A 113,365-nucleotide genomic window follows, 5' to 3' on the forward strand; every position below is an offset into this window, starting at 1 on the left:
AAATCATGTGCACCTTTTGTTAACTTAACAATAGGGCCTTCTACAATCTTGTAAGAACCATATTCTCCTTTAACAGTGTCCGCTGCATTTCCAGTAATAGGAATAGTAGTGTCATCTATTTTTGCATAGTTACCACCAGGTTTTCTATGTGAAAGACTGATTTTAGAATTCTCGTTAGCTGCAACCTTATATCTAATTTTATATTCCTGTTCTTTAGAGATTTCGACGCCATATGCTAAATAAGAATTGGTAGTATCAGTTTTCATCGCTTTTTGCTTAGCATGTATAGATTCCACTTGTGGTTGAAAATTGCTCATTCCACGGTTATACTTTGCAGCTGGGATTGTTGTTATCATATTTGTCATTAGATAAGTGGATGACTGTGTAAGATTCTTGTCGACAAACCCAAATACTACTGCATCAATACCTTCAAATCCTGGATAGGTACTTCTGTTAAATGCGTGAATTTGAGAAAGTTTTTGATTCGGATATTCAAAAATATCTTCTTTGTATGATCCGCCTGAAAAATATCTACCAAAGTAAGGGTTATCTCCCCCAGTATCAAATTTAAAGTCAATATAATTAGGAGTACGGCTTGATTGCGCCTTAACTCTAGTAATCGGATTATCAGAAGGATTTATAAGAGTCTTTAAAGCCCCCCCACTTGCATTTCCAGTCCATCCAGGAGTAATCCAATTGGAACCACCATTCTGCTTATCAGAAAACCATGGTTGAATAGCATCAATACGATCAAAGGACCGTATATCAAGCTTGTGCAGATCCCCTTTATATTCTTGAGAATCTAGGATCTTTTGTATGTTTTCCCATGTTGTTCCTTCCCCTGTTCCTCCTTGTGGTATGACTGCGCCTTTAATAGAAGAATAAATTTGCCTAGAATTTTCTTGCATTACGCCTTTAGAATATGTTTCAGGATTTGTTGCTGGAAACAAATCTACAAAATCTAAAACACTTAATGTATATTCCCTTACATAATCATTAATATGATTCCATCTGTCAGTATTTCTATTTGGTTGTTGCGTATTAATCTCTTCAGCTTCTTTTTTCCTTTTTTCCAATCCATCATTATATACTTTCATAGCATAATTCGTATATTCTTGAATAAGTTTTTTCTGATTATCCTTATATCCTTGCCATTGATCTTTATCCATTCCCCATTCTTCACCATATAAAATCATATCTCTCTGTAATAAGAGATGAGCATTTGCAGCTTGCACAAAGATTGGAGCTGTTATTTGTTGATATACAGAATCATTTGATTTTTCAGGCGTTTGAATAACAGCAATAAATTCTTTCAACTTCCTATCTGCTGCTCGGACAGCTTCAATCACTGGTGTGCCAGGCTCTTCTACTCTTTTTAAGCTATTTTTACTGTCATTATATATTTGGAGAACCCGTTGATACTCTTTTATCGCTGACATAGCCCCATTAAATTCAGCACCCATAAGATATTTATGATAATCATTTATTTTACTATCTATTTTTTCATCGATGTATGTTTCTAATTGCCTCCACATATCCGTTCCGTTAGCATCATTAGTAGGAATAAACACACTCCAAATACTTGCTAAAAGACTAGCTGGTGGTGGTAATAATGATAATCCTGTTGTCATCATGCCTTTTAGAAAAGAAATAGTACCCGAACCAGCATCCCCTTTGTTCTTAATATTGACTAATAAAGGTTGCCACTGATTGTTATTAAATGCATCTATAAATTGTGAAAAAGTTACTCCCTTATAAGGGTTCTCAAACCAACCATATGAATCTATCGGAAGGCTATTTTGATTAATATTTTTTGTTTGATTTTCTTGTAAATCTTCTTTTTGTTCATTTTCTGCAAATGCCGTATAAGCAGTTGGAATGTAGGTTCCAGCAAATACACCTGTAGCTAATGCGATAGATAATATTTTCTTTTGTTTCTTTGTCATAAAATCCCCCGTTCCCATAAGTAAATCCCCTTATGCTTTGTTCTTTGGGTGCTTCTGATACAAAAATTCAGAAATATTTTCTTATCAAATTCATGCCTATAGTCTTGAAAATAGAAGAAGTATACTCTAATTTCATTGGGATATAGTCTTAATAGTAATGATTGACACAACATTTAGCAATTCTATGAAAATCCCCGCCTTTGATAGCTATTATGTTTATTTAAAAGTGTATTTTTAAATATTCCTCTTAATAAACGTAGTAAAAAAAGAAAATTCAATGTGAAAATCATACACTAAAGGTTAACTATCATTTAAAAAGACATAATATTATAACTTTTCTTACATTTATTGAGTTTTAATAAAAGGGCTAGCGACTCGTTGACTAATCCAGATATAAATGGTGGCTAAATCTGAGCCAGAAAACTTACGTTTCTGCTTTACAAACCCAAGTTCTCTTGCAAGTTCTTCTAAAAATACAGGTGTCACATATCGTTGTAATTCCTCTGCAAATGTTTGTAGTTCATCTTGAATCGAGAAATTCATCAAAAAAAGTCATCCTTTCTAAATAAGCTAGATTAGAAAGGATGACTTTTTTTGGTACTTGAGGGTATTAAAATCTCTTAAGTTGATGGGTAAAGGGTAGCACCACATGGTCATCAAGTTAAAATTTTAATGTACTAGCAATTAGGGGGATTTTATTTTGTTAGCTTGATAGTGATAGGATACAGCCAACATTTCGGAAGTTTTGTATGCTAGACGAATTTCAACCTAATAAAGTCGAATTCCGGTACATTAAATGCAGTGATATTTCATTCACATAATCCGTATTATCTGAAGTTAATAAAGTCTGTTACACTCTCTTCTTTAGGAATGTTTCCATAATATCCTTCTTGAATCTTTCATAATCAAACTGAAAAGCTACATTATGTGTTTTATAGCCTGGATTAGTAACAAAACGAAAGTCTGCAATGCTTTGACCAAATCCCTCCCCTTGATCAGGAATGACTTTAATGGGTACCCTTGAAAGGCTAACAGCCTCTTGATTCAGCAAATACCACACTGTTACAAAATCATGCATAGGACTTCCACTTATACCAGGATTAGACTTAGAATAGAAATTATAATAATAATCTAACATAGGTTTGATGATGAGTCCTGCAAGATCCTGTGTATTCCGATGAAACTCATCTATTTTCTGAACCATTTCGGGTGTAACAATCGCATGTTGAGTCACATTTAAAGGAATAATTGTCAACTTCTTCGCATGCTGCAGAATTAAGTTTGCTGCATAAGGGTCTGCGTAAAAGTTAGCTTCAGCCACGGCAGTTACATTACCTGGATAGAAAAAAGCTCCCCCCATGCAAATACATTCTTTAACATTTCGCATTGTTTCTAAATTCAATACAAAAGTCGTAGCTAGCGAAGAAAGTCTTCCTAAATTGATAATTGTAAGATCTTCTAAATTTGATTCTATAATTTGATAAATATCATTTAAAGGATAAACTGGATATGAAATTTCAGGGGGAATGATAGGTCCTAATCCGACTTTTCCATGTACCTCAGGGAAATACTGAATCAATATACCTGTCAACGGTACAGAAGCACCAAGGAATACAGGTATCTCTTCTCTTCCCGCAATGTACTTCAAATAGTTAATATTTCTTATTGCATTTTCTCTTGATACATTTCCATAATCGGCTACAATTCCTACAAGATGAATGTCTTTACGAAAAAAGGTATACAGTATAGCAAACGCATCATCAATCCCCAAATCTGTAAACAGGAGAACCTTTTTTTGCATATCTCTTCCTCCCAAATCTATAGAATCCTACTTTCACTAATGATGTAGTGATCAGACTAAGCTTGTATGCATATATTTTATGTATTCTTAAAGAGTGGATTCTATTCACTTGAAATAGCTTTGCTCATCTAAATTTGATATTATGTCAAGGGTTCTGTTGCAAAGTTTCTTAACAGAGAAAAAGCTGGTATGATTGCAGATGGGTTTTATTCAATCGTTAGTAATTGTTGTAATTCATTATACGTCGAAAAAACGAAGTTTGGTTGTTGCAAACTTCGTTTTCGTTTATATAAAGCATGAACGGTTTCAATACCTTTCAAGGTACGTGAAGCATGACGAAGGCTTTGAAATCCTGTGGATTTGGCAAAACGCCTTTTTACATGTCTATGGTCTTGTTCAATGAGATTGTTCAAATGTTTGACTGTACAATGAGTTGTACGTCTATAAAAACCTTGTTCTTTTAATTTGTTAAACGCGCAAAGTAGCGCTGGGGCTTTGTCCGTTGTAAGAACCGTTGGTTCTCCAAAAGCCTTCACCAATCTTTTCATAAAGGCATATGCTGCCTGATGATCTCTTGTTTTTCGAAGTTGAATATCCAATGTATATCCATCCTTATCGATCGCACGATATAAATAACGCCATTTTCCTTTCACTTTTATATAAGTTTCATCTAATTTCCACGATGATTGTACCTTTTTGTTTTTCTTTTTCCAGATTTGATAGATCAAATTTCCATATTCATGGACCCAACGCATAATAGTTGTTGGATGAACCGATATGCCACGCTCTCTCAAAAGTTCAGATACATCGCGATAGCTTAAAGAAAAACGACAATAGTAGCTGTTTCTTTTAAATAAAGTTTGATTGAAATTCATCATAAATCCTGCTACAACAACATTTCTTTTAAAATGTATTCTTTAAAACGGTTAAACTTTTTTCAAAACGGTACGACTTTATTTCAAATCCACACTTAGAAATTGTTTTTTAATTTTCAACACCTTATATACCGTCTTAGTGCTTGTATTTTAAAAATAGACTATAAAAAATGCACCTCTAATTGTCAATTATGTGACTAACAATTAGGGTGCATTTTTTGATCAAATTAGTTAGTTTTTTCAAAACCTATAACTTTGATTAGAGAAAAGATGAATTGTGTTGATATAAACTTTTTTACACTCAAAATGATGAGTCAATTTCAAAACAAACTGGTACGAAGCCTATATAGGCTTCGTATTAAAACCATCTTATAATAAGATTAAATAGGCTTTGGTACAAAATTTAGATTTAAGTTGATTGCTCTATATAAAAATACAGCCATTTCTGCTCTTGAAACATTCGCTCCTGGATTGAAATTTTTATTTCCTGTACCACTTGCAATCCCATTGCTATATAAAGCTTTTACATATTCATTCGCCCAATGATCTTTCATATCATTAAATTCATAATTAGCTTTGATTTTCAAGTTAAATGCTTTTGTTAACACTACTGCAATTTCAGCCCTTGTCGCAGCGTTTTTTGGATTAAATGTCTTTTCCCCATTTACTGAAAAAATACCGCTCTTCGTTAAGGACAAAATTTCTTTTTTAAATGGGCTATCATTTATATCTGTAAAAGGATTATCACTTGTATCCGGCAGTGATAAAGATTTATATAAGACGGCTGCTAATTGTTCACGTGTAAGATTATCATTTGCACCAAAGTAACCATTCCCATATCCATTTATAATTTTATTTCCTGCCATATATGATATTTGTTCATATCCCCAATGACTTTCTGGAACATCTAAAAATACATTAGGAACTTTAATGAAATTTTCATTAAAATAATACCATTTATTATCTACGTCTTTCCAATCTGTAACCATAGTACCATTTTCGGTGAACTACCCGCCACTTAACGTCCTAACGGACTGTTTGAAGTTGGGGCTTCTCGGTTAGTCGTTACTTTTGATAGCTAACGAATTCGTCTTAAGACAGCCGAGCTAACTCCCTTGTTCCAAAGGTTATTTTATTGCTATTTATGCTAACGCTAATAGGCGTATTGCTTCATTTTTGATATTGATAGCTGCGTTATAATCTCTATCGAGATTTACACCGCATATGCAAGAATATACTCGTTCAGACAATGTCATATTTTTTACATTCCCACAACTGCTACATGTTTTTGTGGAAGGAAACCATTTGTCTATTTTCATAAATTGTTTTCCTTGTTCGTATAGTTTATAAGCTAAAAAAGAAGTGAACATTCCCCAACTATTGTCAGCGACACTTTTTCCAAAATGAAGTGCTTGCGACATTCCTTTCATGTTTAGGTCTTCAATAGCTACAACATCAAAATGAGTAGCCAACTCTTTAGACTCATGATGAAGGAAATTCTTACGTTGGTTAGCTACTTTCTCATGTAACTTAGCTACACGAATACGTTGTTTATTCCAACGCTCAGAACCTTTATTGCGTCTTGCTAATACTCGTTGTGCCTTTGCTAATCGGTCTAACATTTTACGATAGAACTTAGGATAATTGGCTTTCTCACCCTCAGAACTAACATATAATCCATCCATCGCAAAGTCTAATCCAACAACTGTTTCTACTTCTTTTTGTACAATCTCTTTTTCGTATTCAGTCAAGATGGACACATAGTATTTACCAGTAGGTGTCATAGAAATCGTACATGACTTGATCATATAATCTTGTGGTATCTCTCTATGCTGTTTGATACGTACCATTTTCAGTTTTGGCAATTTGATATGACCATTAAGCAACATAATATTTCCGTTTACTACATTCGTTGTATAAGACTTTCTGTCTTTTTTACTTTTGAATGTTGGGAAGTCATTTTGACCACTAAAGAAATTCTTATAGGCAGTTTGCAAGTTTAGTTGAGCATTTGCCAAAGCTAATGAATCAACTTCTTTTAACCACTCAAATTCTGCTTTATATTTCGCAGGAGTTGGAAGCTTTTGTTTCTTTAGTTGTTCCTTATCATCTTTGTATTTTTCGTACGCTTCTTTCCGTTCAGCTAACATTCTGTTATACACGAAACGTACACAACCGAAGGTTTTACGCATAAGATATGCTTGTTCTTCTGTTGGATACAAACGGAATTTATATGCTTTATTATGCTTTGTCATATCATTTCACCTCACTTTTCACCTTGATTTTCAATATATTTCTTTACTACATCTATTGGAGAACCACCAGTAGTTAGTAAGCAAAAACTTCTTGACCAAAACATCTCTTTCCAAAGTTTCTTTTTCACTTGTGGAAAGTCTCTCTTGATTAGTCGAGAACTTGCACTCTTATAAGCATTGATGAATTTTGTCATTTCTGTATTCGGATGTGCCTTGAACAAAATATGAACATGGTCTACATCATGATTCCACTCTACCAGTGTTATGTTGTAATTCTCGGATAACCTGATAAACATGTCTTTTGCATAATCTGACATATCATCATCAAACACATTTCTTCTGTATTTCACGACCAACACAAGATGATAATACAACAAGAACACTGAATGATTATTGCTGTCTAATTTCATTAATATACCAACCTTTGTACTTTATAAGACTGATTATATCAGAGGCAAAATAAAAAGCAAAGCCTTTTGGCTACGCCAAACCGAAATTCATCTCCCACCTACCGCTGGGCTACGCCCTTCACGCGCTTGAGGAAGGAGAATTCTTTCGAGGAATTCGTTAAAATAATATACTTGTCCCTTAATAGTTTGTAAGCCTGTTTGCATAACACCATCTTCATTAAAGTAGTATTTGTATCCATTTATAGATTGTAGGCCTTTAACCAGAGGGCCCTCTTTATCACGATAATACCAGTTTCCATCTTTTTGAAACCATTTAACCCAAGGATATTTCTCACTAACTTCTTTTATATTAAAATATTATATTTTTAAAAACAAATAACATCCAGGCTAACTAAAAAAGATAGATGTAAGTTAATATACTACTTTTACGTTTTTATATAATTCTAGTTTTTTATTAGTCCAAACATTTCATATTGTTACCACATACAATATGAAATGTTTGAATTGAATTGTATTATATTAATCAAAGCTTAAAGTTAGGAGGGCTTAATATGGCAGAATGTACAGGTTTGGCTTGTTTTTTATTCTCTTCGTGGCCAACAGGAACGGTTGTTACAATTACCACTAAATCAGGACAAATTATTGGACCTGCTACTTTTTCATTGTTCTTTCCGACTATTTGTGCGGTTGTATTAGTTGAAGAAGATGTGATAACCCCCTCTTCTACCAATACCATATTCATAAGTTGTGAAGATATAGAAAGTGTTACTTTAACCACCCCTTAAGATGCTTCAAGTGGTTAAAGTTCAATCCATAGTTAAGACATTCTAATGAATGTCTTAACTATGGATAATCTAATCAAAATGCTCCAAAATGTATTATTCCATTGTATCTATCATTTCAATAAGTTGCTTTAAACTGAATTTTTTCCCTTCTAAAGGTTACTTGTCTACACATCCCTCTACATACTTTCATATGATATAGTATATTGTTTAAAGGAGGGATAAATTTGTTCTTATGTAATTTATTTCGTTGTTCAGGTGGAGTCTGTAGTATTTTTAAAAATTTACAACCAGGCGAAGTCGTTACTGTGACTGGTAAATCTGGAAATATTATTGGACCTGCTATTTTTACAAATTTTAACCCTAATACTTGTATCGTCACATTAGAAGAGGAAAATTCAGTTACTCCTCCTACTACAAGTATTACTAAGATCAGTTGTAAAGAAATAGAAAGTGTTACATTTATCTCATAATATATTTTAAACCTAAAGCAGGGATTGAAATATGAAACTCTTATACATTACTTCTGGTTACTCAAAAATCTATCAATATCTAGATCAAAGCATACAGAGAACACTTATCGATCAAAATTTCGAATGGTTAGCAGTACAGCCGAGTGAATTAATAGAGCAATTGGATTTCATTATAACAACGTTTCATCCTGATATTGTTTTCACCTTATTAGGTAATCATCTACCACAAAAAGCAATTCAATATTTTAAAAAAAGGAACATTAAATTAGCTGTCTGGTTAACAGAGGACCCATTTTATATAGATACCTCTCTTCTTCTATTAAATAACTTTGATTTTATATTTACTATTGATAGTGAAGCACTTAAATATTATTCAGGTTTAGGATATACCAATGTATACCACTTACCATTAGCAACTAATATAGATGTATTTAAGCCTGGTCTAAGAAATTCGAAATATAAAAGTGAAATATTGTTCATTGGATATCCTTATCCAACCCGAGTAAAATTGATGCAGTTTCTTTTGGAAAAAACCCCTTATCACTATACTGTTATTGGTCAACACTGGAGAAATAAGTTAATTAAAAAATGGAAAAATCACCGAAGAATTAAAATTATAGAAGAATGGATTCCACCTCAAGAAGTTGCACTCTATTATAATAACGCTAGTCTTATATTAAACCCTCATCGTAGTCATCTATTTTCACAGAATAAAAATAAAAATAAAGTAAAAAATAATACCATTAATAATCGTACGTTTGATATTGCAGCTTGCCAAGGCTTTCAAATTATTGAAGAAAAATCTGACCTTTCATCTTTCTTCAATAAAGATGAAATTATATCCTATAATAGCTTTGATGACTGTTTAAATAAAGTATCTTTTCATTTGAATGATACGATTTCGAAAAGATTAATGGTCGAAAAAATTCATACAAAAGTTATTACACAGCATACTTTTCATGAGAGAATCCATTTTATTACGACTATTTTGCAATCACAACTTCATTAGGTTATTAAATTAAAAATATCTTTTCTTCTATAATCATTCTGAATAAATTAAAATGCCTTTTCATTAAATTGAAAAGGCATTTTAATTTATTCAACGAATTCCTAGTAGTATCTTATTGTACCCTATCAAATAAGATCCCACGAAACAGGTGTTCCTTTTTCAATGTCCTTATTCGCTTTCTTTCCGATAATTTTGGATAGGTGTTTTGGTAATAAGCCATTACCTGGTCTAATAGCTTTAATATTTTCTATCGTGAAAGCCTCTCCCGCTTTTATGTTTTCTACAACATATAATGACCTTCTAAATTTTAAAGAATCTTTTTCTAAATCAGTAGGGCCATAATATACTTTCCCCAAAGATTCCCATGCTTTTTCAGTTTCGCTTACTAATAATTTAAATTCAGCAGGTTCCATTGAAAAATCAGCATCAACTCCTCCATCCGATCTCGAAAGCGTTAAATGTTTCTCAATTACTGTGGCTCCCAAGGCGACACTCGCTACAGATACTCCTACCCCAAGTGTATGATCAGACAAACCTACTTCACATTTAAATAACTCCTTCATATGAGGTATCGTAGCTATATTTGTAGATTTCGGAGATGCAGGATACGTACTTGTACATTTTAATAGAATTAATTCTTTACATCCCTCTTCTCTCGCAGCTCTTACTGTTTCATCTAATTCAGCAATAGAAGCCATACCTGTCGAAATGATTATTGGTTTTCCTGTCGTTGCTACTTTACGTATGAGGGGAATATCAGTATTTTCAAAAGATGCGATTTTATAACAAGAAACATTCAATGATTCTAGAAAATCTACAGCAGTTTCATCAAATGGAGTACTAAATGGTATCATTCCTAATTCTATACAGCGATCAAAAATGGGTTTATGCCACTCCCATGGTGTATATGCTTCTTTATATAAATGATAAAGTGTTTTACCTTTCCATAAGTTTTTCGTATCCTGAATTAAAAAATCACCATTTTCTATATTTAAAGTCATTGTATCTGGTGTATATGTTTGAATTTTAAATCCTTGTGCTCCAGCCTCTGCTGCTGCCTCTACAATTTGCAAGGCTCTATCTAATGATTGATTATGATTCCCTGACATTTCTGCAATAATAAATGGTGGCGAGCTATTGCCAATCTCTCTACCCCCGATATATAAATTACTCATATTTTTCACCTTCAATTTCTTTTTTTATAGCTTCTTTCCTTTCCATCCATTGTTCATAAAAAAGGGTCATTGTAATAACGTCGATAAATTCATTATCCCTGAAAATATGGTTCACATGTCTTCCATCTTCCTGGAAGCCGAGTTTCTGATGAAAGTTTAAACTAATACGATTTGATTCTAATATTTCTGCACATACTTTTTGTATGCCATTTGTTTCAAAAATATAGTCTAATGCTACTATACCTAATACAGTTCCAGCACGCCTTACACTCTGTTTGTCTCCTATATAAAATCCCCAATTACAAGTTCGATCTATTTTATTTATTTTTGTAAAATTAACAAATCCAATTGGCTTTTCTTTATATATTAGTAATCTTGCAATCATTGTTTCATCATATTTTAGTTTTTCAAACCATTTATAGTGTTCGTCTATTGTTATTTTATGATCTTCGTACATAACAGAACGAATTTCTTCTGTATTCCTCCACTTTAAAATAAGATTTAAATCTTTCTTTTCTATACATTTCAAATGGAATTTTTCAATGTTTAACATACTATCCTCCTAAAATAATTTTTGTTATTTCATCCGAATTACTGGCACACTTTATGGCAAGAGCTTTATTAGACATTTCTCTCACTTTATCTGAATCTGTTAAAAGTTTGTTTAGACATTTCGTAATGGTTTCATCTGAAACACTTTCAGATGTACCGATATTCCATGTAGCTCCGGCCTCCGCAACAGCTTTGGTTACTTCTATTTGATTTTGTGCAGTTGTAATTGTTATAGAAGGTAATCCAAGAAAACAGCGCTCCCATGTTGTTGTGCCCCCAGCTCCTATCCCTAAATCCGCTCGTATCATAAACTCTTCAATATTCTCTATTTGACAATAAAATGAAGCGTTTGAAATGCTCTTGCAATAATTTTGAATATCTTTCTTATGAGGATTTTGGCTTCCTACCACTACATCTATTTTTAAAGTATCACTATTAATATTTTGTATAGCTCTTAACGTTTTTAATGTCTCATTCGTTACATCGTGCCCACCAAAAAATATAAAAATATGTTCAACCGCACCCGTTCTTTTTCGTAAAAATTTCTTAGCAGAATGGAACTCTGGCCGTAATATGGCATATTTAGGTCCTAATTTTATTAAAGAGTGCTCTGGTATTAATTCTTTATAGCGTTCATTAAGACTTTCGTATAGATTTTGATCTAATAACAATTCACAATCATGTACTCGATCTGCAAGATCGTCAATTACCATAATCTTTTTTACAGTTTTTTTAAAAACAGTCTCCCACTTTTTATCTAACCCATAATGATCAACTATTAACCAATCAAATTGGGGGAGTTGAGACAAAATGTCATTGGTTTGTTGTGCATCAACAAACCAATGACATTTTAGCCAATTCAAATAACTCCCATATACTGTACTTGAGAATTCAGTATTTTCATCATTTGTATCTAATAAAAATACGTGGAATCCTTTACTTAAAATATATCGCTGAAGATCACCTTGTAGCTTACGACAAATGAAATAAATTTGAGCACCTTTATTCTGTAACTCCTGAGCCAATGTTAAACAACGCATAATATGACCCGTCCCTATTTCAATAGATGCATCAGCACGAAAGACAATTTTTTTCTCAAGCAAGTTACTCCCTCCTCGTTAAAAGTACTACAATTTATTAATTTATAATTTTGTTTCTCTATTTAGCTCATCCACTAATGATTGTTGATTCGCCCATTTCAATTTCACATGACTATTGATTTGAATGAGCTCAGGATTTTGAAGGATGTAATCTTTTATTTGCTGAAAAAATACAGGTTCGTCTTTTACATTAAGATTTTTATAAAGTTCATTAAACATGTCTAAATCTGGTTGTTCATCTAATGTTAACCTCCAAGAAGGATAACACAATGGAGGAGGAAGTTTTACTATATTGACCCGGAATAAATGAGGGTTATTTATAAAATAAAATGGAAGATATTCTGTATAGTTTAAAGTTTTTGGGGCTTGTAGCAAACGTTCAATTGCTTCTAATGTGAAAATATCGCCTGCTGTTCCGACAGGTAACGTACTTAGCTGTGCTTGTGTATAATCTGCTCCACTTTTCAAATGTTGCTCTAGTAAATAATTATTGATTTCTGGTGATACAACTGGGCAATCTCCTGTAATCCGCATAACAATGTTTGCATTTTCTTGTTTTGCAGCTTGGAGTATGCGATCTGCGGTATTTTCTGAATCACCTCTGAAAATTTTAACCTTCCCACCTAGATCAAATTTTTCTAAAGGATCATCTTGTGCTACATCTGAAGTAGCAAGTATGACTTGGTGTCCCCCAGGAATAGCTAATGCATTTATAAGACAGCGTTCAATAGAAGGGATTCCATGTATTGGCAATATTGCTTTTAAAGGCAACCTAGTAGATTTTAATCTACAAAGTACAATAATTACTACTTTAGGAGGTTCAATAACCTCTTTCGTTAATGGAGTTCCTGCTTGCAAATTATATAAAGCTACTTGAGGTAATAATTCCTCAAACTGAAGCTGGTTCAGTGCATTTTCAACGCTACCTAGTTCCATATCAACTTTATTAGCTGTAATGATTTCTCCTTTTTTTATATCAACTTTTGTTACTGCTCTTAACAACTTTTTGTTTCGCAATTCTAATAACACCCCTTTCATTTAATGTTTAGCAACTCTATAAAACGAAAGAACTTTTCTTACTGCTTTTATTACATCCCCTACATCACCTTTTGTCATTTTAGGAAATAGAGGAAGTGTAATAATTTCCTCATATAAATTTTCGGCTTGTGGACAAAGGCCTTTTCTATAACCCAAATTTTGATAAAACGGTTGTAAATGTACTGGTATATAGTGCACATTCACACCAATATTTTCTTTTTGTAATGCCTCATAAATTTCTTTTCGATTACCCTTTAATAATTTAGTATTTAACCGAATGATATAAAGGTGCCAACTTGAGTGGGTTTGGGGCAATTGCTTTGGTATGATGATTTCAGGTAAACTATTAAATTCTTTATTATAAATGTCTACATATTTCTTTCTAATCTTAATAAAAGAATCTAATTTACTTAACTGTGATAAGCCAAGAGCAGCCTGTATATCAGTCATCCTGTAGTTGTAACCCAAAAATTGCATTTCATAATACCAAGGCCCATGATTATCAAGAAGTTTTTGAGGATTCCTTTCAATTCCATGTGTACGAAATTGAACAAGCTTTTCATAAAGCAAAGTATTATTTGTAGTAATTACTCCACCCTCTCCTGTTGTAATATGTTTCACAGGATGAAAGCTAAACATTGTCATATCACCAATTGAACCAATCTTTTGGTTTTTATAAGTGGCTCCTAATGCATGTGCTGCATCTTCAATGATAATCAAGTTATTCTCATTTGCTATTTTTTTTATTTTATCTAATTCTACAGGCTGCCCAGTAAAGTGTACGGGAATAATAGCCTTTGTTTTGTTTGTAATCTTTTCCTCTATAGACTTAGTACTGATATTGTATGTTTCATAGTCTATATCAGCGAAAACTGGCTTTCCACCCTGGTATAAAATACAATTTGCACTTGCTACAAATGTCATTGAGGTTGTAATTACTTCGTCTCCCTCTGTGATTCCAGCTGCATAGCAGGCAGCATGCAAAGCAGCTGTACCACTTGAAAAAGAAACAGCGTAATTTGCCCCAACGTATTTTGCTATAGCCTCCTCAAACTGTTGAATCGTTGGTCCTGTCGTTAAAAAGTCTCCTTTTAATATATCTATAACTGCCTGAATATCATGGTCATCAATTTGTTGTTGACCATAAGGCAAATATGTTCCTCTAACAGGATTTCCCCCATGTATACCGAGAATTTCCCTGGCCATTATTCTTTCTCCTTAGGGTTAATTTTTAAAGATTTAATCCACTCTTCTGTTTTAATAACTCCATCTTCTAAAGAAACTTTCGGTTCCCAATTTAATATTGTTTTTGCTTTTTCATAGTTACATAATAATTTTTGAATTTCACTTTGTGGATGGATATGAGTTACATGTTGAATACTTACTTTATTTCCCGAAATCAATTCTGCTAATTTATTAATTGATATATCTTGTCCTGTTCCTGCGTTGATAATATGACCATTTGCTTTAGAAGAATAGCCTGCTTTCACAACGAAATCTGCACAATCTTCAACGTATAAAAGGTCTCTCGTTTGTTTCCCATCTCCATAAATATTTACTGGTATTTTATCTAATTTATTATTTATAAAAATGGCAACAACCCCACCTTCACCTCCAGTTTTCTGGAATGGCCCGTACGTGTTAAATGGACGAATTACCACAACTGGAAGCTTATAAGCATAATAGTAAGATAGAACCATATTTTCAGCAGCTATTTTTGATCCAGCATATGGAGAAGCTGGTTTAATGGGGTCTAATTCTGATATTCCTTGTGCATTAGTAGCTTTATCATATACCATACAAGTACTCATAAAGACCATTTTGACATTATGCTTATGACATTGTTCTAACAAATTAAAAGTACCTATTGTATCATTTTCAAAAGTCGTTCTAGCATCATCTATACTATCTTGAACATTAATACTTGCTGCTAAATGATAACAAAGGTCAAATGAATGATTTTTAAATAATTGGTCAAGCAATTTTTTATCTTTAATATCTCCTTGTATACATTGCTTCAAGTTTAAATCATAAACGAACTCGATAATATTTGCTGTAGTTGAATTCGCTAAATTGTCTAATATCCATACTTCATGCTTATCTTGCAATAATCGCTTTACAACCCACCTACCAATAAATCCTGCACCACCAGTTACTAATATTTTCATAATTTCTCCCCTCCTGCTAGTAGTTGCTGGTTTATAATCAAATTTCTAAGTTCTTCTTTTGAAATCGCATCTTGATGATCTGAGCGATAAAATCCTGGCTTCGCTCTATTGGCATTTTCATATTGAGCACCCTTTTTTAGTGGACTTGGTATGATAAACATATCCGGTAATTCAAAAGCCTGTAAAGATTCATCATGTGTCATAAGTTCTTCATACATTTTTTCACCAGGTTTTAATCCAATTTCTTCAATCTTAATACTATCCTTGGACAAACTATACAACTTTGTAACTTCTTCTATCATCACTTCACTTAAATCTTTTAATGAAATAACTGGCATTTTCAATATGAAAGTTTCACCGCCCTTTGCTATTTTCATTGCTTCAATGGTTAACATCGTTGCTTGTTTCAGTGTCATCATAAATCTGCTCATACTAAGATCAGTTACAGTTATTTTGTGATTTTCTTTAATTTGATTTTCAAATAAGGGAATAACAGAACCTCTCGATCCCATAACATTTCCGAAACGTACACTTGCAAATATTGTTTCACTAGATCCTTTTGAATATTCCGCTGATGTTATCAATCTTTCAGCTGTTAGTTTTGTTGCACCATAATTATTTGTTGGTGAAATTGCTTTATCAGAGCTTGTGAAAATCACCTTTTTTACTTTCTGGGCAATTGCTGCTTTTATTACATTTTGTGTTCCAAAAATGTTGGTCAATACCGCTTCAAACGGATTATATTCACAAAATGAAACATGCTTCATCGCCGCAACATGGAACACATAATCAATATTTTCCATTGCGCTATATAGGCGATCATAATTTCGAATATCCCCAATTAAATAGCGAATATTTTGATTTTTATCCCTAAACTCTTCTTGTAATAAAAATTGATTATATTCACTTCTACTAAAAATTCTTATAACTTTTGGCTTTCCCTCTAAAACATTAGAAAGAATGCTTTTTCCAATTGTTCCTGTTCCACCAATAATTAAAACGTTTTTATTTTTAAAAAACATAGATATGAATACCTCCTCTTTTTAAAATAATGTTTATCCTTGTGCGCTTTGAATTAAGCCTTGCAACTTTTTGGCGCTTACTTCTTGTGGATAATTTTCACTAATAAATTGTTGTCTTAATTCTTTTGCTAGATTTGACTGCAAAGAATCGTTTAGGACCTTTTCAATCGTGCTCACCATATCTTCAATAGAGTGATTTACAAGCCAATCTAATTTATCATAATACTTATAATCTCTATCCTCTAATAACGATTTATAAACAACTACAGGTATATCTAATAACATTGCCTCTAACCCAACTGTTGAATTAGAAATAACCACAAGATTCGCATGTAAAATAACATCATACATGTTCACTTCATTTGTTATATATTTAACATTAGGATATACGTTACTTAACCGAACATATTCTCCCACTAGGTTACGCCCTTTTTCCCAAGGATGAGGCTTTATAATAACTGTGATATTTTTGTCTTTAACTAATTTTTCTGTCAATTCGATATAAAATGAAGTTTTAAATGGCTGGGTTGCAATAAAAACTACTTTTGTAGAGGGGTCTATTTTTAATTGTTTAAAAAGATTCTTTTTATCCATATATACCCTATCGAAGATATCATCATATCTGGGATGCCCTATAACCTCAATTTGAGATTCACTGACCCCTTTTTGAAGGTACCAATCTCGTTCATATCTTCCATATACAACCTGTTTTGTAGCGAAAACTGGAAAGTATGCTTCTTCACCCATTATCGCACCATGCTGAAGACAATAACTCGGTATCCCTTCACTTTTAGATAGAAAAGTAAGAGCTCTGCTTGCTATATCCTCCGTTGTGCCAACAATCACACCAGAAATAACTTGTTCTTTAAATATGAAATATGCCATATTAAGTTTCTCAATCATAATAGGGAGGTCACTGAGTAATTTTTTTTGAAAAAACATGTTTGAAAATAGTGGATGTTTATTAAACTTTGAATAAATTTTTTTAGCCTTTTCGATGAAAACATGTGCAGTATTAGGGGCTTTATTTATATAATCTGGTGCACAAATTGTAGGAAGACCATAAAGTTCTGTCTTTTTTGATCTAGTTAATATCTTTGTATGATTTGGATTAAAGTGAGTAAAATTACTTACTGAAAAACGGAGATAATCTGAATTCAGGAGAATCACTCCATTTTGATTTATTCTTTTTATCTTTGATTGAAATGAAGACATTCTTTTTTCAAACTCTAACTGCAACTGTGTTTCCTCTATAGGTTCAATTGACAGTTGTTTATAAAAATCTTTTTCTTTCATTTTATTTTTTACATCTTCGTCCAAATATTGATAGAAATTACTCAGTAATGGTAAAGGAACATTATAATGCTTTAATTCAGAAAAAACATTTATATATTCTAGATTTAATAACCAGTAATTTTTCAAATAGATGTCACTCAATATTTCACCCTCTTTTTTTTCTTAAGTCTTCTCTTAATTCTTTACATGTTCTTTGTGATGGTAATAATTGTACAAATTCATTTTTTTCTTCCGCAAATAACTGCGCATGTATTGAATGTGAAGTAATATAATTGATATCTAAAATTTCATTTAAAGGATAAAAATCCCAATAATGATTTAATCTCCAAAAAAAGCGTGCATCTCCTATACGATAAAACTGAGGGTCTTCATCCCAGTAAGTACTCCACCTTTTTTCAAGAATCGGCAAAACAGATGCTCTATGCATTATAGAACAATGATCAATTGCGCATGGCGCATTATTAGTGACTTTTTTTGCAGGCCTTTCAACAGTTTTGATAGGTAAATCTGATTCATCTAGATGGATCGTTTTTGATGCAGAATATACAATTTGAACATCTTTATTCTCATCAAGATAACTAGACATCATTTTAAGTCGCTCTTTTTCGTATTGATTATCATCTGTAATATAAGTAATATACTCCCCTTTTGCATGTTTAAGTGCCTCGTTAATTAAAGCAGCATATCTGACTTTTTTTGTTCGTTCAGAAATATGGGCTACATTACTTTTATAAAAGTGTACATTTTTCTTGTTTATGAATGGTTGAATCACTTTCTGAGTCCGTTCGTTAGAATCATCATCCATAATAAAAAGTTCAAAATCTTGGAAAGTTTGGTTTAATACACTTAATATCGATTTTTCTACAAATGTGGGCTTATTATAACTCGTCATAATAACTGTAATTTTAGGCAAATATTACTCTCCTCCTTATCATTAAATAAAAAATAGTTACGTTATTATATAAAGAGAAAGGACGAACCGTTCCGATAATTTTAAAAAAGATTTATATATGTAATAAAATGATAAAGTAGCTATTTTATTTGCCCATGCATCTTTTTTATAATCCGCTATAGTCTATACCATATCTATGAACAAGTAATAAACTATTTAAGTACAAAAAAGAAAATATCAATAGTTAGAAACAACTAACTCCAAAGATTCAATTAATATTCACCTGAAAATATTAAGCTATCCAAAATTCTCACAAGAGGTGACAACTTTGAAACCCCTAATTTCAATTATCCTCACTAGCTATAATAAACCTTCTTTAATTAATCAAGTTATTGAAAGTGTTCAGATGCAAACTTTTAAAGAATGGGAACTTTTTATTATGGATGATAACTCTTATCCAGATACTATAAATATCATAAAAAAGTATTTAGATGACCCTCGAATTTATTATAAGAATAGTTTTATACAAGGTAATGAAAGATATAAAACCACAAGATATGCAACGCTCATTAATGAGGCGCTTCCATTAACATGCGGAGATTATATTTGCTATTTAACCGATGATACTATGTACGTTCCAAATAGATTAGCTGAAATGTTATCTTTCTTACAAAAAAGTCCTGAAATAGATGTGGTGTATTCTTCTCAGCACGTAAAATGTGTTGATTATAATCTACAACCTACTCATGAATATGTAAGAAAAGCCTCGGAAATTTTATATACAGCTGCAAATGTTGTGGATCACTGTTCAGTTATGCATACAAGAAGAATTTTATTAAAGGTTTATCAAAAATACAGTAATTATTGGGAGACCGATCCTCTATATTGGTTTAACGGAGATGCAATGTTTTGGAAACGTCTAAATACATTCCAACCTTTCTATCCTATTAACAAAGTGCTCGATATTACTTTCAAAACACCTTTTTCCTTCCAAAATCTATATGCCAACCTCCCATCTAAAGATTTAAATGGTATATTGCTTAGAAATTCACAAGGTGACGTATTTTTAGTTGATAATTATAAACGTAGGCCCATATCAAAAGAAATGCTTTCTTACTTCAAATATAATCAAAATCAAATTGTCCCAATACCTGAACCATTCATTTACAAATACACAGAAGGACCACCTATATCTCTTACAGAACCCATTCCAAATTTACGTGTTGTAAAAAACGAAAAAGGAGAATTATTTTATATAGAAAATAATCAAAAACGTCCATTTATTAACACTACAGCATTTCGCAAGTTTAAATTTTCAGCTCAAGAAATTATTAAAGTTTCGCAACGTAGTTTAGATGAATTTTCAGATGGACCACCTATTTACCCGAAATTATCTAATTACACGATTCTACCTGAAGGGAAAGTATTTATCTATCATCACAATTATTTCATTATGACAGATCGCATGCTTCACCCAATAGATAAAGATATGTTACAAAAACTGTATCTATTAAAGAACTGTATACCGATTTCAAAAACTAGCTTATCCTACTTTAAAATTGGTCCTCCTATTTCATCATATCCATCTCACTTAGCTGAAGAGTACCAAGAAGACTGACAAACGAGATTGTGCCAAGAAGGACTATCCCCATGCCCATCAACTTAAGAAAAGTAAGCACCCCAAAACAAAAAAATGAGCTGTTTTCTCAAAATATCTACCTGTAGAGAAAGAAAGTTTTCATTTAGGGGGTACTTCAAAACCTTAGCTTGCTAGTAGGGGTCACCATCTTATTGGTTTGAAATAAAGTTTAATCAAAAAAGCTCCACAACCCCATATTATATGGTAAATAGGAAGACTCCATTTTGAAAAAAAATTAATCAAAATGGAGTCTTTTGTTAGAAATCTGAATTTAGTTTTTATAAAAAAGATTGATCAAAGCTCATGAAGATATCTATTATAACAGTTAACTTATACCTAATTTATTCTTCAAACCAAAACAGAACTTCAATAGGTGCTTTTAAAACCTTCGCAATATCATAAGTAAGTTTGAATGAAGGGTTATATTTTCCATTTTCGAGATTGCCAATTGTTTCCCTTCTAACACCAACCTCTTTGGCTAAATCTTCTTGAGACATAGTTAACTTTACTCTATATTCTTTCATTCGAGTTTTAAGTGGCATCTTGCATCCCTTTCTTTTCTCTACGTTCAAATATTTCTAAATTAATTACAAAAGTTCCTAATGGTATTACAACTGCAAGTACAACGAATAATCTAATTACATGTACATCTGCAAAAATAACGATACTTAAGATTAGTAAAACACCCATTACTAATGCCACGAAAAATGAATTTGTGGCAGCAATGCGAACATGTAGGATAAAAAGTTCATCTGGTATAACTTTTGCATATAAAAAGAAGGGGAAGAAAGCGAAAAAGTAATATGTAAATGATGTTTCACCTAAAAATGAAAGAGGACCTAAAAGTCCTAGAAATCCAATAAACCCCAAGTAAGCCAGTTTGTTTTTCATGTGAATTCTCCTTTGTGATGTATTTCGCACTTATTGTTATAAATATATCACATCGATTTGAAAATAAAAAGGACTGAAAACAGTGCAACTTTTTTATAAACGTCGCGACTTTACTCAAAACATCGCGTCTTTTTTATAAACATCGTGACTTTATTTAAAATCAACACATCTATCAATATTAGTAATGCAGATAACATCATCCTATCGAATAATAAGAAATATATATAATGCCATACTTCATCATTATTGCATGCTTGTTTCTTTCATCTTTCACAACAAATTCTATATGATAATAGGTGCACTTCTTCTCTTCATGAAGTTTTGATGTACCATTATGACTCTCTCAATTCTGTCAAAACAGTCACTTCTTTTTTTTATTTTTTCTTTCTCAAATAGTTCTGATTTTCCCATTGATTCTTTTAGGTTCTGGTGCAAAAATAAAGTAAAAGAGAATAAAGCATATATATTCCTAACGGAATCGTATCTTATGCTACAAGTCCAAACAATTGATGGACGAATTCTTTCTGATTTTGGATAGACTGGTTCCGTAAATTAATCTGTTCTTTTTTAATCATATGCATGGCTTATACTCCAGAAAGAATGGATATAGCTGTGTCAAAAGATTTGAGCCCTAGCATAGAACGGATACGCTTCTTTATAAAGCGATGATCTTGTTCTACTATATTATTCAAGTACTTTTGTTGTCTAAGTTGCATACCATCAGGTATGCTTTTTTCTTTTTTCAACAGTTCAATTTCTATTGGATAAGCCGGATTCTTATCGACTGTTATCACACGTGGCTTTGATACATGAAAAGACCGCAAAGCTTTCTTGAAAAAGCGCTTTGCAGCCTTTCGGTCTCTTGTTTTGCTTAAACAAAAATCGATTGTGTTTCCTTTCGAATCAACAGCACGGTACAGGTACATCCATTGCCCTTTAACTTTTATATATGTTTCATCAACTCTCCAAGAGTCATTGGTTTGCTTAAGGTGACGACGAATTCGTTTGTCCAATTCCGGGCCATACTGATGAACCCAACGCATAATCGTGGTATGAGAAATAGATAAGCCCCGTTCCTTCATCATTTCCACCAAATCACGAAAACTGAGGTTATACCGTAGGTACCATCTTACCGTTAACAAAATTATATCAGGCTGATAATGCTTCCATTTGAACAAATTTTCCTTTTTCATACTGATCACACACCTTTTCTAGAGTAGTAATATCAGTATGTCCAAGTTTTATAGATTTTTTGCACCAGAACCAGCCAACCCGTTCCTAATCCAAGTGAAAATACTGGAATCCCTATAGGAAGTAGTGCTTTGAAAAACTCCCACTTGTAGTACCAAATAATCTCTAAAACATCCTTAAAACTTGTTGGACCCCACATTCCCCTCACCCCTTATCATCCCCTTAACAACAAACAAGACGGCAGCGCCTACGATAATTGCTATTGGTTTAATCACTACTTCACCAACAATCCTAATTCACGTAGGATTCCTGAGAACTAATAACCATACGCAAAACCTACAATACAAATTCCTGGAGTGTATCTATGTTCTAAATCTTCATTGTACGTTTTCTTATAATAAGCTAGTTTAGAATCAATGTTATGTTTGTCGTTAATAATTACTTCATCGCTAGGAAATCCATCCATTTCAATCTGAACAGCTACATACTCTGCTTCTTCATTTACAGCTTCATTAAAACACTTTTCTAATTCCTCTAATGTTACACCCACCATTAACCTTCTATTTAAATGTACATTTTGCTCAATAAAAAAGAGCACCCACGTCAGTAGATGCTAAAATATGTGAATGAACTTCTCGATGAGCATTGAATAGGATATAAGCGATTAACTTGTCCTATACTATATGATTTCTTTATCAAAATAGTTCATCAAAAAGGCACCTTATCCAGGTGCCCTTTCGTGAACATAGAGGTAACACTAAAACGCAGCAATAAACTTGATATCGTGGTGTGTCAATATCATTCTATGCTCGATATTCCCTAATATGCTTAATGGTTAATGTGTAATTTCTATATAACAAAGAAAAAAGCACCCGTTTTGGATGCTTTTTTTGTATTTAATCCTTCTTCTCTTTTACCACTAAAGAGAATACATTGTCCAAATTAACCATACGATCTCCAAATCTGAAGAATCTAGCTTCTCTTGCTTGTATAGAATTTTCTATAGCAGCAACTGTTACTGTCTTTTTATACTCAATTTCAAATTCGTATTGTTTACCATCGACTGCTTCTATGCTTATTATAAATTTTTTCATTTACTTATTCCCCACCTCTCCCAATCTATCTATTCGACAGAAAAGAAGAATATCCTACAAAACAAAAAGCCATCACCGAAGTGACAGCTCCTGAAGGGGAAGAGAGAGAACAAATGGCAATAAGTATCTCTTCAAGCCTCTGCTATTCTAGATACTCTCAGTCTTCTCGTTTATACTCCTTAGAGTCGGCTACTTAATGTCATTTTCGCCAATGTCGAATTATAAAAGATTTATATCCAGACGCATATGTTTCTTCCTACGCCTTGTTTGAACCAACACATAAAACTGAGGGGAATGTTCAGCTGTATTGGCTCAAACAAAGAGCGGAAGCTCTCTGCTCGGTTAATCGTTTAAGAAGAACAGCCTGACTTATATCGGTGATTGTCGGTAGCAATTACTAATATAATTTAGACTTTCCTTCTTTTATGACATGCAGTTCATTCAATCAAACCATCATATCCAATTGGTGCCGATCTAGTTTTAACATAGAAATCAAGAAATCCACATGACAGGCGTGGTTTTACTACCTATGAGCCTACAAACGAAAGGTGGAACGCTTATACACTCAATAAGAAGTAAAATATAAATAATTTCGGGAAGCTCTTATCCCCTCTAGCCTCCGCGTCACCGAGTAACGTTATTATAATGGGAACGCTATCCCCAAAACGTATTCTCTTTTCAAAGAACTGTTTATAGGAATAGCTTATAATTTCCGGCATTTTATTTAGTCCCCAAAAAAGTTCGCCTTTTGTTCGCGTTTTTTAGATAATCCCTAATGCTGTAGCAATCAGTTTCACTGCACTTTGCTTCTTCTCATAGAAGTAAGTCTTCTTGAGTAGTAGGTCATGATAAACATCTGAATCTTTTACTCTTTCATTCGTTAAGAACTTCATTGTAATAATGTCTCTTTCTTCCTTATCTAAGATATGCTCCAAAGTCTTCTCCATCTGTTTTACCTTTAATTCGCTTATTCTTCTTGAATTTCGTATCTCTGGAAACAAACTGATTCCTTCTTGCTCCACGTCATTGCTGAATCGCATCTTGAGTGCTCTGTATTCCTTTAATACGCTTACTACTTCCTTCTGTACTTTCTTATCATCGATATCCGGTAACAAAATCAATTGTCTCTCCAAGTCGGAATCCCCCTATTTCAAATTTTGGTTTTTACATTCACATCAGATACGTGAAATTTTACTATCTAACTACTGAATAAGAGAACATCGCGCATTAACATAGCCCCACCACACTATTGCAAGTTGTTCCGCTATCCATTAAGCCTTTAGCAATTTACGTTTCTTGTTGTTCATCTTTTCTTTTGCTGCTTCAATGTTATTCGCTATCCTTGTATAGTCATAATCAATTTGAATCATGCCCTCTAACATCGCTGGAATTATTCCTTGTTCATCGATGTATTGCAAGTAATCAACTGGCGCTCGTTCTGTCTGATCCACTAAGTATCCATAAATATCAAAGTCTGCTCTCGGTATAGACTTCTTACCTTTTGGTTGCTGTGACATTCTTATATAACATCGAATCGCTGATAGTGGTACCACGAATACTGACTTGTCCTTGCTAAATTCAATAAGGAAGAAACAAACCGCTCCCATCTTCTCTGCTTTCTCCAGGTAATCCAACTGATGCTGCACAATGTTCTTTAAATCCAATCGTGTAGCATTCTCTGTGGACTTCGCTTCAAACGCAATAGCTCGTCCCTTATAAACGCCATCATAGTCCACTGTACTTTTAGCTTCATAGAATCCATTTAATACACGGCCGCCTTTACTTTTTAACACCTTCACAGGAGTTGGACGCTTGTTTATAAGCGCCACTCCCCCTCTTTGATACATTTCATTCACTAGATTAATAAGCATTTCAAATGCCATTCCACGGTTTCCTAGTCCCATTGTTATTCCTCGCTTTCTATTCAAAGGATTATTTTATTAAGTTTCTACAAAATGGTAATTATTATATAATTAAACTATTAAAATCTTAGGTGGTGATGCAAATGACTGAAACAATCCGAATTGCTCTTTTCACTCTTGTAGGAATAAGTGCCATATTTTCTGTAATTAAAGAATTTCAAAAACCAGAAAAAAGAAAGTTTTGGATTACATTCGAAACTTTAATTCTAATCGGGGCAGCCTGGATGTTAATAGGGCTTCTCATGTAACCTACATAATTAGTAAATCCTCTGAATAAAACTCAATATTCCGTCAATACTGTAGATGACATTAGATTTTTCTCCTTGTTCCCCCTTGGAGATGAGCAGTTAGTTTTTGCTAACTGCTCTTTTATTTATGACAAAGATAAGATTCTTTAGAATGATTCTTCTTTATTTCTCAATATAAGGAACCTTGGATTTTCGTTAACAATCCTGTAATATATGAACAAAGAGTAAGGTAAGAGTTACTCTTTGCCATTTTAGGAAAGGTTCTGTTGGAGACAACAGGACCTTTTTTCGTAAAAGGATTATTTTGTTATGTTTTCTAACAAACTTCATTTCAAAATTTTCAGATCCAGATGAACCTCTAGACGCATACACCATATAATAATTTAAATACTTCTTAATAAAGCAGGTGAAAACTATGCCATCTGTTGTTGGAAATCTGGTTGTACAAAATAGTAACGGTTCTTTCAACTTAGGCGATTTTTACAACGTTTCTCCAAAGGAAAATACAAAGGCTTATAATGGTTCAGGATCATCCAATGTTGCTTTTGTTGCCAATACCTTTAGCGGTGTTAGTGCAACAAACACATACGATTCTGATGTTGCAGACCAAAACCAAGTTGGGACAGTCTAGAATTGTTCATTTTCCTCTTCCTCCCCTGAATAAAACTCAATATTCCGTCAATAATATAGATAGGCGATAGCCAGAACTCATTTAATGAAGTCCCTAACCTTTCTCCTTTCCCCCTTGGAGAACCAGCCGAGCAGTTAGCTTTTGCTAGCTGCTTTTTTACAAATACTAATTAATTTATCCAAGCACATTTTGAAAAATCCCGTATGATTTGGTGTACCCTTTCTTTTAAGTGAATGAACTCGTCACGAGAGCACTTTATTAAGTGCTCTTTTCGTGTTTCAAATACATACAAAGTGAAATTTTTGTTTAAAACCATCCTTATTTTTAGCTATAGTCTTACTAACACTTTTGTGTTAAAATCCTCTAGAATATTGATCTTTATATTATTTTTTGGAGGATTTATGAATAATCAAAACAACAATGGAACAAACAACATCAGTAGACTATTGGCAATTTTTCTAATAGTATCACCACTATTAATACCTATTGTTCTCCCGACAGCTATAATTGTAGGAATGAAACAATGGATGCCTGATGACGTTGAATATCCAAGTATAATATCACTATTGACATTATGTATTGGATTTTTCATAGTAGGAATCATCTTCTCTTTAGTATTACGAGTATTCAAATTATCTGAGGAAAAGCTAAAAGAATTAGGTTTCTTAGGGTTTACAATTTCAATTGTTAGTACCTTCCTGACGATGTATGTCGGATATTTTTGGCTAGCTAATCTTAATTTTACAGCTGTGAAATTAACCCCCCATGCTGTATTGATTTTTGCTATTTTATCTACGGTTCTTCTAGAGGCTATCTTTAAATTAATCGATAAATTTGATACCTCCGATGAAAGAGAATCAATAAATTAAAATTCAGGATTCTGGTGCAAAAATAAAATATAGGAGAATAAAGCACATATATTCCTAACGGAATCGTATCTTATGCTGCAAGTCCAAACAATTGATGAATGAATTTTTTCTGGTTTTGGACAGACTGGTCCCGTAAATCAAGCTGCTCTTTTTTAATCATATGCATGGCTTCTACTCCAGAAAGAATGGATGTAGCTGTGTCAAAACATTTGAACCCTAGCATAGAACGGATTCGCTTCTTTATAAAGCGATGATCTTGTTCTACTATGTTATTCAAGTACTTTTGTTGTCTAAGTTGCATACCATCAGGTATGCCTTTTTCTTTTTTCAACTGTTCAATTGCTATAGGATAAGCCGGGTTCTTATCGACTGTTATAACACGTGGCTTTGAAACATGAAAAGACCACAAAGCTTTCTTGAAAAAGCGCTTTGCAGCCTTCTGGTTTCTTGTTTTGTTTAGGAAAAATCAATTGTGTTTCCTTTCGAATCAACAGCACGATACAGATACATCCATTGACCTTTGACTTTCTCATACGTCTAATCAATCCGCCAAGAATCATTGGCTGGCTTAAGATGCTGCCGTATTCGCTCATCTAATTCAGGACCATACTGGTGAACCCAGCGCATGATGGTTGTATGAGCAATAGATAGTCCACGTTCTTTTATCACGGTTAATAGCATTAATTTGATCAAACTTTATTTGAAAACTACATTAGGGGATTACTTGCAAAGTTTGCACCAAAATCTGTAATGGCTAATTATATCATTTCCATTCACAATCAAAATATAGGAATGATTTCTTTAACAATACACAGCATACTTTGATTTAAGAAAATACAGATACTCTATTCCGGCATCAGTAATCTTTGTACCGGCTCGCCCTCTTCCTTTTACGACAAATCCTTCACTTTCTAAAATATCCAGGCGGCGACGGATTTGCTGTGGGGATAAAGCAAAGTCTGATTCTTTGCTTTTACTTGAAAGCAGATCTCTGCTTGCCGCCTTTCCTTTTTCGTTACATTGCTTGATTACTTCCAAGATAAAAACATGCTCCTTCATTTCCAGTATACTTCCACATACGGAATATTCGGATTTCACGCTGCCCCCCTCTTGTCCCAGCATGGACGGAAGATCTCCTTTCGTCACGACATTTCCCTCACAAATTGTCAGCATATAATCAATTGTACTTTTTAATTCTCGTATATTTCCAGGCCATTCATATTGCATGAAATACTCCAGCACATCTTGTTCTATCTTTACCCATTTTCCGCTCTTTGTGATGAAATGCTTAATCAAAATTGGTATATCCGCTCTTCTCTCAATGAGTGGTGGAATGCAGAGATTAAGTACATTCAACCGGTAAAATAAATCGACTTTGAATGAACCGGCCCTTATCTTTCCTTGAAGATCTTTATTTGTTGCGGTAATCACTCGAACATTAACAGGTATAATTCTTACACCACCGATTCTGCGGATTTCACCCTCCTGCAGAACGCGCAGCAGATGTGATTGAACAGTAAGACTTATGTCCCCGATTTCATCCAAAAAGATAGTTCCGTTATCCGCTAATTCAAACAGACCTTTCTTGCCCCCCTTTTGTGCTCCTGTAAATGTCCCTTCTTCGTAACCAAACAATTCACTTTCAAGCAGGCTCTCTGTTAATGCGCTACAATTTACAGCCAGAAACGGTCCGTTTTTTCGCAATGAATGCTCATGAATAGCATGGGCAAACAGTTCTTTTCCTGTTCCTGTTTCACCCTGAATTAAAATCGGATGTTCCGATAAGGCAAGTTTCTTGGCGATTCGCTTACGCTCTTTCATTACAATATGTTCGCCGATAATATCCTCAAATCCGTATTTTGTATGAAATCCTTTATTACGCATTTCTCTTTGCGCTGTTTTTTCAATTTCAAAAGCTTGATGTACACTCTTAAAAGTTGCGACAATTGTATTTTCTTGCATCATTTGCAAACGAAAAATTACGACATCCACGCCATCTATGTCGAAGAACTTGCTTTCATCCTTTCCATTCATGATGAAATCGGTAATATCCCGACGACTCATCACATGTTCTACATACTCATTAACCACATCTTGCGCCACAATATGAAACAATGCCGTAAGACGTTCATTGAATACCGTAATCCGCCCTTCCTGGTTAACGACTAATATTCCATCATCGACAGTTCCTAACACATTTTGGATGTGTTCACTCATCTGCTTAGCATCCCGCTCTGCATGTAATAACTTACGTTGTAATTCAATGATATTGCTAATATACCTTTCTGAAATCTTCGAGGATATATCCTTGCTCAAACCACAACATTCTACAACTTCCAGAATTGTTGTCATATCAAAAAGACGTACACCTATATCAATTACTTCTTTTATGTAAGAAGGGCACAGATGTGTTTCTCCTGGCGAAACAGCAATTCGAACATCATCATAAAACAATACCCCCTTCCGAAAAGGGATAAATTGAATATGATTTATACCAAGTTGATATAAGGATTCAATAAGATTTATTGTTGCATCATCATTATCATTCACCACTAGAACTGATGAATCTTCAGGTATTCTTAAAAGTTTATCAATGTATTCATGATGAACTGTTCTCTTTCCCACAATTATTTTCTCAGCATTCACGCTATACATACCTTTTGTTTGATCATAAACAGAAGCTGATGAATACAAAATAATTGTATCTTCAAGAGACTGCGGTATTCCCTCATCCGCAGCATGGCTTTTAATATAAACATAGTCTCCAAGCAATTGTTCTAGTTGCTCCTGTAAGGCTTGCGTTGTTTTTGAGCTTCCAGCTATAAGTGTAAGTGAGGATTTTAACATTAAGACACCTGCCTATATTTAAATTGGTTCTATTATATCGCCAAAAAAGGACAATAAAAACCAAAATCTCTACTCTTGCCATAAAAATCTCCTTAAAAATCACACTATCAATATTGGCACACATATTGCATATATAAATTAATGAAGTGTCCGAGGTTATGAAAAGGAGGGAAACAGCAGAATACGAGAAAAGAACATGGTCTATTAGCGGTATTTTTGTAAGCGTTCTATTTCAATCCATTTATTTTAAATACAAAGGAGGAACACATATGAGCCAACTACAAGAACAGGCTGTTTCACTTGGAAAAAAAGAGAAAAAAATTAATGTTTTTGTATTGCTATTCGGCATTCTCGTAACAGCGACTCTATTAACTTATTTTTTACCGACCGGAGAATATGCACGGATTGAAGTGAATAACCGGACTACTGTAGACCCAAATTCTTTTAAATCAATAGAATCTGCTCCGGTCGGATTTTTCGATATGATAAAAGCTGTTCATACAGGAATGGTAGAAGCCGGCAATATTATATTTTTCTTATTGATTATCGGAGGATTTTTTGGTGTCTTAAGAGCAACAGGTACGGTTGATGTGCTTATCGCTACAATGGCTAGGAAGTTGGCGACGCGTGAAAAACTATTAATTCCTGTCGTGACGCTATTTTTCGCTGTAGGTGGCTCTTTAATGGGGATGGCGGAAGAAACACTAGCTTATCTTCCTCTTATCATTCCGCTGGCGTTGGCTCTGGGATTTGATGCAATTACAGGAACTGCTATTGTCATAGTAGGAGCATTGTCAGGGTTTACAACTGCCATCATGAATCCTTTCACAGTAGGGCTTGCACAAGGAATCGCAGAATTACCGATGTTCTCAGGCATAGTGTTTCGTCTTATTTTATTTGTTATCATCTACCTTGTTTCAGTTCTTTATATCTATCGTTACGCAATGAAGGTAAAGAAAAATCCTTCTATAGGAATCTACGGAAAGTATACAAAAGAAGACGCGGAAAAACTACTGCAATCAAGTGGAAAGTTAACAACAAGACATAAGTTCATCTTAGGAGCTTTTGTAATTAATTATATCGTTTTGGCGTTTGGTGTAATCAAATTCCAATGGTACATTACAGAAATTTCATCTTTATTCCTTTTATTGACAATAACGATTGGGATCATCGGAAAACTATCTGCAGATCAGATTGTTAACTCCTTTATCAACGGCTCTGCATCCTTGCTCGGTGGTGCTTTGATTATCGGTGTATCGCGCGCCATTCTTGTTGTATTGAATGAGGGGCATATCGTTGACCCTATGCTGCATCAATTATCTGTATCAATCAAGCATATTCCGGACTATTTAAGCGTTGTTGGCATGTACAATTTCCAAGCTCTTATTCATTTTGTTCTAGCATCTGGCACTGGTCATGCGATGCTGACAATGCCGATTATGGTGCCACTTGCAGACTTATTGGGTATTACACGCCAAACTGCAGTGTTATCGTTTTCTTTTGCTGACGGAATCGGAAATATGATTTTTCCGACCGCTACGACCTTAATGGCAGGCTTGGCGATTGCAGGAATTTCTTGGACAAAGTGGGCAAAGTGGATTCTGCCACTTGTATTCATTCACTATCTCATCGGATTAGTAGCTGTTATCATAGCTCACTTCATAGGATATGGTCCATTCTGATATAAAACGAAAAGTATTGACAGGAGGAGAAAAGAATTGATTACCTTAATAAAAAATGGAGAAGTATACGCACCCAACTACCTAGGACGGAAAGACATATTAATTGCAGATGATAAAATCGCATTCATAGATGATACAATCGCAATTCCTAACAACTTTGCTCCTATTCTAGTCATTGATGCGGCAAATCTTTTGGTTGTTCCAGGATTTATCGATTCACACGTTCATATTATTGGTGGAGGCGGAGAAGGCGGATTCAAAACCCGCACACCTGAGCTGATGCTTACTGATATTACAACTGCAGGTATTACAACATTAGTCGGTTTACTCGGTACTGACGGGACAACACGTAAAATGGAAAGTCTGCTTGCCAAGGCGCGGGCACTTGAAGAAGAGGGAGTTTCTTGTTTCATTCACACAGGCTCCTATCAAGTGCCAGTAAAAACGCTGACGGGAAAAATCGAAGATGATATTATTTTAATTGACAAAATTATCGGTGTTGGAGAGATTGCTATCTCCGACCATAGATCATCAGAACCTACATTTGAGGAAATAGTTAAAGTCGCCACTGCCGCACGCAATGGCGGTATTCTGTCAGGAAAAGCTGGCATAATAGAAGTTCATGTAGGGGACGGAGAAGGAAAACTTTCATTGTTACATGAAATTGCAGATAAAACCAACATTCCGATTCGGCACTTCCATCCAACACATATAAACCGAAACGAAGAATTATTCAGGGCGGGTATTGATTACGCAAAGCGAGGCGGTTACGTAGACTTTACCACAAGTACTACTCCTCAATTTTTGGAGGACGGGGAAGTGAAATGCAGTGAGGCATTACGTATAATGCTTGAAGATGGGGTCCCAGTCGGACACATCACCTTCTCCTCAGATGGACAGGCCAGCCTCCCCTTCTTTGACAACAATGGGGAGTATGCAGGCCTTCAAGTCGGAAAAGTATCTTCGCTATTTCACGAAGTACGAGAATCTGTTTTAGTGGAAGGTATTCCGTTAGAAACGGCACTAGAAGTCATTACCACGAATCCCGCACAATTGCTAAAGCTTTCAAGTAAAGGTTGTATCCAAATCGGAAAGGATGCTGACATCGTATTGTTAGAAAATGGAACGTTGGACATTCACAGCGTCATTGCAAAAGGAAAGTTTATGGTAGACAATAAAGTTCCGATAGTGAAGGGAACTTTTGAATAAGAAAGATAAGAAGCTTCTATTACAAAAATCATTTAAAGACACTAGAAAAATATGACACTTATACAAATGAATAATATATAAACATAAGACCACCGGTTTATTGAACTACCCCCACTTTCACTTCGTTTAGAAGTGGGGGATTCCTAAGTAAAGAGTTCTATCGAACTCAAATTTATTAGGCTAACCCCGCAGCCCTTGCGGTTAGAAGCCTTATTGCTTCATTCTTTAGATTGATACTTGCGTTAATATCCCTATCATGATGTGTATGACAAGAAGGGCAATCCCATTTACGTAGGTTTAGATTTTTAACGTCTTTGTTTTGATATCCACAACAAGAACATAATTGGCTTGAAGCAAATGTTTTCGATACGACAATGATTTGTTTACCGTACCATTTTGCTTTATATTCCAACATGGTTCGAAACTGTGACCATGATACCTCACTAATCGCTTTTGCTAACTTATGATTCTTTAACATATTCGATACTTGCAAATCTTCTATACCAATAACATCGTGGTTTTTGATGATTTCAGTCGAGATTTTGTCCAAGTAATCTTTTCTAGAATTCGTCATGTATTCATGAATTCTAGCTATTTTTACTCGTTGTTTATTCCAGCGAGAAGATCCTTTCATTCTTCTAGAAAGAACACGCTGTGCTTTTGCCAACTTCTCTTCTAATGATCGAAAAAACTTCGGATTTTTATAGATTGTTCCATCTGACAAAATGGCGAAATCTTTTAGTCCCACATCCATTCCAATGTAAGAATTTGTTTTCGGAAGTTCTTGCACTTCTGTTTCAACTAACAATGACAAAAAGTATCTGCCAGAAGGGTTCCGTCTAACTGTAGCATTTAAAATACGTCCTTTTACTTCACGACTTTTGGCAAATCGAACAAGACCTAGTTTTGGCAATTTTATTTTGTTTCCTACAACGGCAATGTTTTCATTTGTTTGTTTTGTGGTATAAGATTGTATGTTGTTCTTCTTAGATTTGAAACGCGGGGCATTGTTTTGTTTTTTGAAAAGGCGTGTATAAGCATCCGCAAGGTTGCGAACAGACGACTGAATCGCAATACTATCCACTTCTTTTAGCCAAACAAACTCTTTCTTCATGGCAGGAAGTTTGGCAGAGCATGTACCATATGTCAAACCTTTTCCTGTTTCTTTGTATGCATTATCCCATAGAGATAGGAAATGATTGAATACAAAACGAGAACAGCCAATCGTTTTATTGATTAGGGTCGTTTGTGCTTTATTTGGATAGATACGAAATTTATATGCTTTATTGATCATCATTCGTTTCACCCCCATTTCGATATGTATCTATTATACAACAAACGTACATTCGATAGGTAGTGAAGTAACAGTTTATATATGTCGAACAATTAAGATGGCTTCCTGCCATCCCTTATTCGAAGCCAATTCATCCCCCACCTACTCACTTCGCGTTCCTTGAGGAAGGAGTCTTCTTGGCTAAAATGATAAAAAGGTGTAAGAAATTAATCTACTAACCTCCTTTCGCCTTCTCTCTTACTCTCTAACAATACCCAATTCTGGTTCAAAAATAAGCCCAAAGAATTAATTAATTCCTTGGGCTTATTTTTAAAGTTAGGAAGCTACATTCTTTCTTCCTATTAATAATTTCACAGAACATGACCATCGACATATATAGCGACAGACACTTTTCCAAATCCACATGATTTCAAAGCTTACGTCATGACTCACGTATAGTAACAGGCATCGAAACCATTCATTATTGATGACTGCAAAAAATTTGTCTTTCTCAAACATAAATCTTTTATATTTCAATTAACTTTGCAACAGAAGTTTATAAAGCATATCGAATTATTGACTCACAGCTTTGACTACAAGTGCTGCGTATGCTTCTGCACCTACTTTGGTTAAATGCACACCATCAGGTGCAAAGTAGTCTCTCTTTTCAGCACTTGCTGCATACCAATCGACTAGAGTTACATTCGGATATTTAGATACTGTCACTTTCAATCTCTCATTCACGATTGATTCCCACGGACGTGGTACCCTCGTATTAATAAATATCATTTTACGTTCATTTCCAATTAATTCTATTAATGATACAAGTTGCTCCGTAGTAAAGGCTCCATTTGTACCTAACCCAATAATGACATAGTTTCCTAAATTCCCTTCATTCTTTAACTGTTCAACTACAGGAATCGCTTTTGACAGCTGGCGACCAATCTGTGCATCAATCCTAATATCAGGAAAAGTATTTTTTAAATATGGAGCAATATCAATCATAACGGAATCGCCTATCGCTGTAATGTTGGGAGAATTTTTAGGTTGCGCAGAATCTACTTCTTTTGATTCTTCTTGATTCTTGGGCGTCTCTTGAGTTGGATTTTCCCAAACTGCAACTGGATGTTTCGCCGGTTGTGTTTGTACTACTTCTCCCTTATCTAGTTGAGGATTCTCCTTAGCCTTACTAGCGTTTGATAACCCAAAGATGGCTATTGACGAAACGAATACTGCACAAATTAAAGCTAACTTAACACTTAAAGCGACATTTTGAAGCCTTAAATTCTTAAACTGAATATTTCGGAGCGCACCTTGTCGGATTGGTTTTTCAATATACCTCCATGAAATTTGCGCAATCATTATAATTAGAAGAAATTGAAGAATTGCTCTTATTAGTGAAAAATCTCCAGCATTTACTTTTGGAGTCGTCAATGTAAGAATTGGATAATGCCAAAGATATATGCCATACGACCTTATTCCTATCCAACGTAAAGGTCTAAATCGTAAAAATTGAGCGATACGGCTCGCTGGATGAGCAAGATTTGCCACTAACAATGCTGCTGCAATTGATAAGAGAACCATTCCTCCATTGTATAGAAACGGATCATATTGATTCGTCTTCCAAAACATAAGCAAAATAATAATAAGAGCAGTTCCTCCCACTACATCAAGAATGAGACGCGCCTTTGGAATAATTTTATTTGCAAGCCTATTGCTTGGCCAAATTAAGGCAAGTGCCGCTCCAATAAGTAAAGAAAAGGCCCTCGTATCTGTGCCATAATAAATTCTACTCGGATCAGCTCCAGGTTCATACAAAATTGCCATCGCTAAAGCTGAAGCAACAGCTCCCAGACAAATCAATAAAATCATACGGGATTGTTTTTTTATGTGGTAAAGTCCTAAACTAATGATAAACGGCCAGACAACATAGAATTGTTCCTCAACTGCTAACGACCAAAAATGATTTAATGGAGAAAGCTGGTTAAAATTATCAAAGTACGATAATTCATGATAAATATACCACCAATTACTAACATAAAATAACGCCGCTAATGAATCTCCACGCATTTTCTCAAGTAAAGAGCTATGAAAAATCGTAATCCAGGCCAACGTTATAACGAGCATAACAAACATTGCTGGAAGCAATCTCCTTGCCCTACTAAGCCAGAATTTCTTCAAATCAATTCTCTTATTTCTCTTCCACTCCATCGCTAGAATATCTGTAATTAAATAACCTGAGAGTACAAAAAATACAGTAACCCCTAAAAATCCTCCAGGCATCCAATTAAAATTAATATGATACAAAATAACACCTAGTATAGCTAGGCCCCTTAGACTGTCTAATCCAACCATATAACGACTATTTTTTTCAAAAGGTTTAGTCACCTACAATCACCTCTATTTCTTGGAAATTAGGTAAATAATAGTGGTATAATATGCTATTAATTTCCTAAAATCGTATAAGCTAAACTATTAATTACACCATTTGGGAAGGCTCTTTTATTATAATTACATGCACAGTAATCAATACTTCATCACGTTATCTGTTTCTGTTGTAAAAATTTTAAAATTAGGTGTTTTTGCTCATCTCCCCGAAAAAGGGACATTTACTTAATTAAAAAGTACACTTTTTGATACGTTTTTACAGACGTATCAAGGACTGACATTGTGAATATGATCTATAATGAATATATAAAAGATTTCCCATAAAGAAACTTTATAAAAAAAGGTCTACTCATTACGAGCAGGCTCTCTATTTTCCTCACCCAGCCTACTTTATTTTAAGCTTCGGCTGCTTCTGTAAACGTTGGTACATAAGTAGAAAATAATAAAAATAATGATACTATAAGTCCTATGATTTTCTTCATACTCGCATCTCCTTATCAATTCATTAAAAAACCTTTTAATTATATTTTAAGTTTTGATACTACCGAAATAATAAAAAAAGATATGCATAATTACATATTTCTCTTATTGATAGAATGTATGGTTCTGGTGTGAAAAATGATTAGTAAAAAAGAATCAAGGATTCCTAACGGAATCACCTGTTAAGCAGTTAATCCAAACAGCTGGTTCATAAAAATATTCCGATTTTAGACAGACTGGTCCTGCAAATCAATTTGTTCTTTTTTGAGCATATGCATGGCTTCAACACCACTCAATATAGCGGCTGATGTTTTGTATGATTTAAATCCCAACATAGAACGGATTCGCTTTTTTATAAAGCGATGATCTTGTTCTATGTTGGGATTTAAGTACTTTTGTTGTCTAAATTGCATACCATCAGGTATGCTTTTTTCTTTTTTCAACTGTTCGATAGCAATTGGATAAGCACGATTCTTATCGACTGTTATAACACGAGGCTTTGAAACATGAAAAGACTGCAAAGCTTTCTTGAAAAAGCGCTTTGCAGCCTAATGATTTCTAGATTTACTCAAATAAAAGTCAATCGTGTTTCCTTCAGAATCAACGGCACGATATAAATACATCCATCGCCCTTTTATTTTTATGTATGTTTCGTCCACTCTCCATGAGTTATTCATTTGTTTGAGATGACGCCGAATTCATGCTACCGGTAAAATGATATGTGTCGTCAAGAACAAGACGCTAAACATCTGAACACGAACCTGTACGGTATGGTGATAGTACCGTAGCTCCCGAACCTATACGGTCTGTCGTGAGAGTGGTGATGACACACCGCAACCTTGCACGTCAGCGATACCAGAAATGGACTTCTCCTTTGGTAGCAAGAACATCACTGATGTTAGTCAGCTTGCCCCTTTAGGGGTGGGAGTGTCAAATAATTCAAACATCATATAGAACCAAGTTTATTTTACTACTTGAACAGATACTGGTTTCCAGCCCTGATTCTCTACCCAATCAATATCAACCTTATATTTTTTATTACTTTGCTTATCTCGTACATTACCGTAGGCTTTATTTTCACCATTATTTCCAATAAAATCAAAAATCAATTGACCCTCTGGAGCATCAACAGCATAAGAAATTGCTTTTTTCATCTCATTCCAATCTACTGTTCCTTCTTTAAATTTCATTGCAGGTTTTGCTCCTTGCTCTGTACCAATTGGCTTCCAAGAAGGATTAGTTTGAGAACCCTTTTCTTGAGATGCCGTTTTTTCTCCCTCTTTATTTTCATTTTCGCTCGTTTTTACCGATTTTTCTGCTTTTTGTTTCTCTTCTAACAGTGCTGCTTCTCTCTCTTCACGTTTCTTCTCTTCTAACAGTGCTGCTTCTCTCTCCTCACGTTCCTTCTCTTCTAACTGCGCTGCTTCTTTTACTTCACGTTTCTTCTCTTCTAACTGCGCTGCTTCTTTCTCTTTATGTTTCTTCTCTTCTATCTTTGTTGCTTTCTTTTCTTGAGCAATTGCTTTCTTTGATGTATCAGTAGGGGAAAACAACTGGTATGTCACTATACCAACTGTCACTAATACCAAAGTAAATGCAATATTAAAAATCACCTTTTTACGACGATTTTGTTGTTTTTCTTGAAACCTGCTTCCTTGTCCCATTTTTTAAACCTCCGAGTTTATTTTCTCCTCTAATCTTTATGTATTATTCTTATAATTCTTAATATTTTCATTAAACAATGGAAATGAATTACAATTCCCATACAAGATTTCATATCATAATAAAATTTGTGTTGTTTCAAGCATCTGACATATGTTATTCAAAAATATTTTAATACATTAAAAATTGATAAGCATCTGTTCGTAAGAAACCTTCAATTTTATTCAAAGGTGATTCCAATTACGTCCACATTAGATCTCCTGTAGAAATCTTTTTAACAATTAAGCCCCTTCTTCCCTTATTTATAATTTTCAAATTAAACTGCCCTCTATGGTACAATAAAGATGTGTTGTTTTCTACTGGGGTATGTCGTAAAATCAAAAGGGATTTTATCTCTTTTACCTTTTTTTCAGAGTAACTTTCACCACTAGGAAACTCTATTATTCCTAATGTAATCTTTAATTCGCTTTCATCAAAAATCCAATCTTTATTAAGTTCCCTTATCTTTTGTATAAAGCTTCTTTTGGTTTTTCCTATATAGATCAATGTTTCATTCTTAGCATATACTCTAGAGATTGCAAATATTCCCTTCTTAAAAGCTTCTTCTCTATTATAAAAATCATTTAAACTATACAATCCATACCATTTAATATGCACTGTTTCTATTAACCTCACCTCATTTTTATGATAATATTATAATTTCTGAATGTTCAAATTATTATGGATACATAGCCTTGATTACTTGAATTATAAATAGTGCTTTTCAATAATACATTTTATTATTACTAATTTCAATAATGAATATGTACATATTCATTATTGAATGGCTGCAAAAAAACATGGGAATTTAATTCAAGCCCTATATCAAAATGAAAATAAAAAACACCTGTGATATACACAAAGTGCTTTTCTCTTGTCAATTTATCTATTTTCTTTTTATAACCCAAACTCCTTCGAATCGTACTTTTCTAGAGTTTGCTGCAATTCATTTTTTTTCATATGGAATATGTTTATCTGTCTGTACATCTTCAACATTTTCTCCACCTGCTAATAATCTCCTGTACTTAAAAGAGTGCCCTGTTAATCATGGTGTAATTATGTTGTATGGCCCTCCTTTTGTTTGATTACTTGTATCATAAAACAAGTATCTGAAGCTGATATGTGGTCTACTTTACTGATAAAAATAACAAATAAAAAAGGAAACCTGCATGTTCGTTATAGTGATTTCCATGTTATATATACTCATATAAATTTATTAATATGCAATATTACATATTAGGTTCCTGTATCTTCATGATATTGATGTATTTACGATACTTATATCTTCATATTTAGAAAGGAATACTATTGTACGTTGAAAAGGCGGAGTCTCTTTGAAGACTTCGCCGTTGTTTATATAGGGCATGAATGGTCTCGATATCTTTTATCGTACGTGAAGCATGACGAAGATTTTGAAATCCTGCAGATTTAGCAAACCGTCTCTTGACATGCCTATGATCCTGGTCAATAAGATGGCTAAAATTTTTGATTCTACAATGGATTGTAGTTTGATAAACCGAGAGACCCTTTAGAATAGAAATCACTTTTGACACAAAACAATGATTTTATATGGTGTAGTTTGAGCTGGTATACTCATTGTTGTAAAACTATAAATAGCTATTAAATTTCGATTTACAAGATTACCTGTAAAGAATTGACCATTTGTTAATAAAATTTGAGTAGAAGGAGAAATATTTAATTTTAATTTTCCATCACTACTCTCCAACTGTTCATTAAAATAGTCTACTTTTACATTTTGATGCGGTGTATATTTTGCCATAACAATCGCTTGAAATTGTGGTGGGAAAATAAGAGGAACAGGAGCGTTGGCATCGTAAAACCCAGTTACTTTATCTCCTACTACTACCGTTGCATAGTCGATAAAATACGTATTTGGTTTTACTACAAAATTTATTAGATTCCCATAACCATTATCTACGGACATAAATTTATTACATCCTATATCTTCGTTTGACCCTGTTACAAAATCGTTAATCATAGTTATTGTACCATCAAATGATTGAAATTTTTTCATTCAAATACCTCATTTGTTTATATAATTAAACCTCTATCGTTACTCTATAATTTTTAAAAACATGTAAATGAAATAATCCTTCTCGTATCAATTCCAAAAATAACCCAAAACCTACCGTTCCATCTAAAACCAGCAACAGACCTTGGTCCTACAAAAATTGGGAAATACCAAAATTGTTCACCATTACTAAGCCATATATAAGTATTTCGAAATAAACATAATGAAATTGCTCCTGGGTCAACAGCAAATGGTGAAGCTGTTGATTGTTGAGGAATAAATGATGGGGGGGGAGATGTTGGAGCTTGTGAGCTTTGCTGTCCCGGAAAACTTGGTTCACCCGGAAAGCCTGGTGCACCCGGAAAACCTGGCATTCCAGGTATACCTGGAATCTGAGGACCAGGGAATTGACGATCGAAGTATTGATCATAATTTATATAAGGATAATATATTGACTCATTATACATTTAAAAACCACCTCTTTATTTTTGAAATCCTCTAAATTATTAATATGTAATGTGGTTCGTATAGGAATCTTATTCGCTTCCTATACGAACAATATTTTAAACAGGAAAGTATACCTATACCCTTTTTTTTCGGTATGGGGTAATGGAAATTCCAGTGTCATCTTTGCTACTACACCCTGTTACCAATAAAATAAAGTACTAAAAAAACTGTGCACAAAAACCTGTATGGTGACAAGTTTTTGGCACAGCTCTTCTATTTGATCCCTTTCATGAGTATCTGAATCTTTGGAGCCATAAAATATAAAATAACACTTAAAACAATTGATAAACCGCCAATTGCGCCAAAATAAATAATCTCTGTTTCAGGATTATATAATCGAACGAGCTGCGCATTGATAGCTTGTGCAGATGCACTCGTTAAGAACCATAGACTCATTGTTTGAGCAGAGAAAGCAGCTGGTGCTAGTTTTGTTGTAATGGATAAACCCACAGGTGATAAACACAGTTCTCCGATTACGACTAAAAGGAAGCTAATGACTAACCACATAGGGCTTACCAGGGATTCTGTACCATGGATATATGCAGGGATAATCATTACTAAAAATGATAAACCAGCAAATAATAAACCGATCGCAAATTTATTCGCTGTACTTGGTTGACGTGAATTAAGCTTTACCCATAGCCAAGCAAATACTGGTGCTAGCAATACGATATAAATAGGATTTAAGGATTGGAACCATGAAGATTGAAGCTCAAATCCTGCCAAATTTAACTGCGTACGTTGATCAGCATAATTAGCTAAGATGATTGCTCCCTGCTCTTGAATCGCCCAAAACATCGTAGCAGCGATAAATAGTGGTATGTACGCAATTAAGCGAGACTTTTCAACATTTGTCGTTTTTGGACTACGGTACATAAAGATAAAGTAACCTGTTGGAATCAGGATACCTAAGATGCTTACAAGTAAAGTAAATCGATTAATCGTTAAAATACCTGTTGGGATTGTTAACACACAAACTAGTACAATCGCGATAATGCCAATACTAAACTGTGTAATGACTTTTTTTCTTTCCTTATCCGTTAAAGGATTTGGTACTTGCGTTCCTGCCAATCCTAGATTTTTCTTTTTCGTAAGAACATACATAATTAATCCAAATAACATACCAATTGCAGCCACACCAAATCCTAGGTGAAAGTTATACTTTTGACCAAGTGTTCCAATCACAAACGGAGATAATAGTGCTCCTAAATTAATACCCATATAGAAAATACTGAAACCTGAATCACGACGAGTATCTGATTCACTATATAAATCACCAACTATACTAGATACATTCGGTTTTAATAACCCTGTTCCAAGTACTAAAAATACCATTGAGATAAATAACGTACTAACCGTTCCTGGTAGAGCTAATATGAGATGACCAATCATAATTAAAACACCACCCCAAAATATTGTTCTACTTGAACCTAATAGGCGATCTGCAATCCACCCACCAATAATTCCAGACATGTAAACTAACGAACCATAGATAGCCATAATGGATGCAGCTGTAGCATGATCCATCCCTAGACCACCTTTTGAAATGGAATAATACATATAGTAAAGTAATATTGCTCTCATTCCATAGTAAGAAAATCGCTCCCAAAATTCTGTAAAGAATAAAGTAAATAGTCCTTTGGGATGTCCAAAGAAACCATTTTGTGGAACGGTGCGAATGATATCGCTTTTGTTAAGCTTCTCCATACAAATACACTCCTAATATACAGATATAGTGATTCTAATTAAGTATATACCAAAAATTAGAAAATTTAAACAAATATCTATTCGTTTAATAATTAGATTTTTGAGAAAAAACAAAATTATGTATTGTTTTTAATGATAATCCCATGTAAATTATATAATATAGATATATTAATTAAAACGTTAATACTGTATAAATATAAATACAAATGTAGGAGGATTTATAATATTGTCAATGAAAGCCGTTGCGATTGAAGAAATTTATCAAGAAATATTGGATGGAAAAAGGAAACGATTCCCTCCGAATACTTGGAAAGAAGATATGGATAATAAACAGGCCCGCAGAGTAATCACATATTTATTACACAGTATTTTAAAATGGAATAAGGAAGACATCAGAAAAAAAATGGAACACTCAATTGCTTGTAAAATATAAACTACGAGGATTACTCAAACATAGATACGAAAGTAGTCCTTTTAAAGCGATAAATGATTTATATCCAAATGGATTAGCAAGTAAAAATAAATAAAGAAGAATCCAGCGAATTATGGATTCTTCTTTATTTTGTATTTAGTATCTATTTATGAACTATAAACTCATATTTTGTGGTTAAATGCTAGTTGTTTTAATAATTAAGCTATTTTGATGGATTTGAAAGAATGACCTATGCGCTTTCAATATATATTAGATTGCTACAAATATTAATTTTATAAAATAGAAGAAATAAACACTCTTTGAAAAATTTTAATCAAAATGTGTGGGTTTTCATTTTAGAATCCGTAATTTTTTATAAAAAAGATTAATCATTTTATGTGATCTTTCCTCCATTACAGCGCCGTATCTTCATTTCTAGCAGACAGTTACTATTAAGGAGTTATCTATCACTCTTTATTATATATACTTTTCTTTAACTTAGGCTTCTTATGTAATCTTACTTTGGTTCCATTAATATCAAAATCAATCTTTACTTCCTCCAAAGACTCTATTTTCTCCTTATGTTCTTTTTCTATTCTATCTCTTTCTTCTTTTCTCTTAGTCGCTTTGGGACCAATTACGAATAGAATTAAGAAAATACTTACCATTACAATAAACGTAGTCACTAGTACCCTCCCCCTTTGCCAAAACTTCGTACAACAAAATTCTTTTTAATGTATTAAACTTAACTCAGAAATCTAGAGGAGAACGAGCACTAGCATAATTACACAGAAGCATTATAGAAATTACCTGCACTATTCCTCCTTCTCCTTATATAAAACAAGATTATAAATGACGCAGTAAGGCCGGTACTATCAATGTCATTACAAATATAAAAATTGAACTATATCTCAAACTTGAACTCCATTTTCCATATTTGGGATGTTCAAATTTCTTATAAAGCATACCTAATGCTAGAGATATTAAAAACATTAATACAGCTGTTCCTAAAATTATGGAAGTAATTAAGCCCACCATATTACTCATAAAGGTTTGAAAATCAAAAGAACGTGTTGTTAACATTAACACTGGTAGAATCCTTATTAATAATATGAGGATAAATGAGCCTACTCCAAAATATATAGATCTTTTTTTCCACTTTATATGTTTAAACCATAAAGAAGCTCCAAAAACTAATAATGATATTAAAATTACTACAGAAAGAATAAGGAAAATAATATCAAAAAATGCAGGCACACTCGCATGGACTGCACCATCTATTTTATCTCCCCCATCTTTTATTACATCACTGCCTCCATTAAACAAAGAACCAAACCAGTCTACAATCCAATCGGTCATCCAGGAAATATCAAATGGTAAATCTTCATTTTTTGTTTGTGTAGGAGCAACTGAGTTGAAAATTTTCAAATTCTCCTCCCCCTTCATTAAAAATTCCCCCCTTTACTTTAAGTATATAAATTTCCTTAACCAAAACTAAGAAAGTATTAAATCATACTTGATTAAATAGAAGAACAACACTTATGAATAGAAATTTCATTTGTTACATTTGTACACTCGCGTTTTGATAACGATCCGTTGCATTTAGCTTTGTCCCTATTTTGGAATAAGTAAAAAAGTACCCATCCAATTGTGGTACACATAATAATTGGATGGGTACTTCATTACACATTCTTTATTCTGTTTTTATTGACATAGACGAGGTTTATACATTTCATGGTGATACAAACTATAGTACCGAATTAAATAATTTTAAAATATTGCTACGCAATTCACTCGATTTAAGAAAATAAAATTTCACAAACCTTCGATGATAGCTTCTTGGTTTATCGGATAAAACATAAGTATGAAAAAACGCAGCATAATATCGGTTTTTCTAACCTTGTAAATGACTTAATATATATCTTTGCGTATTTATGTCTTGGCGTTTTAATGCCGTTACTAATTCTCGATTAACATCTGATACAGGTAATGGTTCTCCATATATATTAAATAATCTTATACCCAACTTACCTAAAATCCGTATATTATTAAGATTCCTACTCTCTTGTGTATAAATAATAATATTACGTAAATTAATCCCAAAACTTATCATAAACTAACGCTCCCTCTTCAATGTAAATAGATATGGATATACTTCTATTTATTTTCGAGGAATCCCTTGAAGCTTAATAAGCCCTATATATTTCTCAATACCATAACAGTATAAGCTCTCTCTTTTTCTACTATAGTGCTACGCCACCTCTTATAAGAAGTATTCAATAGAAAACGGTTAATAAATCAAAAAAAACATTAACGAAACTTGTACTGTCTTAACTATACTTTTCAAATTTTAAAAGCATGGACATTATTAGAATTCAGAATATTCTGTATATTAGTGAAAAAAATCGTAGTTAAATTTAATTTATCTAATTCCTGTTATTATCAGAATAAGCCTTTACAGAGAAATGGGGGATATTATGACTGTTCAAGAAAAAAGTAATAAGCAATTGATGGAATTATTACATGAATGGTATGAAGAAATTCGTTTATATCATGTAAAAGAAGCAAAACAGACATATCTACAAGTAAAAGAACGTTTAAAGGAAATAGAAACAGACCAATATGTATCATTCTATTATTCCCTACTGAATTTTAGATATAAAGTCTTGGTAGATGGAATGAGTATTACAAAAGATTCTTTTAATCAAATAGAAAAACTCCCTAATATCAAAGAGGAATTTTCATTTTTAGCTTACTATTATTATTTCTTTAAGGCAATCCACTCTACAATTTTAGCAAATTATACTGAAGCAAAAACACACTATGAAAAGGCGGAAGGGCTTTTAATTGATATACCTGATGAAGTAGAAAAAGCCGAGTTTGAGTATAGATTTTCAACTTACTGTTATCAATCTTATCAACCATTTGAAGCGATTCAACATGGAGTAAAAGCCAAAGAAATATATCGGAATCATGTAGGCTATGAAATTAATATTGCTTTATGCGACAATGTATATGGACTGGCTTGTATAGATCTAAGAGAATTTGAAAGAGCGGAAGAATGTCTCAATACGGTTATTGATGTTTTTAAGAAGTATGATGAAGAACAATTATTATTACGAGTACGATCCAATTTAGGCTGGTTATATAATATTCAAGATTTATATCCATTGGCGATTAGACAGAGTTCTGAAATTATAAATACCATACCGAACCATTTTAAAGCATTATTTGTCTTAGCAAGAGCATATTATAAATTAGAAGGCGTTGAAACAGCAAAAGCATATATTCAGCAAGGAATAAAGTATACAAATGAATCAGGAAATGAGGAATATAAGCATCGTTTCGCAGTTTTAAATGAACTTATCACAGAACTACCTAGCATTAAATTAGAAAAAGTAGTTACTGATGCAATTTCTTATTTTGAAAAAGAGGACATGTGGGATTGTATAAAAGAATATGCAGAGATTTTAGCACTCCAATTTTACGAGGCAAATAATCATGTTAAAGCGAGCAAATATTTCTATATTAGCAATAATGCTGATAAGAAACATTTGAGAAAAGGAGCGTTAAAGTAATGAAAAAAATAAAAAAAGTGTTATTAAGTATGGTAGTAGTAAGTGCATTAGCATGTAGCATGATCAGTTTAAATGTATCACAACATTCTTCGTTTAATGGTGGAGATACGCCAGCACCAACAAAACCGATTGTCTCTAGTGGCGTATCTATTGATTAACGTAATACATTTTTCCCACTTTAAAAATCAGAAAATTCAGCCTCTTAATCTTTAAAAAACGTTGAATAAAATGGATAAAATATTGAACCCCTAGTCCGAAACATATTTGTTTCGGACTATTCACGTTCTTCTTTCAATTTTTCTATATAATTGTGAGCAGAATGAAAAATATCAAAAAGTTGATTGAGAAAAAGTACTGCTAAAATCTTCAGCAATGCTTTTCTATTAAACGTACCATGATAATGAGCATCTACCTTCTTTTATTCATGAGTACTGTAGGTCCATATATTTACTTTAACTTCAAGATACGCTCTATTTCCTTCAGACTTAACTTACTTGCTTTTGCAATAGTTTCAAGCGGTACACCAATTTCATGCATCCCTCGAATCATTTGCATCTTACCTTGCTCAATTCCTTTTTCCATGCCCTCTTGTTCTGCATGTGCTAGCTTAGCTTGTTCATCTAGAAGCAATTTCTCCTCCTGGGCAACCATAATAACGAAGTACCATAGCTGCTGCCAGTAAACCTGTTCCGAGTAAGTTATGGCCTAAACTATGTCCATTTCCACCGGATTATATTCTGATACGCCACCTGAATTGTAACTAAAGTAAAATTTTAGAATGGATAATGGAGTATTGTAAAAAAAGATCAATTGAATCACCCATAAACAAATATTATGAGTGATTCAAAGATTAGGTTAATTCAGTGTAAAAGCGGCAGCGATCGCCCCGTACAATGGATATACAAAATTCAACAGGCACACCATTGGTATCGTAGGCAGTTCGTTCAAGCAGAAGTGCGGGTCGACCTTCCTCCGTTTGCAGATATTCACTTTCTTCGGAACGGATGAGAACGGGTTCAAATGCCTCGTTTGCTCTTGTTACTACGGTATTAAAATGTTGTGAAAATAGATCATATAAAGAAATTTCACCTACCCTTTTTAACTGCTCTATATCTGTAACAACACGTTTCGGAATAAAAGATGATTCCAAAATAAACGGTTCATCTTCAGCACAGCGAAGGCGTTTCATTTCAATGACATTCACATCATCACTCAGCTGTAGTGCTTCTTTGATTTTGGCATTTGGTTTGACTTCTTCTATTTTTAGAATGATATCCTTAGGATTCAAGCCTTTTTCTTTCAATACTTTACTAAAACTATAAAATCCCATCAATGACTGCTGCAATTTTGGTTTTGCTACGAAGGTACCTTTTCCTTGAATTCGGTATAGAATTCCTTCCTGTACAAGCTCCTCAATTGCTTTTTTTGCCGTGTTGCGACTCACACCAAATTGATCCATTAACTGATTTTCTGAAGGAATTTTATCACCAAGTGCCCAATGACCTTTTTCAATTGGATCCTTTAATCTTTCCATTAATTGATGATAAAGCGGGATTAAACTTTCATGTTGCAATGGTTTCATTTTACTAAACCTGCCTCCAAACTATACTATCGTTCTTTTAATAACCTAAATTATACCATCATCACTTATTGCGTCAAACTAACAACCAGGTTCTATAACGAAATGGCTTCTACCAAACTATAATACTGATAGCTTATCAAAATCGTTATTAATACCTTCTACGTTTGCAGAATATGGACACCCTTCTTAATCGGACCGTTTTCCGAGTTCCAATCAAAACGACTTTTAAAAATAAATCAAAAAATAAGGAAGCGCGAAAACCTTCCCCACACTTTCTAACCTCGCTTCCTTATCCTGATATTTTTACAAACCACGGGCATGCTGTCTCTTTCAAGACAATATTTAGTCTTTCGATATTTTTTTTGCCGTTTTTTTGTAACCAAGCACGTCCGGCTTGTTCACCATTTTCGGCAAATTGAGCGACACCATTTTTCCATGTTGCCCGGCCGCAGAGGACACCGTTGAAAGTTGAGCCGGATTTTTTCGCAAACGTCAAGGTTTCTTGAAACAATTCTGCACTTACGCCGGCGCTTAAGAAAATAAACGGCAGATCTGTTGCCTCACTTTGCTCTTTGAAATACGCAGCCGCTTTTTCCTTGCTATAGGCTGTCTCGCCTTCTGCGTAACCCTCTACAAACTTCATATCTACTGGAACTTCTACCTTTAAAACGTCCACCTTGTATTGCGGTTTAGAGAATTCCCTCATGGCCTCGATAACTTTATGAGGCTTCAATTTGGCATACTCCATGCTTTTCACATCATCATTTTTGGCATCATAAGTCACTATTTCAAGGAAGAACGGAATGTCCTCTACCGCACACTCAGATCCAACTCGTTCCATATAAACGTGCTTATAGTCATTAATTTTTTCATCTTCATCTACATCATAGTACAGTAAAAATTTAACTGCATCTGCTCCAGCTTCCTTCAGGCGTCTAACGGACCACTCTGGCAATAAATCAGGCAATCGGCCCTCAGTTGTTGCATCATAACCTGTTTTTTCATACGCCACCAATAACCCAGCGTCCGAATGACGGACCTTCGCAGCCGGCAAACCATATTCCGGATCCAATAGAATCGAAGTTGCATATGGTGTTAACTCTTCAGAAACCAATTCTTTGAAGCGAATGATGCCCTCATCCCCGACATTATTCTCACTTCCAGCTACAATCATTTTCTTTAATGAACCGCGTTGATCAATTGCCAAAGCCCCGATAATTCCATTTTCATCCGACAAACGCTTGAGAGCCGCTAATTTATTATTCGTTAATTTTAACATCAACAATCACCTCTATTAATCTATTTTAATAACCTCTACCATTTCAAAAAATTGACCGAACTTCTCCGGATCAATATAACCCGTTACCTCTTCCATCGTATTGAGCATGCCCGTCGTCATCGCAGTTTTCAGGATGTCCGAAACGGCTTGCTTTCGTTTTAGGGCAACCGCTAACCCTGCGACAGTCGCATCACCCGAGCCAACAGCGTTTATGACCTCTATAGCAGGAATAGTAACCCGGTAATAATCTCCACCATGCTTGAGAAAAGCACCTGCCGCTCCCATCGAAACGACAATCCATTCTATCCCATGAAATAACTTATTATTTAATAGTTGCTTCAAGCTGCTTGTGCTCTCCTCCACTTCCATGCCAAAAAGCTGGAACAGTTCTGAGATATTCGGTTTGATCGCAAAAGGTTTTACATTATGGTTCAAAACTTGTCGGAGCGGCTCCCCTGATGTATCTACAATCACTGGAATTCCCTTCTCCCGGCCAATTTCGACCATCTGACGGTAAAATTCAGACTCAAGCCCTTTTGGCAAACTACCTGAAATAGTAACAAGAGAAACTTCAGACAGCAGTTCTCGATATTTTTCTAAAAAGGCCGTTCCTTCTTCCGTGGATAAACTTGGCCCGGATTCGAGGATTTCTGTCTGCTTGCTATCATGGAGGATCGCGATACAGTTTCTTGATTCTTGATTGATTTTATAAAAATGATTCCTGATATCACTTTTCGTCAATTCCTGAATAATGTAATCACCAATAGTCCCGCCAATTACACCTGTGGTCAAAACGTCTTCTCCCATCTGCTTGACAACTCGGGCTACATTTAAGCCCTTTCCGCCAGCAGTTTTACGAATATTTTCCACACGATTAACATCATCTAGCTTAAAATCTTGAATTGGATAGGAAATATCAACAGATGGATTCATAGTGACAGCTAAAATCATCGCACTCCCTCTTTCCCTATCAAGTTTTTAACTTGAAACCGGAAAACCCTATCAAGATATGTGGCAATTAAATCTAGATCCGGTATTAAGGCGATAAAATCGGCATCATAACCATTCGCAATCATATCGCATCCCCCATCGATGCCAATACTTTTCACGGACGCTGTACTTGTCATATGGAGGGACTCCTTAGGGATCGCAATACTCCAATCAATGGTATTTTTGACAGCCTCTTTGAATTTCAAAATACTGACCACCCCAATCTTTTTCCCACCAATATCAATACCTATTGCCATTTTCATGTTCCTGCACCTCTATTTATTCTATTGTACCTGCTCATCGATTTTAAAAAATTGATATAATCAGGAAGACGGGTGTTTCTTCAAAAAACGATTATAACATTGGGTTGTTGGTACAAGTTAAATTGAAAGAAAAACTCATATAAACTAGATTATGAGACTAATTGTTAGATTGTTTTAAGTAATTCTATTATGTCACCATAACTTGTAGGATTAACCCATTAGCAGTAAAACATTTAATGTAGCCGAATCCATCCACATTAAATGTTTTAATTTTCAGACAAAAAATCCAACAACCTATCCATCCTTACAATATTTAGTTGTAGTTCCGTTCTATCATATTCCTTATCAGGGCCTGGGAGTCACAATTATTAGACTTATAGATTTCCCTATCCTTTATCGCTTTCATTACATGCTAGACTCTTTGAATCTTGGACGCTCCGATTTTTGAAAACCCTTAATCGCTTCTTTACCAGTATTGATCGCTAAATCTCTTAATCCATCGATTTGAAGTCCATCCTTTATTAAAACAGTTTCGAGGACCATCGCAAGATTTGTTCCGCCAACCACAGCAAAACCTTCCTTTCCATTCGTAAGCGAAACGGCCGTTTTAAACGGAGAACCGCCAACTAAATCACATAAGACTAAGATAGATTTACATTCTTGTAATCTTGAAAAAGCCTCAAGCAGCTTTTTTTCAAGATCGCATGTTGAATCGCATTCAAGAAAATCCACGTATTCCACATTGGGTTGATCTCCAGCGATTAGTTTTACCGAAGATTGAAGACCCGTTGCAAACGATCCATGACCGCTAATAATCAAACCATTCATATTAAAATCCTCCTAACATGCTATATATTATAAAATGGTTCCAAAAGGAAATGGAATTTTACCAATAATACCGATGATCACGGTAATGATAATTAGCTTAACTGGAGAAAATCCCTTTTTTAATAGATAGTACATTAATAAAGTGTATGCTAAAGGCAATAGGTTTGGTATGAGTTTATCGAGTAAATCCTTTTGCAGGGCGATTTTTGCCTTACCAGCATGGATCACTAAACTTGATTCTAACTTTACGAATGAGGCAATCAATGCGCCAACAACTGTTACCCCGACAATAGATGCTGCATGTGCTACTTTTTTAGTATTTTCCTTTAAAGAACTGATAGCATTTGTTCCAGCACTATAACCGTAATGCATTAATCCAAATCTAAGAGCAAAATGAACTGCGTTAAAGATTAATAGGAAGATCACTGCCCCCATAGGGTTTCCATCTTGCCCAAGTGAAGCACCTATACCAACACAAATGGGAAGCAAAGTCAGCCAGAAAAGAGCATCACCAATTCCCCCAAGCGGTCCCATCATGGCTACCCGAATGGCTCTAATCGTGTTTCGATTTTGTTTCTTTTCCTCCATAGCAAGGACAATCCCCATAATAATGTTTACAAGGAATGGATGCGTGTTAAAGAATTCCATATGACTTTTCATCGATTCACTTAAATCGTGCTTATTATTGTGAATCTTTTTCAAACCTGGCAAAATCGAATATAACCATCCTGCGGCCTGCATTCTTTCATAGTTAAATGACGCTTGAAGTAACAGAGATCGCCATACCATCTTGTTTAAATCTTTTTTAGTTAAGACCTGTTCTGTGGCACCGTCTTGATAATATTCCGGACTGCTCGTATGGTTCATTAACGTTTCTACTTTTTTAGATTCCACGTTTTGCACCCCCCCTTACTGATCCATCACCAGAATTTGTTTTGAAGTAATCGTATAACGCGATGGCAATCCCAATTAGAGCAACAGCAATGACTGGCATCTTCATATATGTGACTAAAATAAATCCGACGATTAAAAATGCAACGTATTGTTTTTTTAACATAATTTTCAATAGCATTGCAAAACCAATTGCGGCCATCATTCCCCCGGCAACACCAAGGCCACTAATAAGCCATTTTGGTAATACCTCTACGACCCCTTTAGCAGCTTCTGCGCCAAAATAAATTGGTAAAAAAGCAATAACAAAATAGAATATAAATAATGTAAGAATCCCGAAATAATTAATCCGTTCAATTCCCTTTGTATTAGCCTCTTGTGCATATTGGTCAGCTTTATGCATAACCGGAGAAAAAGCAGTAAACATGAGAGTGATACATGCCTGAACCGCAACCGCAAACGGAACAGCAATACCGATTGCCACTGTTGGCTCTTGTCCTGTCAGAATCGCAAACGACGTTCCAATTATTCCCCCAATAACAACGTTTGGCGGCTGTGCCCCAGCAAGCGGAACCATCCCAGCCCACACTAATTCCATGGCAGCACCTGTCATAACCCCTGTTGTTACATCCCCAAAAATCAAGCCAATAATGACACCGGTTACGATTGGCCGGTGAATGTGGAACAACCCGTTAAAAAGGTCAATCCCTGCAATTCCAGCCCATATGGCAACTAATAAGGCTTGAAGCAACATGTGATTATCCATTCATTCTCACTTCTTTCTATAAATGTTTATAAATATCATCTGGTCTTTCATCCGGAACACGACGTACCTCAAGTTTCGCTCCCAAGTCACGCAGCTTCCTAAAGGCTGCTTTATCATCTTCATCCACGGAAATGGTGGAGAATACTTGTGTTTTCCCTTGAGAAAAATGCATATTTCCAATATTTATTTTTTCAATTGGTACGCCGCCCTCAACAAGTCGCAACACATCTTGTGGTGTTTTTACAACTAAAAAGATATATTGTTCATCTGCTGCATTGTGAATCACATCAATGGTCGTCTGGATTGAGAAAAAGCGAATTCCAATTGACTCCGGAACAACCATTTCCATTAAATCCTGTTGTACCTCATCTTCAGACACCTCATCATTTGCGACGACAATTAAATTAGCTCCTAAATGATTAACCCATGTTACTCCTACTTGACCATGAACCAATCGATTGTCAATTCTTGTTAGCAAAATATTCGGCATGATATTACCCCCTATAAATATGATAAATATATTTAAACTCCTTTAACAACCCGGTTTACCATACCAGATGGTGATGGGTTATCTAGAGCTATTCCCAAATAAATCGAATAGAATAATGCAAAAAGCAGACCATAAAGCAAATAATTTAAGGAAAGGTAGACACGTCATTACTAGTTAAAGCGTACCTGGAGATGGATTCATCGTGTCAGTTAAAATCTGCGCACTCCCTCTTTCTGTAAATGGTAGCGACAAGCACCATCAAGGTACGTCGCCATTAATTCCAGTTCAGGGTTCAACACAATAAAGTCAGCGGCGTAACCCTTAGCAATTTTCCCACATTCCTCATCCATCCCAATACTTTTAGCAGGTGCGGTACTAGCCATATAGATTGCTTCCTCTGGGGTGGCAATCCCCCAATCAACGACATTTTTGACTGCATCTTTCAGCTGTAAAACACTGCCTGCTAAACTGCCGTCCTCAAGACGGACCGCACCAGCTTTCACCTCTACAGCAAATTCGCCGAGCTGATAGGGTCCTTCTGCCATTCCCCCAGCCATCATACAATCGGTGACCAAAACGGTTTGATTTCTGCCGCGTGCATTCATTAAAATATTGGCGGCAGCAGGGTGAACATGGTGTCCATCACAAATGATTTCCGCAAAAACATCTTTTAGATTCATTGCAGCTCCGGCCATCCCTGGCTCACGATGGTGGAGCGGGCTCATTCCATTGAACGTATGAACAAAAATCGAAGCCCCTCTCTCAACCGCTTGTTTTGCTTCTTCATAAGTTGCATCACTATGAGCTAACGCTACAGCTATCTCTTCACCGACAGCATATTCAATAAATTCCGCTGCACCCTTTCTTTCAGGTGCAATCGCAATTTTTTTAATAAAATCATTGGATAACCTTTGCCAAACTTTCAACTTTTCAACGGATGGGTCACAAAAATATTTCGTATTTTGTGCCCCTTTATGCTTTTCGGTAAAAAACGGCCCTTCTAAGAAGATTCCTTTAATTTTTGCTCCCCTGACTTTCGTATAATTGGCACCGATCATTTCAGTGACGTGATTCAACACTTCTGTTGAAGAGGTTAATGTTGTCGGCAAAAACGAGGTAACGCCGCAGGAAAGAAGCCCTTCTGAAATCTCATTCAATCCTTGAAAATCATTGTCCATAATGTCGTGATTTCCAAACCCATGAATATGTGTATCTACTAAACCAGGAGCAATCCAATCCCCCGCGTAATCAATGATTTCTGCTGATTCATCAGGCCGATTTTCGGAAAAAACACCGAATTTCCCATCTTTAATTTCCAAAAAACCAGGCCCTACGACCTCTCCCTCAAGAAAAAACTGATCGGCAAAGATAAACATCGACTTGCTGCTCTCCCTACCCAAATTACTAGTATTCATAGATGGTTACACCTTTAACGACACGGTTCACTGTTCCTGTAGGCGACGGGGTATCTGGTGTATTGCCAACCTTTATCGAAGCCAGCAATGAAACCGTCTGTCCAACCATGACAAAAGGCAAGGCCAGATAAGCATCTGGTATAGATTGAGCCTCTCTGCCAAAACTAAATATGTTCCCATCATAATTGCTTTCTCCATCAACCTCGATGGCACATATATAGCTGGAAATATTGTCCTGTTGCATTTCTTTTAACATATCTAAATCGTATTGGCGTGTATAAGGATGGTTGGAAACAAACACAAAAACCACGGACTTTTCATTCACAAATGATTTAGGACCATGCCGGAAGCCTAACGTTGAATCAAAGGTAGTGACTATTTTTCCAGCTGTCAGTTCTAATAATTTTAATTGTGCTTCTCTCGTTAAACCTTCTAAACTACCAGAGCCTAAGTAAATGATGCGGTCAAAATCACGATCGATAATTGCTTGAATGACGTCTTCTCTTTGAATGACACTTTCACCCATTTGCCGAATCATTTTTAAAATGGCCTTTTTTTCTTCCAGGGGCTTAGGATCAAAAATGAATAAAGTCGATAGTGCCATACAAGTATAACTTCCCGTCATCGCAAATCCTTGGTCATTCGATCTTTCAGGCATTAAAAGCAATAAATTATTTTCATCCCCTGCTGCTCGCTTAGCCAATTGGCCATCCTTATTACAGGTAATTGTTAGATGATACAAATCGGTCACAATTTGCTCTGTTAATTGGACGGCAGCAACACTTTCCGGACTGTTGCCGCTTCTTGCAAATGAAACGAGTAAGGTTGGAAAGTCCGCTTTTAGGAATTGATATGGATTGGATACCAAGGTGGTTGTCGGAATACTCAGCAATTCCCACTGTTTTTCATCCACTTTTTCTTTTAGGTATGGAGTGACAAGATCGCCGATATAGGCAGATGTTCCGGCACCAGTAAAAATAACCCGAACTCGGTCGTGTTTCATTGATAATTTTAGTAAAAACTTTTCAATCTCACTGCTTCTATCCGTATACAATGCAAAGGTTTCAGCCCATAAATCAGGCTGCTGTTTTATTTCTGCCGTTGTGATTTGTGCACCTAATGGTACTAATTTTTCTTGACTGAACGTAAACATATCCGAACACTCCTCTTTAAATTCTTTTGAATACTCACAATCCCGCACCAACAACACCATTATTCTGCGCCAGTACATGGAAAGACGAGTTTTCTTTAAAAAATCCATTCCATCCCCTTTTTAACATCGGGTTGATGGTATAAGTTAAATGTACGAGAAACTTATAGAAATTAGACCGTCTAAATAATTAGATTATTTCAATTATTTATATTGTACCACATCAACTTATAGGGTCAACCCAACAAGTTAAAATATATTAAATTTTCAGATAAAAATTTCGACAACCTATACCCCTTATTTAAAGGTTCTACAAACTTGTTATTTATTAATACTCCTTCCACCTATGCTCCTGATTGCTCTATAAGGTCCGGTGCATCCCAAATTAACGCTGCAATTCTAACCTTCGACATGAATTCACTGATCATCCATTGAATATCCACTTTGACATTTGGATTTGCAGCCTCAAATTCATCGATAATTTTTTCGGATGTCAATCTGTTGCGGTTCCCTTTTGTTCCACTCATAACAGAAATTATGTGTCAGGGTTAACGGATCAACCCTAACACAACTAAGGTAATAAGATATATTTATGTTTATTTCTCTACTTAAGCAGGATTCTTGGCAAAAACTTCTACCTCTGCAACAGATAACATAAGAGGACCACTGTGCGATTCCTGAAAGTTAATCGATAACTTTGTAAATTTAGTTCCAATCGGTATAGCAGCCTCCGCTAAATCGAAAGTTATTGATTTAGCGTCAACTTGAACACTTTTTGTACCTAAATCATACTCTTTTCCAGATTCAGTATATACTTTGACACTTAGTGTTTTAATTTTACCGTTTGTGTATTGCGGGCGATTATAAACGATAAATTTATCCAATTCTTGTGGTTTAGTAAAGTTAAAGTCAAAAGGTAACGGTAAAGAAATTCCGTCTTTTTCAGTGAGATTCCATTTCAATTCCGTCAATCAGCTTGGCAAAAGCTGCTGCACCACCCTGCATCTTTTCCCCTTCACCAGTAACTAACATATCTTTATCCGATTATTGTAATTCCTTTGGCTTTTGTGGCTGTTCCACCTCTCCAGGTTCTTGGCCAGGATTTAAAACCTCTCCTATTTTATCAATAGTGTCAAAGGCTGTATTAATCAGTAAGGACCTGGTTATCGGCATATCAAATTGAAGATCTTTCTTAGCCTTTAACTTAATCGTGGCCAATGTCTTCGTACCTTCTAATGTATTTTGTGTTCCCTTATTGGAAAATGCAGCCATAATTCGTTGTTCAGGCTTTCCAATCCCCGCAAGTAAGGAATAATTCAACATATTAGCAGTTTCATTGGAAGCTGAAACAATATTTTTACCGCAAGTCCCGTCAGGCTTACAATCTTTTACTAATTCATATTTGTTAGGGTCTAGCTTTAGTTCTAAGTTGAATGCATTAATATCCTTTAATCCTGCCCCGATTATTTCTACGAAAAATTCCTCTCCTGCTTTTAACTCCTGCTTACTAGGTCTAATATCCAATAATCCGGCAACCGGTTTACCTGTTGCTTGAAGTGGTTTTTGTCCCAATTGTGATGCTACATACATTAAATCGTATGCGTCTATTACACCATTGAAATTAATATCCACCTTTGAAACCTGCTCCCAAGCTTCCGTTTTATCAACACCCATATAGCTGGCAAAGAAAAGCAGATCAGCTTCATCAATTACGCCATTTGGTATATTTTCACCAACTACCATTCCTTCAGTTTTATCCTTTTTGTATGGTCTGAATTCCATTGCACTTCCAAAGCCACCTACAGAGTTTGTAATGGTCAACTTAATATACCTTGCAGTAATATTCCCCTGAAAATCAATAATTTTCGTTTTGTCATTTTTCTCAAATGTTCCATCAGTGATGACGTTTTTATAAGTTTTTCCATCTAAACTTATGTCTAAATTATATTTTAATATCGTACCATTTCCTGCATTTGGTCTTGGAATATACTCAAGCTTATCTAATTCATAAGCTAACTTCATATCAATCTCAAAAGTATGTGGCAGTTTATTACCCGTATCTCCCCATGCAGTATGCCACATTGTTTCATCTTTTCCATCGACAGCTAGAGATGCTTCTTCCCCTGGCTGTTCACTATCAGCTTTTGCCGTCATATCCTTAGGGACATTTCTGTATCGATCAAGCTTCGTTCTTATTTTGATCTCGTCACTCCAGCCTGATGATCCTTTTGTATTCGTTGCTCTTACTCGATAAGAATGTTCTGTATCAGATGTTAAACCTGTATGAAGATAGGATGGTGCTTGCCCACTATCACTTGACTTAAACACATTTGTATGAACAATACCATCAATCATTAAATCATATGTTGTATTCGAGCCATCAACCTTGTTCCAATTTAATTTAATGTCTCGATCAGTAGTGTTAGCCTCATCAGCTTTTATCCCTGATGGAATCGTTGGTACTTCTTTATCTACTACATCTTTCTTTTCGGTATTATCGAAGCCATCAACTGTAAATGTTATTTTATTTTTCGTAATATCTGTTTTTCCAACCTTAATATATAATTTTCGTGATGTAACAATGTCAGTCTGTTCAAATGGTGAGCCTTTTGTAGAATATTTGTTCAGGTTGGGCTTTTCATTATAGAAGTACACGTTCTCTGAATTGTTATATTCCTCTTCATTCGTAACTTTCCTTAATGCAACATCTTTGTTTCCAACTTTAACCTTTATATCCTTTGGACTTACACGTGTATTAACAATCGCTTCTGTGCCCCTATTTTTAACCATCCCTTTATAGCCTTTTCCTTTTGCGATATCAACGGTTATAACAGCTTTTTCCTTGATTACCTTTGAAGTGACCTTCGTTGTTGTATTTTTCTTTTCCTTATACTCAACAGTTTTACCATCATCTTCATATAGAGTAAACTCTGATTCTCCCGATGGATAAACATCAAATATTCTATTTTCCGAACCATTTAATTCATTAATAGAATTATTTTCTGGTGCCATTGGAATAATTGCACCAGCCTTAACAAATACAGGGGTCTTCCACACTGGGGCATTAAAATTATGAAGGACCGAACCTCCCTGATATTGCTTACCTGTAAAATAATCGATCCAAACTTGATCTTTATCTGGAAGATAAATATCGTTCCTTACTTCAGCATCATTAGAGTTTCCATCATATATTGGCGCTACTAATAGATTTGGCCCCCACATATATTGATACTGTGTTTGTGTCCCGTACGTATATGGATCCTTCGGATACTCTAACATCATCCCTCGAACCATCGGCATGGATTTTGATGTAGATTCCTCAGCAATCGTGTAGATATAAGGCATCATTTGTGACTTTAATTTTAAATACATCCTATTAATCGATGTATATGGTTCACCATAATTCCATGGATTTTTAGATTTACTGTAATCATTGCCTCCTGATGCCCAGCCATCCATATCAATTTGGATTGGCGTGAATGCCTTCCATTGGAAATCACGTGTCTGCACTTTTGGATCTCCGCCAAATATACCATCCATATCTGATCCAACGTTTGGATTTCCTGATAATCCTGCACCAATGTAAGTAGGGATATGCATTCTGATGTACTCCCAATTACCGCCATATTGATCACCTGACCATAATGTAGCATAACGCTGCGTACCAGCCCACCCATCTAGCGAAATAACAAATGGACGTGCACCACCTGAATTAGCATCTTTTTGAATTCCTTCTGCTGCTTGGCGTGTGGCATTTAAAGCCATGGAATATCCTTGCCAAACCCATGCAACATCCGTTTTTATTGCTCGAATACCAGCTTTAACTTCCCCGTCAAGGTCTCTGCGTAAAGGGCTATCTCCAGGTAAATTAGGGTCTGGATAGAGATTACTTTGTGTCCATAAGCCTACCTCTACTTTTTGGTCATTTGCTTTATCAACAAATTGCTCCAAATTACCCAATCCGCCATACCCGCATCCATACCCGTCATTTGGTAAAATCCATCCTAAAGGCATATCGTTATCTACATATTGATTTAATGTATTTAACCCATTAGTTAGGAGTGTTCGTTGGTCCTTATGACCATTATGAGTTCCATTAAAACAATCAGCATGTCCTAAATAAAAACCAGTTTTTGGCATAAGGGCCGGTTTCCCGGTTAATTCTGTATATTCGCCAATGATGTTTGGAAGGGAATCATCTACAAAATAATAAGCATCAAATCTGTCTTCATCGTGAGTAAAGGTAGACGTTTTGGTAAAATCATAAACACCCGGCTTAAAAGTATTTCGCATGACTCCATAGCCCTCAGTGCTTAAATAGAATGGGACTGGACTTGATGCAGCTCCTGCATCCCAACCTCCCCCGACTGCAATATTTATGGAATTATTCTTATGGGCATAAAACCCATTCTGTTGACCTCCACCATAAAAATATTCACTTTCTTTTGTGCCGAGGGTTTGAACAGTACTTCCGCCCGAATGTTTTAGCGGTTCACTTTCACTCCAAAGAATCTTTGCTCTTTTTTTATCGTACAAGCTCATCTTTGAAGTAGCTTTATCTACCCTTAACTCTAAAGCATTAGTAGATATTTTATAGGCATTCTTATCTCTTTCATCGACCTTAATGTTAATTTCTCCATATTCCTTTTTGTAATCGCCAACATTTTTGTCGATAATTTTCGTCTCATGCTCAGGTTGATTTGGAGTTGGATATTCTTCAAAAACACCCTTTGGGTCCAAATGCAATCGAAAAACATTATTTTTTAGAAAGTTAATTTTTATTTTTTCTCCTGTTTCTAAGTCAAAGAATACGTTATTTCCTTCTTTCGTAACCTTAGTAATTTTACCTATAGCCTTATAGGTTTGATTGTCAGATACATTATTAATGGAGTACTCCTTTTTAATTGCAGTTGCAGATGCTGTTGGAAGCATAGTAAGCAACATACCCACTGATAAGGATAAGGTTACCAGTTTTTTAAACTTAGCTCGACGTCTTAGCATATTCTACCTCCGAATGTAATAATGGTTTACCGAAAATGAATACTAATAGTCTTTAACTCTTCGTATGGATAATTGGCGTACCAATTCCTAGTGGATCCAATCGCAAGAGAAGAAAGACAGTCCCCTTAAAAACTTAAAAGCTTGCAATTTATCCTGTTTATGAATAACGATCTTTTTTTGACTTGCAAAAAATCATTTATAACACCATCCCTTATATATTTTTATATTTTCTTATCCGAACATATAGTAATTTTGAGTAAAACCTTTATAAAGTCTTAGTTTGAGATTATATGGTGAAAGATAAAATTTGGTATACTGGAAGATTACGTAAAATTTATATTGATAGGGAATTTGTGATTGAGAAAGATTGTCGATGTATACTAGAGGAATGTGCTGTTATTATCAATTCAGCCCTTCGTTTCTTTTCTATTTGTAATGTCCTTTCTGCTTATTGGGATGCATTTTCTGTTTTATTTCTAATATAAGATTTATCATCTCCTCTGTTCTAATTATAATTGAGCGAATTTTCTAACATTTATAATATATAATAAATCGGGTTGATGGGTCAACCCTTTAATGCAAACATTCTGATAGGGGGAGTGTCACATCGCTATCAAGCTAAACAATTGTATCTTCCCGCGGATAAGGATTCTTTCCGTAATGCCTGTCATGGTTTCGACTTCCTTATATGTATGTGTCTCAAGCAGTTTTAAATCATCTCAGATTCTCTCCTATTTGATACCGTAATAAAGCCTATACAGCCTATTTCTTATCAATTCATTAACGTTCAATTCTTTAAAAACAAACACCCTACATTCCCTCCTATTATGTTACAATAAAACCACATATCAACATATTTTTACTTGTAATCTAGAACATATTTAAGATGAATAATAGAGGTGATTTAATTGGATAAAGACACCAAATACAAATCGATTACAATCAGAGTAATTATAGAAAAAATGTTGATTGAAGCCTTCATGTTAGGATTAATCACTTTCATTGTATATAACGTCATTAAAGACATATATTCTATCAATCTGTTTACATCAATATCCTCTATTCTAAAACCAATTCCTTCAGAAGCTCTAACTATTATTTTTATATTGATAATATCTAAAAATTTCAATAAGCGTTATAAGTTTCATAGAATGCTAGATGTTTTAGAGAATAGCAAAAATAAATATGAAAATCCAAAAGCTCGTATTGAATGGAGTATCGCAAATTTAAATGGCCAGATAGATTCATTGAAATTGAAGGTGGATATATTAAAGTCATTTTCTCCAATCCCCATTCTCATTCTCTTTATAGGCAATTTGTTTGAAAAAGGAACTTTTATCAACTTAAACTCCTTTAGCATAACAGTTTTAGTGATTATATTAGTTTATTTTGCTTGGTTAATGAATGCTTATAATCAATTTGTTACCATTAGAAAAGTACTTGTTCATTTTGAACAAGAAAAAATTAAATTAGAAAATGAAAATTTCTTTGATCAAAAAATTCGTACACCTAATAATCTTCATAATGACTTTAAAAAATTTGAAAAAAGTTTAAGCAAGTTAAGAGAACCTTCTTTTTCAACAGAAAAAAAAGATAACTCCAATTAAGTTAAAATATCATTTGCAATTTTCACTTGTAGAATAAGAACAAAATCCCATCAGAAATTCCAAATAAATCTATAGCTCTTTATATTGGTAATAAAATATGAATATACGTATTGAGCACATCTTGTATACTATCTCTGAAACATCACATTTACTCTCAAGTAGGCTTTTAAAAGGAGATAGAACTCTCTAATAACATTTATTATGTAAACTAATTGATAGTAAGTAGAGGGTATCTAATGAGCTGGGATACATCGGTATAACTACATAGTTTATCTCACAAGTAGCTGCTGCATAAAATACCGTATAGGTGTTACTGTATAAGTTAGCGTATAAAGGTGAATATTCGAACAGATAATATACAGGTTATAATCTCGCAAGTACTTCTATTAAGCTATTTCTATCCAGAAATACTTATACAATCACTGTTGGATATAGGTTTGGTGAGGTAGCACAATATGAGTAGTACCTAGCAGGGTATAATCCAAAGAGGTTTCACCTTCTCGGTTAGAGTTTAATAGTTATGTTTTTATAACTTTAAAGTTCCTATGTTGATGTACTGAAAAGTGACCACATCGAGGTGGGGGTTTTACCTCTCAGGGTAATTAAAAAGCGTAAGGAGAAAATCAAGTAATAAGAAACTTACAAGTAAAAATCCAACTAGAATAACTCCTAGACCACTTTATAGGTGATCTAAAGATATTCTAATTGGATTTTCTTATGTGATAAGACATGGATCTGATTAGATTATACTCAAAAGTGGATTTTTAAGTAGGAATCACTTACTATCTTTGGAACTTCCTATTAGCTAGATCTATCGGATTTGCTCCTTTTGGAAAATCAATAGGTAATCCACTAACCTCTAAGATATTACTTCCCAGCTCAACTCGGATATTATGAACCCCATCAAGCTCTATTTTAGAAAACTTAAATATGTCAGCAATCTCTCCAACATATTTTCGAGCTTCTAATTGTAACCCAGCATCTGTTGATATATCATCAATCCTATTAAGTAACGGTGTTATAACTGATAGTAAATAATTGATTACAGCATTACCTTCATCAATTTCCTTGTGAGTTGCTGCATATTTAAGCCCCCTAACCAAATCAGCATATGCAATTTCTATATTTTCAATTGGTTGTGATATGATGTATTCAATCTCCTCGACAGCTGCAGTTGGTTTCCCCTCAGTAACCTGTGACGCTAACAGGTAGTAGTTTTCAATAGTACCTTTTCTCAAAACAAAACAACCTGACAATTCCAATACATCAAATAAAGAAGTTAACATTTGCTTTATGCCATATAAAGTATCTCCATTATTGAGTCCGCTAAGTTCTTCATCATTGCTAGCAAATAGCGTTGCCATCCCTGCTCGTCTCTTGGCAATCATTTCATCTTTTTCAGTATCACGCTTGCGATTGATCCAATAAGAATGCTGCTCTGCCAATGGACGTATATCCTCCCAATATTCATCAATTGCTTTTACAAAACTACTGTATACATTCCGTGAGAATGACCTAAAATCAGTATGTCCCATTTTTTGTATTGTTTTAATTATCTTCTCATCATTAGCGAATATATTGATAGTTGTAATATCATCAGCTACAGTATCCAAATCAGTTATTACAACTGGTTTTTTCCCTATTAACCTCATTAATTTCATTACACCTGGAATCTCACCTTTTCCAATAATAGGAACTAACTGTGAACCTCCTGCCTCTAAAAATATTTGCAGATGTTGATTTAATGCATTACAAATAAGAACGTCACTTGGTCCTTCTACTAGTAATGGTTTTGAACTGAAGAGCGCAGATTTATGTGCTTGTCCTAGTCTGGTAAGTAATTCTCTTACTTTTCTATTTTGGAGTTCGCCAGCTCCAGGATCAATTTGCACTGGCGGTTTTATCGTATTTTCAAAAAATACAATTCTCGTTAAATCTTCTGGCACTAAAAGATTTACAAACTCTGTCGAGTGCGTTGCCAAGATAACCATTTTTTTTGATTTGTCCTGAAGATCCCCTGCAACCTTTTTTATCTCTTGAAATAAAAAAGCCTGTAATTGTGGATGTAATGAAATTTCCGGTTCATCTAATAGCAGTATACTAACTTCATCATCATAAAGCGCAGAAAGAATTGTTACCAAATGTAGAAGACCACTCGCTTCCCTTGCAACTGAATAAGGTTCTCCCTCTATTGTACTAAACCTTATTTTCAACTCTCCTGCATCCCACTCAATGAAGATGTTTCGATTAAAGAGCGTGCTTAATCTCTCACTTACTTTTATACGTATATCGTGTCTTAAGCTTAATGTATGAAAATCTCCTATAGCACCTTCTGCTATGTGTCGATTTTCTCTAAAATTCAATCCACCAAATGCTGCCCTATCGCCCTGAAGCATGTAACTACTTACGCCATCATGATTTGCACGGAAATCTTCAACCCTCGAAAGCCTTCCCGCTGTTAACAACCTTACTTTCCTTCCCCAAACTTCATCTCCAAAACTTTCTTTCAATCTTCGTAAAACTTGAGATTTACCTGAACCATTTGGACCCACAAATGTAGTTATGCCACCATAAAACTTTATACTAAAGGTCTCTGAAGAAAATTGTCCATCTATATGTACTTGCTGCTCAAAAGGATAAGTCACCTTTTCCACCTTCTTTTCTAATAATTCTAGCACTGCAGTTTATTTTATCAAATTACTAATTCATTTTACAGAATATACAAAACTAAATATTAAGTTTCTGAAAAACTACCAGACTCCCCCTCAGACAAACCTCAGGAGCTTGTCCTCTTTCGTACCACCTGTGAGCTATACCTTCGCAAAAGAGATGGACTATGTAGTCACCTTCCTTAGTCTAACTCCATAGAAAAAACACTGCTTAGATACAAACAGTGTTTAGGTGATACCTATTTATTTTCTTCCCCCTGAGCTGGATGCCTCACTTCTTTTTAGGTACATCGCTCCATAGGAAGAACCAATTCCCTATGGCTACTGCCAAGAATGCCACCGAGCCAGCAAACCACTTGTTCATTACTATCTCCATAATATCCATTAGTTTCCTATCTCCCAGTTGCTACTTTATAAGTTGTTCTCTTGTAGGTACTTACATGATATACTCTAAATCGTATATTCATCCCAGTTAATTTATTTTCAACATATAGAGTTTTGTATTTCTTATTAAAGTGAGCTATAAAGTTCATTGCATCAGCACCTATGAGAACGACTCTATCGTCACCGATATAAAACTCAATAGCAGCCTGATCTAGATTATCGTGCCCGTTAACCCACTTCTTAAACCACTTAAACATTTTATATTCCCCCTCTTAGTTTTCATAAATAGTTATTCTATTTATCCCCAAATTTTTCCCTATCAATACCACCTGAGAAAGCTAACTTTTGGACGTACTCTACAAGCTCCTCACGAGTACTAGCTCAGTAAAAAGAAATACAAATAACTACTGAGCTAGCCAATAGAGAAGTAACTACCTAGATATCCTCCTCGGTGAAACCGAGAGTAAGACTAGGTAGTAAACTACAGAGTTACCATCTCAGGCTTTTGTATTTATGTTTTGAGAAGTTAAGAATCTATGAGGGCGAAAACTGTGGAGGTCGCAGTAAAAGAAGGTTGACTAAATATTAAAACTCCTTTAGTATTTTCCGTAAGAAACTCTAATTGAAGTGGTTCTCAATGAGGATAATAACTTGAGAGCCTTGATACATATAAGTTTTACTGATCCCAAACCTCTACAGTCCACTGGGAAGTTCCCTTGACAGGGTAGAGGTCGTGAGTTCGAGCCTCTCCGGGGTCATAGTTTTAAAAACCGTGTCAAATTAACGTTTGATGCGGTTTTTATTTGTTTGCTTTTATATTTAAAAACACCCATGGTCACAGAATTGGTCACATTCCCTACAGAATCTCTTCTATTTTATTCACTACATCTTCTTGCATCGTTGGTAGTACATGAGAATAAGTGTCTAATGTGATTTTGATATTACTATGTCCTAGTCGTTCGGAAATCACTTTTACATTCACACCTTTAGCCAATAATAGAGTTGCATGTGTATGACGTAAATCATGAAAGCGAATCTTTGGCACAGCTGCTTTCTGAATCAAAACGTTTAGACTTCTTCGAACATTAGCAGGATTAATTGGTGTTCCAGAAGGAGTACACATCACCAAGTCATTGTCTTGGTATTCCTCACCTTGACTCAGCTTCTCTTTCAATACGACTGCTCTATGTTTCTTTAGCTTTACTACTGTTGATGCAGGTAATAGTAGTATCTTTCTTAAACTTGATTTTGTCTTTCCTCCAAGCTAGAACGTCTTCCCATCGTGACTTAACGTTTGGCTAATAGTTAAATGTCCCTTTTCTAAATCAACATCTTTCCACCGCAACCCTAGCAATTCACCTTGTCGCATTCCAGTCACAAGAGCCATATGAAAGACAATGGAATACCTGCTATCCTGCGCAGTTTTTAAAAACAACTGTACTTCCTGTTCATTCCACACGGTTAACTCTTCCTTATCGACTTTAGGCAACTTTGTTTTAGCTGCAACATTTTTACTTATTAACTCTAAATCTATTGCATGTTCAAGAGAGTTCCGAATGATTTTGATTATCTTCTCAATTGTTCCCCTCTTTAAACCTTCGTCTCGCAGTGAATTAACGTAGTTTTGCATATGCAATGGTGTTTTAACTTGGCTAGTTTAATATTTCCTAGAGAAGGAATGATACGGCTATTTAAGTATCCTTTCAGTACTCTTGCTGTCTGAATACCGACACTGTGCTTCTTCGTATTAAACCCACTCTCAAGATATTCACCATAAAGTAGTTTACTAGGTTCTACATATGTCCCTGTATGAACTTCTGAAAGCATGATGGTTGTATGAGCAATAGATAGTCCGCGTTCTTCCATCATTTCCACCAAATCACGAAAACTGAGGCTGTACCGTAGGTAACATCTCACCGTTAATAAAATAATATCAGGCTGATAATGTTTCCATTTGAATTCTACTGGTGTTTTCATACCGATACACGTCCTTTTTAGTTTAGTAGTATCAGTATGTCCAAGTTTACTAGATTTCTTGCACCAGAACCTCTCAGCATTACCTGTATTTATGAGCTTAAAAGAAGATCCCCCCAGATTACTGAAGGAGATCTTCTTTTGTATTCAAATAAATACAGTTATTATATCTAACTTAGATTTAGTTAATATTAAAGAGTTCTATTTAAAGTAGCATGCATTATAATAATATCTTTCGGATTTCTTCTATACTTAAATCTGTGAATTTCGCAATGTCTTCTAATGGCATGCCATTCTTATGTATACCACGAATTAATTGGGCTTTACTTTTTTCTAGCCCCTTTTCCAGACCTGCTTCAAAACCTTCTTTGAGTTAGGAAAATAGTAAACAATTTTTCGAAATAGTGAGGAAAATGGAGGGTGATGTTGAATAATTTTTTATTTTAGTGATTATTCAAACTATTAGAATAATTTTCTAGAAACATATCACAATTTAACCTATAATAGTAACATTCAGCTTTAAAATTGAGGAGGGATAAAAGGAAATTTAGTCTTTGTGTTTCAAAATAATGGTTAAACAAAGACTGTAACTTCAAGAAATGACAAGCAAAGAATTTAGAAATCGAGGGGGGAAAACGAATTGAAGAGAAAGAAACAACATCACATGCGATTATTTAGTATTGTAGCAGCCTTGATTATGGTATTTTCATTATTAACACCCGGACTTGCGAATGCTGAATTAATTGAGAGATCATCCCGTTATGTAAATGATTCTGAAACTGCTGCGAAAGAAAAGATGAGTAATCGTTTACTAGCTAAGTTTGAAAAAGATGACAGAGTAACCTTTTTAATTAAATTTAAAGAAAAAGCAGATACAACAAAAGCCATAAACCAAACAAAAGATATTGCGAAGAAAGAAAAACTATCTGCGAATAAAGAAAAGTTTATGCAACGCTCTGCAGTTGTTTCTGAATTAAAAGCTACTGCACACGAAGAACAACAAAGCGTTGTAAAATATCTTGAACAAGAAGTACATAGAGGGAATGTCGAATCTTTTAAGTCCTATTTTATCGTCAATGGTATGGCTGTTACAGCAACGAAAGAGGTAGCAAAAAAGATAGCAGCCTTTTCTGAAGTTGAAAAAGTATTACCAAACGAAACAAGACAATTATTTGTTTCAACAACTAAAGAGAATAGTCTTAATTCAAATCCAGCAAATGTAGAGTGGAATGTTGAAAGAGTTGGAGCTCCAGCTTTATGGGAAAAGGGGATCAACGGTACAGGTGTAGTTGTAGCAAGTATTGATTCCGGCGTTCAATGGGATCATCCCTCATTAAAGGAAAAGTATCGAGGCTATAATGCAGCAACTGGAGAAGTTAATCACGACTTTAATTGGTTTGATGCCACTGCTGGACGATCTGTGCCATATGATGATTTAGCACATGGCACACATGTGACTGGAACAATGGTCGGTAGTGAACCTGATGGATCAAATAAAATAGGAATAGCACCCGGTGCAAAATGGATTGCTGTTAAGGCATTCTCAGAGACTAGTGGAAGTGATGCGAATTTATTGGCGGCTGCAGAGTGGATTTTAGCACCAACAGATTCAAAGGGGAATACTCGAGTTGACATGGCGCCAGATGTGGTTAACAACTCATGGGGTGGCGGACCGGGACTTGATGAATGGTATCGAGATGTAGTAAAAGAATGGAGAAATGCTGGGATATTTCCCACATTTTCAGCTGGAAACACGAGCATGACTAATAATGGCGGACCTGGATCAGTCGCCAATCCAGCAAACTATCCTGAAGCATTTGCGGTGGGAGCAACCGATAGTAATGATATAGTTGGAGATTTTTCATTACGCGGCCCTTCACCATATGGTGAAATAAAGCCAGATATTTCAGCGCCTGGAGCAAATATTCGTTCATCAATACCTCGCAGTGATTACGAAAGTGGATGGGATGGCACATCGATGGCGGCCCCCGCTGTATCAGCAATTGTAGCATTATTATATGAGGTTGATGCAAGTTTATCAGTTGATAAAATAGAAGAAATTTTAATAAAAACAGCAACGCCTTTAACAGATAAGGAATATCCAGAATCACCGAATGATGGGTACGGGTATGGATTAGTCAATGCATACAATGCTGTATCCTCTATTAGAGAAGGTCTGGGGATTTTGGAAGGAAAAGTGGTTCAAACAAATGAGGGTTCAGATTTGCCGATAAGAGGTAAAGTAAGTGTCCTTGAAAACAGACAGTACGTTAACACAAACCCTGAAAACGGCGCTTATAAACTCGCACATGCTATCGGTAATTATACAGTTCAAGCTGAAGCCTATGGATATCAATCTAAACAGCAATCAGTAACATTCGAAAAAGATAAAGTACTACAAGCAGATTTCACATTGAAAGAAATCCCTAAAGGAACTGTAAGTGGTGTCATTACGGATGAAAAATCAGGGGAAGCTGTCGAAGGTGTGACATTACTCCTTATTGAAGATGCCAATATTGCACCTGTGTCGACGGATAAGGACGGTAGATATACTCTCACAGCTTACGAAGGTACTTATACATTGAGGGCAATGAAAAGTGGCTATCACAGTCAAGATGTTAAAATCACAATTAATGGAGATAGCCACGTAGATATCGATCTTAAGCCTTTTTTCACGTATCCGGGTGGCGAAATTGGTTATGACAATGGAATTGTTGATGCTGCCAGTATGTATTTTGGCGGTGGAGCTGGATGGGCAGTAAAAATGTCATTGCCAAAGGATAAGAAATCAGCCATTGTCACAGATGGTGTGTTTCGCTTCAAGAACAAAAAATACTCAGACACGGTTGGAACGGAATTTAGTGTGGAAGTATGGGATGCTTCTGGAAGCAATGGATTACCGGGTAAGAAACTTGCTGGACCGATAACTGCTGAAGCCGTATTAGATGATTGGACGGTAGTAGATTTAAGAGATTACAATATCAAGGTTGATGGAGATTTTTATATGGTATATATCCAAACACTGAATTATCCAATTGCACTTGGTTTAGCAACTGATAATGGTAACCCATATATGGAGAGAAGCTATCAATATCTTGACGGTGAATTTTATCCAGCATTTGTTGAAGACGGTAACTATATGATTCGTGCCCGTGTAAGTTATGAAGTAGAAACTCCTGTTATTACTTCTCCAAAACATGATGAAGTATTCAAAGACAAAAACATCATGGTAGAAGGGACTGCCTCACCGACAACAACGATTAAGTTGATGAATAATAATAAAGAGGTAGGTACTGCAAAAGTTGGTGATGACGGAAAATTTACAATCCCAACGAAAATGACAAAAGGTGAAAATAAATTAGTAGCAGTCTCAATGTTAAATGGTAAATTGACCGGAGAATCGGATCCAGTTACCGTTTCACTAATAAAAGAGAAGCCCGTCATTAAAGATTTAAAACCAGCAATTGACCAAAATGTGTTCCCAGGTGAGAAGGTAGAAATATCTTTCCAAAGTAATGTAATAGGCGGCGAAGCAAACTTTGAAGTGAAGCTCCCTGCTCAAAAGAATGCGCAATCTTCTTCTAAAAATAAAATAGAAGAGGTAGATCCAGGAGTTTATAAGGGCGTTTGGACCGTTCCAGATGTAAAGATTAAAAATGCTATTATTCAAGTGGAACTAACAGATGCCGATGGAAATAGAGTCACACAGAAAGCGCAAGGTAAACTAACTATTAATTAACCTGAAGTTGAAGAAGTGAAAACTGGCTGGAATTTTGAGAACGGCAATTGGTATTACTATGATAATAAAGGTAGTAAAGTAACAGGCTGGGTAACGATTTCTGGAAAACGATACTTCTTCAATAGTAGTGGAGTATGGGTTAAATAATCCGAAATAGTTAAACTGAATGATAAAAGAGAGATTACAATTGTGAAGTTGTAGTCTCTCTTTTTGTGATTTAAATTAAGGTGCTACCCCTAGTATCAGTATGTCCAAGTTTCAGAGGTTAGTTACATAAGTCTTATACGGGTATGTACGAGATAAGTCCAAAAACGGCCATATAGATGGATATTAATGTAAATTTTTTTTAGGGAGGTCGCTGCATGTCTATAGATGGCCCCTATTGTTCTTTACCTCATGCACTTTTTCGATATGATCAACTGTGTTCCACTTAATAGAAATTCCGCCCCAGCCTACATACTTCATATCAATTTTCACTTTCTCACCCGTTTTAAATACTTGCCCTTTTGTTAAGAACACGTCAATAATGTCTTTCTTTCCATTTAGTGATGGTTACTCAACTACGACGTATTTAGTAGCACCGTCTCCCTCATCTTCCATCGTTCCTACTTTTGATACTTCACCAATCACATAATCAGATTACCATAAGCAAACAGAAAAATAGATAAAGCCCTCTATTATACGGGGCTTGCAATTAAAGAGGGTTTTAATCTATATATTTTTCAATCGTTTAATTTTTACTCTTTTCATAATCTGAATTTCCAGTACCTTGTTTGCTGCAGCTGCCTTGGCAATTTTTTTCATTTTCTTCTTGTTCAATGCAGGCAATATAATTAACTCTATTGTATGCGCAAGTATTCTTATCCTTTTATCCGTCCTATCCATTTTGGTTGGTAGAAAGGAATCGAAATAAAAATCTTCAGCTAAAAAGGGGTGCTATCGCACCGTAGTGGGCTTTCCAGTTCGGATAATCTGTAATTGTTTTTCGAAGTGAACGATATTGCATCCCTTCTTGCATTTGGGATGTATAAAGTTTACTCCAATAATATAAAAAATTGGTGGTTCTGGAGCAAAAACGATTGCAAGTAACATCGTTTTTGCTCCAGAACCTTTATTTTCATCTACTCCTTTTCTGGCCAAATTTTCGCGTTTGGTTCTAATAACCACTTGTGGTCTTCCTCCATGATACGATCATTCCATGGATGATTCTCAAGATGTCGAATCATCCAACAAAAATACATTGCATATCCAGGCGCAGTTGCTTGCGGGTGGTCTAGCTCACCTGGAATCGTAATAAAGCTATTATGTACAACGCGATAAGCATCCTCACCAACCATTGCACATCCAAATCCCTGTGGCTTGTTAAAGCGATAATAATATACCTCTGGTTGGTCGTGATGATGTGGCGGATAACTGGACCACCGCCCTGGATAAGAAATAACTTCTCCTACTACCATATTAGAATATGCCGCATTGTTATAGTCAAAAATTGTACGAATAACACGCTGCGCTGTTCCCTCCCATACCCCTTCTCCAGCTACAACACTTTGGCAATCATTTGGAGTATACAACTTGGACGCAAATTCTTCGTCATTATCCGTTTTTTGAACAAGTACTTCACTGTCTGAAAGAGCAGTAATTGTAACCTTTACATTTTTCGCCACATGCAAACACCAAGGGTTTTCTTCAAAAACAGACTCTCTTTGAATAACTTCTACATTTCCTTCCCACTCTAAGCGTATTGTCCCTTCTAATAAAAGAACTGCTGTTTCATTCTTATTATCTAATAACAGCTCTTCTTTTCCATTAGACATCTTATATATGCCTATATCCATTAACATATCATTGCATTGACCATTCATTTCAGTTAATACATTATACCCTTCTTTTAATTCACCTAATTTTCCCAACATGACTTCTCCCCCTTGTTATTTAATGACTCCTCTATAATTCTCTACTTTTGTCAGCTAACTAAACTCCCAGTTTCCTCTATTATTAATGAGTAAAGCTTTTCTGGTTACGCTCTGTTTTCGCTTCCGAATATTCGCATATGATTTTTAACATTTTCGTATGCGGCATAAATAACATCTTGATGGTATGTAAAGTAATCTGAATAGGGAGCATTCCCCACAGCAGCGTTAACCGCAGCAATTACATTCTGAAATGTCGCTGTTGCTACATTAACTTTACGAACACCATGTTGAATACATTGCTTGAAATCCTCTGGACTAATGCCAGAACCACCATGTAATACGAGAGGAATACGAACTACCTCATTAATCTCCTGCAAGCGGTCTAATCGTAAATCAGGATCTCCATTGTACATACCGTGCGCATTTCCAATCGCAACAGCTAACGCATCAACGTCTGTTTCTTCTGCAAATCGTTTTGCTTCTGTAGTGCTTGTCAGTAACATTTCAATATCTTCTGATCCGTCCTCACTACCACCTACTCTGCCAATCTCAGCTTCTACCGTCGCTCCGTACTGTTTCGCAAGCGCTACAATTTCTATTGTCTTTTGGATATTCTCCTCTAACGGATAGTGAGAGCCATCAAACATAACCGAACTAAACCCAATTTCTAATGTCTCTTTAATCTTTTCAAACTTCATACCATGATCAAAGTGAACTGCTACTGGGACAGTCGCTTTTTTCGCCGCAGCAACCATCAAAGGACCAATCAGATGAATCGGCGAATGATTCAAACGAACTTCCGCAATTTGTAGAATCAGCGGCGAACGCAACTCTTCAGCTGCTTTAATAGCACCCATTACCATTTCCATATTAGCGACACTGAAAGCCCCGACCCCATAATTCTCTTGATTTGCCTTAATTAAAATACCCTTCATTTGCACTAATGGCATTACACATTCACCTGTTTCAATATTATTTATTAAATAGAAAACAAACGTTTCATCTTTTTACTCCTTATGTAATCTCACCATGCGGAAATTAAAGACCTGCCTTCTCTTGTATAAATTTTCGGGCTTTTAATGCATATTCAAAAGGATTCGCTAAAGCCGGGTCTTGCTCTGCTTCTACTACAAACCAACCCTTATAATCAGAGTTAGCAAGGATAGTAAACACTTCATCAAATACAATTACACCATCTCCGGGAACTGTAAATGCACCATTCTTCACTGCCTGTAAGAAGCTTAAATCGTTTTCCTTTACAGCTTCTACTACTTCCTGACGAATATCTTTTAAATGCACATGTTTAATACGAGGTAAATATTTTTTCAAAATATAAAGTGGCTCTTCTCCGGAAAAAACAAGATGACCTGTATCAAAAAGCAGAGATACAAGCTCTGGATCAGTCATTTCCATTAACTTTTCAATTTCTGCCGTTGTTTGAACACCCGTACCCATATGATGATGGTATACAATATGTAGCCCCTTTTCCTGAGCTAATTTACCGAGGTGATGTAACCCATTTGCAAGCTTATCCCACTCTTCTTCTGTAAAAACGGGCTTGTTTTGAAATAGCGGTACATCCATTAAACCTTGAATACTATGTCCTTGCTCTGAAACAACGATGACTTTTGCACCCATATCATGCAAGAAATCTCTATGCTTAATAAATGCTTGTGCTGTCTCTTCAAGCGGCCTCGTTGTCAAGAACGCACTAAACCATGCGCTAGCAATCTCCAGATTTCGTAATTCCAAAGATTTTTTCAATACAACTGTATTTCTCGGATATTTATTCCCTACTTCACTTCCATTAAATCCAGCTAGTGCCATCTCACTAATACATTGTTCAAACGTATTTTCTGCTCCTAGCTCCGGCATATCATCATTTGTCCAAGCAATTGGTGCAATTCCAAGTTTAATCGTGTTTTCTTTGAACATCCCCTTGTCTCTCCTTTTTGTAAAATGTTATAGAGTTTCGCTAAATTCTCCTATCTGTTCGTTAAAAAGAGAGCTTACTAAACAATATGCATGTAGATAAATAGCTCTCTTTGTGTCCTAATCTAATAAGATCTTGCCTTTTGCAAGTTACTTACTTTACTCTCATACGAAGCTTGTACACTTGGACTATTAGATACTTCTGCAACACCTACATGCCACCATGAATCGTATCCATTTGTCATTGTTTTTGGTAATACTTTAATATCAATCAATGTAGAAACTGTTTGTTTTTTCGCATCTATAAGCGCTTCCTGTAATTGTTCTATCGATGTAACACGATACGTTTTTACGCCATATCCAGCCGCGCTAGCTGCAAAATCTATTTTCATAATAGCTCCGTTTAATTTACGAGTTTCTTGGTTTTTGTAGCGAAACTCTGTTCCAAAGCTTCCCATTCCATTACCCATTTGTAAGTTATTAATGCAGCCGAATCCGGAGTTATCAAACAATAAAACGTTAATTTTTTTGTTTTCTTGAAGACTTGTTACGAGCTCAGAATGAAGCATCTGGTAACTACCATCCCCTACCATTGCATATACTTCCTTCGATGGTTCAGCTAGCTTTGCACCAAGTGCACCTGCAACTTCATAGCCCATGCAAGAGTATCCATACTCCATGTGATATGTATTAGGTTTTCTTGCTGCCCACATTCTTTGTAAATCACCTGGAAGACTTCCTGCCGCACCAACAATAATTGCATCTTCATCAAGTAATGTATTCATTTGTCCAATGACTGCAGTCTGTGTTAATTGTGTACCGAGTGCGTCCACATACTCATTTAAATTCTCATCGAAATGACCTTCGACTTCTGGTATGAAACCTTGACCTGTAAAGCGAACATTATGTAGACGTGCTAATTCTGTTTCCCAAGCCTCTTTTGCATCAGCGATTTCTACTGTGTAACTAGATTGATACTCAATTGCTTGCAGTTCATCTATAAGAGCAAGAAGCGCTTCTTTTGCATCAGCTATCACCTTCAATGCATCGAGCTTGTGCGCATGAAATTCTGAAATGTTGATGTTTAAAAACTCAACCTCTTCATTCTGAAACAATTGCTTAGATGCCGTTGTAAAATCAGTAAATCTCGTCCCGATTCCAATAACAAGATCCGCTTCCTTTGCAATTGTATTAGCTGCTAAATTTCCAGTTACTCCGATGCCGCCAAGATTATATGGATGGCTGCTTTCAATCGCACTTTTCCCAGCTTGCGTTTCTCCAAATGGAATGCGGAATGCTTCAGCAAACTGTTTCAGTTCCTCTGCTGCCTCTGCGTACCTTACACCACCACCACAAATCATAATTGGCTTTTTCTTTTTCTTAATCATTTCCACCGCATCCGCTAAACTGGCTTTTGTAGGTAGACGACGTTCAATACGATGAACACGCTTTTGGAAGAAGTAACTTGGAAAATCCCACGCTTCCCCTTGGACATCTTGTGGTAAACAAATTGTTACAGCTCCTGTATCTGCTGGATTCGTTAAAACACGCATGGCTTGAATCATAGCTGTCATCAATTGTTCAGGACGGTTCACCCGGTCCCAATACTTACTTACCGCACGAAAAGCATCATTCGTAGAAATAGATAAGTCATGTGTTTGTTCAATTTGTTGAAGAACAGGATCAGGTTGCCTCGTTGCAAATACATCACCTGGAAGTAGTAAAACGGGAATATTATTTGCAGAAGCAGTTGCAGCAGAGGTAATCATATTTGCTGATCCAGGACCAACAGAAGAAGTACATGCCATAATTTGTTTTCTATGTTTTTGTTTTGCAAAGGCCATCGCAGCATTTGCCATCCCTTGTTCATTTCTTCCTTGATATACTTCTAATTCCCCTGCATCTTCTTCTAAAGCTTGACCTAGGCCTACTACATTTCCATGACCAAAAATCGTAAAGATTCCCTTAATAAATTTTTGTTGTTCTCCATCAAACTCTACGTATTGCTGATTCAAAAATTTCACCAAAGCTTGTGCCGTCGTCATTCTAACAGTTTGCATATTGTTTGCTCCTTTCTATCTCTATCATTCATTCTGCATATGAAAAAGGAGTATTAGGAATTTGATAGACTCCTAATACTTCCTTCGTATGTTTTACTACTTTCGTTACTTTCGCTTACAAGTAACTAGAGAGATTCTACTTCTCTCTTAATGATTACTTTTCCCAACGAGATGTAAGCATTTTCTTTCTAGTATAAAACTCAACGCCGTCCGTACCGTTCGCATGAAGGTCACCATAGAAAGAGTCTTTCCAACCAGAGAACGGGAAGAATGCCATTGGCGCTGGTACCCCAACATTCACACCTAACATACCTGATTCAATTGTTTCACGGAATTGACGTACACTTGCTCCGCTATCTGTATAAATACAAGCTCCATTTGCAAAGCGAGACTCATTCGCAATTTCAATTGCTTCATCTAATGATTTCACACGAACAATGGATAAAACAGGAGCAAAAATCTCATCTTGCCAGATTTTCATTTCTTTTGTAACATGGTCAAAAATTGTTGGACCAACGAAGTAGCCAGCTCCTTTTACAGCTGTATCTTCACGTCCATCACGAACTAATGTAGCGCCCTGTTCTACACCTGAATCGATGTAACCAATTGTGCGCTCTTTATGGTTATCACGAATAACTGGTCCTAAAAATACATCTTCATCAAGACCATTGCCGATTACGATTTTATTTGCTTCTCCTACTAGTCTTTCAACTAATTGATCTGCAATTTCTTCTTCTACTGTTACAACAGAAGCAGCCATACAACGCTCACCAGCTGAACCAAATGCAGCACTAATAATTTGCTTTGTAGCTAGTTCAAGATTCGCATCATTTAATACAATGGAATGGTTTTTCGCACCCGCTAATGCTTGAACGCGTTTTAAGTTTTCTGTTCCTTTTTTGTATACATATTCTGCAACTGGCTGGGAACCTACAAATGAAATTGCCTTCACTAATTTATGTTCCAGAAGACCGTTTACTACATCGTGTGCGCCATTTACGATATTTAATACACCTTTTGGTAAACCTGCTTCTTCAGCTAATTCCGCTAATTTTGCTGCTAGAAGTGGTGTACGCTCTGATGGTTTTAATACAAATGTATTACCGCAAGCAATCGCAAGTGGGAACATCCAGCATGGAACCATCATAGGGAAGTTAAAAGGTGTAATCCCGCCTATAACACCAATTGGGTAACGATACATACCAGACTCAATACCTGTTGCAATATCAGGAAGCTGTTTTCCCATCATTAATGTAGGGGCACCCGCGGCAAATTCCACACACTCAATACCACGAAGAACTTCACCGTATGCTTCGCTATAGCTTTTTCCGTTTTCAATCGTAATAAGTTTCGCTAACTCTTCCCAGTTATCTACTAGTAATTGTTGATATTTAAATAGAATACGAGCGCGTTTTGGCACAGCGGTTTTAGACCAAGATTTGAACGCTTCATTTGCTGCTAGTACAGCTTGTTCAACATCTAATTTTGTTGAAAGTGGTACTTGAGCGATTACTTCTCCTGTTGCAGGATTATATACAGCTTCCATCTTCGTTGAAGAAGATTCTACCCATTCGCCGCCAATGTAGTTTTTTACAATTTGTGCTGTTTGTACTGTCATATTCATTCTCTCCCTTTTATGTAATGTAGAAGCGTCCATAGGATACGCCCTTACTTGATTACTCATTTATGATGTTTCTATACAATTTCCTCAGCCGTTTCCATGAATGCAGAAATCTCTGCCCTTGTTGGCATTGCATCAGAACAGCTATGTTTAGAAATAACGATTGAAGCAGAAGCGCCACCTAATCGCATCGCTTGAGGAATCTCAAGCCCTTGCATTAGGCCATAAATAAACGCAGAAGCATACGAGTCACCAGCACCAAACGTCTTTAATACCTTTGTTTTAAAGATACCGCCTCGGTGTGATTGACCGTCTCTCGTATAAGCGATTGAACCATCCCCGCCGTGCTTAATTACGACGATTTTCGCATGATGAGAAAACCATCTTTCAGCCGTAATTTGGTCATTAGATTGTTCATAGTTTAATAGTTTTTCCATCATATCGAACTCTTCACGCGTTCCAATAATGACATCAGATTTTTCAGCCGCTAGATTGTAATACACAGCCGTTTCAGCTTCTGACTGCCATGTATACGGGCGGTAATCAACATCAAAAAATACGACTACATCATGCTTACGCGCATATTCTAGCGCTAAAAATACCGCCTCACGAGAAGGACTTTTCGCTAAAGCTGTTCCTGAAATTAAGAGAGCTTTTGATTGTTTAATATAGTCCTCAGAAACTTCTGTTGGATCAAGATTTAAATCTGCGACATTGTCGCGGTACATTAAAATACTGCAATCTTCAGGGCTTTTAATTTCTGTGAAAGCTAAACCTGTCACTGCACCAGTGTAATCAATACATATCTGATCCGTATTAATATTGTTATCCTTTAAGTATCCTGTAATAAAGCGGCCCATTTGATCATCGGACACTTTACCGATAAATCCTGTTTGTAAGCCAAGACGCGCCGCACCAATCGCAATATTCGCAGGAGATCCCCCCACATACTTAGTAAATGTTCTTGTTTCTTCCATAGGACGTTGTGTTTCATTGGCATTTAAATCAACGCATAAACGTCCAACTGCAATTAGATCTAATGGACAATCTTCTTTAAAAATAAGTGGATTCATTGTTACTACCTCCCGTGCTTTATGTAAAGGTAAATGATATGGTTCAGAAATTTTTATAACCATACGATTCACTGCTCTTTAAATTTCTAGAAGTAAGCGCTCTCTTTATTGATTTAATGCAGGCTGTTTATGCTCAATTTGAACAGGTTTTCCTGTTAGTAAAGATTCTTTCGCGGCCTTCGCAATTCGCTCCGCTTGTAAACCATCATTACCACTGCAAATAACAGCTTGTCCTTCTATAATTGACTTTGTAAATTGTGTTACTTCTTCAATGTAAGCCTGCGTATAGCGCTCTAAGAAGAAATAAAGCGGCTTATCTTTTACAACACCTTCTGTTTTTGACACTTGTACTGTTGTCGGACAGCAATTATCAGCAGCGACCGCTCCTTTTTCACCAAACACCTCAAGACGCTGGTCATATCCATAAACAGCTTGGCGGCTATTATCAATTACCCCTAAAGCTCCATTCGCAAATTTCAATGTGACAATTGCTGTATCAACATCATTTACTTCCTGAATGGATGGATCAATTAATGTTGTTCCATATGCAAATACTTCAACAACTTCACTATTCATCACATACCTAGCCATATCAAAATCATGAATCATCATATCCATAAACAATCCACCTGAAGAACGAACATATTCTATACTTGGCGGTTGTGGATCTCTAGACGTAATTTTTAAAATATGTGGGTGTCCCACTTCTCCTTGTTGAATAAGATCATAGACTTTTCTGAAGTTAGGATCGAAACGGCGATTAAAACCTACTTGAAGAGATACTCCTTGTTCTTTTACTACTTCTAATGCATCTAATGTTTCTTCTACTGAGAAACTAACAGGCTTTTCACAGAAAATATGTTTTTTCGCTAGAGCCGCTTCTTTAATAATTTGCGCATGTGTATTTGTTGGTGAACAAATAAAGACAGCATCAATTTCTGGATCCGCTAATAAATCCTGATAGTTTGTAGTCAGAGTGGAAATTCCTTTATCCTCGGCCCACTTTTCTAGATGACTAATCACTACATCTGAAACCGCTTTAATTTTTACTTGTGGCATAAGCTGCAAATTATCAACATGCAGTTTCCCAATTCGTCCAGCACCAATAATCCCAATCGTTAAAACATTCATATGATTTCTCCCTCTTTATTTAAATTTAAGAAGCAAAATGGAAGTCTATAAGGTTTAGCACATCAAATTCAGTTAAGCGCTTTCCCTATTTTTCTTCATTATACACACTTGATTCTAAATTGAAAACATTTTTATTTTTTTGAATACTTTTCTTTTCATCCGAATTTCAAATTTCGTAAGTAAACGTAATCCATGCATCTACAAAGTAATAATAAGAAACAAATAATCTAAACAGCTACAAAAATACTCTTTTAAAATACTGATATAACAAAGAAAACTAATCCTTCTAAAGATTAAACTCCCATCTATAAGTTATTTCTTTCTGTTCATGCTCACGATCATTTTAGTGTCCAATAAGCAAATAGATTGCACCCTATGAAAGAAAGTTGTAAATTGTCAAAAAATTTCATTGACGACCTCATAATGTAAGCGTATACTTTTTTTATCAAAAGTAATTAAGCGCTTAACCAAAAATAATTTATCGGTGGTGGGAGAATGAACGCAATTGGTTCAAACAAAACATTTATGGACAAGATTGGTATCCCTTCTAATTTAACTTGGGGATACATAGGGATTATTGTTTTTATGATTGGGGATGGTTTAGAACAAGGATGGTTATCCCCTTATCTCGTTGAGAATGGCTTAACACTAGAACACGCTGCTTTTCTGTTTACGATTTACGGAATTACTGTATCTGCTTCTTCCTGGTTTTCGGGGGTATTTGTACAAATGTGGGGACCAAGAAAAGTAATGACGTTTGGTTTAGTATCATTCATTTTAGGCTCCATTGGGTTCATCGGTATAGGAATTCAACATATGAATTATCCCGTTATATTACTTTGCTACGCTCTACGAGGATTTGGTTATCCCTTATTTGCTTATTCTTTCCTAGTTTGGGTATCTTACAGTACTCCTCAGCAAATGCTTTCAAGAGCAGTTGGTTGGTTCTGGTTCGTATTCCAGCTTGGACTTAGTGTTATCGGAGCCTTCTATTCTAGCTATATGGTTCCTAAAATCGGGGAAATCGCTACTTTATGGAGCGCCTTAATTTTTGTTGTCGTCGGGGGATTATTCTCAATTGTTGTAAATAAGGACAAATTTAAAGCACAAACCGTAAGCTCTAACAAATCAAGTGAATTACTAAAAGGCATTACCATCGCATTTGAAAATCCTAAAGTTGGTATAGGTGGTATTGTTAAAATTATAAACTCGGCCGCTCAGTTTGGATTTGTTGTTTTCCTGCCTACTTATATGATGAAATATAATTTTACGATGACTGAATGGCTACAAATTTGGGGCACTCTATTCTTTGTAAATATGGTGTTTAATATTATTTTTGGTATTGTTGGTGACAAATTTGGTTGGGTAAATACGATTAAATGGTTCGGAGGAGTCGGTTGCGGAATTGTAACTCTTGCACTCTATTATGTACCACAAATGGTAGGACATAATTATTGGGCTATATTATTTGTTGCCTGTTGCTACGGAGCAACACTTGCCGGTTATGTACCTCTTACAGCTTTAGTACCATCTTTAGCTCCTGAAAATAAAGGAGCCGCGATGTCTGTATTAAATTTAGGTTCAGGATTATCAGCATTCGTTGGGCCATTAGTAGTAACTGCATTCATCGGTCCATTAGGTGTAGGCGGCGTGATGTGGATCTTTGCTGGCTTGTACTTCTTTGGTGCATTTCTAACTCATTTCCTTACTATTCCAAAGGAGAATGAGATTAAGCAGGATTTAAATACGAAAAACGAGGAGCAATTCTCAGTATAAGTTCTTAATAATAATGTAGATTTGGAATAAAATTTGATTAAAAAGAAATTACAAAGCTCTATTTGTTAACCTATACAAAAAACTCCATTTTGAATAAGGATTACTCAAAATGGAGTTTTTTGTATACATATGAATCCCTTATAAAAAGGTTTGATCATTTCAATAAACCTCGCCCTACAAAATTCCTCTACAGTCACAGTACATTCCCTCAGATACCTTAACACAAATAATACGGAAAAAGACTGTAGTTGCTAAACCACAGTCTATAAAATATTTAGTCGTTTTTTTCTAACAATTTATCCATAAATTCACCATTTAATTTTAAACCATCTTTATATAGAGATAAAAAATCACCAGCAGTTTCTTTTTTTTCTAGCTCAGGATCGAAATAAAGTTTATTAATAGCTTCTCGTAATTTTTCTTCAGCTTTATGAAAGATCTTCACTTCGTCTTCTAACTCCTTAGGCGGGACTGTAGCCGATATTTTTAAGAGATGTCCTTTAGCCTTCTCAGCAAGAGCCATTACAGCTTCATCGTCTATATTATCGCCTTTTGTAGGAACTACTCCATCTTTGAAACAATTAAGAAAATCCTTAATTTCTTTTTTGTAGATTGATACATACTCATCTTTTGAAACTCGTAGATAGTCGCGCCTTTTCTCAAGGAGTTCTTTACTTGTATCAACGCCTAATTTTTCTTCAAAAGAATCGTTATATTTCTTCCAACTATCTTCGTCTTTTTCGCTATATTCATCAAATATAGATGATTTATTACTAATATTTTTTTTTGCTTTTTCAAGTTGTTCAATCTCTATGTCTAAAAATTTAACATATTCTTTGTGTGCCTCCTTAAATTCAGAAGGAGGAGAAAGTTTCTTTGAATCTTTCAAAAGGGAAATACGTTTTTCGATATACTTTTTTCGTTCTTCAATTGAAAGTGATTTGTCATCACCTTTTTCTAACCCTTCACTTACATCAACCTGTTCTTTTGCAACCGCATCTATGTATTCCTCTTTAGTCAATGAGGAACAAGCAGACAATAATATAATGGAACATAATAATATTGCGATGTTTTTACTTAATTTCATACATTTCTCCTTTCAAATATATACATTAATTATAATTCTAACATAATAATTGTCATATTTAATCATAAAAAATACGTAATTACAACTTCATTTAAATCTTTGTGTATGGCGTTTAACTTTTTATATGAAATCCTTTAATTTTAAAGGAATAAAATGGTACGACTTTAATTCAAATCCACAAATAAAGAAGGTCATCATAACTGCACATGGTTATGATGACCTTCTTTTCGTTACATTCAAATAAGCTATTAAAAAAGCTTTCATGTAATATCCTTTACTGAGGATCGCTCTACTAACTGAGGTATAATTGTAATTTTTTGCTTGGCATGCGCCTTCATTTCCATCGTTTTTAAGAGTTGTTCAAACGTACAGGCTGCCATTTGTGTAATTGGCTGTTCAATCGTCGTTAACCCTGGATCAGCAATCTCAGCATAGATTGTATTATCAAATCCAATAATTGATAAATCTTCCGGAATCGAAAGTCCTTGTTTTCTTGCTTCATTCATAAGGCATATAGCAATCAAATCTGTACAAGCAAAAACAGCTGTAGGCCTGTTAGGCAAATTAAGTAATTCCTTACTTGCACGTTTACTATCTTCCACTGTGGAATAGCAACTAATGATAGCATCCTCTTCTAACGAAACCTCTGAATCTGTAAGAGCCTGTTTGAAACCAGTCAGTCTCCCTAAGCTACTTTTTCTATCCTTCTCCATCATAATCGTTAAAGATGTATGGCCTTTCTGCGTTAAATACTGTCCAGCTAGATAGCCTCCCTTCATATCATCAGTTGTTACAACATGAGTTGTGATGGAAGGATGATCTACAGTGAATAAAACAAGCGGCAAATCTCGATTCACTATTTTTTTAACAAGTTTATAATCATTTAGCTCCGTTGCAATAATAATGCCATCTACTTGCTTTTTAAATAATAAATCAATGTATTCGTGCTCACGTTTTGTTTGATGATCTGTACTACATAAAATGAGTGTATACCCTGATTCTCGTGCACTATTTTCAAAAGCTCTTGCTACTTCAGCAAAAAAGGGGTTTGAGATATCTGGGACAAGTACCCCAATTGTATATGTTTTTTTACCTGTTAACGCTGCTGCTACACTACTTGGCTGGTAATCTAATTCATCCATTACCTGATTTACTTTGTTTATTGTTTTTTCACTAATACGCCCTGTTTGATTAATTACCTTAGATACAGTCGCTATTGATACACCTGCTTTTTCTGCAACATCATAAATTGTTGGTTTCACGTTAATTGTCCCTTCTTTATCATCTTTTTCTATATTTTATCATAAATAGATTTTGCTTCTTGGTACACAACAGGAAAACTTTTAATATTTGTAAGTAATTGTATCCTCATGCGTGGTACCTCTCATTAACATAACAACTTGTTCCAAGTGGATATTTCAACTTATAAACATGCCCATGTATAGAAGGCTCTTTACGAACAGCATGCTTCGATGAAAGTAGAAAAAAGACCGTATTTTAGTCCTTATTTTATTTAAATTTTATCAATTTAATAGCCTTTAGCCTATTCTTTCTCACTTTAGGCTAAAGCTATGTTTTTAGTTTATTATGCATGGAGCCTTTTTCTCTTATCCTATATTTCTTATCTCCGAATCTGTCCATTTCTATGAATCACATATTATAGATACAGTATGCATTTTTCTACATATAAAAAAGAATAAGAAGATCCATGTAAGCAAACGCTTAAGAGTCTTCTTATTCCTCCAAACAGTTTTTTGAATATAGTTGATCTATTAATTTTTATTAATTAAATAACCCCTTTTTTCATTAAACTTACATAGCTGTTATCTCCAATAATGACATGATCTAGAAGAGGGATACCGATAATAATCCCACATTCTTTTAATCGCTTAGTTACTTCGACATCTTCATGGGATTCCACACTATGTCCTGATGGATGGTTATGAAAACAGACTATTGAAGATGCATTGTTTAATATTGCTGTGCGGAAGGTCTCGCGTGGGTGGACAAGCGATGAATCAACAGTTCCTTCGAACACAATGCTACAGCCAATAATTTCATTCTTTGTGTTTAAGTTAAATACACCAAAAATTTCATTTGGTCTTGATTCTATATCAAATATAATCTGTGCAAAACGTACAGCATCCGCTGGACAAGTGATTTTCTTTTTCTCAATATCATAAATACGATTACTGTCTTTTACCAGCTTTACAGATTGAACCATAATTTTCTTACCCATGTCCTTCTCCTTTCGAAATAAAAAAGACGAGACTGCACCTCTCATCTTTTTTCAACTTCTTTTGTATTTTGAAATTCAAAATTCTTACTTCCTTACTACATTTCTTAAAAAGTTAAGACATCCTATCACATCCTTGTTAGTTCAACACTTGCTCTATTCCTACAACGCAAAAAAACCTCTCAGGAATACATTCGTATTACAAATTAGCGTATATGATTTATACACTTCCTTGTAATGAATCGTAAACCCGAAAGGTTTTTGGTTATTTAGGAATGATTAAAAAGACAAAATTGTTCTTTAGATTATTATACAATATACAAAAAATTCCTTCAATACAGTTTTTAAAAATTATTTTGATTAATTAATCTCATTAACATTTGTTATATATACCAATCAAAGATCATAAAATTTTTTTAGCAACTGTTTACTTCTTTTGGCTATACGATATTTCAACAAAATATTTTCTTGAAATATCGTATTATAACTAATCAAGAGAGATTAAATATAACTTTTCCTCTAGAACCGATTTTAATAGTTCAATAGCCCAATCATCATACTATAATGATTTATAGCTTACTTTTATGCTAATCGATGTTATTACGCTACCACATCAAAAACATATACTTTATTAATTTCATTTTCTACAACTTTTAAAACATTTCTATTTTGTACATTTTCTTAATTAATTGATAAAAATAACCTTAATTCCCCATTAAGAATTAAGGTTATAATACTAAGCTATAAATAGCAGTTATATTACAAAGTACCCTAAATGAGACTACACTCTAGAAAAGAGTAAAAAGAAACAGTTTACGAAGGATATTATTTTGGTATCTTTCTTGAACTGTTTCTCTTTAAGCTAACGTAATATATCTGAACTCTTAAAGGTGCATGGAATAGCGATTCATCCAAAAACGATTATACGTTAAGTTTATGAATATTGAAATTTAATCTTTCAAATTGGAAGGACGAGAAATATAAAGAGTGAATTATCGTAGAAATTAGATGAGACCTATATAAACAAAGGCGAAGCTTCAAACAGACTCCGTTTTCAATGTATCATAAATCGCAACAATTACAAGTAGTAACATAATCTATTTTCACAATTACATGTTTTTGTTTATTTCTTTGGAAACTTTGCAACAGAACCCCAATTTTTATTTGTTTTGCAAACCAAATAGTAAGAATATAGGTTATTTAACGATACCATCAATAATTAAATAAATGAAAAAGCTAGCCCGTCAAGACTAGCTTTTTATAAAAATTCTAACGTAACAATTTTTTTATGAACAAATCACGAGTTTCAGTCAATAAAGTATTTTCTTTATGGGCCATTTCTACTTTTTCTCTTATAGGCCTTACAATGGCTTCAAATTTCTTTAATATTTCTTGAGGCGGAATTATTAATTTAAGCAACATAATCCCTCTAACATTTAGGCTTTTGAAAAAAGCACCAGCATCGGTATTTCTTCTAATTTCTTGTTTTATTGCATCCCCAGAAAGGTAATAGTAAAGAAATGTAGAAGGAATATCGATTGGCCTTATTGCAGTCATATTTCTGCCAATTGCGAATTTATGGGATTTTGGTATCTGTGCAACAGCACCAACTCTACCTGCATTTGTAATTACACAATCGCCCCCTTGAACTTCAATCCTTGACGTCCATACTTTGTAATCTTCTTCAGATACATAATATTTTTCATTCAAATCTATACAACCATTTTTAACTAGATTATTGAGTTGGAGCATTATATTTGATTCATTTCCCCCCTGAACTTTATCAGGCTTTTTCGAATGGAGGCAGTCAACAACTCTACAAACTTGGGGTAAACTCCTAACCTCCCAATTCTCATCTTTCGGTATAATCCTCCCTTCTCTCACAACCAAACCTCCACCATTTAATCGATACATTTCCCCATTTTCATCAGGGTAATTGAAATCTATAAACCATTTCCTGAAAAGAAGTTGATTTATCTCTTCAAGATTGGATATGATTTGATTATTGAGAGATATTTTTTTATTAAACATTAGTATTTTATTTGCTATTTCCTTCTGTGATTCAACATCAGGTATTTGTATTTCCATCTCTTTGACCTTATCTATAACTAATGTTTTTTGAACAGCTCCTACACTACCTTTTTTGACAAGAAGAGCTCTCATAAAATCAGTATTTAAAATACAATAAAAGTATAGGTTATTAATTATTTTAGTATTAAAATTTTTAAACCAAAATATATTCCCATCTTTAAAATAAAAAGGTCCATCTTGAACTAAATATGAATTACATAGCGTTCCAACTGCTGTTATTAGAATATCACCTATTTGAGGAGCACCAAATTTTTCTTTTAGCCCATTATATTTTATTTCATCTATATAAACTAAATCTGATAAGTTATTCCCTAATGCTAGTTCAGTAACATCTTTTCCTCTATAGAAAGGTATTCCATCTTCTCGATAATCAGCTTTATAAATTCTCTTACTTGATGATACTTCGCAGAAATCTTTAATTTTAAATGTCTTTAAATTCATTCTTTTAAATCACCTTTAATATTTTTCGTAATTCTATCTCAATTTCAGCAGATTTATCTAACAATTCTACTGTAGATGCACTAAGTTCAGCTATTCTATCATCAACATCTAATCCAATTTCTTCTACTTTATGCTCTACATATTGCGCAGCTTGAACAGAATACCCAAAACCCTTAATTAATTTATTCTCAACAACTTTAGAGAACTCGGGTTTTTCAATTCGTTTCTTAAATGTTTCAATAATTTCTTGAATTTCATCCTTTGACAGTAATGTTCTTTGTCCGTCTTCAAGTTTAGTTTTCGTTCCTAAACCTGAAGCATCTATTAACATTACATCTTCAGTAGTTTTTTCTTTGTCAATAAATATTATACTTACTGAAGTTCCTGTTGTTGCAAATATATTAGAAGGCATGTGAATAACACCACGCAACAGATTATCATCTATTAATTTTTTTCTATATGTTTTTGGGATACCGCTTGCTGCCGTACAAAAACTTGTAGGAACTACAACTGCTGCCTTACCTTTATCAGATAAAGAGGCAAGTATATGTTGTAGAAACACCTGATAAATAGCCATACTATCTTTCTTTTTATTCGGGACATTCGGTATTCCAGCAAAAAATCGATTAAACAGATCATTTTCTAATTCTATTACAATAGCACTAAAATCAGTATTAAACGGTGGATTACTCACGATATAATCAAATTTCTTAAGATTTCCATCTTTATTAAGATGTCCTGGTACTGTAAGAGTATTCCCTTCGATAACATTATGAAGGGAATGAGCTAGGTTATTTAAAATCAGATTTATTCTAAGGAATTGTGATGACTTCTGAGATATATCCTGAGTGAAAATTGTACAATTTTGAGTACCGACCACATTTGCAAGACATAATACAAGAGTCCCTGAACCGGCTGAAGGATCGTACAAAGAGACATTTTGAATATCCTTATCATCCGCTAATATTTCAGCCATGATGTTACCAGCAAATGCAGGTGTAAAATACTCTGCATACTTCCCACTATCTTTGTTGTAATCTTTAATTAGATATTCAAAAATGCTTGAGAAAAAGTCAAAGTTTTGTTCGTAAATATTAGGGAAATCTTCTTTAACCAATATGTTAATTGCTCTTTTAGCTAACTCTACTTCCTTTTTCTCATCACGGATATAATTTGATAGTGGATCAAACAATCCCTTTTTCTGTCCTGTTACAGTTTCTATTGAATAAATATCAATATTCATATCACTAATTTCTACCAAAACCTTATCAAAAGTTTTGTGAAACTCTTGTTTATTTTGTAATTGATATAAGTTTTCAATTAGATGTTCTGACCGCATTTTTGCAGTATTCGCACCTACAAGATCAACAAACTCATCAAAAGTTTCATCTTTATCTTCTCTATTTTCAAATTCATACTTTAATTTATCATTAAGAAATTTATAAGTGAATAGCTCACTAATTATTTTGTATTCATCACCAGTATTACTTAATCCCAAATCTGAACACATTGCTTTTAATTCATCAATTATAATCTTAATCTTTGTTAAATATTCTTCATAACCCACTCTTTATACCTCCATTACTGTGAATACCCAAATATATCATATGCAAAGAAGTCCACAACATCTAATATTTGATCTGAGTTCAGATTAATACCTTTTTTCTTAAAAGCTGCTTTGACAGGTCTTTTTAAATTCCTTTCTAAAATAGCTTTGTCTGGCCGATATAATGTTTTTACATGATTGTTGACAAACCCTACGATTTCCATAATAACATCATAAATGTCCAAGGGTGACAATGCAAATCGCTTTATCATTTTTTTATGTATTCGCATACATGCTTCATCACCCTTATACCTTACAGTTAGTCCATTATTTTGAGTATTAAGTTTATGTATTTCCGATAATAATTCATCCATATCAGCAAATAACTGAATTGTTTCTTGGGTATTATTAACTTCATCCTTAAATCGTTTAATTATCTCGGAGAATTCTCCATGTAGATATTTATATACTTCGTCGTCTTGATCTGCATTTGAAGAAAGTGCATTTTTAATTTTATTGATGCGCTCCATCATGTCATTTTCAGTCATAAATTCTAGATTAACTTCTTTCATCTTTAGAAACTTGATAACGAGTTCTCCAAGATCTAAATCTATCAAATTTTTTTCTCTATTATCAATAATTTTCCCCGCAATAATAAGACTGAGTCGATTTGAAACTTCATAGTATGCATTATTAATACGCTCTATTGGTATTTCTGCCATAGCTTCATACTGATGTGATAACCTTAACTCATAATAGCACTCTCTATATTGAGTGAGACTCTCTTTTATCTCCCTAAGATTATCTTCTTTCAAATTTGATATTTGAAGTTGGAAATTCTCCAAGTTATCCAAATCGTAGGAAAATAATTTGTTTTTTATTTTCATTACTTGTTCGTTAATATGTTCAACATTAACGAATATTTGGTTGACATCTTCCTCATCTACAACAAGGTCAGTCTTTAACTCCTCAAGATAGCGTCTATTAGTAGACTCGTATTCTTCCGTAATATCTACAAAATCAACTACATATCCATATTGCATTTCCCCATACGGTCTATTTACACGGGCAAGTGTTTGAAGAAGGTTGTGTTCCCTCACTTTTCTTAATAAATATAACCGCTTAAGCCTCGGTGCATCGAAACCGGTAAGAAGCATTTGATAAACAATAACGCCGTTATAAGGACTTATCGATTTATCGATTCCATCAGATTCGCCCTGATAATCTTTTTGTTTCTGCTTATTCTCTTCTTCGTCGTGAAGTACTAACGCGGTCTTAAATCGACTATTAATCTCAAACCATTTTTGAATCGCTCTCGCTTGTTCTGATGACGAGGTAACAATCATACACCCAAGAGATTTATCATTCATTATTTTTTTAAAATCTGCAAAGTCCTGCTGAACGTACTCACTTACCTTATTACAAAAATCCTCCGTTTTTCCTAAAGTAGCCCATTCTGCATCTCGTACACGCTGGCCAGGCTTAATTTTTAACACTCTACAAATTTCTTCTTTAAATATCGTTGATATTTCCTCTTTTTTTATTCTTAAAGTGTATCTATCTGCAATTGATTGGTTGTAATAATACTTGTGTATATATCCTCCAAAAATATCAGTAGATTTGTAATCATTTTTAAGTAAAGGAGTGCCGGTTAATCCAATAAATATGCCATTTTTGTCTGCCCCAAATAAATTAGCTAAAAAACTACCTTTAGGCTTATAACTTCTATGTACCTCATCTAAAAAATAGATTCTTTGGATATCTAAAGAACAATCATCATCATCAACTACTGCTTCTTCAGAAAATTTTTGAATATTAACCACATTCATTGTTCCTTTTGTATAAGCTGATGACTTAATTTTAGGCATAATATCTGGGGATTTAATATTAGCTACAAAATCCTCTTTTGATTTAATATCAGCAATACTCATACCACGTGATGATAACTCACTTGAAGCTTGGTTTAATAAATCAAGACGATCAACAACAAAATAGAATTTTGTAATTATATTTTTTTCTTGATAATAGTCTCTAAGAACATTGCTCGCAAAGTATGATAAGGCTGTTTTCCCAGACCCTTGGGTATGCCACACAACACCTTTTTTGTATCCTTTTTCTAATCGTAATTTTAATTCTAGTAATGCAAAATATTGTGGATAGCGAATTATATGCTTTTGTAAACCATCCCTCGCAGAATCAACATATACAATTCCATACTTAATAAAAAACATTAATCTTTCTTTACTAAATACAGATGTAACAAAAGAATTTGCAGGTGTATGGATATCCATATTTGTATTAAACTCTGCCGTTCCAAGTATGGATAAAACGTTATTATCAACCAATATCTCTTTTAACTTATTTTCATCCATATATTCATTTACATGACACTCTTTTTCCTCACGAAAATGGTTATAAGATGTTTTCATCCCATTAGGAGTTGTATAAAAGGACCCTTGCACAATAGTTTTTGACGCATCGTTATATTCCATATTATTACTGAAGGCAATAATTTGGAGTTGATTCATGAAAGGAACTAAATGCTTTTTTAAAAGTCTTTCCTTTTTCATTCTGTCAAATTCTGCTTGGATTCCTTTTCTATTATTTGGTTTCTTTACTTCAAAAAAAGCAAGTGGAATACCATTAATAAGCACAGTAATATCAGGTCTAAATTCTTCCTTCTCACGGCGGAAAGTTAATTCAGATACAACTGAAAATGAATTTCTTTTTATATTATCAAAATCAATTAATTTAATTGCATTAAACTCTGTCAATCGAGAAAAAAACTCTTTCCCTTTATCTCGATTATTATCAGTGATTTTAGCAATTTCACGAATCAATTCGTTTATCTCATCCCCACTAAAAATTCTATCATTAATTCTTTCTAGGGATTCTTTGAAAATTGAAACAAATATATTATTTCTAGAGTCTATATCTGCACCTTTTTTACTCTCATATCGATATCCCAATCTTACAAAATGAGCAATAGCAGGTATTTTAACTCTTGAATCTTCATTATGAATCATCTCTAAACACCTTCATTCAATTTTTTTATTACAATTTTATCCTATAGCAATAATAAAATCTAATCAAGATTTTATCATTACTTACAGATAGATCCAAATCACGATTGCATACTAACCCCCCTAGTAAAATGAACAACAATCACTCCTTTATTATTTTGATAGACTTTAACCCTTGAAACAAAAAGTATAACTTGTAATAGCTGTCAAAAAAGTAGTCTATATTACCTTCACTACTTGAAGCTGGATTATTGTTCTTGTAAAAAGTAGGGATAACTACACATTAAATCTTAGTATATTGTTTTTGTTATATATTTTACACATTTTAATAGTAAACCCTGTTCTTATATTTACCATCACTCATGATACAGTTCCAAGCATACTACCTACATGGTGTTTAAATTGCAGGGTTTAAATCCGTATTATCAAATTTTTCAATATTTAGCTATTATAATACTTGGAACAAAATTTTAAGTTATCATATTCTTTAACCATTCAATGACTTCTATCCTAAAGTATATTGACTTGTTTTTTCAAAAGTCTATACTACATACAGTTCTGGCGAAAAGTTTTCGAGACGAAGTTACACTTTGGAAAAGATAAACAAGAGCGTAATAATTGAGATACTTTAACGGAAAACAATTCAAACAAGATATTATTTTGGTAGCCGAGGGTTACTATCGCCACTTTTCTTGAAGCTATCATGATGTACATAAACGCTTGAAAGGGCGTGAAATACAAGTTCATCCAACAACACTTATACGTTAAGTTCATGATTATAGGAATTTAATCTATTAAACTTGAAAGGTGAAAAACAAAAAGTTATACTCATCGCAAAAATTAGATAAGACATCCACCTTACACCATTGTGAAAACCTTGCACTATCCATATTCTATTTACAAAGATTCTGAGCAGCTTTTCTCTTTATATTTCCTTGCTCAAAATACATCATTTCTAAAGTTGGATTAAATTAATCATGGAAATTTTTCATAATCCATTATTGCTGTTGCTAAACCCACAAAATTAGGTACTCGATAAATTCCCATAAAACTTTACCTTCTATCACCTTTAATTAAACTTTTTACTAACTAATTTATATAAGCTATTTCTAACCCTTAAAAAATTGAACTCCATTTCTTTATTTAATGAAAAATAACAGTGTATGACTACTCCGTTTAATTATCTAAGTATACGTAAATAAAAACTAAATTTTAAACACAAAATCCCTACAATCGAAAGATTTGCAGGTGCACATTTTAAATCTAATAAATTACTAATTTGTACCCATTTGAGTTCTGCATGCTCTAATACTTTAGGTATGCCATACTCTTTATGTGCCTTATTAGTAGCTTGTATGACTATAATATTTCCATACTCATGCTCCACTTCTTTTACATCTTATCTTTTATATCATGCTAGCCTTTCCACAAATTTTTCTACCTCTTCAAGAAGATGTAACGCATGCTTTTTCCGATGATAATTTGCACATACTCCAAAAATATTATAAATCATACCTTCTCCACCCTTTGAGGGCCATTTCGCATAATGCGCCTCCAAGTATGGATTCCCTTTTTAATCTTGGAAAGGAGCATGTTGATCACACAAATCACATACACTTTACGAATGCCTTTTAGCTAGCTTAACTACATACCTTGTAGTTTTTGTAAAATATTTATTATTACAAATAGATACTACTTTGTATATCGATCCTTTAATTTATGATAACTTAATTCTCTTACTTTTTTCTTTTTTCCTCTAGACAATTTTGAATACCATTCACAAAAAGAACTACATACTTATTGAATAGCCGGATGGAAAAAACCATACATTTCTATCCGCTGCTTGTGTATCCTCTTGAATTTCTTGAAAAGACTGTTTTACAAGCTCTATTCTCCAATCAAGATATGTTTTCTCTTTTCAAACACTTCAAATAAGTAAACAGCTTATCCAGTATCACAAACACTTTTTAACTCAATTAGAAAATTCAAACCAATCAATTCTATACTTCCCCTTTTTATTTAGTATAATATATATAAATTAATTCGCCTTTCAATGTAATTTTTAAACAAAGAAAGTGTATTAACTTATACTACTTTAATTTATTATCAAAACAGCTCCCTCAATAGAGATTCGCTAATAATGAAGGAAAAGGCAGGAGTTATAGATGAATTTAAAAGAAAAATGGCCCTACATACGTTTATCAGATGTTATTTCTATAAAAACAGACTTTATAAAAAAAGAAAGTATATCCTTAAACAATAACCGTCCTCTTATTAAACCTCATCATATCAAAGACGGTTACATTACATCGCAGATAGACCCAAGCTCATCAACTCTCTCTACTACAAAAAACAGAGTTTCAAAAGTTAAAAACAATGAGCTCTTAATTTCACTCCAAGGTAAAAATATGGGGAATGTGGCATTTTATAAATTTCAGGAGGAAGGACTAGTTCATCAAATGGTAGGGCGTATCCATATTAAAGCACCCCATATACTTAGTCAAAAATATTTATATTACATATTGAGATCTAAATATATAAAAAAGAGATTTGAACAGATTACTTCACATTTCACAATACCTATCTTAAAAAAAACTGATTTAGAACTGATTGAAATCCCCTTACCCAATCGGTTAGAACAACATGAAATTGAGAGCAGTTTAGAAGAGATTGAAAATATCATTTATAAACAAAAACGTAGCGAAAAATTATATCATTCATTCGGAAAAGTATGCTTTATTGAATTGTTTGGAAACCCGCAGTTAAACCCTAAAAATTGGCCGATTGTAAAAATAGGAGATGTAGTGGAAGTTAACCCATCGAAAAGAAAAATTATCAGCTCTACCATTAGTACACATAACAAAGTACCTTTTATAGGCTTACAAGATATATCAACACACGGCGAAATCCTTAATTTAGAAAAGGAAACTACAATTAATGATGGGATGAACGGCTTTTACAGTTGTTTTAGTAACAATGATGTACTGTTAGCAAAAATATCCCCTAGTTTTGAAAATGGCAAAGGAGCTGTTGTAAAAAACTTGAAAACTGACTTTGCATTTGGTTCGTCCGAGCTTTACGTTCTAAGACCACTAGAAGATGCTCTTTCCCATTGGCTTGATTGTTTATTAAGGTTTAAATATATCCGCAACCTTGCTACCCGTGGAATGGAAGGAACTGGAGGTAGAATGCGTTTGCCAGTATTTTTTCTCAAGAGCCTGGAAGTCCCACTACCGCCTCTTCCTTTACAAAAAATATTTGAAGAAAATCTTAACCATATTATTAATATACGTAAAAAACAAATCGGGTCACATCAAAGTCTAGAGGACCTTTTTGATAATTATCTTACCAATATATTTAGGAATTCAATAATAAGGGGTTAAAATCTTATGGACAAAAAAAATTTCGAAAAAAAAATCGTTACTGAAATGTTAGATTACTTATGGAGGAATGCTAGCTACTCGGGAGAAAAGGCAGCATTTAATATAGCCTATTTAATGGCTGATAGATACATAAATGAAAAAAACAGACTGAACTTAATAGAAAATTCACAAGAATCGCTTGATTACAGGGACCCTTTATTTTCACTATTCGATAACAGAGAAATGGATTTTTTTGTGAATTCATCCATCCCATTGGATCTTAAATCTGAACATGCATCATATATCATGAAATTATTTGAAGATTTAAAATCAGGTGATACATTTGATTATGTAGCTATTTTTAATATGTTAGTAAATTTAGGCGGTTTAAATAAACAGTCTTTGCTGCCTTCTCCCATTATGAAAATAATTGTTGAATTATTAGTAAGCCAAGAGCTCCCTTATGAAGCTAATATAGGATTCGCTAATTGTGGAAACGGTCTATCCTTATCCGAGGCTATCAATACTTTACAAGCTAATCATTCTGATGACACTCACTTTTCAAGTATTAATAGAAATAATACAAATATATTTGGCTTTGACCTCTCGCAAGAAAATATAATATTGACAAAACTACAGCTCCTTTTTAATGATGCTATTGCAAAACTTGAGCAAAAAGATTTTTTATCTTTGCATAATAATCTAAGTTTTGACTTATTATTTATTACTCCTCCATTTGGTCTTAAATATAGGGATGGGGAAATAGATGGGCTCAATTACAATTTAGGAACAAATACATCCTCAGAAACTGCATATCTTTTTAAGATGATAGAATGCTTAAAAGTAAATGGCCGGGGAGCAATTCACCTACCAGAAGGGTTCTTTTTCAACCAATCTTATAAAAAAGTGAGAGAGCAGCTTTTTCATGATGTAACCATCGAAGGAATTATTTCTATACCTTCTGGGATTGCAAAGAATAGTTCAGTCAAAACAAGTGTATTAATTTTTAAGAACTCGGGCCATTCTTACAATAATACTTATGAAAGAAAAATTTGGTTCTATGAAATAAACAAAAATGACTTAGAGTATACTGATTCAGACACATTCGTTGTAAAAAACTCGCAAGATTTAGTTGATTCTTGGAATACAAGAAATACAGATTTTGAAGAGTGGCAAAGGCACCTTTCTACCAATAATAAATTATCATATTATCCTTTATCTCATAGAACTAATCAAAACGTTACGTTTGCTAGCTATCAAGATATTAGAGATAAACAGTATAATTTATCTCTGAATAACTATAAATTTATTAAATTAGAAATAGAAGAAGAAGAAAAGCATGACCTAAAAGGACTTTTATCTGAATTAATCGAATTAGAAAAAGATATTATGATACAAATGTATGATTTAATGGATTCCTTCGAGAATGCTATTATTGATGACGTTATAAATTCATCAGAATTTAGTCCAATAAACACCGATGAGAGTGGTGAGAATCCTATTCAAGATACGGAAACAGGTTCCAACATAGAATTTACTGATACCTTAGATCCATTCACAGACATAATTAATCAACAGATATTTGAAAGAAGAAACTTATTAATTAAAGAAAAGTTAGAAGAAATACACAATACTTTACCTTGGTTTATAGAACAATTAGCAGATTGGCAACAAATGCTACTTTATAGGTATTATGATCCAGATATTAAATATCCATTAGCCATACATGAAGCAGCAAAAGGAATTGTAGGGGTTCAAGAAGCTGTACAAACCACAAATCTCTTTAAATCAATGGGGTTATTAGAAAAAGTCATTTATTCTGACATATCCCAATCCAACAATGGATTTGATAACCCTCTATTTACAATTTCTAAAGATAAACCTATCTCAATTGAGAGATGGCAACCTGCTATAGAATTTTCACGGGAGAGAAAAGATGAGAATAAATAAAGTTTATATCCAAAAATATAAAAGTCTAAAAGATTTTAAAATTGTATTCAATGAATATGATTCTCAAATTTATAAGGTTCCTTGTCGTTTTTTAATTGGGCAAAATGGTTCTGGTAAATCTATCTTTTTAGAAGCTATCGGTTTAATATTTACACGAATTATGCAAGACGAATCACCTGGATTCAATTATGAAATTGAATATACTGTATTTGTTGATGAAAGTTATAAAACTGTACGATTATCTTCTAAAAACAAGAAGAAAGCATATTGGATCGATAATATCCCTTATAACTGGGACAATGAGCCATTCAGTCAAAAGGTTAACTATCATCCAGAAAAAATTATTGCTCAGTCGACAGGTCCTACAAATAATTTAAATGAAGTATTACTCAAAACTCCAGAGGATTCTCTTATTAGTGATATTTACGACATTACCCATGTAGATGCTGATCCTGAAAATAATAGTACTATCCAAAATATTATACAGAAAATTGAGCATTTATATGAGGATCCAAATTGTATTTATATTGATGGAGAAACAGCTATTCTTGTCATCATTACTTTATGTGCATTCTCTAGGCTCACAGATAATCCTTCTTCTAACCAGGAATATTGTCAAAAAAGAAAAGAGTTATTTAATATCATTGGACAGTTTTTGCCTATATCCTTTTCAATAACGGTAACAGAAAAGGATATTCTAGAACGTGTTGGCTCAGAAAAGGGTTCAATTGAAAGGGAGTTCCTAAAACTACTATATACAGAAGAAGAATTTGACTCCCCCATATTATATGACTACAAGAATATCTCCTTAAATAGCGATTCACAAACAATAAGTGAGAATGAAGAAGGTTCTTTTTATCGTACAGTAACATTTCGTTTGACTAAAGATACTACATATAATACTTTTAACTATTTTCATGAAAAAATAAACAATAGAACAAATCCTTTTGCTTTCTTATCTTCTCTGTTGTATGCAAAAAGAGTTGGACTATTAAAAAATATTGATATGGCATTTAAAATGAAAAACTCAGGAGTTATTCTTAATAAGAATAGTTTTAGTGATGGCGAATACTTATGGCTTGCTCGTTTAGGGCTATTATTATTAGGCAGGTATAAGGATAATATTTTGTATTTATTTGATGAACCAGATGTTCATTCAAATGAAGCTTGGAACATTAATTTTATTCACTATATAAATGAATTCACATGTCCATCTAAAGTGCACTCAGCCCTTCATGAAGTTATTGTAGCAACACACTCTACTTTATTACTGACTGACGCTGATTCGGATCAAATTTATCATTTTATATCCAAAAACGGAAAAATATCCAAGACTTCACGAGTCTCGCTTTCCACCTTTGGTGCAAACAGGGGTGAAATTGATAAACAAATCTTTGGAACTAACAGTACAATTGGTACACACTCAGAAAAATTGATTGAACAAGCTTTCCAATTAGCTGATGAGAAAAAAGATACTTCATTGCTTGAAAAATTAGGTAGTAAAATGGGACCAGGCTATCATTATTTTAGAATCGCAAATCGCTTACTTGAAATTGAATCAAAGGAATGATTTTATGCTATTACATAAAGAAAAATCGGAATATCACGACCAACTCGAAAAAGTTTCCAATTTTATAATTCGTTTGTTAAAATTTAGTATTGAACATAAGACTTATGATAAAAATAAATTCTTAATATATTTTGGACAAGAAGGAAAATGGTACCTTAAAAAAAGTAAAAATGCAAATGGGCCTGTTTTATCTGGATTTTACGGCTTATTCAAATTAAGTATTAAAGATAGAAAAAAGTTATTAAGGGTATATTTAAATGATATACATTTTCAAGATTTTCATGAATTGGAAGATTATAAACTAAAATCTTTTGATTTAAAGCGAAATTTGAAAACAACTTTATATAATTTTTTAGTTCCATTTTATGAAAATATCTTTAATAAAAGTGGCTTTAAAACATTAGAGGGATTGTCTCACGCTCCATTTAGCCGAAAAGAATTTTTAAAAGGGTATAAATTGACAAATACACAATCCATTAAAGTATGTTCAATCTGTTGTGGTGAAGTTGAATGGATAGATAATATCAATTCAACTGAGCTAGATCACTATTTTCCGAAATCTTTATATCCAGCTTTGGCAATTAACGCAAATAACCTAGTACCTATGTGTAATACTTGTAATTCAAAAGCCAAACTGGGAGAAAATCCTCTTAATTCTAACTGTAAAGGCGATGTTAAAAACACTTTCATTCCCTATCTTCATAACGGAATTGATGAAGTAAATACTAGTTTTACATTTGGTACAAGGAATCTCTTTGAAGTACAGATAGTTCCAAAAGACCCCTCTGCTGTATCCATAGAACATAAAATTGAAAATTTTGATCGTATTTATCAACTTAGTGATAGATGGGCTGGCAAATTTGAGTGGCTATATGATGCATTCATGGAAAATTTAACAGAACGATATAATGATACTTTAAATAATATCGACACTTTGCAACAAGAGATTGATATTGAGAAAAACATAGCTCAGCGAAGAGAAAAAGATATACCTTTTAAATATTTAAATAGATGCTTTTTTGAGTCCGTTTTAAATAATCCCATCATGCAAAAAGCAGTCATGGCAGATTATACAAAAAGAACACAAATAGACTTAAATTCTGTACCATCTACAATGCAGTCATAATAAGAAAAATTTATATTTAATATGTAATTGTGTAAATACGAGTTTAAACTATTTAATTTTTTCAGATGACGGAATAAGAAATTCCTTAGCATTTTGCGTTTAAGGGTTTATACCGTTTATAAAATTCCTTATTCGTTGCTTCTAGAGCTAAGAAAAAAAAAGCAATAATTTGCATCTTCTTTTGGCTTGTTTAAGATATTGTACAAACGTTTCTCCAATATCTTAAACAAGGGTATTTAGAAATGCTACTTACTACTTATTAAGTCGATTCATTTTCTATACTACCAATCTTAAAAATCAATCGAATTTTAGTTATTTAATTCAGTAAGGGTTCATATTATAGTCTTTTCTAACAAAGATTTAAACAGATGCAAATAATGACCAAATAATGAATATAGTTACCATTTCCATCAATATTCATGTAAAAATTCTTCAATTATTTTTGTAAATAAGGTAAATCAAACATTATAATTTCCTTATAAATCAATACAAATTTAAAATGTTTAATTTTCGAACATGAATTTCACTTTTTTGTGTAAATATTATATAATGGAGTATATCCGAATCGAAAGGATGAAGTAATGTGACTAAATTAAGAGATGAAGTAATAGGAAAAAGAGTTCGCCAGGCACGGTTAGAATTTTGTTTTTCTCAAGAAGAATTAGGTACAGGTGTTGGTTTAACTAGGTCTCAAATAGCTAATATTGAAGCTGGACGTACAGTTTTATCATTAAAAGATGCGGAAGAAATTTGTAACTTCCTTGGTTTGGAATTAACAGATTTGACTGATGTCAATCAAAGTGAACTTGATGCTTTGATTTTATTTCGTCAAGTAGGATTTTCTTCTGAAGAACAATCTGATGATAATTTAATTGATTGGTCTGAAAGTATTCTCAAAGAATTGTTATCTCAGGAGAAACTTTACAATAAACAGAGGGAGGTATAATGGATGTTTAAACGAACAGAAGGAACTAATAACCTCTCTGATTTAGAAAACAAGAAGCTAGAGATAGAAGCTAGAGAGTTTGCTGAAAAAATACGAGGAGATTTAGGGTTAGATGACTCTAATCCTATTGATATAATTGCTTTATTGGAGACACATGGTATTCTCGTTTTCCAAATTACAAATTTAGGTACTTCTGGATTTATTCGCGTACTTGAAGGAAATAAGGCAATTTTTTTAAATGCATCAGAACCATTAGGAAGACAATACTATACTGCTATCCATGAATACTGTCATATTCTAAGAGATTTAGACAGAGTAAAGGAAATTGAAGATTATACAAAGGAACAAAAGACTATTGAGTTTAACAAGATGGAACGTTTCGCTTTTAAATTTGCTGATTATTTTCTAATGCCGGAGCGATCATTAGTACACTATCTTCATTTATCAAATATAAAGGATTTTCAATCTATAGGTTACAAGGAGATTTTTGGGATTCAGCAGTACTTTAAATTGAGCTATAAACAAGTAACGCGTATGCTAAATAAATATGATATTATTTCGAAAGAACAACGTAATGAGTTAAACAAAATAAGCTCTAAAGAGAAACCTAATGAACTAATTGATGCCACTAAAAAAGCTGGTTACGATACAGCAATTGTTTGTCCCTTACCAGAAAGTCGTATTCCAGCTAGATTTATGAGATGTTTAATTGAAAATATACAGCAACAAAGGATAACCAAAAAGAAAGCACAATATCTAGCAGACCTTTTAAGAATGCCTAGTCTACTTAGTTACGTGGAGAAAGAGGGGCTTCACCAATGAGTACCTTGTTTGAAGCTGCTGTCATGTCTGATACTGATATTATCGTTCATATGGTAAAAGGAAGAATTTTTTTCAAAATAGTTCCTATGCTTTTTAGCAATGTATACATTACTCCAAAAGTAGAAGAGGAATTAAAGAATAAACATCAAGCGGTTCATGGACAATTATTATCTTATTTAAATAGAGATACTTTCTTAAAAAGGACAAAGAACGAATGGAAAGATCTCCCTGTAGATAAAAAGAAGTTAGTTAATCAAACAAAAGATAGGATGAGAGCGAGTTTAGATCCTGGAGAGTTAGATTGTTATGCTTATTCTTTAGGAATGGACATTGATGCTATCATAAGTGATGATAAAGGTGCTAAAGAACACATATCAATTGATTCTGAAAATAAGAAAGTTATTATCACCTTTTGGGACCTACTAATTTTAGCAGCTAAAGGACAAAAACTAAGTTGGGAAGAGGCTGAAAAAAATTATAATGAAGTAGTAAGAAGATGCAATATGAATCTTCCCCCATTTAAAGTTCATATTAAAAATTTTGACAGTTATTGCGGTTCACACCCATGGATAAAGACACATTTAGAGTTATTTAAATCTCCTTCCATTTAAAATTCACGTTAGGATTTATTGTAATTTACATGTATAGATAAAGAAGCTTTTTGGGGCATGAGCATCTGTAATCATGGCCTATTAAGGTAATATTGCTTTATACATAATAATAAGATCCGTAGAGATTGTTTTCTTATCAATTATTCAGTTCTGTTACAAAAATTATTTAACAGGTACATAGGATCCACATACCTGTAAAATTACAAACATTATATTTACGAATTTTAATATTCTTTTGGAAAACTTAACCAACAGGTGAAGTTTTCCTTTTTTCTTCATATTCCTCTTTAAGTACCAAATAGGAGTAAATAGAATTATCATGCTTTTCATATACGAAATAATCATCTACAAGACCATATTTTTTCAATAACATAAATTTTTTTAAAACCTTCCTTTGATTTTGAATTAACGTGTTTATCCGCTTTTTTCTAAATAACCCTGAAGTTCAATAATCTATCTTTCCGTATTATAAAAATCATGTTTTTCTTCTGGAGAAATATAAAGAATTGTTTGAACTGTCTCACGAGCAAAACAGTCCAAATAAAATTATCAGTACCTACAAACTTATTGTTACCATATTTACATTGAGTTAAAGATGACAACTCTTTTTACCCTTTGGTATCAACTAACCATGGAACAGCTGCACCATCAATCGCTGCATCTAAATATTGATCCACATGTAGTAAAGTAGAATTGTCTTGAATCAGCTCATTGTCTCGAGCCAAATCCCATACAACAAATGCTTTTTTAGGATGCTTCATTAAGCAAAATTTAACGTTCTGAGAATACCAGTTTCCAGGCATCATCGTTTATCTATATTTATGTATATACCTCTTCCCTATTCTTTTATTTATTTTTATTCCTTAACGTTTTTACATATAAAGTTTTTCATGTTATATGTTTACATTAAAACTTTAGTAAATCTACTTTTAAATAAAGGAGTTTAGACTGTTGTCTGCTTATGAATACACAGATAAGATAAACATAGAGTTATTATAAGTAATAAAACAGGATACCTGTACAGAGATATCCTGTTTCACCCCCAAAATTCAAATCATTTAATATTTTTAGTTATTTACTTCCTTATATAAAAAGAAACTTCGTTGTCTTAACCACCCCTGTATTAACTGCCCTTTTTTATTAAATTCTACTAAGATCCAATCATTATCTTCTGAAATAAATTTTATAACAAACATTCCATGTAATTGAGTAATTAATTCAGCTCCATCAGTTGGCTCTTTCATTAATTCAGAATTATTACAAAAAATAATTCTGGTTTCATTACTAAATACTAAGCTTTCTCCTGGATTAAAATGAATACCTTGATTAATGGTACATGTTTGATTTTCACTTTCTGCGCTAGGAAGAATATATAATGATAAGAAGTTAACTAACAACCCTAGTACAATTGTTAATATCACTTGCTGGGCAGTAGATAATTGTGGTTTATTACTCTGTTCAGTTAATTCATTCACCATCACAGTCAAATTATCTAACTTTTCACCAATTGGTTGGGTTTGATTTGAAACATTCTCGTCACTAAACGACTTCTTATATTCATTAAATAGTAATTGTAAATCACTAAGCTCCAATTTTTTGGTAGTGGTAATAGATCCGTCCTTTTCTAAAGAAATGAAGGGAAACTTATCTAAAAAAGATTCAACCTCCTGTAATTCCCTCTCCAGCCTTCTCACCCTTCTTGCATCATCTGTTAATCCAAGGGAGGCGTGTCGGTCGGCCATTACACGATAATAATCTAGGTCTTTATATAAAAGATTTAAAAATTCCTGCAATCCAGAGAAATCCATTTGCTGCATTAATAAACTACGCATCTCTATTAATTCTTGATAGCCATTTTTAAATCTCACGTCTGGAATCATTCTGAATTCAGCCCCTTTTTCATTTACTTATTAATTTTCCAATTCCTTATATAATAAGGATAAAGTCAAAAATAGTCAAAATCAAACACTATGTTTATTTTATATATTGTTACCCTATCCATGAAGATACGATGTCGCACAATATGAGCACCAAACTGCATGATTGCCACTTTCATATGCTAATAAAACAAGCAGTGATCTTTCACTTAACTTCATACTATATAATCCTATAATTAAAATATAAAGAGGTGTCATTTAATAAAATAAGTTATCTTTCACTTACAAAAATTCCCTTTATAATAACTTCAGCTAAATATATCCATCTTCGTTATCTTTTAAGTTTTCTTTATACTCCTTGTTCTTACTATTTTTCTTTTTTAATTCAGCTTCTATTTCTTTTTCTACATGGGGAATCTTATCTTTCATAAACCACCGTGGTAATCCTGAAGGAAAATGCTTTCTTTCATAAGCAGCGCGTTCATTTTTAGGAAGGCTCTGGTGCAACAATAAATTATAAAAAAGTAGGACCTGAATTTCCTACTAAATTACAGATTATGATGCGATACCAAACAATTTATCAATGGAATTTTTCTGATTTTTAGCAAAATCCCCCCTTGATGAAGTTACTTCTTTTTCATCATATGCATCACTTCTATGCCACTAAGTATGTAAGTGGCTGTACGGAATGATTTGAATCCTAGCATCGAACGCACTCGTATCGATAATCCTGTTCCACGATGTTATTAAGATATTTCACTCGCCTTATTTGGATGCCTACAGGCATCTTTTTTCATTCTTCAACTCTTCAATTGCTACAGGATAGGCGAGATTCTTATCGATGGTTATCACGCGAGGCCGTGAAACATGAAATGACTGCAAAGCTAAAAAAAAACGCTTTGCAGCCTTGTGGCTTCTCGCTTCGCTTAGGTAAAAATCGATGGTATTTCCTGTCGAATCGACAGCACGATACAGGTACATCCATTGACTTTTTACTTTGATATATGTTTCATTGACTCTCCAAGAGTCATTGGTTCGCCTGAGATAACGACGGATCCTTTTTTCTAATTCAGGACCATACTGATGAACCCAGCGCATAATCGTTGTATGAGCAACGATTATACCCCGTTCTTCCATCATTTCCACCAAATCACGAAAGCTCGAGTTGTACCGTAGGTACCATCTTACTGTTTGCAAAATAATATCATCATGATAATGCTTCCATTTGAATATATTTTCCTTTTCCATACCAATCACATACCCTCTTTAGATTAGTAGTATTAGTATGTCCAAGATTTATAAATTTATTGCAATTTCCCTATCGTTTTTGCACCAGAACCTTAAAATCCTTCATTGTATGATGACGGATGAAATTAATTTCTAATGCATCCTAAAATACAACAAATAATCTCTTACTTCTATTTATTTTGTGACACTAAAATATATATTAAATATCGATTACTAGTTTAATCTTTCTATCCTTATTCATAATAAAAAGCTCATGCAAATACATTAGCCCTTTATCCGTAATTAATACTCTCCTGGATATTCATTCACACATATCATAACAATTTAAAATACACAAAAGTTAAAAGTAATTTTTGTATTTCTCTAATACATTTAAAAATAGCTATTCATTTGAATTTTTTAACAAAAACTAGATAAAAATTGATATTATAAAATAAAGAAGTTTAATTTTTTTATCAAATTTAGAATTTGCAGCAATTATTTATCATATGAAAAGGAATTGATGTGAAATGAATAAAAAGATATCTAGTAAATTCGAATTTAGAAATATAGGTCAAGGAATGTTCTACACTGGACAAATAGAGAATTTTAGTTTTGTATACGACTGCGGTTCTGATAATGGAGAAAAAATAATTAACACTGCTATTAATGAATATAAAAATGATTTTTCCTTAAAACCTGATATAAAAGGCAATCTAAATATGTTAGTTCTATCTCATTTTGATAAGGATCATGTAAATGGAGTAGCTGAATTATTGAAAAACTTTCATATACATACTGTTGTAATACCATACTTATACCCTATTGAAAGACTTAGATTAATTGCTAAATATAATAAAGCAAGTAAAGGTTACCGAAATCTTGTAAAAGATCCCATTGAATATTTTTCTCGGTTTAATGTAGAACAAATAATACTTTTAGATAGAGATTATCTATCTAATCAGAATCCAATTTTAAATGATAATATTATTGAAATGCCTGATAGTGAAAATTTAAATATAGATAATTATAATTTGTTAAAGGCTTTTGATAATTTACCAGACAGTGATGCTAAAGAAGAAATTAAAAAGATAGAAAATTTAAATCATACTTCAAAAAGAGTACAGATAAAAATAAAAAAAAGAGGTTCCGTTAAAATAGGTACTATTTGGGAGTTCTTATTTTTTAATTATGACTCTACACCTGGTGTTTTGAAAACACTATCAACATGTGCAACAGTCGATGGAAAAAGGCTTTTTATTAAACAAGAATTATTAAATTTACTAGCAAATAAAAAAGCTAGTAAAATAAATAAGTATTATAACGAAATGATTAAAAAAATGAAGACCAGCAAAAACATAAAAAATATTAATAATACTTCAGTTATACTAAATCATATGCCCATTAATTACACGGATGCTATTACAGATATTTCCCTAATAAAAAAAAGAAAATATTCCGAAATATCACCTAAAAACTCTAAAAGAATGAATAAAAAAAGTTTAGATAGTATAAATGCTTTTAAGTCTTTTAGGGAAAGTAATAGTTATACAGATTTTAATGACAGTTGTTATACTGGTACCTTGCTCTTTGGAGACATTGATATCAAAAAAGATTTAGATCAAATCATCAATTTCTTTGATTATAAATTACATGATCTTTCTATTATTTCAGTACCCCACCACGGTTCAAAAAACAATTGGGATTTAAATTTATTTAAAATTCTCGATACTAAAAGACAGAAATGTCCATGCCCAGCTACTTGGGTGCTTTCTTGTGGATTTGGAAACAAATATGGCCATCCAGATCAGATAGTTTTGAATCAGTTTATGTCTAATAGTACGAATCAACTGTTTATAAATAATGAAATGTATGCAATACATATCAAACAATCAATTTTAATGAAATCAAAAAAAATATCTTCTAGTGAAAAAATGATGAGCAGCTTAAAAATGTAAAAACTCATATATTTTAACATTTATGTGAGAGGATAATCGAAAAATGATTTGATGTTATAAGACCTTTAAGAACTTGTTAAAGAATTGTTTTACTCTAGGAAAATTTATAAATAACGTAATTGGTCTTAAAGAAATTAGTAATACTAGAAAAGAGGTCAACGGAAGTCCAAACTATGTTATTTAAGAGTATTTAAATACCTTGACAAGATTAAGGTATTTAATACAATCCTATATCCAGAAACCATAAGTAAAAAAACTGAATCAAATTAACGTTTGATTCAGTTTTTTTCTTTTATAAATTTGTATTTGTAAAGACGAGTGGTTACAGGTTTAATCACGTTCCTATAAAATCTCTTTTTTAACTAGATTTATTTACATCATTAGAAAATATCATTTAGATACCTATATATACTGTATATGTTTATACCAATTATTCTACGATAAATTCAAATCATTTTCACCATTATTAGGTAAGGAAATCTCATGAGGATGTTAAAACTCTATGGTCACAAAAGCAATTCAACACCATTTACAGTAGTTATTATACGAATTTAGATACAATAGCTATGTTTACCTCATAAATGTAATTATGAACTGTCTACCTTAACGCTCTCCCCCGCATTTCAAGTAAATATTTTTATAAATACAAGATATAAATCGTCAGTTTTAACTATATAGTTGAGAAGGAATGCTTATAAAAAGGAGGAGGATAATGATGAAATTTCAAGCAATATTTCCATCATTAAAAAATCTTGTTTTATCTTAATACTTTCTTTAAGTATGTTAATTTTCACCATTCCAGCACCAACCTTTGCACAATCCAATAACAATGCAAATCCTGGAACAAATTACTATGTATCTCTAACAGGAGACGACAGCAATCCAGGCACATTAGATCAACCTTTTGCTACCATTCAAAAAGCTGCTAACGTCGCCAAAGAAGGAAGCATAGTCTACATAAGAGGCGGAGTTTATAATCAAAAGGTACATGTTGCTCATTCTGGAGCCTCAGGAGCACCAATTACTTTTCAAAATTAGCAGGATGAAAAGGTCATTATCGATGGTTCTACAGTCAAGTTAGAGGATGATGGTTTATTTATAATAGAAGATAAAAATTATATTTAAGTAAAAGGATTAGAATTTCGCAATTTAATATCAACTAATGTTAATGAAACCCCTATTGGTATTTATATCACCGGAGCAGGAAGTTACATTGATATTAGAAATAAATATATCCATCACATTGAAACGAATGTAAAGAATGGAAACGCACACGGTATTGCTGTATATGGTACTTTATCCAATACACAAAATAATTTAAATCATATTGTCATTAATAATAACGAAGTAACAAATTTGAAATTAGGACTAAGTGAAGCAATTGCTGTGAATGGGAATGTAGATTCTTTTGAAGTTACCAATAACAAAGTGCATGATAACAACATCGGAATTGTTCTTATTGGACATGAAAGCATATCTCCAGTAGCAGCTTTAGATCAAGCGCGGAACGGAATTATTCGTAACAATATCATTCATTACAATTCATCTTTCAATAATACTAGTTATAATGAGTATTCAGCTGATGGTATTTACGTGGATGGTGGGAAGGAAATAATCATAGAGCAAAATCAGAACTATGATAATGACCTTGGTATCGAAGTAGCATTTGTGAATGTTTTGTGGATGAATTACTCTTCTTTCAAATAAAAGTGTTTGACCCACAAAATAAATAACCCTCAACACGTTGTGCGTCGAGGGTTTGAGGCTCTTAATATAGAAACATATATTAATTGCGTTCCCATTTGTGAACTTGTGTGCGGAATATATCCTCTGGATTCATCGTGTTTTAAACTAAACTGCAAACGTTGATTTATTAAGGTTTTAAAAAAGTGATGTTTCATTAGGATTCATCACTTTTTTTATTTTTGTGGGTTTGTGGGTGGGTTTGTGGGTGCCCCACAAAATGAAACAAACCTAAGTAGCTTAAGCTTGTTTCATTTTTTCATCTGTTCTTTCCTATTTAAGATATCCTCTAAAAAATTCGTTACAGTTTAATAATCTTTCATAATTTAATAAAGCAAGATGTTGTCATCATCTTGCCTTCTTCATTTTACTGCTTAATAATTATTTATTTCTTTAATAACTGATGGGGGTAATTTTTTATTTATTAGATTCCTGTACCATGTTCTGAATATGAAATAATATTTTCTTGTTTCAGTGTAGGTGCTGCACTTTTTTCAATACTAGGACTATTTAAACCAAACGATAATACTGCAATACCGATTAAACCCATTAATGTAATTTTAATCTTTTTCATTTTAAACGCCCCTTTTCTTTTAATAAAGTTCTCGCTTCATGGCTTGAGTGATAATACTCACACGCCTTATCCTTTGCACCCACATTATACCATTTACCTGCTAATAGTTCGGTATAAATTTGAATGTCTTTCCACAATTTTTGTTCTTTAAAATACGAAAGTGATTCATTCACAATTTCTTCCAACTTCTCTATAGATCCATTATTATTTATACACTCCAAAATATTTAAGTGATAACTATATTCTTGATTACAATCCTTCAAGCCCTCTTTAATATAAAAAGTTGCATCATTATGCTGTTTTAATTTAATATGTTCCCGAGCTAATAGGAATATTACCCTTCTTTGATAATGCAATTTTGTATGTTGACACGCTTTATATACTTCTTCTAAATGACGTATAGCTGAATCTGATAAGTTTTGTTCGGCATACAGTACTCCTAAATTACTACGAACTTTTAAAACTAGTGATTGTTCATCAAGTTTTTGAAACATATTTAGAGCAGAAATTAGATATTCCTCTGCTAATTCAAATTGTTCTAAAGTAATACAAGCCATACCTAATGTATTTTCACACGCTCCCTTTTTAGTCTCATAGCCTTCATGGCTTGAAAAATAATCGAGAGCCTTTGTGGCATAATTAATAGCTAAAGTAGGTTGTGAAATATAATATTTATATAGCGCAACACGATAATTGTACTCTGCTTTTTCTTTTTCATCGGACATCATATCTAATAAATCACTTGCAGATTCAAGATGTTTTTCTGCACTATTGTAGTCTCCAACTTCTGTTGTATAAATAAATTTAAAGAAGTGATAGTAATATTTTAGTAAACCATCTGGCATACCTTTTATGTATTCTAACCCTTCTAGCCCTTTTTCAAAATTCCCCTTTAACATTTGATACCTAAATCTTAACAGGGAGTAATAAATAAAAGAATCTGTATTTTCTTTAACATTATTAAATATATTATCTGCTTCAATTTTTAAAATACTTGCCTTCTCTATATGCTGAGCAAGCATTTCATGATACCATTCTTCTAATAGCTCATACCCCTTGCTAGTAGTAGAAATTTTTGTCTCCATGTAAATCCCCCTTTTCTAAGATTATTATCTAAATATTATAACAAAACATCCTATCAAAGCGTATATCATGACAATTACTATTTATTGATAAAAAAATATCTGATTATTCAGTCTATAACTAGTTGAAACACCATCATTCACTTTGAAAAAGAAGCTTCTTTTTCATTTTAATTTATGAAAATACAATGTTTACCACCTTGGTATGAAGTTGATATGATTTATTTAGTTTAGGGGGACGATAATATGAATATTATAAAATCTACATTTAACGGATTCCGTTTATTAAGTAAAATCATAAATCCTATATTAAACGCATTGTCTAAAAGTAAATTCTAAATATCTTAACAATAAAAAAGCCGAATCCTTAATGAAGTGCACCCCGATTGTTAGACACAGTCTAACAATCGGAGGTGCACTTTTTAATGGCTAAACTTTCTTCAAAAGAAAAAATACGAGCGATA

General features: G+C 33.9%; 89 protein-coding genes and 16 pseudogenes (1 of these 105 only partly in view). 26 read left to right on the plus strand and 79 right to left on the minus strand.

The genetic code is table 11. From position 1 onward, the window contains the following. The 8 genes and pseudogenes from ABH955_RS20180 to ABH955_RS20215 all read right to left on the minus strand — a co-directional run. Positions 1–1,946: the 5' portion of an insecticidal delta-endotoxin Cry8Ea1 family protein gene (locus tag ABH955_RS20180; protein ID WP_404457064.1), read on the minus strand. 484 nt of this gene lie to the left of the window's left edge; only the first 1,946 of its 2,430 coding nucleotides appear in the window; the start codon lies at positions 1,944–1,946; its stop codon lies beyond the left edge, outside the window. Between the two features lie 366 nt (positions 1,947–2,312). Next, positions 2,313–2,489 (minus strand): annotated as a pseudogene (locus ABH955_RS20185) (IS4 family transposase); the annotation flags it as partial. 307 nt (positions 2,490–2,796) lie between these two features. Then, entirely contained in the window at positions 2,797–3,747 is a 951-nt protein-coding gene (locus tag ABH955_RS20190) for a nucleoside hydrolase (RefSeq protein ID WP_404457062.1), read from the minus strand. A 206-nt stretch (positions 3,748–3,953) separates the two neighbouring features. Beyond that, entirely contained in the window at positions 3,954–4,625 is a 672-nt protein-coding gene (locus tag ABH955_RS20195; RefSeq protein ID WP_404457060.1) for an IS6 family transposase, read from the minus strand. Between the two features lie 377 nt (positions 4,626–5,002). Then, on the minus strand, positions 5,003–5,611 hold the full coding sequence (locus ABH955_RS20200) for an S-layer homology domain-containing protein (protein WP_404491556.1): 609 nt from the start codon (positions 5,609–5,611) through the stop codon (positions 5,003–5,005). Between the two features lie 153 nt (positions 5,612–5,764). Continuing rightward, a complete protein-coding gene (locus tag ABH955_RS20205; RefSeq protein ID WP_404491557.1) occupies positions 5,765–6,877 on the minus strand; it encodes an RNA-guided endonuclease TnpB family protein in 1,113 nt (370 codons plus the stop codon). Between the two features lie 11 nt (positions 6,878–6,888). Next, on the minus strand, positions 6,889–7,287 hold the full coding sequence (gene tnpA / locus ABH955_RS20210; protein WP_085313153.1) for an IS200/IS605 family transposase: 399 nt from the start codon (positions 7,285–7,287) through the stop codon (positions 6,889–6,891). 87 nt (positions 7,288–7,374) lie between these two features. After that, on the minus strand, positions 7,375–7,635 hold the full coding sequence (locus ABH955_RS20215) for a hypothetical protein (protein ID WP_404457128.1): 261 nt from the start codon (positions 7,633–7,635) through the stop codon (positions 7,375–7,377). A gap of 203 nt (positions 7,636–7,838) precedes the next feature. On the opposite strand from ABH955_RS20215, the gene ABH955_RS20220 reads away from it, so the two are divergent. From ABH955_RS20220 to ABH955_RS20230, 3 genes are all read left to right on the plus strand, one after another. Beyond that, positions 7,839–8,072, plus strand: a complete 234-nt coding sequence (locus ABH955_RS20220; protein WP_002016601.1) for a hypothetical protein — start codon at positions 7,839–7,841, stop codon at positions 8,070–8,072. Between the two features lie 224 nt (positions 8,073–8,296). Next, complete coding sequence (locus tag ABH955_RS20225) at positions 8,297–8,542, plus strand: hypothetical protein (RefSeq protein ID WP_002169373.1); 246 nt, start codon at positions 8,297–8,299, stop codon at positions 8,540–8,542. A 31-nt stretch (positions 8,543–8,573) separates the two neighbouring features. Continuing rightward, complete coding sequence (locus tag ABH955_RS20230; protein ID WP_404491559.1) at positions 8,574–9,551, plus strand: CgeB family protein; 978 nt, start codon at positions 8,574–8,576, stop codon at positions 9,549–9,551. A gap of 125 nt (positions 9,552–9,676) precedes the next feature. On the opposite strand, the gene pseI is transcribed toward ABH955_RS20230, so the two are convergent. From pseI to ABH955_RS20275, 9 genes are read right to left on the minus strand one after another with little or no spacing between them, the layout of a single operon-like run. Then, a complete protein-coding gene (gene pseI / locus ABH955_RS20235; protein WP_404457054.1) occupies positions 9,677–10,726 on the minus strand; it encodes a pseudaminic acid synthase in 1,050 nt (349 codons plus the stop codon). Then, a complete protein-coding gene (pseH, locus tag ABH955_RS20240) occupies positions 10,719–11,279 on the minus strand; it encodes a UDP-4-amino-4,6-dideoxy-N-acetyl-beta-L-altrosamine N-acetyltransferase (RefSeq protein WP_003193069.1) in 561 nt (186 codons plus the stop codon). Before pseH ends, pseI begins: the two co-directional genes overlap by 8 nt. Before the next feature lies 1 nt (position 11,280). Further along, entirely contained in the window at positions 11,281–12,381 is a 1,101-nt protein-coding gene (gene pseG, locus ABH955_RS20245) for a UDP-2,4-diacetamido-2,4,6-trideoxy-beta-L-altropyranose hydrolase (protein WP_404457050.1), read from the minus strand. Between the two features lie 39 nt (positions 12,382–12,420). Beyond that, positions 12,421–13,416 carry a cytidylyltransferase domain-containing protein gene (locus tag ABH955_RS20250; RefSeq protein WP_404446653.1) on the minus strand — a complete coding sequence of 332 codons (996 nt, stop codon included), beginning with the start codon at positions 13,414–13,416 and terminating at the stop codon, positions 12,421–12,423. Further along, on the minus strand, positions 13,417–14,622 hold the full coding sequence (pseC, locus tag ABH955_RS20255; RefSeq protein WP_002069610.1) for a UDP-4-amino-4,6-dideoxy-N-acetyl-beta-L-altrosamine transaminase: 1,206 nt from the start codon (positions 14,620–14,622) through the stop codon (positions 13,417–13,419). Next, complete coding sequence (locus ABH955_RS20260; RefSeq protein ID WP_002204252.1) at positions 14,622–15,584, minus strand: dTDP-glucose 4,6-dehydratase; 963 nt, start codon at positions 15,582–15,584, stop codon at positions 14,622–14,624. The genes pseC and ABH955_RS20260 overlap by 1 nt, the downstream gene beginning before the upstream one ends. Further along, complete coding sequence (locus ABH955_RS20265) at positions 15,581–16,606, minus strand: SDR family NAD(P)-dependent oxidoreductase (RefSeq protein WP_002069606.1); 1,026 nt, start codon at positions 16,604–16,606, stop codon at positions 15,581–15,583. Before ABH955_RS20265 ends, ABH955_RS20260 begins: the two co-directional genes overlap by 4 nt. 33 nt (positions 16,607–16,639) lie before the next feature. After that, entirely contained in the window at positions 16,640–18,043 is a 1,404-nt protein-coding gene (locus ABH955_RS20270) for a CDP-glycerol glycerophosphotransferase family protein (protein WP_404491561.1), read from the minus strand. A gap of 4 nt (positions 18,044–18,047) precedes the next feature. Beyond that, on the minus strand, positions 18,048–18,815 hold the full coding sequence (locus ABH955_RS20275) for a glycosyltransferase family 2 protein (RefSeq protein WP_404457047.1): 768 nt from the start codon (positions 18,813–18,815) through the stop codon (positions 18,048–18,050). 307 nt (positions 18,816–19,122) lie between these two features. Here ABH955_RS20275 and ABH955_RS20280 point away from each other — a divergent pair, with 307 nt between their 5' ends. Beyond that, entirely contained in the window at positions 19,123–20,412 is a 1,290-nt protein-coding gene (locus ABH955_RS20280; RefSeq protein WP_016093943.1) for a glycosyltransferase family 2 protein, read from the plus strand. A gap of 362 nt (positions 20,413–20,774) precedes the next feature. Here the strand turns inward: ABH955_RS20280 and ABH955_RS20285 are convergent, their stop codons facing one another. The 8 genes and pseudogenes from ABH955_RS20285 to ABH955_RS20320 form a co-directional block, all read right to left on the minus strand. Next, the gene (locus ABH955_RS20285) at positions 20,775–20,975 is read right to left on the minus strand and encodes a helix-turn-helix transcriptional regulator (protein ID WP_241139330.1); all 201 of its coding nucleotides are present in this window, start codon (positions 20,973–20,975) and stop codon (positions 20,775–20,777) included. After that, the gene (locus ABH955_RS20290; RefSeq protein WP_241139331.1) at positions 20,965–21,324 is read right to left on the minus strand and encodes a DUF3796 domain-containing protein; all 360 of its coding nucleotides are present in this window, start codon (positions 21,322–21,324) and stop codon (positions 20,965–20,967) included. Before ABH955_RS20290 ends, ABH955_RS20285 begins: the two co-directional genes overlap by 11 nt. 485 nt (positions 21,325–21,809) lie before the next feature. Continuing rightward, positions 21,810–22,517, minus strand: a pseudogene (locus ABH955_RS20295) (IS6 family transposase). A 32-nt stretch (positions 22,518–22,549) separates the two neighbouring features. Beyond that, complete coding sequence (locus ABH955_RS20300) at positions 22,550–22,714, minus strand: hypothetical protein (RefSeq protein ID WP_003193050.1); 165 nt, start codon at positions 22,712–22,714, stop codon at positions 22,550–22,552. 117 nt (positions 22,715–22,831) lie between these two features. Further along, on the minus strand, positions 22,832–23,065 hold the full coding sequence (locus ABH955_RS20305; RefSeq protein WP_016097159.1) for a hypothetical protein: 234 nt from the start codon (positions 23,063–23,065) through the stop codon (positions 22,832–22,834). A gap of 346 nt (positions 23,066–23,411) precedes the next feature. Then, the gene (locus ABH955_RS20310; protein ID WP_404457044.1) at positions 23,412–23,609 is read right to left on the minus strand and encodes a hypothetical protein; all 198 of its coding nucleotides are present in this window, start codon (positions 23,607–23,609) and stop codon (positions 23,412–23,414) included. A 761-nt stretch (positions 23,610–24,370) separates the two neighbouring features. Next, positions 24,371–24,742, minus strand: coding sequence for an ArpU family phage packaging/lysis transcriptional regulator (locus ABH955_RS20315; RefSeq protein ID WP_003193045.1), 372 nt, complete (start codon positions 24,740–24,742; stop codon positions 24,371–24,373). Between the two features lie 138 nt (positions 24,743–24,880). Then, entirely contained in the window at positions 24,881–25,513 is a 633-nt protein-coding gene (locus tag ABH955_RS20320) for a Holliday junction resolvase RecU (protein WP_404457042.1), read from the minus strand. Positions 25,514–25,614: 101 nt separating this feature from the next. Here ABH955_RS20320 and ABH955_RS20325 point away from each other — a divergent pair, with 101 nt between their 5' ends. The 3 genes from ABH955_RS20325 (at position 25,615) to ABH955_RS20335 (ending at position 27,279) form a co-directional block, all read left to right on the plus strand. Next, positions 25,615–25,779 (plus strand): hypothetical protein, encoded by a 165-nt coding sequence (locus ABH955_RS20325; protein ID WP_000140898.1) that lies wholly within the window; start codon positions 25,615–25,617, stop codon positions 25,777–25,779. Positions 25,780–26,194: 415 nt separating this feature from the next. Further along, positions 26,195–26,410, plus strand: a complete 216-nt coding sequence (locus ABH955_RS20330; RefSeq protein ID WP_002161752.1) for a spore germination protein — start codon at positions 26,195–26,197, stop codon at positions 26,408–26,410. 401 nt (positions 26,411–26,811) lie between these two features. Then, the gene (locus ABH955_RS20335; protein ID WP_404457041.1) at positions 26,812–27,279 is read left to right on the plus strand and encodes an epimerase; all 468 of its coding nucleotides are present in this window, start codon (positions 26,812–26,814) and stop codon (positions 27,277–27,279) included. A 70-nt stretch (positions 27,280–27,349) separates the two neighbouring features. Here the strand turns inward: ABH955_RS20335 and ABH955_RS20340 are convergent. Together ABH955_RS20340 and ABH955_RS20345 are read right to left on the minus strand one after the other, a co-directional pair. Beyond that, a pseudogene (locus tag ABH955_RS20340) lies at positions 27,350–27,942 on the minus strand (IS6 family transposase); the annotation flags it as partial. 138 nt (positions 27,943–28,080) lie between these two features. Beyond that, positions 28,081–30,126, minus strand: a complete 2,046-nt coding sequence (locus ABH955_RS20345; RefSeq protein ID WP_147739938.1) for a sigma 54-interacting transcriptional regulator — start codon at positions 30,124–30,126, stop codon at positions 28,081–28,083. A 269-nt stretch (positions 30,127–30,395) separates the two neighbouring features. Here ABH955_RS20345 and ABH955_RS20350 point away from each other — a divergent pair, with 269 nt between their 5' ends. Then, positions 30,396–31,808, plus strand: a complete 1,413-nt coding sequence (locus ABH955_RS20350) for a YfcC family protein (RefSeq protein WP_404446771.1) — start codon at positions 30,396–30,398, stop codon at positions 31,806–31,808. 36 nt (positions 31,809–31,844) lie between these two features. After that, on the plus strand, positions 31,845–33,017 hold the full coding sequence (iadA, locus tag ABH955_RS20355) for a beta-aspartyl-peptidase (protein WP_404457038.1): 1,173 nt from the start codon (positions 31,845–31,847) through the stop codon (positions 33,015–33,017). Positions 33,018–33,192: 175 nt separating this feature from the next. Here the strand turns inward: iadA and tnpB are convergent, their stop codons facing one another. The 10 genes and pseudogenes from tnpB to ABH955_RS20405 all read right to left on the minus strand — a co-directional run bounded on the left by tnpB (position 33,193) and on the right by ABH955_RS20405 (position 43,105). Further along, on the minus strand, positions 33,193–34,314 hold the full coding sequence (tnpB, locus tag ABH955_RS20360) for an IS200/IS605 family element RNA-guided endonuclease TnpB (protein ID WP_404491563.1): 1,122 nt from the start codon (positions 34,312–34,314) through the stop codon (positions 33,193–33,195). A gap of 549 nt (positions 34,315–34,863) precedes the next feature. After that, entirely contained in the window at positions 34,864–36,678 is a 1,815-nt protein-coding gene (locus ABH955_RS20365; RefSeq protein ID WP_404491565.1) for an acyltransferase family protein, read from the minus strand. 707 nt (positions 36,679–37,385) lie between these two features. Further along, positions 37,386–37,856, minus strand: a pseudogene (locus tag ABH955_RS20370) (IS6 family transposase); the annotation flags it as partial. A 264-nt stretch (positions 37,857–38,120) separates the two neighbouring features. Continuing rightward, positions 38,121–38,822, minus strand: a complete 702-nt coding sequence (locus ABH955_RS20375; protein WP_404491566.1) for a YrrS family protein — start codon at positions 38,820–38,822, stop codon at positions 38,121–38,123. Positions 38,823–39,060: 238 nt separating this feature from the next. Beyond that, on the minus strand, positions 39,061–39,495 hold the full coding sequence (locus tag ABH955_RS20380) for a hypothetical protein (protein ID WP_016127805.1): 435 nt from the start codon (positions 39,493–39,495) through the stop codon (positions 39,061–39,063). 261 nt (positions 39,496–39,756) lie between these two features. Beyond that, positions 39,757–39,904, minus strand: a pseudogene (locus tag ABH955_RS20385) (histidine kinase); the annotation flags it as partial. A gap of 247 nt (positions 39,905–40,151) precedes the next feature. Further along, positions 40,152–40,376 (minus strand): annotated as a pseudogene (locus ABH955_RS20390) (DDE-type integrase/transposase/recombinase); the annotation flags it as partial. A gap of 23 nt (positions 40,377–40,399) precedes the next feature. Further along, positions 40,400–40,894 carry a hypothetical protein gene (locus ABH955_RS20395; protein WP_404457031.1) on the minus strand — a complete coding sequence of 165 codons (495 nt, stop codon included), beginning with the start codon at positions 40,892–40,894 and terminating at the stop codon, positions 40,400–40,402. A 53-nt stretch (positions 40,895–40,947) separates the two neighbouring features. Continuing rightward, positions 40,948–41,358 (minus strand): collagen-like protein, encoded by a 411-nt coding sequence (locus ABH955_RS20400; protein WP_404491567.1) that lies wholly within the window; start codon positions 41,356–41,358, stop codon positions 40,948–40,950. Between the two features lie 253 nt (positions 41,359–41,611). Then, positions 41,612–43,105: a peptide MFS transporter gene (locus ABH955_RS20405; RefSeq protein WP_404491568.1), complete on the minus strand. Its 1,494-nt coding sequence runs from the start codon at positions 43,103–43,105 to the stop codon at positions 41,612–41,614. Between the two features lie 232 nt (positions 43,106–43,337). Between ABH955_RS20405 and ABH955_RS20410 the strand changes: the two are divergent. Next, a pseudogene (locus tag ABH955_RS20410) lies at positions 43,338–43,608 on the plus strand (DUF4046 domain-containing protein); the annotation flags it as partial. A 369-nt stretch (positions 43,609–43,977) separates the two neighbouring features. On the opposite strand, the pseudogene ABH955_RS20415 reads toward ABH955_RS20410, so the two are convergent. The 3 genes and pseudogenes from ABH955_RS20415 to ABH955_RS20425 all read right to left on the minus strand — a co-directional run bounded on the left by ABH955_RS20415 (position 43,978) and on the right by ABH955_RS20425 (position 45,630). Continuing rightward, positions 43,978–44,203 (minus strand): annotated as a pseudogene (locus ABH955_RS20415) (hypothetical protein). 160 nt (positions 44,204–44,363) lie between these two features. Next, the gene (locus ABH955_RS20420) at positions 44,364–44,963 is read right to left on the minus strand and encodes a hypothetical protein (protein ID WP_404446623.1); all 600 of its coding nucleotides are present in this window, start codon (positions 44,961–44,963) and stop codon (positions 44,364–44,366) included. A gap of 448 nt (positions 44,964–45,411) precedes the next feature. After that, complete coding sequence (locus ABH955_RS20425) at positions 45,412–45,630, minus strand: hypothetical protein (protein ID WP_404491570.1); 219 nt, start codon at positions 45,628–45,630, stop codon at positions 45,412–45,414. A 364-nt stretch (positions 45,631–45,994) separates the two neighbouring features. Here ABH955_RS20425 and ABH955_RS20430 point away from each other — a divergent pair, with 364 nt between their 5' ends. Continuing rightward, positions 45,995–47,095, plus strand: coding sequence for a response regulator aspartate phosphatase (locus ABH955_RS20430; protein WP_404491571.1), 1,101 nt, complete (start codon positions 45,995–45,997; stop codon positions 47,093–47,095). Beyond that, entirely contained in the window at positions 47,095–47,253 is a 159-nt protein-coding gene (locus ABH955_RS20435; RefSeq protein ID WP_000721406.1) for a Phr family secreted Rap phosphatase inhibitor, read from the plus strand. Before ABH955_RS20430 ends, ABH955_RS20435 begins: the two co-directional genes overlap by 1 nt. Before the next feature lie 289 nt (positions 47,254–47,542). Here ABH955_RS20435 and ABH955_RS20440 read toward each other — a convergent pair. The 14 genes and pseudogenes from ABH955_RS20440 to ABH955_RS20505 all read right to left on the minus strand — a co-directional run. After that, a pseudogene (locus ABH955_RS20440) lies at positions 47,543–47,731 on the minus strand (Rpn family recombination-promoting nuclease/putative transposase); the annotation flags it as partial. A gap of 214 nt (positions 47,732–47,945) precedes the next feature. Further along, entirely contained in the window at positions 47,946–48,677 is a 732-nt protein-coding gene (locus ABH955_RS20445; RefSeq protein ID WP_404491572.1) for a GntR family transcriptional regulator, read from the minus strand. A gap of 289 nt (positions 48,678–48,966) precedes the next feature. Then, positions 48,967–49,956 carry a tagatose-bisphosphate aldolase gene (lacD, locus tag ABH955_RS20450; RefSeq protein ID WP_404491573.1) on the minus strand — a complete coding sequence of 330 codons (990 nt, stop codon included), beginning with the start codon at positions 49,954–49,956 and terminating at the stop codon, positions 48,967–48,969. Between the two features lie 15 nt (positions 49,957–49,971). Further along, on the minus strand, positions 49,972–50,907 hold the full coding sequence (gene lacC / locus ABH955_RS20455; RefSeq protein WP_404446608.1) for a tagatose-6-phosphate kinase: 936 nt from the start codon (positions 50,905–50,907) through the stop codon (positions 49,972–49,974). Then, positions 50,904–51,209, minus strand: a complete 306-nt coding sequence (locus tag ABH955_RS20460) for a hypothetical protein (protein ID WP_404446605.1) — start codon at positions 51,207–51,209, stop codon at positions 50,904–50,906. The genes lacC and ABH955_RS20460 overlap by 4 nt, the downstream gene beginning before the upstream one ends. A gap of 405 nt (positions 51,210–51,614) precedes the next feature. Then, the gene (agaF, locus tag ABH955_RS20465) at positions 51,615–52,037 is read right to left on the minus strand and encodes a PTS galactosamine/N-acetylgalactosamine transporter subunit IIA (RefSeq protein WP_404446602.1); all 423 of its coding nucleotides are present in this window, start codon (positions 52,035–52,037) and stop codon (positions 51,615–51,617) included. Between the two features lie 27 nt (positions 52,038–52,064). Next, positions 52,065–52,931 carry a PTS system mannose/fructose/sorbose family transporter subunit IID gene (locus ABH955_RS20470; RefSeq protein ID WP_404446599.1) on the minus strand — a complete coding sequence of 289 codons (867 nt, stop codon included), beginning with the start codon at positions 52,929–52,931 and terminating at the stop codon, positions 52,065–52,067. Then, positions 52,921–53,694: a PTS N-acetylgalactosamine transporter subunit IIC gene (gene agaW, locus ABH955_RS20475; RefSeq protein ID WP_404446597.1), complete on the minus strand. Its 774-nt coding sequence runs from the start codon at positions 53,692–53,694 to the stop codon at positions 52,921–52,923. The genes ABH955_RS20470 and agaW overlap by 11 nt, the downstream gene beginning before the upstream one ends. Before the next feature lie 16 nt (positions 53,695–53,710). Next, positions 53,711–54,184 (minus strand): PTS N-acetylgalactosamine transporter subunit IIB, encoded by a 474-nt coding sequence (gene agaV, locus ABH955_RS20480; RefSeq protein WP_404446594.1) that lies wholly within the window; start codon positions 54,182–54,184, stop codon positions 53,711–53,713. Between the two features lie 209 nt (positions 54,185–54,393). Further along, the gene (gene nagA / locus ABH955_RS20485) at positions 54,394–55,599 is read right to left on the minus strand and encodes an N-acetylglucosamine-6-phosphate deacetylase (protein WP_404446591.1); all 1,206 of its coding nucleotides are present in this window, start codon (positions 55,597–55,599) and stop codon (positions 54,394–54,396) included. Then, entirely contained in the window at positions 55,589–56,752 is a 1,164-nt protein-coding gene (locus ABH955_RS20490) for an SIS domain-containing protein (RefSeq protein WP_404446766.1), read from the minus strand. Before ABH955_RS20490 ends, nagA begins: the two co-directional genes overlap by 11 nt. 605 nt (positions 56,753–57,357) lie before the next feature. Then, positions 57,358–57,711: a hypothetical protein gene (locus ABH955_RS20495; RefSeq protein WP_404491575.1), complete on the minus strand. Its 354-nt coding sequence runs from the start codon at positions 57,709–57,711 to the stop codon at positions 57,358–57,360. A gap of 82 nt (positions 57,712–57,793) precedes the next feature. Further along, complete coding sequence (locus tag ABH955_RS20500; protein WP_404491576.1) at positions 57,794–61,750, minus strand: TIM-barrel domain-containing protein; 3,957 nt, start codon at positions 61,748–61,750, stop codon at positions 57,794–57,796. Between the two features lie 602 nt (positions 61,751–62,352). Beyond that, complete coding sequence (locus ABH955_RS20505) at positions 62,353–62,457, minus strand: hypothetical protein (RefSeq protein WP_309515418.1); 105 nt, start codon at positions 62,455–62,457, stop codon at positions 62,353–62,355. A gap of 201 nt (positions 62,458–62,658) precedes the next feature. On the opposite strand from ABH955_RS20505, the gene ABH955_RS20510 reads away from it, so the two are divergent. Further along, a complete protein-coding gene (locus tag ABH955_RS20510) occupies positions 62,659–63,357 on the plus strand; it encodes a hypothetical protein (protein ID WP_404491577.1) in 699 nt (232 codons plus the stop codon). A 782-nt stretch (positions 63,358–64,139) separates the two neighbouring features. Here ABH955_RS20510 and ABH955_RS20515 read toward each other — a convergent pair. The 5 genes and pseudogenes from ABH955_RS20515 to ABH955_RS20535 form a co-directional block, all read right to left on the minus strand. Further along, on the minus strand, positions 64,140–66,002 hold the full coding sequence (locus ABH955_RS20515; RefSeq protein ID WP_404491578.1) for an ATP-dependent nuclease: 1,863 nt from the start codon (positions 66,000–66,002) through the stop codon (positions 64,140–64,142). A 416-nt stretch (positions 66,003–66,418) separates the two neighbouring features. Then, positions 66,419–66,667, minus strand: coding sequence for a polyprotein (locus ABH955_RS20520; RefSeq protein WP_404491580.1), 249 nt, complete (start codon positions 66,665–66,667; stop codon positions 66,419–66,421). Between the two features lie 599 nt (positions 66,668–67,266). Then, positions 67,267–68,243: pseudogene (locus ABH955_RS20525) on the minus strand (tyrosine-type recombinase/integrase); the annotation flags it as partial. After that, positions 68,235–68,387 (minus strand): annotated as a pseudogene (locus ABH955_RS20530) (IS6 family transposase); the annotation flags it as partial. The pseudogenes ABH955_RS20530 and ABH955_RS20525, both read right to left, overlap by 9 nt. A gap of 217 nt (positions 68,388–68,604) precedes the next feature. Further along, a pseudogene (locus ABH955_RS20535) lies at positions 68,605–68,742 on the minus strand (Rpn family recombination-promoting nuclease/putative transposase); the annotation flags it as partial. 282 nt (positions 68,743–69,024) lie between these two features. On the opposite strand from ABH955_RS20535, the gene ABH955_RS20540 reads away from it, so the two are divergent. Beyond that, on the plus strand, positions 69,025–72,123 hold the full coding sequence (locus ABH955_RS20540) for a S8 family serine peptidase (RefSeq protein WP_404491581.1): 3,099 nt from the start codon (positions 69,025–69,027) through the stop codon (positions 72,121–72,123). 15 nt (positions 72,124–72,138) lie between these two features. Further along, the gene (locus ABH955_RS20545; protein WP_098791603.1) at positions 72,139–72,270 is read left to right on the plus strand and encodes a hypothetical protein; all 132 of its coding nucleotides are present in this window, start codon (positions 72,139–72,141) and stop codon (positions 72,268–72,270) included. Between the two features lie 219 nt (positions 72,271–72,489). On the opposite strand, the pseudogene ABH955_RS20550 reads toward ABH955_RS20545, so the two are convergent. The 9 genes and pseudogenes from ABH955_RS20550 to iolG all read right to left on the minus strand — a co-directional run. Beyond that, positions 72,490–72,759 (minus strand): annotated as a pseudogene (locus tag ABH955_RS20550) (hypothetical protein); the annotation flags it as partial. A gap of 300 nt (positions 72,760–73,059) precedes the next feature. Beyond that, on the minus strand, positions 73,060–73,290 hold the full coding sequence (locus ABH955_RS20555) for a hypothetical protein (protein WP_404491614.1): 231 nt from the start codon (positions 73,288–73,290) through the stop codon (positions 73,060–73,062). Then, positions 73,245–74,036, minus strand: coding sequence for a 5-deoxy-glucuronate isomerase (locus ABH955_RS20560; protein ID WP_097833355.1), 792 nt, complete (start codon positions 74,034–74,036; stop codon positions 73,245–73,247). The genes ABH955_RS20555 and ABH955_RS20560 overlap by 46 nt, the downstream gene beginning before the upstream one ends. Positions 74,037–74,140: 104 nt before the next feature. Next, on the minus strand, positions 74,141–74,986 hold the full coding sequence (locus tag ABH955_RS20565) for a class II fructose-bisphosphate aldolase (RefSeq protein WP_404491582.1): 846 nt from the start codon (positions 74,984–74,986) through the stop codon (positions 74,141–74,143). A gap of 88 nt (positions 74,987–75,074) precedes the next feature. Next, complete coding sequence (gene iolE / locus ABH955_RS20570; protein WP_404491584.1) at positions 75,075–75,971, minus strand: myo-inosose-2 dehydratase; 897 nt, start codon at positions 75,969–75,971, stop codon at positions 75,075–75,077. A gap of 122 nt (positions 75,972–76,093) precedes the next feature. Beyond that, positions 76,094–78,028, minus strand: a complete 1,935-nt coding sequence (gene iolD / locus ABH955_RS20575; RefSeq protein WP_404491585.1) for a 3D-(3,5/4)-trihydroxycyclohexane-1,2-dione acylhydrolase (decyclizing) — start codon at positions 78,026–78,028, stop codon at positions 76,094–76,096. A 154-nt stretch (positions 78,029–78,182) separates the two neighbouring features. Next, positions 78,183–79,646 carry a CoA-acylating methylmalonate-semialdehyde dehydrogenase gene (locus ABH955_RS20580; protein ID WP_404491586.1) on the minus strand — a complete coding sequence of 488 codons (1,464 nt, stop codon included), beginning with the start codon at positions 79,644–79,646 and terminating at the stop codon, positions 78,183–78,185. Positions 79,647–79,723: 77 nt separating this feature from the next. Next, on the minus strand, positions 79,724–80,722 hold the full coding sequence (gene iolC, locus ABH955_RS20585; protein WP_404491587.1) for a 5-dehydro-2-deoxygluconokinase: 999 nt from the start codon (positions 80,720–80,722) through the stop codon (positions 79,724–79,726). Between the two features lie 105 nt (positions 80,723–80,827). Continuing rightward, positions 80,828–81,853 (minus strand): inositol 2-dehydrogenase, encoded by a 1,026-nt coding sequence (gene iolG / locus ABH955_RS20590; protein WP_001101870.1) that lies wholly within the window; start codon positions 81,851–81,853, stop codon positions 80,828–80,830. 495 nt (positions 81,854–82,348) lie between these two features. On the opposite strand from iolG, the gene ABH955_RS20595 reads away from it, so the two are divergent. Further along, positions 82,349–83,629, plus strand: coding sequence for an MFS transporter (locus ABH955_RS20595; RefSeq protein ID WP_404491588.1), 1,281 nt, complete (start codon positions 82,349–82,351; stop codon positions 83,627–83,629). A 274-nt stretch (positions 83,630–83,903) separates the two neighbouring features. Here the strand turns inward: ABH955_RS20595 and ABH955_RS20600 are convergent, their stop codons facing one another. From ABH955_RS20600 to ABH955_RS20625, 6 genes are all read right to left on the minus strand, one after another. Next, complete coding sequence (locus ABH955_RS20600; RefSeq protein WP_404491589.1) at positions 83,904–84,716, minus strand: hypothetical protein; 813 nt, start codon at positions 84,714–84,716, stop codon at positions 83,904–83,906. 260 nt (positions 84,717–84,976) lie between these two features. After that, positions 84,977–85,978, minus strand: a complete 1,002-nt coding sequence (locus ABH955_RS20605) for a LacI family DNA-binding transcriptional regulator (protein WP_088063450.1) — start codon at positions 85,976–85,978, stop codon at positions 84,977–84,979. A 524-nt stretch (positions 85,979–86,502) separates the two neighbouring features. After that, on the minus strand, positions 86,503–86,955 hold the full coding sequence (locus ABH955_RS20610; protein WP_098561971.1) for a JAB domain-containing protein: 453 nt from the start codon (positions 86,953–86,955) through the stop codon (positions 86,503–86,505). A gap of 1,266 nt (positions 86,956–88,221) precedes the next feature. Then, a complete protein-coding gene (locus tag ABH955_RS20615; RefSeq protein ID WP_404491591.1) occupies positions 88,222–89,484 on the minus strand; it encodes a restriction endonuclease subunit S in 1,263 nt (420 codons plus the stop codon). 4 nt (positions 89,485–89,488) lie between these two features. Next, entirely contained in the window at positions 89,489–91,051 is a 1,563-nt protein-coding gene (locus tag ABH955_RS20620) for an HsdM family class I SAM-dependent methyltransferase (RefSeq protein ID WP_404491593.1), read from the minus strand. A 14-nt stretch (positions 91,052–91,065) separates the two neighbouring features. After that, positions 91,066–94,056 carry a type I restriction endonuclease gene (locus ABH955_RS20625; RefSeq protein ID WP_404491595.1) on the minus strand — a complete coding sequence of 997 codons (2,991 nt, stop codon included), beginning with the start codon at positions 94,054–94,056 and terminating at the stop codon, positions 91,066–91,068. 615 nt (positions 94,057–94,671) lie between these two features. On the opposite strand from ABH955_RS20625, the pseudogene ABH955_RS29185 reads away from it, so the two are divergent. Continuing rightward, positions 94,672–94,818 (plus strand): annotated as a pseudogene (locus ABH955_RS29185) (IS6 family transposase); the annotation flags it as partial. A 415-nt stretch (positions 94,819–95,233) separates the two neighbouring features. Here ABH955_RS29185 and ABH955_RS20630 read toward each other — a convergent pair. After that, positions 95,234–95,440 carry an NUDIX hydrolase gene (locus ABH955_RS20630; RefSeq protein ID WP_404491597.1) on the minus strand — a complete coding sequence of 69 codons (207 nt, stop codon included), beginning with the start codon at positions 95,438–95,440 and terminating at the stop codon, positions 95,234–95,236. Positions 95,441–96,218: 778 nt separating this feature from the next. Between ABH955_RS20630 and ABH955_RS20635 the strand changes: the two genes are divergently transcribed. The 7 genes from ABH955_RS20635 to ABH955_RS20665 all read left to right on the plus strand — a co-directional run bounded on the left by ABH955_RS20635 (position 96,219) and on the right by ABH955_RS20665 (position 104,440). After that, positions 96,219–97,436 carry a restriction endonuclease subunit S gene (locus ABH955_RS20635; protein WP_404491599.1) on the plus strand — a complete coding sequence of 406 codons (1,218 nt, stop codon included), beginning with the start codon at positions 96,219–96,221 and terminating at the stop codon, positions 97,434–97,436. Between the two features lie 6 nt (positions 97,437–97,442). After that, complete coding sequence (locus tag ABH955_RS20640; RefSeq protein WP_404491601.1) at positions 97,443–99,365, plus strand: HsdM family class I SAM-dependent methyltransferase; 1,923 nt, start codon at positions 97,443–97,445, stop codon at positions 99,363–99,365. Beyond that, positions 99,352–100,935: an AAA family ATPase gene (locus tag ABH955_RS20645; protein ID WP_404491602.1), complete on the plus strand. Its 1,584-nt coding sequence runs from the start codon at positions 99,352–99,354 to the stop codon at positions 100,933–100,935. The genes ABH955_RS20640 and ABH955_RS20645 overlap by 14 nt, the downstream gene beginning before the upstream one ends. A 4-nt stretch (positions 100,936–100,939) precedes the next feature. Further along, a complete protein-coding gene (locus ABH955_RS20650) occupies positions 100,940–102,061 on the plus strand; it encodes a hypothetical protein (RefSeq protein ID WP_404491603.1) in 1,122 nt (373 codons plus the stop codon). A 583-nt stretch (positions 102,062–102,644) separates the two neighbouring features. Next, a complete protein-coding gene (locus ABH955_RS20655; protein ID WP_404491604.1) occupies positions 102,645–103,007 on the plus strand; it encodes a helix-turn-helix domain-containing protein in 363 nt (120 codons plus the stop codon). A 3-nt stretch (positions 103,008–103,010) separates the two neighbouring features. Then, positions 103,011–103,829 carry an ImmA/IrrE family metallo-endopeptidase gene (locus ABH955_RS20660; RefSeq protein ID WP_404491606.1) on the plus strand — a complete coding sequence of 273 codons (819 nt, stop codon included), beginning with the start codon at positions 103,011–103,013 and terminating at the stop codon, positions 103,827–103,829. Further along, complete coding sequence (locus ABH955_RS20665; protein WP_404491608.1) at positions 103,826–104,440, plus strand: hypothetical protein; 615 nt, start codon at positions 103,826–103,828, stop codon at positions 104,438–104,440. The genes ABH955_RS20660 and ABH955_RS20665 overlap by 4 nt, the downstream gene beginning before the upstream one ends. Before the next feature lie 1,067 nt (positions 104,441–105,507). On the opposite strand, the gene ABH955_RS20670 is transcribed toward ABH955_RS20665, so the two are convergent. Together ABH955_RS20670 and ABH955_RS20675 are read right to left on the minus strand one after the other, a co-directional pair. After that, a complete protein-coding gene (locus tag ABH955_RS20670) occupies positions 105,508–106,320 on the minus strand; it encodes a hypothetical protein (protein WP_404491609.1) in 813 nt (270 codons plus the stop codon). 552 nt (positions 106,321–106,872) lie between these two features. Continuing rightward, positions 106,873–107,565, minus strand: a pseudogene (locus tag ABH955_RS20675) (IS6 family transposase). A gap of 509 nt (positions 107,566–108,074) precedes the next feature. Between ABH955_RS20675 and ABH955_RS20680 the strand changes: the two are divergent. Both ABH955_RS20680 and ABH955_RS20685 read left to right on the plus strand, forming a co-directional pair. Then, on the plus strand, positions 108,075–109,502 hold the full coding sequence (locus ABH955_RS20680; RefSeq protein WP_404491610.1) for a ComEC/Rec2 family competence protein: 1,428 nt from the start codon (positions 108,075–108,077) through the stop codon (positions 109,500–109,502). 715 nt (positions 109,503–110,217) lie between these two features. After that, positions 110,218–111,167, plus strand: a pseudogene (locus ABH955_RS20685) (right-handed parallel beta-helix repeat-containing protein); the annotation flags it as partial. A gap of 502 nt (positions 111,168–111,669) precedes the next feature. On the opposite strand, the gene ABH955_RS20690 reads toward ABH955_RS20685, so the two are convergent. Together ABH955_RS20690 and ABH955_RS20695 are read right to left on the minus strand one after the other, a co-directional pair. Then, the gene (locus ABH955_RS20690) at positions 111,670–111,819 is read right to left on the minus strand and encodes a Phr family secreted Rap phosphatase inhibitor (protein WP_000721300.1); all 150 of its coding nucleotides are present in this window, start codon (positions 111,817–111,819) and stop codon (positions 111,670–111,672) included. Further along, on the minus strand, positions 111,816–112,904 hold the full coding sequence (locus tag ABH955_RS20695) for a response regulator aspartate phosphatase (protein ID WP_098588750.1): 1,089 nt from the start codon (positions 112,902–112,904) through the stop codon (positions 111,816–111,818). The genes ABH955_RS20690 and ABH955_RS20695 overlap by 4 nt, the downstream gene beginning before the upstream one ends. Positions 112,905–113,365 lie beyond the last annotated feature (461 nt).

This window comes from Bacillus sp. RC240 (genome assembly GCF_044907945.1).
Lineage (GTDB): Bacteria > Bacillota > Bacilli > Bacillales > Bacillaceae_G > Bacillus_A > Bacillus_A mycoides.

What these genes read in the sequence shown, in the direction of transcription:
- ABH955_RS20595 (WP_404491588.1), top strand. Translation starts at nt 82,349, where the DNA reads ATGAACGCAATTGGTTCAAACAAAACATTTATGGACAAGATTGGTATC.
- ABH955_RS20405 (WP_404491568.1), bottom strand. Translation starts at nt 43,105, where the DNA reads ATGGAGAAGCTTAACAAAAGCGATATCATTCGCACCGTTCCACAAAAT.
- iolC (WP_404491587.1), bottom strand. Translation starts at nt 80,722, where the DNA reads ATGAATCCACTTATTTTTAAAGAAGATTGTCCATTAGATCTAATTGCA.
- ABH955_RS20625 (WP_404491595.1), bottom strand. Translation starts at nt 94,056, where the DNA reads ATGATTCATAATGAAGATTCAAGAGTTAAAATACCTGCTATTGCTCAT.
- ABH955_RS20300 (WP_003193050.1), bottom strand. Translation starts at nt 22,714, where the DNA reads ATGTGGGGTCCAACAAGTTTTAAGGATGTTTTAGAGATTATTTGGTAC.
- ABH955_RS20265 (WP_002069606.1), bottom strand. Translation starts at nt 16,606, where the DNA reads ATGTTTTTTAAAAATAAAAACGTTTTAATTATTGGTGGAACAGGAACA.
- ABH955_RS20375 (WP_404491566.1), bottom strand. Translation starts at nt 38,822, where the DNA reads ATGGGACAAGGAAGCAGGTTTCAAGAAAAACAACAAAATCGTCGTAAA.
- ABH955_RS20560 (WP_097833355.1), bottom strand. Translation starts at nt 74,036, where the DNA reads ATGTTGGGAAAATTAGGTGAATTAAAAGAAGGGTATAATGTATTAACT.
- ABH955_RS20680 (WP_404491610.1), top strand. Translation starts at nt 108,075, where the DNA reads ATGAATAAAAAGATATCTAGTAAATTCGAATTTAGAAATATAGGTCAA.
- ABH955_RS20400 (WP_404491567.1), bottom strand. Translation starts at nt 41,358, where the DNA reads ATGTATAATGAGTCAATATATTATCCTTATATAAATTATGATCAATAC.
- lacC (WP_404446608.1), bottom strand. Translation starts at nt 50,907, where the DNA reads ATGATTTTAGCTGTCACTATGAATCCATCTGTTGATATTTCCTATCCA.
- agaW (WP_404446597.1), bottom strand. Translation starts at nt 53,694, where the DNA reads ATGGATAATCACATGTTGCTTCAAGCCTTATTAGTTGCCATATGGGCT.
- ABH955_RS20250 (WP_404446653.1), bottom strand. Translation starts at nt 13,416, where the DNA reads ATGAAAGGGGTGTTATTAGAATTGCGAAACAAAAAGTTGTTAAGAGCA.
- ABH955_RS20190 (WP_404457062.1), bottom strand. Translation starts at nt 3,747, where the DNA reads ATGCAAAAAAAGGTTCTCCTGTTTACAGATTTGGGGATTGATGATGCG.
- ABH955_RS20500 (WP_404491576.1), bottom strand. Translation starts at nt 61,750, where the DNA reads ATGCTAAGACGTCGAGCTAAGTTTAAAAAACTGGTAACCTTATCCTTA.
- pseC (WP_002069610.1), bottom strand. Translation starts at nt 14,622, where the DNA reads ATGGCCAGGGAAATTCTCGGTATACATGGGGGAAATCCTGTTAGAGGA.
- nagA (WP_404446591.1), bottom strand. Translation starts at nt 55,599, where the DNA reads ATGAATACTAGTAATTTGGGTAGGGAGAGCAGCAAGTCGATGTTTATC.
- tnpA (WP_085313153.1), bottom strand. Translation starts at nt 7,287, where the DNA reads ATGAAATTAGACAGCAATAATCATTCAGTGTTCTTGTTGTATTATCAT.
- ABH955_RS20610 (WP_098561971.1), bottom strand. Translation starts at nt 86,955, where the DNA reads ATGGGTAAGAAAATTATGGTTCAATCTGTAAAGCTGGTAAAAGACAGT.
- tnpB (WP_404491563.1), bottom strand. Translation starts at nt 34,314, where the DNA reads ATGATGATCAATAAAGCATATAAATTTCGTATCTATCCAAATAAAGCA.
- iolE (WP_404491584.1), bottom strand. Translation starts at nt 75,971, where the DNA reads ATGTTCAAAGAAAACACGATTAAACTTGGAATTGCACCAATTGCTTGG.
- ABH955_RS20695 (WP_098588750.1), bottom strand. Translation starts at nt 112,904, where the DNA reads ATGGAGACAAAAATTTCTACTACTAGCAAGGGGTATGAGCTATTAGAA.
- lacD (WP_404491573.1), bottom strand. Translation starts at nt 49,956, where the DNA reads ATGTTAAAATTAACGAATAATAAATTAGCGGCTCTCAAGCGTTTGTCG.
- iolD (WP_404491585.1), bottom strand. Translation starts at nt 78,028, where the DNA reads ATGCAAACTGTTAGAATGACGACGGCACAAGCTTTGGTGAAATTTTTG.
- ABH955_RS20645 (WP_404491602.1), top strand. Translation starts at nt 99,352, where the DNA reads ATGAGAATAAATAAAGTTTATATCCAAAAATATAAAAGTCTAAAAGAT.
- ABH955_RS20310 (WP_404457044.1), bottom strand. Translation starts at nt 23,609, where the DNA reads ATGAAAAAATTTATAATAAGCATAGAAGCAGTCGATGGTAAACAATAC.
- ABH955_RS20260 (WP_002204252.1), bottom strand. Translation starts at nt 15,584, where the DNA reads ATGAAAATATTAGTAACTGGTGGTGCAGGATTTATTGGTAGGTGGGTT.
- agaV (WP_404446594.1), bottom strand. Translation starts at nt 54,184, where the DNA reads ATGCCGAATATTTTGCTAACAAGAATTGACAATCGATTGGTTCATGGT.
- ABH955_RS20335 (WP_404457041.1), top strand. Translation starts at nt 26,812, where the DNA reads ATGAATAATCAAAACAACAATGGAACAAACAACATCAGTAGACTATTG.
- ABH955_RS20325 (WP_000140898.1), top strand. Translation starts at nt 25,615, where the DNA reads ATGACTGAAACAATCCGAATTGCTCTTTTCACTCTTGTAGGAATAAGT.
- ABH955_RS20650 (WP_404491603.1), top strand. Translation starts at nt 100,940, where the DNA reads ATGCTATTACATAAAGAAAAATCGGAATATCACGACCAACTCGAAAAA.
- ABH955_RS20565 (WP_404491582.1), bottom strand. Translation starts at nt 74,986, where the DNA reads ATGCCATTAGTGCAAATGAAGGGTATTTTAATTAAGGCAAATCAAGAG.
- ABH955_RS20200 (WP_404491556.1), bottom strand. Translation starts at nt 5,611, where the DNA reads ATGGTTACAGATTGGAAAGACGTAGATAATAAATGGTATTATTTTAAT.
- iolG (WP_001101870.1), bottom strand. Translation starts at nt 81,853, where the DNA reads ATGAATGTTTTAACGATTGGGATTATTGGTGCTGGACGAATTGGGAAA.
- ABH955_RS20460 (WP_404446605.1), bottom strand. Translation starts at nt 51,209, where the DNA reads ATGAAAATGGCAATAGGTATTGATATTGGTGGGAAAAAGATTGGGGTG.
- ABH955_RS20320 (WP_404457042.1), bottom strand. Translation starts at nt 25,513, where the DNA reads ATGGGACTAGGAAACCGTGGAATGGCATTTGAAATGCTTATTAATCTA.
- ABH955_RS20435 (WP_000721406.1), top strand. Translation starts at nt 47,095, where the DNA reads ATGAAAAAAATAAAAAAAGTGTTATTAAGTATGGTAGTAGTAAGTGCA.
- ABH955_RS20430 (WP_404491571.1), top strand. Translation starts at nt 45,995, where the DNA reads ATGACTGTTCAAGAAAAAAGTAATAAGCAATTGATGGAATTATTACAT.
- ABH955_RS20665 (WP_404491608.1), top strand. Translation starts at nt 103,826, where the DNA reads ATGAGTACCTTGTTTGAAGCTGCTGTCATGTCTGATACTGATATTATC.
- ABH955_RS20350 (WP_404446771.1), top strand. Translation starts at nt 30,396, where the DNA reads ATGAGCCAACTACAAGAACAGGCTGTTTCACTTGGAAAAAAAGAGAAA.
- ABH955_RS20615 (WP_404491591.1), bottom strand. Translation starts at nt 89,484, where the DNA reads ATGAATTTAAAGACATTTAAAATTAAAGATTTCTGCGAAGTATCATCA.
- ABH955_RS20195 (WP_404457060.1), bottom strand. Translation starts at nt 4,625, where the DNA reads ATGATGAATTTCAATCAAACTTTATTTAAAAGAAACAGCTACTATTGT.
- ABH955_RS20520 (WP_404491580.1), bottom strand. Translation starts at nt 66,667, where the DNA reads ATGTTTAAGTGGTTTAAGAAGTGGGTTAACGGGCACGATAATCTAGAT.
- pseI (WP_404457054.1), bottom strand. Translation starts at nt 10,726, where the DNA reads ATGAGTAATTTATATATCGGGGGTAGAGAGATTGGCAATAGCTCGCCA.
- ABH955_RS20635 (WP_404491599.1), top strand. Translation starts at nt 96,219, where the DNA reads ATGAATTTAAAAGAAAAATGGCCCTACATACGTTTATCAGATGTTATT.
- ABH955_RS20600 (WP_404491589.1), bottom strand. Translation starts at nt 84,716, where the DNA reads ATGAAATTAAGTAAAAACATCGCAATATTATTATGTTCCATTATATTA.
- ABH955_RS20445 (WP_404491572.1), bottom strand. Translation starts at nt 48,677, where the DNA reads ATGAAACCATTGCAACATGAAAGTTTAATCCCGCTTTATCATCAATTA.
- ABH955_RS20290 (WP_241139331.1), bottom strand. Translation starts at nt 21,324, where the DNA reads ATGAAAAACAAACTGGCTTACTTGGGGTTTATTGGATTTCTAGGACTT.
- ABH955_RS20205 (WP_404491557.1), bottom strand. Translation starts at nt 6,877, where the DNA reads ATGACAAAGCATAATAAAGCATATAAATTCCGTTTGTATCCAACAGAA.
- pseH (WP_003193069.1), bottom strand. Translation starts at nt 11,279, where the DNA reads ATGTTAAACATTGAAAAATTCCATTTGAAATGTATAGAAAAGAAAGAT.
- ABH955_RS20660 (WP_404491606.1), top strand. Translation starts at nt 103,011, where the DNA reads ATGTTTAAACGAACAGAAGGAACTAATAACCTCTCTGATTTAGAAAAC.
- ABH955_RS20330 (WP_002161752.1), top strand. Translation starts at nt 26,195, where the DNA reads ATGCCATCTGTTGTTGGAAATCTGGTTGTACAAAATAGTAACGGTTCT.
- ABH955_RS20345 (WP_147739938.1), bottom strand. Translation starts at nt 30,126, where the DNA reads ATGTTAAAATCCTCACTTACACTTATAGCTGGAAGCTCAAAAACAACG.
- ABH955_RS20580 (WP_404491586.1), bottom strand. Translation starts at nt 79,646, where the DNA reads ATGACAGTACAAACAGCACAAATTGTAAAAAACTACATTGGCGGCGAA.
- ABH955_RS20220 (WP_002016601.1), top strand. Translation starts at nt 7,839, where the DNA reads ATGGCAGAATGTACAGGTTTGGCTTGTTTTTTATTCTCTTCGTGGCCA.
- ABH955_RS20420 (WP_404446623.1), bottom strand. Translation starts at nt 44,963, where the DNA reads ATGAAGGGGGAGGAGAATTTGAAAATTTTCAACTCAGTTGCTCCTACA.
- agaF (WP_404446602.1), bottom strand. Translation starts at nt 52,037, where the DNA reads ATGAATGGTTTGATTATTAGCGGTCATGGATCGTTTGCAACGGGTCTT.
- ABH955_RS20640 (WP_404491601.1), top strand. Translation starts at nt 97,443, where the DNA reads ATGGACAAAAAAAATTTCGAAAAAAAAATCGTTACTGAAATGTTAGAT.
- ABH955_RS20690 (WP_000721300.1), bottom strand. Translation starts at nt 111,819, where the DNA reads ATGAAAAAGATTAAAATTACATTAATGGGTTTAATCGGTATTGCAGTA.
- ABH955_RS20425 (WP_404491570.1), bottom strand. Translation starts at nt 45,630, where the DNA reads ATGATAAGTTTTGGGATTAATTTACGTAATATTATTATTTATACACAA.
- ABH955_RS20230 (WP_404491559.1), top strand. Translation starts at nt 8,574, where the DNA reads ATGAAACTCTTATACATTACTTCTGGTTACTCAAAAATCTATCAATAT.
- ABH955_RS20395 (WP_404457031.1), bottom strand. Translation starts at nt 40,894, where the DNA reads ATGAAAAAATTTCAATCATTTGATGGTACAATAACTATGATTAACGAT.
- ABH955_RS20490 (WP_404446766.1), bottom strand. Translation starts at nt 56,752, where the DNA reads ATGTTTACGTTCAGTCAAGAAAAATTAGTACCATTAGGTGCACAAATC.
- ABH955_RS20670 (WP_404491609.1), bottom strand. Translation starts at nt 106,320, where the DNA reads ATGATTCCAGACGTGAGATTTAAAAATGGCTATCAAGAATTAATAGAG.
- ABH955_RS20285 (WP_241139330.1), bottom strand. Translation starts at nt 20,975, where the DNA reads ATGCCACTTAAAACTCGAATGAAAGAATATAGAGTAAAGTTAACTATG.